Raw genomic sequence first — 115,343 nt, 5'->3', positions numbered from 1 at the left:
GAGTCTTAAGAAAGCCCCGCCTAGTAAAAAGCCAATAAGTGCAGGAACAAACGAGAATTTACCCATTCCGGAACTAATCTCAATTGCAGGTGCGAGTAATGACCAAAAACTAGCCGCGATCATAACACCGGCAGCAAAGCCGAACATGACGTTGGCCATCTTTTGATCTAAATCTTTGAAGAAAAAAACGAGTGATGCTCCGGCTGCAGTGCAGCCCCAGGTAAAAAGTCCGGCAAGCAAAGAAAGTAGTACCGGATTCAATGCAGACAACTCATGCAGCATTTGAAAACTCCTTTTTGTAAATTATAATCATGCGCGATTATTTGGAATCAGACCAATGCATCCTCAATGATGATCACCGGTTGAATAAATCATCCTCATAAACCCGCCATCACTGTCAACTCACTTCATCTTTTCCACTTTACTAATGTATTTCCCTGATTTGCTCGAGAGTATGCCTTGCAGAGCAATGTTTTTTGTATTATAAGAAAGAATATAATTTTAAGGCTTATAGTTTAAGCGCAACTAGATGTTTGCCATCGCCCGCGGCAAGCGAGTAACCGAAGCGATGATTCAACAGTACCGCAAAGGCACGAACCAATAACACACGGCTGGAGGTTTAGGACCGGGTGATTAGGTAAGCGCCTAATTCTGATAAATAAGCGGAAAAATTACCCTTAATTAGAAAATGAACGAAAAAATAGCTTGAATAGACGGAAAAATTCCGCTTATCGAATCGAAAAACGTGAAGATGGTAGGGTTTTACTTTGCATAAGCGGAAAAATTACCCTTATTTACCGGCGAAGTACGCGCCATGATGCAAATAACCGGAAAATTTCCGCTTATTTACTCGCCTGATTTTTCTAATAGTGAATGCTCATTTCTAAAGCTTATGACTGATCTATTGAGGTGTATGCCTCCGCGCACTCATTGCTGCCCACCCATATAATTCCATAACTGTTTCCGGATGCTAGTGATTCTAGAATATAGTTTGAATATGAAATTATTGACCCTTTTTGTCATCAGAATGTATCAGTGCTGTCAATAGGATGTTATTGGAATGCAACCTCTAAGACCTATGATTAGTTGTGTTGCAAGGTTACATAGAACAATGACTGAAAGAGAGAAATTTTGGGAGCATACCATAGGGGGAAACATGATGAAAAAAAGCATATTATCGTTAGCATTGATCGGTGGGTTGACCGTAACCGGACTTGGATCTCATCAAGCGGATGCTGCATCTGCAACATCTGTAGTGAATTTAGCACAGCAAGGTGTCGGCTCAGCTTACTCTTGGGGACAGAATGACTGCTCGGGATTTACAATGCGCGTCTTTTCACATTTTGGTATTCAATTGCCTCATAGCGCGGCAGCACAAGCGGGTTATGGTACTGCAGTCAGCCGATCGAATCTTCAACCTGGAGATCTCGTCTTCTTTAACACATCAGGTGGAGGTATTTCACATGTTGGAATTTATGTTGGCAATAATCGCATGATTAGTGCGGAAACAGAAAAAACCGGGGTACGTGAAACGCAGATATTTGGTGGAGGCGCGTCAAGTTATTGGGAGCCGCGTTACGTGACTGCCCGAAGGATCGCAACGAACGCTCAAACAGCAGCGCAGCAATCTGTAAAAACAGTTCAGCCGCAAAAAACGACACAAGAATCAGCGACTTCTCAATCTTCATCAACTCAGGGTTCAAACGATCAAACACAAAGCAGTGCGTCAACTGATCAATCATCATCAACTGCTCAGACGAATGGGACACAAAGTGACCAAGCATCAACTACTGATCAGACACAATCAACACAAAGCAGCCGGTCAGTAACAACAGATCAGACAAAATCGACCCAAAATGACCAAGCATCTGTAAATGAAAACCAGACTTCTGAGACGACCGCATCTACAGCAGATAACTCAAATTCCAGTTCAAATGAGACAAGCTCATCACAAACGATAAATAACGGGGTATACATTGTGCAGACAGGAGATACGTTGTGGGCAATATCGAATAAAAGCGGCATCTCCGTGCAAAAGATCCAGCAAATCAACAAGCTGGAGGATACGATGATTCGTCCGGGACAGAAAATTCAATTGCAGGATCCATCCGAAAAATACACGATAAAGTCAGGCGATTCGCTCTGGTCGATCGCTAAGGAACATGGAACAACGGTGGATCAATTAATGAAAGCAAACAATCTGTCCTCTGATCTAATCTATCCGGATGACAAGCTGACCGTATCTGATAACTAATTAAGTTAATGAATAACAAAGGCTGCCGCTCATTTGCGACAGTCTTTGTTATTTTTGTTCCTTGGTACAAGGCACCATTTCATCAATGGCTAATGCCTCGATATATTTGGGCACGACCATCGGTTCATCGCTTGGTGGCTTGCTTTACGCGCATGCCGGAGGATTTAAAACGCTTGATCTGTTTACGATTATTTGTTTTCTTCTTTCGCTCTTCTTATTTGTAAAGAGCGGATTGTTTACATCAATGAGACAAGCCCAAAAAGAATTAATCTAATGACGTGCAAGTTTATTGCACTATTTGGGTGCTGTGCACTTCGACATGAATTATACATTGAACATATGCTGGGGAAGAGTTAAAATGAAACAACTTGAGTGAAGAATGTATTACCTTGTTGACTATTCTTCACCACTGCTTTATGCACTCATTCATAGGAATAAAAAAAGAATTGAACTAAAGGAAGGAAATGTTCGTGTACGCTAAGCATGCACTGCCCGTTCGCACTCACAATCATAATGAGAATCTCTTGTATTTCATGATTTCGATTTTCTTTAACGCCTTTGGAAATGCGCTGACCGTTTCACTGAATCTGGGAAGCGCGCTCTGGACAGCATCAGCAGTTAATTTTACAGCACTGACAAGTATTTCATTAAGCATCATTTTGATTGCCTCAGGTGTTCTTGTCGTTATCATCAATGCCCTGATTATCGGTAAAATTGATTGGCACCGCATTATCGGCAACATGATCTTTATGGTCCCGTTCAGCTATTTAATTGGGATGATCAGCACTTATCTTGTTGCTATAGGGATTAATGAATTGCCGCTTATCGTGCGTGTCGTTCTAGATATTGTAGGCGTATGCTTTATTTCGCTTGCGATTTCGATCTACCAACGTGTGAATCTGATGCTTCATCCTTGCGATGATTTGATGCAGATTATTCGTTTTAAATTTTTTAAAGGTAATGCGACGGTCGCACAGCTTGTAACCTTTTCTCCGCCGATTGTGATCCTCCTCATTTGCTGGATCGATTCACATCAGCTCTACGCGATCAATGTCGGTACTATTTTCGCTTTACTGTTTCAAGGCACATTGGTTGGTGTGTTTGATAAGACGGTTTTCCCAACGCTCAAGCACCAGAATATTGATCATGGTCAAGCGAGCAGTCAAAGCCATAAGCATCATGGACTGAACGTGTAAAAGTAGTGTAGCAAACAGTGAATGAACCCGATTTGTTGTCGTATTGAACCCTCGGAGCTTGCTCATACTAGTTCCGGAGGAGGTGAGCGACTTTGGCTAAAGATGTACTCTGTGAAGTGAACAATTGTACGTTTTGGGATGAAGGAAACCATTGCTCTGCAAATGCCATTTACGTCATCAGTCATAAAGGCAAGCAGGCATCAAACGTCGAAGAAACAGACTGCAAGACCTTTAAACCGGAAAAATAACAGATGAAAAAACGAAACCATGAAAAAGCGAGCGGACACTGTGTCCACTCGCTTTTTTAGTATAAGATTTTCGGAACACAAGGCGGATGCACAAACAAGTAGTTAAATGACTTAATACACTATGGTATCAATGCGCGAGGCAGGTGGTATGTGTTGACCGATTTTTTTGACAGACCGGATGAATGCAGCTCACATAGAAAGAAAGAGACACCGGCCCGCAGACTACAGAAAACAAAGCTGAGATCGGAAAAAAGAAACATAAATACGAATACAAATTCAAATGGATTGAATCAAACCATTACGATTAATTGTAATGGGTCAGTATCTGTCCCGGGAAATTCTCTCAAAGCGGAAACAACCTACTATATCACTACTGGGGTGGAGGGGAAACGAACCTATACAAATGCTGACGGATTATCCCAATATGGAAGCCAGAGCATCCCTGATCCGGGCGATGTTACGTTTTTTAACTTATTTGTCAATGGAATGCTTCAGCCACCCGTCTTTTATACGGTATCCGCAGGATCTTTTTCCTTTACAGGTCCTAATGATGTACTTACAACTGGTGTACCCATTATCCTTCAAACCATTAAGATTCAATCGGGTTAAAAAAAGTACAGACCTTGTTAAGTCTGCACCTTTCTTTCTCTGTCACGTTCAGTTAACGACAAAAGCGACTGTAATCGGTGTTGCACCATCAAGGGTGTCGCCGTCAGGAATTGTAATGGCAGTTGTCGTAACCGTAGAGGTATCTGAGGTTTGAATCACACCATTAATATAGAGTTCATAATAGGCGAAAGAGCTTGGAAAGGCAGTTGCCGCGGCACCAGTATCATCAGTAAAGCTGGTTGCTGTCACAGCAAAGGTTGCGCCTGTACCTGTTCCTCCACCAAGTGTTGACGTGAATTTTCGACTGGCCATAAAAGGTTTAACGATGGGCATAAAACTGCATCCTTTCTGAATTTAGTTTACTGTGCATGGAAAGATGCTCCTTGTACAGCTAAACTAATTTATGCTTGGCAACGCTCTTGAGACACGTATAGATGATGCAAGAGAAATGCGGCTTTTATAGAAGATGGGTGGGAAACATCATTTCATGACAGCTTTTTATCCATATTGAACCACTGAATGCCTCCGTGCTGGGATGCGGCAATTCCTCGGTTTGTATAACCTTTCTTCTCATAGAAGGCGATGAGCGATTGACGACAAGTAAGCGTTACCGTTAATCGAGATTTTTCACGAGCCTGGTTTTCAAATGCATGGAGAAGGTTGCCGGCTACGCCTTTTCCTTGATAATCAGGAGCGACAACAATGCCCAGAATGCTTTGGTAACCGCCGCTTTTCGGATTTGGGATTGTTTGATCGAAAAGGTCGTCGGTGATAAAGGGAACAGATAAAACCGGACCGTTCACATAACCGATCATTTGATTTTTCTCCTCTGCAATCAAAAAGGTATCGGATATCGTCGCAATTCGATTGATAAATGCCTGCTTAGTCGCAGCCTCTTCAGGAGTAAAGCCTGTATTTTCAAGGGCTATGAGCTGCTCTAGGTCCTCTTTTCGAACATTCCGAATATGCATCATTTCTCATCCTCATTCTTAGCTTTAAACAATTCAATAAATTGACGTGCTTTTTTTGTGAGATAGCGATTCTTCATCCAAATAATACCAACATCGGATTGGACCGTGATATCAGGAAGCTCGAACAGATCAATGTCGGCTACCGAAAAGGCTGAAAGGACAGATTTAGGAAGAACAGTGACTCCGATTCCGGCAATCACTAGAGCAATGGTAATCGATACACTGGAGCATTCACAGACAATATTCGGCTCAAAGCCTAACCGGCGGCATTCGTTCACAACTTTTTCGTTAAGCTGTACGGTTTTGTCGCTTTTCAAGGCAATAAGCGGCATGGATGCAAGATCTTTTAAATGGACATCTGAATTTGATGGTCGCCATTTTTGATTTGTCGGCACAATCATCACGAATGGATCGGAAGGCAGGCGGAGGATTCCATAATTGCTGGAATCATAGTTCGATTCAAACGGAAGTCGTGTGACAACCAAGTCAATACTGCGATTGGCCAAATAGTCGCCTAAGACAACATGATCCCCTTCTAAAATCTTAAACGTGACCTGAGGATAATGCTCGCGAAAATAGGCAATCTTCTCCGGGAGCAGGGAAACACATGAGAATACCGAGCCGATTTTCAGTGTGCCATGAATGCCCAGATCAAGCTCCTTAATTTCAGTAACGGTTTCGTCCATTTGCTGGAGGATTGCTTCAGCTTTAACTTGCAAAACGGCACCGGCTTCGGTAAGTGTCATGCCTTTGCCTTGACGATCAAACAGGATGACGCCGAGTTCTTCTTCAATTTGCTTTAGCTGCCGGCTCAGAGGCGGCTGCTCGATATTCAGCTTTTTGGCAGCACGCGTAATTTGGCCCTCTTTGGCAATTGCGAGAAAGTAACGAAGCTGGCGGATATCCATTAGCAGTCCTTCTTTCTTCATATATTAAAAGTATGATAAATGAATAAAACAGATATTTTTCGTATGGTTAATTGGATGATATCATAAAAATTAACAAGCAAAAAGGGGGAAGCAACATGAAAACCCACCGCATCTCAGTGATTGTCAAAAATCAGCCGGGAATTCTGGCACAGGTTTCCCGATTATTTAGTCAACGCGGCTTGAATATTGATTCATTAACGGTTGGCACTTATAAAGAAATGCGTACATCACGAATGAAGATTTCATTGCGCTCTGAAAAGACAGTCCTTGATCAAGTGATTAAGCAACTCAATGGGTTAATGGACGTTATTCAAGTGAACGTTGCACACCCGATTATTTCGAATAAACCGATGGGCGGGAGATTAAGCGCCTTGTTTTCACAACGCGCGGTCGCCTTTTGGCTCGTTGCATATAGTCTATGTATTACATTGCTGGGGACGAATATCCCCTCCCCCCTGCTCGCACTATACCGCGTTCAGTGGCACTTGTCACCAAGCATGGTGACGCTGCTTTTTGCAATTTATGCCGTTGTCGTTATTCCAACGATTATTATCTCCGGTCAGCTGTCCGATCAATTAGGAAGGAAAAAGCTGCTGATTCCAGGCGTTTTTTTCATTATTATCGGCTCCATATTATTTGTTCTTTCCACCAATTTTACGATGCTGATCATTTCGCGGATCTTTCAAGGCATTTCAGTCGGAATGATGAATGGCGTTGCCGTTGCAGCATTAACGGAACTTGATGAAAAAGGGAATCGAATCAAAGCCGCATTTATCGGATCAATGGCCGTCACAGTAGGCAACGCACTCGGTCCTGTGCTCTCAGGTTTCCTGGGCGAGTACGCACCGTTTCCACTGAAATTGGCCTATTTTATTCATATGTTTCTTGCACTCCCAGGTTTTTTCGGGCTTTTATATATGAGTGAAAAGGTTAAACGAGTTCCGAAAATACGTATGCATCGGCCTGCTGTTCCGCAAAGTATTCGAAAACGGTTCTACCTGTCCGGCATGACCTCTTTTATTGCATGGTCAATTATGAGCTTAATGCTGTCGATCATCCCAAGTTATACCGATCAACTGGTGGGAAGCTCAAATTTAGCGGTTGCAGGTGCGATTGTGGCTTTAGTACTGAGCATTTCCACAATCAGCCAAATTGTGCTGAAACGCATGTCACTGCAGAATCTGTCCATTTTCGGCTTTTTCTTAATTCTTTTGGGGTTAGTAGCATTAGTGTTTACGCTCGAAACGAAATCAATCCTGTTTTTATTCCTGACAACCGTACTGATTGGATTCGGACATGGGCCAACGTTTGCGGGAAGTCTGGCGCTCACCAATTACATTTCACCGGACGAATCGCGCGGCGATATCATTGCATCATTCTATGTATTGACTTATCTCGGCGTAAGCCTGCCAATCTTGGGCCTGGGATTCGCTGCCCGTTGGGTGGGGCTGAACAACTCAATCATTTTATATACAGGTGTGATGGCGGTGATGATCCTTTTCGGTATGGCCTTTTGGATCATCGATCGACGGAAAGAATATCAGTTACAGACGAAATGAAATTAGCGACAGCAAAACGGCCGCTCTGCTCCTTCGATTGAAGTGAGTGGGCGGTCGTTTGGTTTATTCATTTACTTTTAAAAGATGCTGCTTGGCGCAATATAATGAGCTCGAGCCTTCGATAAACCTCTGGGCCATATACAGTCAATAAGAACATATAAACCGTCGGAGCTGCGCGCAGGTTCATATGCATGTTTAATCGCTATGTTCATTTTATTCACCATGCTGAGCGTCTGACTGTTCAAAAGGTTCATCTGAAACAAGGATGGATTCAGTCGGGCATCCTTCATAAGCATCGTCCAGGTCCATAAGTAATTCCTCTGGAATTGTTTTGATTCCTTTGTTGTCGTCGATAATCGAAAAGGCAAGACCTTGATCGTCATAATTGAAAATGTCCGGAGCAGCCATTTCACATGCACCACAAGAGATGCATGTATCCCGATCGACTCGTGTATACTTCGGCTTTTCTCCCATGGAAATCACTTCCCTATTCATGTATTAGGTGGATCAGCATCCACGTACGGGACCGGCAGCCGATTTAACGAGAATGACATCGCTATCTTCCTCGGCATGTACGGAATGAAGTTCCATTGCGTTCAGGTGCACAAGCCTACCGGGTACAAGATGTTCCGATTGACCGGATGCGGTGAATAGGATCGCACCGCGCACAGGAATAACGGTAACCTCCGCATCGCCTCCATGATGTTCCGGAATGCGCTGTCCTTTTTGCAGGGATAAATGCATGACGGTCTGGTATTCGTCATGATAAAGTCGTTCCTTTAAAGCTGTCTGATTTTGGCATGTAAGAAGTTGCATTGGTGTTCGCTCCTTTTCTATTTAAATACGTTTAAGTTTACTTTAATTGAGAACTGCTATCATCTATACTATATAGTGTTTCGAATCAATTTGAACATGATCGAGATCAAGTTTCGACTGACTGTATAGAAAAAGTCTATCTACGGATGGAATAGTGATGAAAAATGACGGAAAGGAAGAGGTTCGATGTCTGAACTAAAGGCAATCGGCTGGTTTCAAAATCTTAAGGATGATGAACTGAAGCAAGTGGAAGCAATGGGGATCATGAAACAATACCGTGCTAAAGAGGCAGTGTTTGTCCAAGGAGAAATATTGACTCATTATTTCTTTGTTGTGGACGGATTGATCCATGCCTATCATCAAAATAGGGATGGGAAGAAGTGGATCGCAAGTCTGTTCTCTTGTGGCGACCTGTTTCCGCATACCGGTTTGGTTGATGAAGAAAATCGGTATCCTGCGAATGGCGAGACGATTACACCGTGTACGCTTTTTATGATCAGACGGGAGAAGATGCATGAACTGATGAATTGCTTTCCTTCAATCGAACGTCAACTTACACAATTTTTCGCTAAGAAAAGTCAGGAGCTGATGAACCGATACTCTGATTCGGTTCTTGAGCCGGCCCTCGTTCAACTGGTTTCGCTATTGAAGCGGCTCGCTCAGCAGTCAGGTGTCCGGGCGACGGACGGCTGGGTCCTTATCTCGGCTATGATGACGGAACAGGATATGGCCGGGTACATTGGTGTCACTCCGGAAACCGTCAGCCGTTTACTAAACCGCCTGTATCGTGAGAAACGTGCTAAATCCGCCGGACGCGGGAAAATTTACATAAATGTGGAAAGATGCTGACATTAAGTGTTTACAGAATCTAGTTACTCTATGTTAAACTAATGAAAAAGATTAAGGAGTGCTGCTGATGAACCAGGCGTTACTTGTTATTGACTCGCAACAGGCATTAATCGATGGTGATGCTCAGGAACCCGGCGTTAACAATAGAGAAGAATTGCTTCGGAAGATCAATTATGTAATCGAAAAAGCAGTAGGATCAGATATCCCCGTTGTCTTTATCCGTGATACGAGTGTATCCGGCGGTGAAGGAGAAGGATTTCAAGTCCATTCCGCAATTCATATTCCGGAAGGTGCACCGACCTTTAATAAAAGTGCAACGAGCTCTTTCTATCACACACCTTTATTAAAATATCTTCAGGATCGCAACATCGAACATCTTGTTATTGCAGGATGCATGACTGAGTATTGCATTGACACCGCTGTTCGAATGGCTACGGTGAATGGATTTGATGCCACGCTTGTAGGTGACGCACACGGAACTGCAGATAATCCGGTTTTGTCTGCCGAACAGATCATCAAGCACCATAATCGTGTACTGAACGGCTATGATAATGACGACCATTTTTCGCTGGTACGGAATTCAGATGAGGACTTGTTTCAACCAACGCACGACCATTATCGTTGACGTGATTTCTTTGAATTTGATTTGTGTTAGTGCTTGATGCCATAAAGAAGTATTGCATACAAGAGGAAACGCACCTGAGCTTTGATAGACATTGACATTTTTTTATCTTAGTAAGGAGTGGTTGATATGCGTATGAATCGACAACTGATCAATTGGAAGGAAGGCGTCTGGAGCCGCGAACCTGAACATGTCTCTGTTGAGGAAGGAATATTGACGGCAAGAGGCAAACAAGGCAGTGATTACTGGGAAAATACGTACTATGGATTCCAACATCGCAGCGGACATTCTTTACTTAAAAAATGGGATTTATCCGATGCAATTGAAGTTTCCTTTACGCTTGATACGTTCAATGATCTATATGATCAGGCAGGGGTGATGATCTGGAGAAATGATCAAGAATGGATTAAATCAGGAGTTGAAATCAATGATGGCGTACCACATATAGGCGCTGTTGTCACAAACCAGAATTCCGATTGGTCGCTATCCCCGGTTCCAGAATGGAAAAAACAGGGCGAGGTTACCGTGCGGGCCTCATTCTTTGACCAGTCTCTGATTATCAGAGCGAAAACCAGTCAGGAATCCTGGAGAACCGTCCGTGTCTGTCCGTTTAATACAGACCGCCCATTCTATGCCGGACCGTTTTTTTGCAGTCCAAAAAGTGCTCACTTTGATGTTCATTTTACAAGCTGGATGAGGACATCACCTGATGAGGAATTGCATAAATTACCGTCTTAAAAAAATGAGCACTTCCATTTCTACGACACAATGATCAAAGGAATTGAAGAAGAAAGCAAACTTAGATTGAGACGAAACTCAGTAGTTATATTATTTACACGTTGGTAAAATCATAGTTTTCTTACACTATTTTCTGCTGGATCTTTATACCTAATGGTATAGTGGAAAAACGCTCACAAAATGAAGTGAGCGTTTTTCATGGTCTGAACCTTTATTTAATTTTAATCCGAATATCTCCGTAAACTCGATCGGGATAATCAATGATTTTTAACTTGATCGGTCCTTTATAATTACGATTCGGAATGCTAATCATCTCATAATGGACGGCTGAACCGAATAAGTCCGTACCCTCTGAGGTTGTTTCGTAGTGTTTGCCGCTTTGATCAGTAAAGGTCGAGTCGAAAATTCCATATCCTGAACGGTGGTCGATACTTGGCACGCGTACAGCAAATTTTAATGTCAGATCAGATTTATTTTCGCTGTAGCTGTTGCTGGTACGAATGGATTTCAGTGTTATACGATTAGCAGCGGTTTTACCGATCAGTTTCTTTTTTTTCAAATCGACAGTAATATAACGTTCGCTCTTATTAATGACGCGCGCGCGGGTCAGCTTCAGATACAATGAGCGCGGATGCGTATAATAGTTGCTCTGTAAATAGAACGTTTGATCATTTTCACTAGCCCAAGTGGACGTAAGACCGTCCGCCGGTGTCCAACCGCGTCCTTGTTTATCGACCAGCTGCAAATCATCCAAATGGGTAATTTGTTTGGTGTTTTTTGAATCGTATGTGATGTGGACGGCAATTCGTGTCGGGTAAATGGTGACCGATTGAACCGTTAGTTTCTGCCCATCCATCGAAATGGTACGGTGCAACGGATAACTTTGCTTCATTTTTTCATATTTTGTCACATTATAAGGAATTTTGAAGGTCCACGTTCCCATTTTAAACGTAAGAGACAGGTAGAGCGGATCAGTTAACTTCTTTTCATTCAGTGACATAGAGATACGGTCATGAATAGTTGATTGCTTGATCATTAATTGCTTCTTTGTTTTTCCAATGAGTGCATAGTTAAACTCAGTTGCTTCCATGATGGAGTGGCTGTTTTTGTTCTTAATGTCAAAATTTTTCAACTCGGGATGAATCTTCTTCCCTGGCTGCTTAATTGTGTAGAAGAAGATCACTTGATGCGAGTCGGCAATCATGCTGTTGATGGTAACTGTTGTTCCGTTCTTTGTTTGCGACAAATTGAGCTTTTGCAGATGATGATGCTTGATTGCATCATCGAGTCCATGATCATTGTTCAACAGCTTGACAATTGCGTTCATGCCGGGAACACGGGAGATGTAGTTGGCAAACGCAGGCGAGATTTTAATAGATGAAATAAAGAGAAGAAGAATCGCAGCGGCTGCGATCACGCTTTGCATGATTCTTCGCTTTCTCTTGATTTTGCGTTTGGCATTTTTAATACCGCAGAAAACGGCATCCATCGATTTGATTGAATCAGGTGTCTGGTTGAATTGTTCCGCCATTTTTTTCAATTCATTATCTAGTGCACGCATCATGGTTTCTCCTTTCCGGCTAGGTGTCGCCGTAATTGCTCTAAACCATGATTCAGCCTCGTTTTGACTGTACCGATGGGAAGGTCGAGACTTTTGGCGATTTCCGACAATGTGTATTGATGATAGTATTTTAGGATGATAATGAGCTGGTCATTGGGTCGGAGCTGATGGACAAGTGTTTCGATGTCGATCTTAGATGCCGAGTCGTGGATCACGTCACTTTGATCAGGAATAGAATCAACCGGAACGAATTTTTTGCGTCGGTGCAGTTCATCCAGACAGTAATTAATCATGATGCGAATCATCCATGTGCGCGCGTAGTGTAGTTTTTTAACTCTGTGAAATTGTGTGTACGCGCGACAGCTCACTTCTTGAAGTGCGTCCAACGCGTCGTGTTCATTCTTCAAATAGCGCCATGCTGTACGGTAGAGTTCGCTGCGGCAGGAAGTCAGCAACTCCGTCAATTGTGCTTCATGCTTTTTTTCATTGCTGAACGGGTTCCGAAACATTCAGTTCACCAAGTTTCTGTTTGCTCTATATCTATTAGACTGATAAAACGTATCAACGGTTTTTGTTTTTTTAATAAAAAATGGCTCATTCCTTAATGGGAAATGAGCCATTCTACTATTTATCGAATATACGTTTGCTTTATGCAGCATCTAAATCAGGAAGCTTATACCTCAATTTTTACACTAACTAATAGTATAAAACATCATCTAAATATAAGTCTATATTTTTTACGAGTTCTCTGACACAATTATTATAATGATTTAGAGGAATTTAGTGTAAGTGGTCCGGCAAAACGCCGCTTCCTGCGGCTCACCGGACACTAGGTCATCCGTGGCCATCGCGACAGCGGTTTTGGTTTTGCCAGAGGCTTGGCAAAGCCAATTTTTCTAATATTCTAGTTCTACCCAACCCGCACGACATGCATTTGCTTGGGCGCAGTGAGAAATGAGGATTCATGTGACGATACTGAAATGGGATCATAATTTGCAGCTTCGCTTACTTGGCGAAGGAATGTTTTATTTCTTTTATTGGATGTACTTTCCGTTTCTAACGGTTTATTTCAGCCGTGAACTGGGCAATTCGATTGCGGGAATGCTAATGATGGTTCCACCGATTGTCAGCACTTTGGCAAATTTGACCGGAGGCGGCCTCGCTGATCGAATGGGAAGACGGCCGATCATGCTGCTTGGCACTGCTATTCAAACCGCGATGTTTGCGGCACTTGCTCTTTCTCCCTCCGCTTGGTTGAGTTATTTTTATTTTATCGGGGTCAGTTTAGGTTCCGCACTCTATTCTCCGGCCAGCTCTGCGATGATTGCGGATTTAGTTGAAGAAAAGGAACGCCGCCAAGTGTTCGCGACGTTTACGACGGCGAATAATATTGGTGCTGTACTTGGTCCGGCGCTCGGAGCTGTTCTCTTTTTCAAATACCAAAGCGCGCTTTTATGGACATGCACGTCAATTCTTTTCATCTATCTGCTTGCCATGTTTTTCGCGATTCACGAAACGAAACCTGCAGTGCGCAATGAAAAAAGAAACGTTAAGCTGACTGATCTGGTGTTCCGGTCGCTTTGGGACAGCGTGAAACTGATTGCTCACGACAAGGTTTTCGGTCTCTATATTCTTGCAGGGGTATTTTCGATTATCACGATTATGCAGTTGGACTTGTACTTGGCGGTTTATGTCATCAATCATGTGCCTGCGCAGCCGCTCGTTAGCTGGGAAAACTGGCATGTCATGCTTTCGAGCTCAGAGGTGTTCGGTTGGCTGCTCGGATTGAACGGTTTGATGTTTGTCTTACTTATTCTTCCGATCAGCGGTTGGCTGAAGAACTGGTCCGAGCGAAACATCATGCTGCTTTCTTGCGTGCTTTCGGGTTTTGGTACATTTGCAATTGGGCTGAATACGAATATTTGGTACCTGTTCGCAATGACGGTTGTGTTTACTTTGGGTGAAATTGTACGTTCGCCGGTGACACAGAGCTTCGTCAGTCATTATGCGCCAACCCATGCTCGCGCACAATATATGGGTGCCTCCAATCTGCAATTCACCATGGGTCGATTTCTCGCACCGCTCGCCGTTCTTATCTCGTCATGGGTACCTCCAATGGGTGTATTCAGTTTGCTGCTTCTTTTCTCGATGATCAGTATGGTACTATACATCAATCTATTTAAGATCTATGAAAAGACGAAAAAGGGAACATAAGACTCATTTAAATGTTTGTTTAGAGGAAACGGAGTAGATTTGTCGATGAAATTTGTAGATTCTGAGCGTAAAAAAGAAATTGAGGAAAAACTTAAATCGGTGAAACAACAGACAGCGGCTTTGTGGGCGGCTGTTTGCTCCGATCACGTCATTCAGTATTTTGAAAAAGAACGTCCTCAAGATAATCGGCCACGGCAAGCGATAGCGGCGGCTCGGTCTTGGGCACGTGGCAGAGTCAGCGTTGACGAAGCACGAAAAGCAGCCGTTGCGGCAGATGCTGCGGCGCGTGAGGCAACGGGAACTGCAGCAGTCGCCGCTGCTCGATCGGCGGGCCAAGCTGCTGCGACTGCGTACATGTCTGATCGCGCAATGGCTGCGTCGACCTATGCGGCAAAAAGTGTTTTTTATGCTGCGGACGGTGAACGAGAAGCGGTCGAAAAAGAGCGCGCTTGGCAATATGAACGTCTGCGGGAGCTTGCAATGTTGATAAACAAGGATTGACAATCGTGAACAAAATGGATAATAAGGTGATTGTGCAGTATGATCAGAATAATAATGGTGAATTAATGACTGTTTTATGAGGTGAAAATATGCTGCTCAATGATTATCTTTCAGCAATTTATCCCGGTCTCGATCTTGCACCAGGTCTGTTTTATCGTTGGAACATCGGAATTCGTTTTGAACTGGGCATTAACTATGACAGCTCTAAGGCCTATAAAAATAGTCCGTATCTGCAAGACGTGTATCATCGCGCCATCACTCTGTTTCAAGCGGTAAATGCTTCAACTGACGAACTTATTCTTGTTGTAGATGTTAATGAGTTTAAAAAACATAAAGTAAATGTTTTTTCAAAATATGTTAAAGATCAATCGATGTTATATCATCTGCAACAAATGACGATTCCCGATGTTTGCAATGAGGATGATGACGAGCCGGATACGATTCAAAGATTCACGCTTCATTGCCGGATGTCCGATATAAAATACATGCCGATGCTGAAAGCAATTTGCAATCAGGATATGGCTGTTAAGCCCAGCATTTCACATTGTGTGTATAGTGTAAATATTAGTAAAAACACGATTTTTTATGTCTACGATGACAGAGGTTGCGATCTGATCGCTTCCGATCCTGAATCAATCAGACCAATGTATTGCGATTATAATGACTGGATTTTGGATTATGATCGTGAAGCGATCGACAAAGTGTTTAAGAAATAAAGCGATCCAAGAATCCATATGCCCGCAGTCATATGAAACTTGCGGCAATTGCTATAATAATATCAACGAGAAGATAGAGCCAAAATGCGAACCAGCTGTATCCGGGGTGGCTTCGGAGGTAATGAAGACGATCGCCGTGATCCGGAATTTCTGCTTTCAATTTTCTAATCGCTGTTAAGGCGTTTACAAAACAAAAAGAGTTGCCAAATAGAGCAAACAAAACGCCAAAAAAGAGGCCCAGCACCAGATTAACGAGGTCCGGAATATTACTAAAGATTAAGTGGAGAAGTGTATATAGTATTAAGTACCCGTAGGATAAATAATACATTTTTCGGTGTGCAGACCAAAGAGTCAAGACAAAAAGCGCCGACCAATTCCACGAGAAAAAACGACGCTTCTCACTCATTTTTGTCCATCGTTTCTCGTAGGTTTCGTCATTTTTGCCAAGATAGAGCAATAATTCTTGACGTGTTTCCTCACTTAAATCCAGATAATGGGTGCCCCATTCAGACATTAATAAGAACATCTCCTTAATAGATGGAAGATTGGATAGCCTGCGATCGTTTTTAATCAGCACTTAAATGAATAATCTCTCTCGACTTTGCTGATCCGGGTGATGAACGATTCGTACCAGTCGCTTTTGCCTTTTTTCTGAGCCATTTGATGTTCTGCATTCTTTTTCCATTGCTTGATGGCGTCAAGTGAGGACCAATATGAAACGGTTATGCCGATGCCTAGTCCGTCCCGCACGCTTTCGATGCCTAGAAATCCCGGCTGCTCGCGTGCAAGTTCAACCATATGATCAGCGACAACTCCATATTCTTTTTCCGCAAAATCAGTTCGTTTCGAGGTGAAAATAACTGCGTAATAAGGTGGGGCAGGTGTTTTTGCAAACGACATCTGTGCTCGCCTCTTCCTATTTAATACTTTACAAGCCCTTGATTTCTTAGTGTTTCCAACATTTTTTTCTTCGCTTCCGATTGTTTCCCCGAGACGGCTTTGGCGATCTGATTCGTAAACGTGTCGACGCGGCGATTCGCATCGCGAAGATCGTAATACTGATTCACATCATGGTCATAGTTCTTTAACTCTTCCAACGGTTGTTCCAACGATTGATACTCGTTTTCAAAATAGACAGCCTCCTTTGGCAGCCGCGGTTTAAGCTGCGGCGATTGATTCGGGTAGCCGACGGCGATACCGAAGGCAGGAAAGGTAAACTTCGGCAATTTTAGGAGATCAATGACTGCCTGAGGGTCATTCAGAATGCTGCCAAGGTATACGGCGCCGAGTCCGAGACTTTCTGCTGCCGCGACAATGTTTTGTGCCGCAATGACTGTGTCGCTAAATGCTCTGAAGAAGAAATCGGTGGAACTCAGAATGTCGGTCGGTTGTCCCTTTGCTTCAGCAATTCTTGCGTTGCGGTGCATGTCGATGACAAGTACAAAAAGACGATCTGCTTCCGCTATGTAATGCTGATTGCCAATTTCAGCCAATGCCTTTTTCTTTTTCGGATCGATCACGCCGATAATCGAGTATTGCTGAAAAAAGTTGCTTGTTGCTGCATGCTGTGCCGCGCTGATCAGTAAATCAACGTGTTCTTGCGGAATATGCTCATTGGTAAAGCTTCGAATACTGCGGTGGTTTAGTAAGGTCTTAATTGTTTCATTCATGGCTCACATCTGCTCCTCTGAAGGTGAATTTTTCGAACGTTCAACTATGTACCGATTATAGCACGGTGGGACTCTCTTGGGTTTGTTGCAAAATAACTAGATCGATTTTTAAATCACTTGATTTTCTGATCATTATTTTCTTCAGCGCGTCTGCTGTCTGTAATTATGAGTTGATTATTCATCTCTTAATTCGCTATCATATCAGTAGTTAATAGTCTTATGCCTTAATTTTTTCAAAATTATTGAAATGTTCGATGTCGCAACAAATAATTTGGTTAGACACTGCGGAAGGCAGGCAAAAAATTGTAATGATAAAGAGGAGTTCACAATGGTAACCATCAAAAAAATAGCTGAGATGGTTGGAGTCAGTCCCACAACTGTTTCAAATGTTATTCATGGACGAAAGAATAAGGTATCAGAAGCAAATTACAAGAAGGTAAAAAAGGCTCTTAATCAAATGAATTATGTATCAAACATGAGTGGCAGAATTTTATCTCATAATGGCTCGAAAATCATTGGCGTAATACTAAACTATTCGCGCCGCTCGGAAGTTAACGTTGTGTCCGATCCTTTTTACAACCAGATTGTTGGTTATTTAGAAGAACAAATACGTACAAACGGCTATTATATGATGCTGTACACATCGGGGAGTGTTCAGGAAAGTCTCAATCTAGCCTCGGCGTGGAAAATTGAAGGACTTGTTATTTTGGGGGCGTTACCTGAGGATGCGGAAAAATTTATTCAGGTTGCGCAGATGCCGATTGCTTTTATTGATACATATGTTAACGAATCTTTTATGAAAAAAGGATTTATCAATGTTGGTTTGCAAGACTTTAAGGGTTGTTATGATGTGACAAACTATTTAATTTCTTTAGGTCATCGGGAAATCGGTTTTTGTGCTGATGGAAATCAGTTAGCAGGTGTTGATGAGCAGAGATTTAGAGGTTTTAAGCAGGCAATGGCGGATGCTGATATTAAATTTGATCGAGAAAAAGATTTCTTTGGGCTCCCTTATCAGGTCAATGAGCGTCACAACTATTTGACTCAATTGGCGAAAACGCGTTTTAAATCGTATACTGCACTCGTTTTTACTTCCGATTACTTAGCTATTGATGCAGTGAATGTGTTGCAGGATAATCACGTACGAATTCCGCAAGACCTCTCCATAACTGGATTTGATCATAATATTTTTTCTGAGCAATCTCGTCCCAAGCTAACAACAGTTGAACAAAATGTTAAAGAAAAAGCAGAGTTGACTATTTGCCATTTAATGCAGGAAATTCGTCAACCCAAGGCGCAGATTATAAATGTCAGACTCAAGACAAAGCTGATTGTTCAAGCGAGTACGAGGAGTTTAAAAGACAAATAGGGTTATTGTTATGAGGATACATTCACAAACTTATGAAAACGCTTTAATTATATTGAAAACGCTTTATAAATGTGATATAGTTTTCGTGTACTTAAGGTGTTACGTAACACCTAACAGGAGGGGGTTAGTTAATGAATAAGTTTACGAAAAAACTCAGTTGTATGCTAGCAGGTCTTTTAGTCGTTGCAAGTCTGGCAGGATGTGGAAATGCATCAAGTTCGGGAAAAGAAAAAATCGAAGTGTTTTCAACGAAAAATTCTGAGAATACAGCTATTCTTAAATCAATGGCTGCACAGTTTGAAAAAAAGCACAAGAATATCGAAGTTGAGATTGTTTCTCCATCAGATGCTGGAACAGTTCTTAAAACACGATTAACAAAAGGCAACATTCCTGACGTCCTTGCAATGGGCGGTGACGCTACATTTATGGAACTTCAAAGAGCTGGTGCTTTGGAAGACTTATCAAAACAAACCTATGTTAATTCAGTTCAAGATGTTTATAAAAATATGGTAACCAGTATTTCGAAGGGCGACGGCTTGTATGGGGTTCCTTATGCAACGAATGCTTCAGGAGTCCTTTACAACAAAGCACTATTCAAAAAAGCTGGTGTTGAGGTGCCCAAAACATGGGATCAGTTTATTACTGCTATGCAGAAGTTTAAAAAAGCAGGGATTCAGCCTTTAGAGTTAACTTTTAAAGATAACTGGACTACATTACCAATTTGGAACGGATTAGCGGGTGTTCTTCAACCAAAAGAGTTTGCTTCCGCTCGTCTAAAGAACAAGACTAGCTTTGCGAAGACACATAAAGAAATAGCTGAAAAATATCTTGAAATACTAAGCTATGCTCAGCCGGATTTCATGGGGACAACGTACAATGACGGAAACAAGGCTTTTGCAAATGGAAAAGCAGCAATGATGCTCAATGGAAATTATGTAATTCCTGAGTTCAAAAAAACGAACAAGGATATTGACGTTGATATGTTCCCACTGCCTGCTTCTAACGATGCAGCTAAAAATTTTGTTACGTCCGGAGTAGATGTACTCTTCTCTGTTTCTAAAAACTCCGCACATCAAAAAGCTGCTGAACAGTTTGTTGCTTTCATGATGGAAAAAAGTAATGCTCAAAAATATGTTAAAGATCAATTTGCTTTTTCAGCATTAAACGGTATTGATCAAAATGATCCTTCTGTAGCTGGAATTAAAGATGATATTTCGGATGGCCATGTCGTCAATTTCCCAGATCATTATTATCCTGCTGGATTCGATCTTGCATCATTATTATCAAACCTATCCTTGAACGCAAATAAAGGAATGAATCGTGATAAAAATATTACCCAATTCCTGAATAAAGCGGACTCAACTTATAATACCGCAAATGTTCAGAACTGAATTTAGGGGTTGTTAAGCAATGAAAAAAAAGAAAATAAATGCAGTATTTTACATTATGACCGTACCGATGGCTATCCTATTTTTCATTTTTCACACGCTGCCATTTCTTAAGGGCGTATTCTACAGCTTCACTAATTGGCAGGGATATGGAGATTGGAACTTTGTAGGGCTGAAAAATTATCTCTATGTGTTTACTGACCCGGATGTCACAGGATCCTATTTATTCACTTTTAAATTTGCTCTAGTAGCGACTATTCTCGTGAATGTGCTGAGTCTATTACTTGCGCTTGGACTGAATTCCAAAATAAAGTTTCAAAATACGTTAAAAGCGGTTTATTTTCTTCCTTATATGCTGGGAACCTTAATTATTGGTTTTGTGTTTAATTTTATCTTTGCTAATCTAATTCCTGAATTTGGAAAATCATTAGGCATTAGCGCCTTAAGCGTGAATATTTTAGGAACGGATCACGCTTGGATTGGTATTTTAATTGTAACGATTTGGCAGTCGCTTGCGTTCAATACCTTGATTTATCTTGCTGGTCTACAAACGGTTGATCATGAAATCTATGAAGCAGCTGAGATGGATGGTGTTGGGATCGTTAAGAAGTTCTTTAAGATAACCTTTCCATTGATCGCACCATTTTTTACCATTAACATGGTCCTTTCTGTAAAAGGATTTCTAATGGCTTTTGATCAGATTATGGCAATGACGAGTGGCGGACCAGGCAATTTGACAACGACAATCTCAGTGCTGATTTATAAGAGAGGTTTTCAAGGTGGTCAATTTGCTATTCAATCTGCCAACGCAGTTGTACTTTTCCTTGTCGTTGTGATTATTTCTATATTCCAGTTGCGAGTACTTGAGAAGAGAGAGGAGAAGCTCAACTAATGGAGTTAACAAAAAATTTGACGCATATTAAGCTGAAAAAGAGAAAACATCATGTCAATTGGACTGTGACATCCATTCTGTTTGTGCTCGCTGTCTTCTTGATTTTGGGACCTATTTATATGACGATTGTAATCGCTTTAAAAAGTCCTAGCGACATGGTTAATGTTCTATCCTGGCCAACGCACATAAGATGGGAGAACTTTGCACAGGCATGGAACATGACGGATTTTCCTACTAAATTTCGTAATACACTTTTTATTACAGTAGCAAACGTGGTTTTTACGATCATAACCAACTCTTTGGCTGCTTATGCAATCACTCGAAACAGAAAAAGAAGTAAATTCTTTAACATGCTTTACTATTATTTCATTAGCGCGATGTTCATTCCGTTCAATGTGCTTATGCTTCCGCTAGTAAAGCAAGTCAGTGTTTTTCATATGGACAATGTGCTTGGTATCACACTATTGTATATTATTTTTGGTTTGCCGATGAATACATTCCTTTATTCCGGATTTATTAAAGGGATCCCAGCCGCATTAGAGGAAGCGGCGATTATGGATGGTGCTAATTCATGGCAGGTTTTCTTTAAAGTCATTTTCCCCATCATGAAACCGATGCATGCAACAGTAGCCATTTTATCTTTCATGTGGACTTGGAATGACTTCTTGATGCCGCTCGTCCTTTTGAGTGATCCGCATCAACAAACACTTCAATTAGCACAGTATGTTTTTCAGGGTCAGTTCTCTACCCAGTATAACTTAGCCTTTGCATCCTATCTGCTTGTCCTTTTGCCGGTACTGGTTATTTATGTGTTCTTTCAAAAATGGATTATATCTGGGGTAACAAGTGGTGCAGTTAAATAAAACAAGAAGGTTGTTGAGTCGTAATGAAAAGTGAAGCAGTAAAAAGACAAACGCATTGGTGGCAATCCGTTGTTGTCTACCAAATTTATCCACGCAGCTTCCAAGATAGTAATGGAGACGGCATTGGTGATTTGCGGGGGATTATTAGTCGTCTGGATTATCTTCACAATCTGGGAATAGGTGCAATCTGGCTTAGCCCGGTTTATCAATCACCTAATGATGATAATGGTTATGATATATCAGACTATGAAGAGATCATGACGGAATTTGGAACAATGAAAGATATGGATGAATTAATTACGGAAGCAAAGAAGAGAAAAATTCGGATCATTATGGATCTGGTCGTCAACCATACATCTGATGAGCATCAATGGTTTATTGAATCACGGAAAACAAAAGACAATACGTATCGCGATTATTATATATGGCGTGATCCTGTAGATGGAGAAGAACCGAATAACATGCGTTCTTTGTTTGGTGGGCCAGCGTGGCAATTTGACGCGAAAACCCGGCAGTACTATTTGCATCTATTCAGCAAGAAACAACCGGATCTCAACTGGGAAAATCCAAAGGTTCGCCAAGAAGTTTGGAACATGATGAATTTCTGGATTGATAAGGGTGTCGGCGGATTTCGAATGGACGTCATTGACCTGATTGGAAAGCAGCCGGATAAGGAAATCATGGGCAATGGTCCGAAACTTCATGATTATCTGCAGGAAATGAACAAAGCAACATTTGGCGACAAGGACTTGTTGACCGTTGGTGAAACATGGGGTGCAACACCGGAAATTGCGAAGCTGTATTCTGATCCGGCCCGCCATGAACTTTCAATGGTCTTCCAATTCGAACACAGCCTGCTTGATCAGCAACCGGGAAAAGATAAATGGGACCTACAGGTACTCAGTGTGCCGGCGTTGAAGAAGGCCTTATCAAAATGGCAGACAGCTTTGGGTGATCAAGGCTGGAATAGCCTTTTTTGGAATAATCATGACCTGCCCAGAATCGTTTCACGCTGGGGCAATGACTCGGCGGAATACCACGATGTCAGTGCCAAGTTGTTTGCAATCCTGTTACATCTGATGAAGGGAACACCCTATATTTATCAAGGCGAAGAGATTGGTATGACTAATTGCCCGATAAAGGGTATTGATGAGGTTGATGATATTGAAAGTATTAATATGTATCATGAACGTCTTGAACAAGGGTATTCTAAGGATCAGCTGATTCATTCGATTAATGCAAAGGGCAGAGATAATGCGCGAACACCGATGCAATGGAGCGATACTGTAAATGCCGGCTTTACGACTGGAACGCCATGGCTGCATGTCAATCCCAATTATAAAACGATTAACGTCGAAATGAATCTAAAAGAACCGGATTCAATTTTTGACACGTATCAAAAGCTTATTCGATTACGTTCGGAAAATCCTATTGTTGTTTGGGGGGATTATGCGCTCCTCGAAAAGACACCTGCGAATGTGTTTGCCTACACCCGAACCTATGCGAATGAAAAGTGGCTGATCGTAGCAAATCTCGATAGCCGAACAAATTCAGTATCTTTTCCGGAATATGGTATACAAAAAAATGTGCTTATTTCGAATTATGGTCAGTCGGCAATGAATCTTACAAACTGTGAACTGAAACCGTATGAGGCATTTGCAATTCAACTTGTAACGACAGAATAAATGATCAACGAAATTGAATTCAAGCATTTAATTATAAAGTTATTTAATTGTGAGGAAGTGGGATGGCATGGCCGACTTAAAATTAAATCATATCTATAAAATCTATGATAATAATGTAACTGCGGTAACAGATTTTAATTTAGAGATTGCTGATAAAGAGTTTATTGTTTTTGTAGGACCATCAGGGTGCGGGAAATCAACGACACTCAGAATGATTGCCGGACTAGAAGAGATTTCTAAAGGCGATTTGATTATAGATGATAAAAAAATGAATGAGGTTCCACCAAAGGATCGGGATATTGCTATGGTTTTTCAAAACTATGCGTTATATCCTCACATGACGGTCTTTGATAATATGGCCTTTGGTCTTAAGTTACGAAAGTTTCCGAAACAAGAAATTAAAGAGCGTGTCGAACGAGCAGCTGAAATTCTTGGAATTAAAGAGTATCTTGATCGAAAACCAAAAGCGTTATCAGGCGGTCAAAGACAACGTGTTGCATTAGGCAGAGCGATTGTTCGTGATGCGAAAGTATTCCTTATGGATGAACCATTGTCTAATCTAGATGCTAAGTTACGTGTACAAATGCGTTCTGAAATTGGTAAATTGCATCAACGGCTCCAAGCGACGATGATCTATGTTACCCACGATCAAACTGAAGCGATGACTATGGCTTCGCGGATTGTTATTATGAAAGATGGTGTCATTCAACAAGTAGGAACACCTAAAGAAGTCTACGAAAATCCGACCAATTTGTTTGTAGGGGGCTTCATCGGATCTCCGCCAATGAATTATTTCAATGGGTCAATTGAAGGTTCTCATTTTAAAGGTGACGGTATTGATCTTGAAATTCCAGAGGGAAAAATGAAAATCTTACGAACTAAAGGGTTTTCTAATCAGTCTGTGGTCATGGGAATCCGTCCGGAGGATATCCATAATGAACCAGTTGTACTTAACTCAAATCCAAATTGGGTTGTTTCGGCCAAAATTATTATTGCTGAATTAACTGGTGCGGAATTTATGCTCCATTCTGAAACCGGCAAACATCAGTTTATTGCCCGTGTCAATGCTCGTTTGCAATATCACCCTCAAGATCAAATAAAACTAGCATTTAATCTTAATAAAGTACATTTCTTTGATCCTAAAACCGAACAATCAATAACTGCAAGTCACTGATAAAAATGTAATCAACAGGTCATTTATGTTATTACCTGTCTCAATCCATTATTCTGCATGGACTTGATGAGGTCTAACGATCAAAAAGAAAAAGCTGATTCCTCGCGTATTATCGGGGATCAGCTTTTTTAGTACGATAACAGCAATTTTAAGAACCTTTGTTCATTTTAATTCAAGTCCCTTTTGAATTAAGAAAAGGGTTAAAGAACAGACAAAACTAATGAACAAAACTGCGCCAATCACTAAAAAAGGGGCGGTGTATGAGTGAGCTTGTCCCAGTAACGGACTGATCATGAGCGGACCAAGGGTTGCGCCAATGAAAAGAATGAACGACTGAAGTGTGATCGCCGTGTTTGCCTGCTTTCCGGCAACCAATCCAATCATGGAAACAACCATGGGCATCGTCAGAGCAATGCCAAAGGCAAAAATAATACTGAAAAGAGTAAGAAACACGAGCGAATGAGCGAAAGCCATGAGAATAATTCCGGAAGTTGCACACAGAAGTCCGAGCGACAGCAGTCGAGATAACGAGTGCATCTTTGTTTTTGTACTGAGAAAAATGGCACAAAGGATTCCAATTAATCCGAAGCTGCGGAAAGTCAGCAGGAAATGCCCGAATCCTGCATGTGTGGAAGAAAAATAATTCCCCATCACGGTATACATACTCACAAAAGCGAAAAGCAATGTGAATATGATGATGAAGCATAACCACAGTCTTTTGTTTGGAATGATTTGTGCCACATCAGAACAAAATGAAGGGCGCATTTCGGACGAAAGCGCTGTGCTGGGAATGGCATAAGAAAGCAGCAGAACGATGAGCACATAAGTGAGTGCTTGAACGACATAAATGAGACGCCATCCTCCGGATTGAAACAAGAACGAGGCAAAGAGCTGGCCTGCAACACCGGCAATGATGAATCCCGCAGTTACTGCACTGTTTGCAAACGGAATTCTGTCTTTGGGATAAGAGCGGATAATGATAGATAAAGCAATCGGTGCAAAGGCACTTGCGAAGATTCCTTGAAAGAAACGAACGGCAATTAATGCAGAGAAGGTATTGGTGAAACTGATGAGCAGCGTATCAAAAATGAGCAGGCTGAGTGCAGTGAGCAGCAGTGATTTATGTGGCACTTTGCTCATCAACCAGCCGACCACAAGGAAACCGAGTGCATAGCCAAGTGAAAAGATGCTGCCTGTCCATACCGCATAATCAGTGCCGAATGAATCAGCAATAAACGGGTAGAGCGGAATCATCTCATAAATGCAGATTCCGATGCTGAGACTCGCAGCAAAATTAATGAGTGTGCGCAAATAAAGCTTTTTAGTCATTTGAAATCCTCCTTTAACGGTGGATTGAGTATAAATCTTAGAGTATACTCTAATGCAAGAGGAAAGTTGGTGGAAAATGAACTATTCAATAGATGAAATCAGTAAAATGACCGGTCTATCCAAATACACACTGCGTTACTACGAAAAAGAAAAATTGCTTAAAGATGTCGCGCGTGATGAACATGGTTACCGGAAATACAGTGAGAGAAATTTAGAATGGATTACTTTTTTGCTGAAAGTTAAAAAGACAGGTATGCCGATTGGGAAATTAAAAAAGTTCGCAGAGCTTATGGAACAGGATGATCAAACGATTCTTGAGCGAAGGGCTATACTGAGCGAGCATCAAAAAAGAATGCTTCAGAAAAAAGCTGAATTGGACGAGACGCTGGAAGCGATCAAACGGAAATTTAAAATGTATGATGAACGTCTGAGCAAACGGTGCAAGGAGGAAGGTCGATGAAAGAAACTGAAGTGCAGGAACACATATGCAGTTTAGAATTGAATTTGTTAACAGATGAAGTTCGCAGTTCAGCAAAACGCCTTTCGGAATTACTTTCGGATGACTTTATGGAATATGGAAGCTCGGGAAGGATATGGAAAAGATCAGATTATTCAGGAAATAATGGGATTGGGAAAGTAATGGTGCGTATAAGTGATTTTAAAATACAGCGTTTGGCCGAAACGGTTGTCTTGGCAACCTATCAAGCGTTGAATGTTGAAAGTAAGGCCCGAACATTACGCAGCTCTGTATGGATTTACAAAGATAATAGATGGCGGATGACCTTCCATCAAGGGACAAAAATCAATCAATGAAGGTGGGAAACTTGAAAATGATTCGATCGGCAATAAGAGAAGATGCCGGAAAACTAGCCAATTTATGCGGTCAGCTCGGTTATGAGACAACGGAACAAGAGATATCGGTACGTCTGCAACATCTTATGGACAGTCAGAATGATGCAGTCTTCGTATACGAGAACTCAGAGGGCAATGTTTGCGGATGGGTACATATTTTCGGAAGATATACATTGGAAGGGGTCTGTGCTGAGATCGGCGGGTTAGTTGTTGACAGTAAGTTTAGGAAACAAGGAATTGGAAAAGCGCTGATGGAACACTGTGAGCAATGGGCGCGCAAACATGATTATCCAAGAATCAGGGTTCGCTCAGGAGAAAGCCGAACAGGCGCGCACAAGTTCTATAATGAAATCGGCTATCAAACGGTTAAATGGCAGAAAATATTTGATCGATCGTTGTGAGAGTCCGATTAAAAACGATGAACACTGCATCTGTAATTGCCAAAAGATTAAATTGGTTGATAAAAAGTTAAAATTGGTCGATAAAACTAGCAAAGTGATTGATAAATTTTTCAGAGCGGTTGATAAAATCCTTCAAATGACCGATAAAATCCAGAAACAGACCGATAAGCTCATAAATTCCGAACCTCTGCGGTAAAAAATCTCCTCTGCTTAAAAACCATGCCGCAAATACTTCGAAAATTTAGTACAATAGGACTATAAGTGAGCAGTGAACGGAGGTCTGAGCGAATGGATGAAGCAGCAAGGCGTTTAGCCACATTTTCAAGAAAAACTATTGATTTAGGCGAGCTTGAGAAATTGCTCAAGCCTTTTTTCAAAACCTATGACGCATTTGCAGATCGTGTCCTGCAGCTGGAGAAAGAGGATGTGCTTGTTATGGTGCGGTCCACCGGACGAACAATCCGTACGCCGTCGCTCGCACTCAAGTATCGGATAAATAAAAGCACGCTGAGCGGAGATTATCACCAAGAACTTCAACGTTATCGGACGAAGCTGCACAAGGCGATCAACCTGGACGGGTATTATCGCGCCGATCCATCCGTTTGGCAAACAGACCTCCCTTATCTTCTCCAAATTGATCGTTATCTCAAAACACATGGTTTTCCGACGGATCTCGTTCCTGCACCGGAGCGAAGCTATGAACTGGTTGCGGATGAGAAGTGGATTGACGAGAAGGGCGGGAAGGAGCTTTTAGAAACAATCGGTTTGTATACTCGCCTGAATATTATCCCCGTCTCAGATCCGTTAATGTTCGCCATCAATCCACTTAAAATGAATGATCATGATCAGTGTCATCTTATTGTTGAAAATAAAACGACATATCAAGGCTTGCTTCCCGTATTAAAAGAGACGAATTGTGCGACACTGATTTATGGGTGCGGCAAGGCAGTTGTTAAGAGTATCGAACAGTTTCCCATGCAATATCCGATCAGTGCGAAGCATCATTTCTTGTATTTTGGTGATTTGGATCGGGAAGGACTGTCAATCTGGTATTCTCTTAATCAGAAACAAACAGCCGTACCGGCATTGCCGTTTTATCTAGCATGTTTAAAGAAGAAACCGGCCGTTGGCAAAGCGTATCAGCGATCTCGAAGCGTTGCAGAGGATCAATTCCTTGCATGTTTCTCAGAGCAACAGGCCGACCGGTTGCGCACGACGCTTCATGATGGAAAATACTATCCGCAAGAGATTTTGAAGACGAAAGAATTGCAGAAAATATGGAGGGAATTTGAGTGGAAGAGCTGGATCTGCGCGAAATCGTAAGCGGCTATAAGGAACGAATGCGGCGGCTCGCTCTGTTCGATCCCCTTTATGATCTGGAGCGCAAACGTGAACAGGACCAAGAAAAGAATGATGTTGATATGAAGGGGCTAGGCCTGCTTTCGCTGCTCTTCTTTTTCGAACAGAAATTGATGCGGCGTAATAAGGTTGGCGCAAGTGATTTGGCTGTTTTCCTAGAAAAAACAGCACAAGCGCGCTATGCGATGGAACAGGCGGATTATGCGCGTATCGCTCGGACAATTATCCAAACCTTCCGTCCGACAACAGGGAAAAAACGACGCTACACATTCTTTAATTGGGAAACAAATCAAGAGGACGGCATTGACTATTCGATCTTGAAGGCGAACTCCTTTGACCTGAAAACGAACACGCAATATTACACTCTGGACGAGGAAGGGTTGGAGCTTGTTTTCGCCACCAAGGAATTTTACAGCGAGTTCCAGCTTTCGATTAATCAGCTGATGCTTCGTAAACAGCTGGACAAAGGTGAATTCAAGGGAGCGTTGCGGCAGATCAATGAAATGCGGATCGATGTCGAGAGCCTTGAAGAACGCATGGGCCGGCTGAAGCATGAGATTCAGCGCAGCATTGTTTCCGAAGAAACATTTGAACGCTATAAACAGCTGCTGGAGGACATTTATGGACGGCTCAAACGTGAGGATGAGGAATTCAAGGAGCTGCGCCAATTTGTCAAAGAAACACGGGAGCGGCTGTATGCCAAGGATGTGCATAAGCGGGAACTACGTACCTATGATTTGGTTCTTCAGATCGCCCGCGAGCTGGAGTCGGTGCACTATGATCATTCGCGGCTTTTGGAGCAGACTCTCGATCTAAAGAATACAACGTTGCTCACCGCTCAGGAATCGCTGTATTACACCGGCATTCAAGCATTCAACTTTGATCAGGATCTTAACGCTAAGATTCTTGCAACGCCATTGCCTGTCGAAGCGATGAGAGGCGCGTTGCAACCGTTTCTTAACGTTGAGGAGAATAAAACATGGTCACCACTCACGGTTCTTGCCGATCAAAAAATTAATGAAGAACGCGAGGAACGTGATGATCAGGGATTTGTTGAAGCGGACGAGCATGAAGAGGATCAATCCTACCGGCATGCGTTGGCTGAAAAATACAAACAGCTTATGGACCTTTTTCTGATTGCTTATGAGCAAAATTCGGGTCGTAAATTGTCCCAATTTATGAACTTTCTTGAAGCACATGAGCATGCGGAATTGTTGGAACGGCGTTATTTTTATCAATTCTGGCTGATTCTTCACCAACGCTCGCCGGTCAAATATGGCGAGTCAGATGATGAGGAGAGTAATGCCATCCTCGATGAAGCTCTCGCACTGCTCGGAAACCGAACACTGCATGTGCGCGAGGGCAAAGGGCTGATTCGAAAATCCAAGCGATATTCGATTCAGGAATTGCAAATCCATGTGGAGGGCGAAGAAAATGAACTATCCGGAACATAAAGTCGTCAAGGCATTTCATCTGTATACGGTACTCGCGCGGGATGGCGTTGCCGGAGCCGACGCGGTGCAAAGCTATCGAGCCGATGACGAACTTCGCAGTCTTCTCGATACGTTCAGTCATGAGGTGGATTGCGTGATCATCAGCACCAGCGAGCAGCTTTTCCTTGTACCTGAGACGAAGCTCTCTCCGTTTCATGTCAGCAACGAGTGGATCAAGCGCAACTATTTGCGCAGCGGGGCGACGAACGGAGATCTATATCTGCTCTATTTTGCGACGTTGATTTTGTTCGGCAGCTTTTACGACACGTACCAAAGTCAGGAACCCACACGACTTTTCCTTCGCATGGATGAGTGGGTTCGTTTCGTTCAGAAACGGATTGATCAGCTCAAAACGCATGACGAGGATGAACTCAAGCAACTGGAAAATGAATTTTTCTATAACTGGCGATTGATTATTCAGAAGTGGGACGACATGGATGATATTAAGGAACAGGCGAAAAAGCAGAGCGGCAATACGATCAGTCGAATGAGTTTTATTGATACGGTTAAACGGTTCTTGGTCGATCAAGACCTGGTTCAGGACATCGGCAATGAGGAAATCCGGCTGACGGAAAAGGCGAAGACGATCATTCAGCGTTATTTTATGGAAGTGGAATACAACAAAGGAATTTTCGAATTTATTTACGGCTTTGAAGGAGGCGCAGAGCATGCCGACGATCAGTAAAATTCGCTTGACGAACGTCATCTATGAAGAGGGAAACAAACGCTATAATGATGAATTATTCCTTTTTGACGGACACAACGGCGCCATCCTGATTGAAAACGGCGGCGGGAAAACGGTGTTCATTCAAACGGCGCTGCAGGCTATTCTGCCGCATACCGATCTGGCCGAGCGCAAGATTAAGAACACACTGATGCTGGAAAATGCCCCTGCACACATCGCAATCGAGTGGATCGTGAATGAGCGGCCGAGACGCTACGTGGTCACTGCAGTCTCACTTTACACCATAAAAAACGGCTTGGACTCGCTGCGCTATGCCTATGAATACAATGAAAATGATCCGAACGGTATTGAGGATATTCCTTTTGTTCATGAGACACGTGAAGGCAAGCGGGCGGCCGAACGCGGCGAAATGCAAGATTACTACGCCGGCATGCGCGAGAAGACGCTAAGTGCGCAGACCTTCAAAACGATTAAAGAATATAAGACCTTTCTTGAAGAACAGTACAACATTATCTCGAGTGAGTGGGAAAGTATCGTTAAAATCAACAGCTCGGAAGGCGGCGTTGAAGCCTTTTTTGATGAATGCAAGAATACCAATCAGCTGTTTGACCGCCTGCTGATTCCAACTGTGGAAGATTCAATTGTCGGTCATGACCAGCATCTCTTTGCCGATCTCTTTGAACAGCAGCTTGCGAGTTTGAAAAACTACAAGAAATTGAAAGAAACGATTGAAGAAAATAAACAGATTAGTGGCGAATTGGAAAAATACAGCGAGACCTATGAGACGCTGCATGAGTACCTATTAGACTATGAGAAATCGAAGCAGCGGGCGAAGGGTGTATGGAACGAGATTATTGTAGAGCAGCGCAAACAAATCGCAGCTCAGGAATCAAACATCAAGGATCTGCAAGAATGGAAGGCAGACAGCTTGGGCTATGCGATAAAGTCAGATTCGTATACCATTTTTCGTGAGCAATCAACGCTGAGCACACTTGAAAATAAGTATAAAAAGCTGCTGGCGGCACAAACGAGTGTTCAGGAATCATTGCGGCAAAGCAGGCATGAGCTCCATACGTTAAAATGGGCGAAAGCCAAGCAGGAATGTCACGAGCAGGAAGACGCATTGCGGTTGTATGAAGAACAGCTCGCGCAATTTGATCAAAAGGATGATGCCCAGGATCTGCGCAATCAGCTGGAGATGGCGCGGCGGGAGTTGCTCGGCTGCTATGAGCATGAGCTGGCTGAGCTTGCGAGAACCGAACAGGAACTTGATGGTCGCCTGCAGCCGATTCTCAAACAAATTGAGGTCAGCGACCGGTCCAAGAAGCATGTGACCGAAAGAGAAAAGGAGCTGTTTGCTGGGCTGTCGGAAACCAAAGGTGTCATGAAGACGCGGCTTGAGCAGCTTGAAAAATTGAAACGTGAACTGCTTTCGAACCCTGAACAAGAAACGGTAAAAGAACAGCTTGTAAAATGGCAGGAACGTGATCAACTGCTCGATGAAACGATTATCCAATTAAATCAGCAGGAGAAAGATGCCCGCAGTCACAAAAAAGAGGCCGAGGAGCGAAAAGCGGACGTACAAACGGAACAAATGGAGACCAACCGCGCAATGGACCGAATCCGCACGGAGCTTGCTGCGATGGAAAAAGCGCAACGGACAGTGATTGAGCAGCTGTCCGTGCTGCGCCGTCAATGGGCAGCACTTGAAACTGTCTATCTTGAGCCGGATTCCATTGAACAGCGGATGCTTGAGAAAATGAATCAAATCACGGCGGATCGCGAAGCCCTTTTTCACAAAGAGCGGATTGCACGGCGGTTTGTCGACGACCATGCCGATCAGAGCGTCTTTTTTGGCGATACATTTATGGAAAAACAGCTATCCTCGTGGAAAAACCAGTTTGATTATTTGGTCAGCGGTGTGGATTATCTTCAATCGATGAGTGAGGAGGAACGCGAACAGCGCCTGCGATATCCCCTTTGGCCGCTGACGCTGGTAACCACTAATGCGGATAAACCGAGAGTGATTGATAAGCTGAACCGCGTTGCCGATCGGCTGCAGTATCCGATCACGGTGCTCACAACTGAAGAAGCGCTTGATGTGCATGAGCAGAGTGTGGTACGTTGGGTCGCGCCAAGTCATTGGCAGGGAAATACGGACGCGGCGATCTTTGCTGACTGGAAAAAACAAATCGGCATTGAGGCAGAGAAAGCGACCGCCGACCGAGTGACAAAAGAGAAGGAGCTTGCCGAGTGGAAGGATGCGTTCCGGGCGTTCCATCAATTTTTAACGGACTATTCGTATGAATCAACTGAAGAGAAGAAAACGAAGCTCGGCGAACTGACCAACAAGGATGAGTCGCTTGCCTTAGCACTTCGTCATGAAGAAGAGAGGATCAATGATCTAGATGCACAGATCAGCAGCTGCCGTGAGAAAGCCGCTCAGTATCTTGAGGAACGGCATGGCTTAGCTCGTTATATTGAAAAAGGTCATGACTCTCTTCGTGTTGAGAAGATGATTGCAGAGGGACGCAGCCGTGAACAGCAGCTAAAAGAAAAACTGCACCTCGTTGAGCGGGAACTCGAGACGATGAACCAAAAGCTGAGCCGATTAAATGCAGAACGTGGAACTATTGAAAGCCGGACGGCTGATATTAAGCGGCAACAGCAATGGCTGCGACAGGATGAGGACTACCAATCGTTGAAGGAACTGACCCCTGCGGAGACCAATGAAAGCAAGAAAGTGATTAAGGATAAGATTGACATTTTACGGCTGAAGCTGCGCGAAATTGATACGGCGCGGGGCGAATGGATTGCCAAACGTGACGAGGCTGTTCGAAATATAAAGCGGCTCACGGATGAAATGGAAGCATTGCACCGCAGTGAGAGAACGATAGATGAATCGCGCTCGTTCCCTATTGACGGCAAGCAGCAGATCCAGTCGCTGCAAGAACAGATCGCTGTTCTGGTCCAGGAGGAGAAGGCATGCGGCGATGACGTTCGGCAGGCAGAAAATGAAAAAACGAAGCAAGAAGGAAAGCTGGAAACGATCTGCGGTCAGTTTGAAAAAAGTTATCCAGGTGAAGAACGGATTACTTTTGACGCGTATGACGGCAATGCCCAAGAGGATTTGGTTGCGGAGAAAAAACACCTGAGTGAACGTAAAATCTATATCGATCAGGAAGCTGCCCGGATTGAAAAGGAATCCAAAGCCATCGATACGGCAAAGTATGAACTTGAGATGTTTGAGGAAGCGCATCATTTTAAAGCACCGGATATTTCGTCGATTTCCTTGACCAATGAGGAGATCCTTGACTTTACGTACAATCGCAAGAAAGTAGTTGCGGCGACAAAACGCAGCCTGAAAGAAAATCAGGGCCGCGTTGCGGAAGGCGCGGGCGAAGTCTCAAGCGCGCAGCGCGCATTCCGCACGTTCTGTCGCACCAACATTTCCGATGTGAAGCTGCGGCAGATGGCAATCAGCGGCATTGAAACGAAACAGAGCTACGAAGCCATCATTGAATTCAAGAAGAATATGGCGACGCGCATTGAAAGCATTTCCCATTATGCGCATGAACATATCCGCCAAAGCGATAAGGATCTCCAACTTTTCATCGACCAGATTCACACGCATCTGCGTACGCTGGCTGAAGAACTGCGGCAAATTCCAAAGAAAACCAAGGTGAAGGTACAGGACGACTGGAAACCAATCTATGCCTTTAAAATTCCCGATTGGAATGAGGAAGAAGGTAAAGCGCGGATCAGAAATTACATCGAATGGATTCTGGGTCAGCTGGACGATGGGCGATTTCTGGATGAAGAAGGCCGCCAGGACAGCGGAAAGGTTCGGAAGGAACTGGATATGTGGCTCCAATCCAAACAACTGCTGCGGATTGTCATGGACAATGAGGTGCTGAAGGTCAGCTGCCGCAAAGTGGCCAATGACAACACGGTAACCACGCGCTCGTACTCATGGGAACAAAGCAACATCTGGTCCGGAGGAGAGAAGTGGAGCAAAAATATGACACTTTTCTTAGGCATTCTCAATTATGTCGCCGAGAAAAAGAAACATATCCAATCCAGCGCCAAGCTGCACCGCGCTGTGATTCTCGACAATCCGTTCGGACAGGCATCCAGCGATCACGTGCTGAGCCCGGTCTTCTTTGTCGCCCAACAGCTCGGCTTTCAGATTATCGCATTGACCGCTCTTGCCGAGGGGAAATTCCTGCAAGACTACTTTCCGGTGATTTACAGCTGCCGTTTAAGGGGCTCGTCCGGATCAGGCAAACAAGTGATGACCAAGGAAAAATGGATCCGCAAGGCATTCTTCGAAGATCATGATCCCCAGGTCCTCGAACGGCTCGGCGAAACCGAACAACTCGGATTGTTTGATTGAACAAGTGAAGATGATAAGAAGAGCCTGATGTAGAGGCTCTTTTTTGCCGGCTGGGAAATTAGATCATATCAACTTGTGGAAAACTCATCGTTAAACGATTGTAAAATTTTTTGAGGCGCAGGATATAGTTAACTTGCTGAAAAACCGGCTCACCTGCCAAATAAAACGTTAACCTGTTGAATAATCGTCTAACCTGTTGAAAAATTAGCTCACCTGATAAATAATTTTGAATGGATGATGCTTTTTAAAGCACATGCCGCGCGGATAGTTTTGATTTGTATGTTCTTCTGTTTCTCCGGGAACCAATGTACGCACCTAATTGATCAAATTATAGGTGAGCAAGCGGATCATCAGACGTCAAGAGTAGATAGATATAAAGGAGACCTTTTTAAATTGCTTTTCTAAACAAGGTTGACACTTTTTAAAAAATCTGATATAAATGTAATCACCAACTCAAAAGGAGTTCTTGGTCATGAGACGAACAGGTAAACTCCAATTGAATAACTTTTATTACTACTTTGGTTTCTTTCGTTAGTGTTTGCATTCGCTTCAACAGGGTGCAAACACTTCAGCAGAAGGTTGCATCCATGCGGAAGCCAAGGCGGTACGATTTGACTTGGAAAAATAACCACATGGATTAAGAATCAATAATCCGTGTGGTTTTCACTTATCGCGATGAAATCCGATCACCCACGGTTATTGAAGCCGTGGGTGATTTTTTTCGCAAAAAAATTTTATAAAAGGCAGGGAAATGAACGATGACACACTCTTTAATCAGCAAAATGAAAACGGAATTGAGCTTGCTTAAGCCCTCGGACATTCTGAAATTCGATCAGGACATTTCAGGAATCCCGGATATCATTAAATTGACACTTGGCGAACCGGATTTCAACACGCCTGAGCACATAAAAGAAGCGGGAAAGCGCAGCATTGACAACAACCGCAGTCACTACGCTCCATCTGCCGGTACACCTGGACTTAGAAAGGCAATCAGCAATTTTCTCAAGAAAAAATACAATTTATTTTACAATCCGGATCACGAAATTCTTGTGACCGCTGGTGCGACGGAAGCTATTTATACCGTTCTCACATCTATTTTGAACCCTGGAGACAAGGTGCTGATTCCAACGCCGATTTTCCCTCTATACATTCCGGATACGATTCTTGCTAAAGCAGAACCGGTATTCATGGATACGTCATCGAATGGTTTTGTCCTATCACCTGAATTACTTGAAGAAACACTTGAAAAACATGGTGACGCAGTAAAAGCAATTGTTTTCAACTTTCCGACCAACCCGACTGGCGTGACGTATCGCAGAGGAGATGTGAAGGCACTCGCAGCGATTCTGGAAAAACACGATCTTTTTGTCATTAGCGATGAGATCTACAGTGAACTCACCTATGGCGAAGGTCATGTTTCGATGGCTGAATATTTGCCGGAACAAACAATCTTGCTGAATGGCGTCTCAAAATCACATGCAATGACCGGCTGGAGAATTGGTTTCATTTGTGCACCGTCCGCGATTACGACGGAGCTGAGCAAGATTCATCAATTCACGATTACCTCAGCGACAACGATTGCACAGGACGCAGCTCAGGAAGCGTTTGAAAATGGAATGGATGACGGCGCGGAAATGCGTGTGGAATATGAAAAACGGCGCGATTTTGTTTATGAAGAAATGAGTAAAGCCGGCTTCGATTGCGTGAAACCGGAGGGCGCTTTCTACCTGTTTGCCAAAATTCCGGAAAACATGATTCAAAAAAGCCTTGATTTCTGTACGGATCTCGCACATAAGGCTAAGGTCGCTGTGATTCCGGGTGGTTCATTCGGCCCCGGTGGTGAAGGCTATATTCGCATAAGCTATGCGGCAAGTATGGAACAACTTAAGGAAGCGATGAACCGAATTGCGAACTATGCAGCAGAAATTAAAGAAGAACAGAGGAGTGTGCAGCGATGAAAATGATTATGTTCAGTGTCCGAGACGATGAGGAAGCGGCAATCAGGGACTGGGAAAAGAAGACCGGCATTCAAATTGACATTAATAATCTGGAACTTGACGGGGAAACCGTACAGATGGTCAAAGGCTATGATGGCATTGTCATTCAACAGCGCAATCGGATTAGTGATCCGGTGGTCTATGAGACGCTAGAAAAATTCGGTTTGAAACAGCTCACAACACGGACGGCTGGCTTTGATATGGTTGATCTCGAGCAGGCATCGAATCATGGATTGGCAGTGACCAATGTTCCGGCGTACTCGCCGAATTCTGTTGCCGAATTGGCCGTGACGCAGACGATGCGGCTGATTCGCAATCTGCCGCTTTTTGATGCACGAGGCGCTGAGCAGGATTTCCGCTGGGCAGGACTTCAGGCGCGCGAAATTCGCTCACTGACCGTCGGTGTTATCGGAGCAGGCAGAATCGGCGGGACGGTTGCTCGCCTGTTTAAAGGGCTCGGCGCGACGGTGATCGCGAACGATATCGTTGAGCGTGATGATTTACGAGACGTGCTCACCTATGTTTCAAAAGAAGAACTTTTGAAGACGGCAGATGTTGTGACGCTGCACGTCCCGCTGATGGAATCAACCACCAATCTGATTGATACCGCAGCGCTTGCGTTAATGAAGCCTGACGCATTTCTTGTGAATGCATCGCGCGGACCGGTCGTTGATACCGATGCATTGATTGCAGCACTAAAGAATAAAAAAGTTGCCGGAGCTGCGCTGGATACTTTGAACGGCGAAGAGCATTTCTTCAATCAGGATCTGCGCGGCCAGGACATTCCGAGTGAGCAACTCAAAATGCTTCGCGCGATGCCAAATGTGCTGATCACACCGCATATTGGTTTTTACACAAATCTAGCGGTGCAGAATATGGTTGAAATCAGTCTGAATGATGTGCTTGCCATTTTGAATAACGGTCAGAGCGAGCACCAAGTCAATAAAGTGGCTGTTGAAAACTAAAAAGAAGGCCGGCTCATGGAAATCAAACAGACAACGGATGCCGCACTGATTGCAAAATTAAACGAACCGGTTCAAACCTTGCATCGGGCACTGTATCCTGAATACTTTAAGCCTTATTGTTTTGATGAAATCCGCCAATGGTTTGAAAAGATCATCGCGAGCGATCCCGATTCAACGTTCTTAGTGATTGAGGATGAAGGACAAATTGCGGGTTATGCTTGGATTCAAGTCCTTACCCGAAAAGAAAATCCATTTAAAAAAGCGAAAACCTTTTTGGAAGTTGATCAATTCAGCGTGGTTCCGAGTGAACGAAGAAAAGGCTATGGGACTGCATTGATGAATTACATCTGTCAATTCGCTAAAAACAAAGGGATAAAAGAGATTAATCTTGATTACTGGGCGGACAATGAAGCAGTAGAGCTATTTTATAGCAAGCAAGATTTCAAGATATATAGAAAAGCCGCTCATCGGATCGTGTAGATTAAGTACTATTTAATGAAGGAAAAATGCGTCACGCAGATCATTAGTCTGCGTGATCTTTTATTTTCAAATTAGTGGATAGTGAATATATAACCTGCTGAAAAAATCGCTCACCTGTTGAATAAACAGCTGACCTGCTGAAAAAATCATTAACCTGTTGAATAAACAGCTCACCTGCTGAAAAAACCGTTAACCTGTTGAATAAACAGCTCACCTGCTGAAAAAACCGTTAACCTGTTGAAAAAATTGCTCACCTGTTGAAAAAAACGTTAACCTGCTAAATAAACTGCCGACCTGTTGAAAAAATCGCTGACCTGCTAAATAAACAGCTGACCTGCTAAAAAAATCGTTCACCTGCTAAATAAACAGCTCACCTGTTGAAAAAATCGTTCACCTGCTAAATAAACTGCTGACCTGTTGAAAAAATCGCTGACCTGCTAAATAAACAGCTGACCTGCTGAAAAAATCGCTCACCTGTTGAATAAATCATTAACCTGTTGAAAAAATTGCTCACCTGCTAAATAAACAGCTGACCTGTTGAAAAAATCGCTCACCTGCTAAATAAACAGCTGACCTGCTGAAAAAATCATTAACCTGCTAAATAAACAGCTGACCTGCTGAAAAAATCGTTAACCTGCTGAAAAAACCGTTAACCTGCTGAAAAAATTGCTGACCTGTTGAATAAGTTGCTCTACTTTAGTCTTTTCCGCTCTATGCACCGTCCGTGTAACGATCGCTAAGGTGAGATAACTTTTCTATGAGAAAGAACAGAGTAATTTTTTAACTTGTGCTGCAAAGATAAATCCAATGAAATTTTAGCATTGAACATTGGTATGAACATGAGTGAGCCTTTAAATTGGAAGGGAGCATAGTCAAAAATTGTTGAAGGCATGAAGCGGATCGGGAACGTTTTAAATGAAATGTTGATGTTTATGTAAACAAAAAAACAGCTCTCTCGCGGATTAGCACCGCTAGAGAGCTGCTCTATACCTTAATTATGCTATTGTTTGCTGTTTTCCGGATTTCAAAAGTCCGAATTTGGTCAGACGCTGGCGAACCTGAATGCCGACAACGCTGGCAATGACGGCTTTAACCACGCCGACAATGAGAAATGGATAAACACCGACAGCCAATGCCTTTGCCCAAGAGAGGTCGAGCACAAGTTTCAGTTGGAGTGTGCCGATGGCTAAGGTGACGAACATGCCGACAATGTTGGCTGCGATCGCCATCGGTGTGTTGAATTTCGTGTATTCAAGAATCAAGCCGGTCACCAGTGCTGTGAGGATAAATCCGGTGATGTAACCGCCGGATGGCCCCAGGATAACGCCAAATCCGCCGCTCATTCCTGCAAAAACAGGAAGGCCGATGGCGCCGAGTCCGGCGTAAACAATCATAGATATTGTGCCATATCTGCTCCCGAGTACGGTAGCCGTAAGACCAACAGCCAGTGTCTGACCGCTGATCGGAATAATCGGCAGTGGAATGGTGATCTGTGCGAGAATAGCGGTAATTGCCGCAAACAGTGCGCATAAGATCAAATTTTTCAATCGTGTATGATTCACTGTGATAAGTCCTCCTAAATATATGTTAACCTTAACAAATAATAAGTTAACATATATGGAGGTCAATTACTATATTTTTTTTATAAAATTGGATATGTTGATTTCATAATTAAAATAAATTATCCCCAAATAATATCCCGGCTCGCTTGAGATGGCGTTCGCTACATGGAATGATAAGTTATAACAAAATGCAAAATGGTCAGTGTTGAGGATGGATTAATGTATTTATGATCCAAATCGCCTTTAAACTTAATGGAATCATATTCATTTAAGTGATACGTTTTGCCGCCGACTTCTATGTCTAATGCTCCGGACATGACGGTAACGTATTCGTTTACGCCAAATTGATGTGCGGAAGACAGATATTCAGAATTAGGCTGAAGGTAACCGCGATATAATTCATAGAGTCCATGTGATTGGAAGAGGGGCTCAGCCACAAAAACCTTATCTGAGCTGGTTAGCTTCATGCTGTCTTCTTTGCGTGCAATGGATACATCAGATTCTATAGACAGAAGCGCGCTGACCGGGATATTCAATCCGTTTGCAATCTTCCAAATGACGGATAGAGTGGGGTTGCCGTCACCGCGCTCAACATTCATTAGTGTCAGCTTGCTGATACCGATCTTGGTTGCCAAATACTCAAGACTCATGCCCCGGCTTGTCCGAAACTGGCGTAAATTGGCTCCAATGCGTTTTCCAGCGTCTCCGTCTTCCCAAGGACTGTTTTGCAAGACGACCATCTCCTTAGTATGTTTTAATATACAAAAAGTATATTTATATATACCTAGTGCGGTATTTATATTATAATATACATTAAGTTAATTCAATTATACTATATACTGATCATTCACACGAAAAAAAGAGAAGCGGGGGAAGAAGAATGCTTGATCAAAAAAAAGCGGCGTTGAAAACGGCCGGAACAGAGGCTCTGCCGCTGGCCATTGCGATTGCTGCCTATGGTATGTCCTATGGTGTTCTGGCAACGCAAGTACACTTCAGTCTGTTAACAACCGTTGCCATGTCTGTCTTTGTGTTTTCCGGCTCCGCTCAGCTGGTCACAGTTGCCATGTTGGCCGGGGGTGCGGGGACAGCGAGTATTCTGCTTACTGTTATGTTGCTCAATTTGCGCAACCTTCTTTATGGTGCTGCCCTCTCAGAGGGACTTGCTCCGGCCAAGAAATGGACACGGCTGCTCGCTTTCGGTATATCGGACGAGCCGTTTGTTTTATCCACCGCACGCTTCAAGAAGGTCGGTCCTGATCCCTTCTATTTTGCTGTTGTCACCGGTATTTTTTATATTGCCTGGATATTTGCCGCGCTGCTTGGCGCACTCATCGGCGACCAGCTTGATCCGCAAAAATGGGGCCTTGACCTTGCCTTTCCGGCCACATTCGCGGCTCTGCTTGTTCCCGGATTGAAAGGAAAACCGGTCATTGGCACTGCGCTTGCCGCGGTAATCCTTACCCTTGTCATGGAGTTGATCAAGCCGGGTAATGAGCTCACCATTATCATGGTCGGCCTTTTCGCACCGCTTGTCGGACTCTATTTACATAGAAGGGGGCGCGCGCATGCTTAATCAATGGTTTCTGATCGGCGCGCTTGCGCTCGTCACCTACTTGTCTCGTGTGATCGGTCTCGAATTTATGGCGCGCTGGAAAATGAATCCGACACTGCGACTGTACTTCAATTATGTCCCAATCGCGATCATTGCGGCACTGCTCGTGAAACAAATCGTGCTGCCCTATCATGGTGGCTTAACGCTGTCGATTCCTGTGTTGCTCAGCTGCATCGGCACGGCTGTCCTGATCCTGCTGACGAAACGTTTTCTGCCTTCAGTCATTATCGGTGTACTGATCGGCGTGCTGTTCCGATATTTTTTCTCCTAACGGTGTATGGATTAAGGCTTAAATGATTGCATTTTGGCTGAACGTACGTTAATATAAATCGTAATAATTACGATTTATATTAAGGAGGAACCTGTCATGGCAAGCAAGACTGAACTTTCGAGTGCACGAAGGGAACTGAAAAGTCCCAACAAAAAAACGCATCGACGTGCGTTGAAAATTATTAAGCAAGCAAAGCGTTTGCAAAAAGGATTTTCCTTTTAATAATGAATGAAAAGAGGATAAAAAATGGCTGTACCAAAACGGAGAACATCGACGACACGAAGAAACAAGCGTAGAACGAACAAAGGCTTGAGTGTCCCGCCGCTTTCGCGTGATCCGCAAACAGGTGACTATCATCTTTCCCACCGCGTTGGTAAAGACGGTATGTATAAAGGCGAACAAGTGATTGAACAGAAAAAATAAGAGCACGCCAAGTAGAAAAGACGACCTGTATCTTCATTTTTGACGATACGGATCGTTTTTTCTTTTTACAAAAATTCGCATGAAAGCGTTTTTATTATATAATGAAGGAAAACATGTCAATCATGAAGAATTATTCAGAGAGGTGAACCCAATGGGACGGCGACGTGAAAGAATTTATAGTGAATTAGCCAAACGATGCGCTCAGTTTGATAAAAAGGCGCTTATGGAAACCTCAGGAATCACAGCTTCCGACCTTGCCGAGGTTCTTGACATCATGCGAAGCAATGTCAGTTCAGAACTGAATGAGCTGGTCAGAGAAAAGCGTGTCATCAAGTTTGTTACTCGCCCGGTACTGTACGTGCCGGCTGAACTCATACGATCACAATTTGGCGATGTGGTTAGAGAGTATGAGGTAAAGGCTGCTTCTCTCAAGGAATTATTGAATCAAGAGAACACTCATGATAAAAATGAGGATCCCTTTTCACATCTTATTGGTGCAGATAAAAGCTTAAAAAACAGCGTGAAGCAGGCAAAATCGGCGATTGTCTATCCGCCGAGAGGTTTGCATACGCTGATTCTTGGTCCCACAGGTTCCGGGAAGACGCTGTTTGCGCATATGATGTATAATTATGCGCAATCCATCGGCCGAATCAATGAGAAAGCACCGTTTGTCGATTTTAACTGTGCGGATTATTACAATAATCCGCAGCTGCTGATTGGGCAGCTGTTCGGTTATATAAAAGGTGCGTTTACAGGTGCGGCACGTGATCAGGATGGAATAGTTGCCAAGGCAGACGGAGGAATTTTATTTCTTGATGAAATTCACCGTCTGCCCCCGGAAGGACAGGAAATGCTGTTCTATTTTATGGATACCGGCCGCTACAGTAAATTAGGCGAGACGGGGAATAAGCGAGAGGCACATGTTCTGATTATCGGAGCGACGACTGCTGATCCGGAATCGGCACTGCTGCAAACCTTCTTGAGACGAGTACCGGTCATGATCAACATTCCGAACTTCCAAAGCAGAAGTATAAGCGAACAAATAGAGCTGACTAAATTCCTGCTTTCCAGAGAAGCACATCGCACAAGCCATAAGTTTCATGTAAGCTCCGATGTGATCAAGGCACTGATCGGCAGCGTCACCTTTGGAAATATCGGCCAGCTGAAATCGAATGTGCAACTGATCTGCGCGCAAGGATTTCTCGACAGTATGAATAACGACTTTGTCCAGCTTGATGCAAAAATGCTGCCGGCGGAAATGCAGGAAGGCTTGCATCGAATCTCGCATCAGCCTCAAATCAACCAGCAACTGAATAAACAGCTCCCGCTATTTCTCATTGTAACCGGAAGCAAGGATCCATTGCTTACTGTCATCGATCAGTATGAACCGCCTTTTGATTTATACAAAATGATTTCGGGAAAATACGATTCACTGACACAAGAAGGCTTGTCCACGCACGATGTGCGCAAGTTTATTGCCGAGGATATTAAAGATCAGGTGAAGAAATTTTATCAGAAGACAGCGAAAGATATGTTGACGGCGGTTGTGGATCAACGGATTCTGGGACTCTCGAAAGATCTGGAGGCAATCTGCACACAGGTACTTGGCGAACACTTAAGCAGTCAATTTGTTTCCCTATTATCTGTCCACCTTTCTTCATTTCTTGAGCATCCGTTGCGCAAAATTGACTGTTCTCCCGATGTGAAGCAGACGATGTTTACCTATGCGCAAAAGGATTATGAGGCGGCTGGGAATATAGCAAAACTAATTGATGAGCGGCTTCATGTGGAACTGCCTGAGGTAGAGATTATTTATATTGCTTTTCTGCTTGGTTCGTTCGTTGAACTGTCGCAGCAGCGCAATGTCGGTATCGTTGTTGCAGCGCATGGTCCGCATACGGCAAGCTCAATGGTAAGCGTTGTAAAAGAATTGATGGGGGATTATCCGATTGAAGCCGTGGACATGCCGCTCAGCTTGAATTTCGGCGATATCTTTGAAAACATCATTCAAGCTGTTCAATCCGTTGATCAAGGTGCGGGCGTCTTAATGATGGTCGATATGGGATCGCTTTACTATTTTGAAGAAAAAATTGCGCATGGTGCAAAGGTACGTGTCAAAGCGATCGATATGGTATCGACACCGATGATTCTGGACGCAGTTAAAAACGCTAACTACCTGCATATGGACTTAAAAGGAATTGTTGATTCACTCTTCAAACTGCGTCAAACGGTTGGCATGGAACGACAAACGACGAACAGTCTGCGTCAAAAAGCCATTTTGACCATCTGCACGACAGGAAGCGGTATCGCAAAGCGAATTAAAAATATTGTCAGCGTGTATATTCGCAATATTACGGATGAAGAAATCAGTGTGATTCCCATCTCTATTGAAGGACTATATGACGTAGCACAGAGAATGCAGACGAAATATGATATTGTTGCGAGTATCGGCGCGAAGAACCCCAAGCTTGAAGGTGTTCCTTATATTACCCTGTCTCAATTTGTCGGCGGCGAAGGACAAGAAATACTCCAATCTATTTTAGCGGGGAAATCTCTGCCAATTAAGGATAATCCATCGCATGTTATTGTTAAAGGCGTTTGTGAAGACAGTTTGCAGGATATGCTGATGTATCTTAACCCAAGACGAGCAGTCGCAGCCATTCTTGAATTTAATGATGCAGTAGAAAAAGCGCTACATCTTCATTTTAAAAATGCGACGCAGATCCGCATCATCATGCATTTGGCCTTTGCACTCGAACGTGAGGTTGCACACACACCGTTGAAATATGAAGGCGAGCTGAGCAGCGAAAAGAAACAGCTGTTTTATCAACTGGAGAAAACGCTAGAAGTGCTCAACTTCAAATTAAATATTCAACTGAGTGAAGGCGAATTTTATTATTTTATTGATATGTTGATTGATGAATTGGGGAAAAACATATTATTTGCTCGTACTTCACAAATCTAGTGTGTTATTTTGAGCACCGTTCAAAGCACAGTGTGTTGTTTTCGACCATTTCAATGATTAGTGAGTTATGAAACAGAACAGTGTATTATTTTTGAAATTTAGTGTGTTGGTTTTTGGAAGCATAATAGAAAAAACGTTTATCAGAGCCTATTTACGGCTCTTTTTTTTTAAAACACAAAATTGGCACGATACTTGCTTATATAAAAGTGTACAGAGAGAAAGGAGGAGAAAAAAGTGGTCGCAATCGTTATTGCTACACATGGAGATCTTTCAGATGCGTTAATGGGCACTGCTAAGATGATCTTCGGAAATATTGAAAATGTTGCTCAGGTCACATTTAAACCAGGGGAAGGTATTGAAAATCTGCTCGACAAATATCAGGCAGCCAGTGAAAGCTTGGAAGATGATCACATTCTGTTCCTTGTCGACCTGTTTGGTGGGAGCCCTTACAACGCGGCGAGCCGCTTTGTTGCAAGAAAGGAAAATATGGATATTGTAACCGGCGTTAACCTTCCGATGTTTGTGGAAGTTCTCGGTAAACGCTTGGCCGGCGGAACGCTTGAGGAACTCGTACAAACAGCCAAGACTGCCGGAGCGGACGGTATTAAATCATTCAAAGAAATTTTTTCACATCAAACATTAGCAAATAGTGCCAAAGAAGACGAGGGAGATGAGTTAGGATGAAAATTAAATGGTTACGTATTGACTCACGATTAATTCACGGACAGGTGGCAAACAACTGGGTAAACCATGTGGGTGCCGGAACGATCATTGCAGCAAATGACAGCGCTGCCAAAGATGATTTGAGAAAAACTTTGCTTCTGCAGGTAGCTCCGGGACGAACAAAGTCCTATGTCATGACGATTGATAAAACAGCGCGCTGCTATAAGAATCCATCCTATGAAAATTTGGATGTACTGCTGGTTGTTGAAACGCCTAAAGATGTACTTCGCCTGATGGATGCTGGTGTGGAAGTCACTCAGGTGAATGTCGGAGGAATTACCTTTAAAGAGGGCATGACGTTAATCTCTGAAGCAGTATCGGTCAGCCCGGAAGACGTTGAAGCGTTTAAAGAGTTAGACAAACGTGGTGTTAAGCTGATTCTTCAACAATTGCCGAACACAAACGCGTCTGACTTTATGAATCGGCTGAAAAGCAAAAATCTATTATAAAAACAAAATAGAGGGAGGGTTTTAGACTATGAATACCATGCAATTTATTTTAGTTATTCTTGTAGCACTTATCTGCGGGATGGCGAGTGTGCTCGATGAGCGCCAATTCCACCGCCCAATTGTCGCATGTACACTCATTGGACTCGTTTTAGGAGATTTGCATACCGGTATTATTCTAGGTGGTAGTCTTGAATTGATCGCACTCGGCTGGATGAACGTTGGTGCCGCAATGGCGCCGGACGCAGCACTAGCCTCAACAATTTCAGCAATCGTTGTTATTGTCGGTCACCAATCCATTGGTGAAGGAATTGCGATTGCTGTACCGCTTGCTGCAGCAGGCCAAGTATTAACCATTTTTGTTCGTACGATTACTGTGTTCTTCCAACATCAAGCCGATCACTTTGCGGCTGAGGCAAATTTTCGAGGGGTTGAATGGTGTCATATAGGAGGCTTGTTCCTGCAGGGCTTACGTGTTGCCATTCCAACTGGAGCAGTAGCTGCAATTGCCGGAACTAGTCTTGTCAGCCAGTGGCTGGATGCCATTCCTCCGGTCGTTACACACGGCCTGCAGGTTTCCGGCGGATTCATTGTTGTTGTCGGGTACGCGATGGTTATTAACATGATGAAGGCACGTTCGCTGATGCCATTCTTCTTCATTGGGTTTACCCTTGCTACATTTATGACAGGCATCAACCTTGTTGGTCTCGGTATTCTCGGTGCATGTGCCGCGGTTGTCTATGTTCAGTTGAACCCGGACTTCCATGACTCAATTAAAGCTCCAGATGCTGCCACAAATGTCGGATCCGATGACGACGATGTATTAGGATAAGGAGGGTGAAAAAAATGACAGAAGTGAAAAAAGTAGAATCGTTAACGAAAAAAGATATCATCAGTACTTATTTTCGAAGCACATTTATGCTAGGTTCCTTCAACTTCGAACGTATGCAAGCGATTGGTGTCGCGGTGACAATGATTCCGGCGATCAAACGCTTTTACCATAAAAAAGAAGATCAGGCCGCTGCGTTGAAGCGTCACCTTGAATTCTTCAACACGACGCCATGGCCGGCATCAGCAATCTTTGGTGTTACCGCTGCTATGGAACAAAAAAAGGCAGAAGGCGGCGACATTGATGAAGCCGCAATTACCAACGTAAAAATCGGTTTGATGGGACCGCTCGCCGGTATCGGTGATCCAATTTTTTGGGGAACTGCGCGCCCGATCCTTGCAGCTCTTGGCGCTTCGCTTGCTATGAGCGGAAGTATTCTCGGACCGCTGCTCTTTTTCTTCGGAATTAACATCATCCGTATGTTGACGAGATGGTACGGATTTAAGGTCGGTTATACTCAAGGTACGGACATTGTTCAAGACGTTGCCGGCAACCGTCTTAAGAAATTAACGCAAATGGCTTCTGTACTTGGTTTGTTCGTCATGGGATCACTGGTATCAAAATGGACCAGCATTAAAATGCCGCTTGTTCTTGTATCGTACAAACAAGCAGGGAAAGTCGTTGACACAACCATGCAGGGGATTTTAGATTCACTGCTTCCAGGTCTTGTTGCCTTACTGATGACTTTCGGCTGCATGTGGCTGCTCAAGCACAAAGTCAATGCGATCTGGATCATCTTCGGTATGTTTGCAATCGGTATTCTCGGATACTGGGCTGGTATCTTCGGACTGTAAGATGGCTGATACGGTTGCGCGTCACTTGTGCATGATTCATTCATAACTTTTTTGTAAATCGGCTAGGAGGGATTTCGATGTTTAACAGCTTGAAAGCATTTCTACATCCAAACAATAGACCTGAAGGCTATGTGTACAGTTCTTCAAAGTGGGTGACGATCCTAATGGTGATCGGTATCCTGCTCTACACAATCACTGACGGGTGGGGGACCTTGGTCGCCTTATCGCTTGCGGTCGCCTTACTGATCGGACGATACATGCTGGCCAAACAAGCTGCAGGAGATTTTCTTGATATGCACCAAGCCAAAAAAGGCTACGCGAAAACAAGAAATAAAGATTATCTGCGCTTTATTAAAGCCCGCGGCGAGCAGATGCTCAATGACAACAAGGTACTCACGAAAGCTGCCAAGGAAGAAATTCATCAACTTCTAGCCTATGCAGAAAAATATCTCTGATTCTTGCAGCCGGTGACGCTGCCAATATAAGAATAAAAAACGTGAAGGAGCTTAGGTTCCTTCGCGTTTTTGTTTAAACCATGTGAGGTTGGAGAATATGCATAAAAAACGAAAATAAGTTAAATTATTGATGTCACTGTGTATCAAGTCTATTAGAATAAAATTGTCTGGTGAGTAGAGCTGTAGTCAAATTATAAATATCCTGAGGGTCTTTAAAATTACAATTCAGTAATTCCTCTATTTTTTCGATCCGATAGGTCAATGTGTTTCGATGAATAAATAGCAGCTCAGACGCACTTTTATAATTGCAATTTGATTTTAAAAAGCATTCTATTGTTTCCAACAATGCTGTTTGATGTTTTTGATCATATAAAATAATAGGTTCTAAAATATTTGAGAAATACTCATTTAAAGAGTCCAATCTACATTGTGCGAAAAGTTTAATGATACCGCTATTACGATATGAACAAATCGTTTGATTGTTTAATTGTCCTGCCCATAGGGCACACTTTGCTTCCATAACAGACTGGTTTAGGGAGGATTTTAAGGATAATTTATTACTATAACCAATAAATATGGTTGAATTATTGTGAGTTTTAACACGAAAATAACGAATGATATTTAAGAAAAATGTATGATCAATATTTGTATCTAGTTCTGCCAGAAAATAAATTAAACAGCCACTAATTGCGAATAAACCGGTTCTTAAGAAATTTTCTGAAATGAACTTTGCATAACTATGTGTCTGTTCATTTTTTGAACGGCCATTAATAATAATCAAAACATAATGATCGAATTTAGGTAAATGGATTTCACTAATTATTTCCCCAATAGTTCTATCTTTCTTATTTAGCTCTTTAATCATTTTTTCAAATAAACCGCGATCAATTTTGTTATCTTTATTATTTGCGTAGAGATAATCGGAAATGCTTTTTGTGACGTGAATCATTGGGATATCCCACGGCATGGAGAACAGCGGAATAGCAAACTTATTGCAAGCTGCAATTACTGAATTTGGTATTACTGGAATGTAATCTGGACTTGGAAGAATAATTATTCCGGAAATGTTACTAATATAGCATTTATAGATAAATTGTTTTAGACTATTTTCATTCATCTTCATACCTACACCGGTCATAAATAGAATCTCAGATCCTTGAACCCATTTTTCTACATCAAGATTTTGACATATATAGGGCCATCGGACCTGTCGATTTAATCCACTTTTCCCCGCAAGAAAATCAATTTTATTAAATGCTTCAATGCGCATAATATCCTTCACAGTAACCATAATCATTATCATCTCCTTGTATCCTATCCTAATTTAAATGACTTAGCTCAAAAATTTATGTGATATTAGTTATCATAACACGTTCAATTTTAAGCATAGGGGATACTATGCATCATTCATAACGAAATGGGTTAAAAATTGTAACATGATACTAAAGAAAAATATTTTTATAAATATTAGACTATTTATAAAATAATAAACAATAATTTGATAGGAGTTGAAAAAATGATTATTAAAAACTGTCGTTTAAGGAAAAAGAACGGTTTATGGGACATTGAAATTGAAAATGGCATTTTTTCAAAAATTTATACAGCTGGCAGCAACAAAGTGATTAATAATCATAGTGAAATTGTTGATCTTGGCGGAAAACTTGTTACCGCCCCTTTTGTAGAACCGCATATTCATTTAGATTATGTTTTTACGGCAGGGTATCCTCGGAATAATGAAACAGGAAGTTTGTTTGAAGCAATTCAAATTTGGGCAGATCGTAAAAAGCTGAAACCATTTACGAAGAAAGAAATAAAGGAAAATGCATGGAAAGCATTACGGTTATTAATTAAAAATGGGATCCAATTTGTGCGCACACATGTTGATATTTGTGATAAAAGTTTATTGGCATTAGAAGCCATTAAAGAAGTTCAAATAGAAGCCAAAGATATAATTAAGATTGAAATTGTCGCATTTCCTCAACAAGGTATCTATGGATACCCGGATGGAGAAAAGCTTCTTGAAGAAGCAATTCTACACGGTGCAGATGTAATTGGGGGTATCCCACATTATGAAATCACTAGAGAATATGGACTAAAGTCTCTCCGAAAAATCTTTGATCTTGCCATAAAATATGATAAAAAAATTGATGTCCATTGTGATGAAATTGATGATGAACAATCTCGTTTTATAGAAACACTAGCTGCAAATGCCTATGTAAATGGTTTAGGATCAAGAGTGACAGCTAGTCATACAACGGCAATGCACTCCTATAATAATGCCTATTGCTATAAATTATTTTCACTTCTGAAGAAATCGAATATTAACTTTATTTCCTGCCCAACTGAAAGTATTCATCTTCAAGGAAGATTTGATAGTTATCCAAAACGTAGAGGAATTACTCGGGTTAAGGAGCTGCATGATTGTGGATTAAACGTCTGTTTTGCAGAGGATTCGATCATGGATCCTTGGTATCCTGCCGGTTCTGGAAATATTATGAGAATTCTTGATATGGGACTGCATGTTTGTCAAATGATGGGCCATGAAGAAATCGCTAAATCTTTGGATTTAATTACAGATAATGGTGCGAAGACGCTGGGTATTGAAAGCGAGTATGGATTGGATGAAGGAAAACCAGCAAGTTTCATTGTAATAGATGATGAAAACGAATTTGATGCAGTACGTATGCTTAGTCCTGTCATTTTGTCTGTGCATAAAGGGAAGATTATTTATCATAGGCAACAGCACAAAATGCTGAAGATCAATGGTATGGAGGAGGTCACAATATGAGCGATAAAAAGATTATTGAATATTCAGCACTTGACCCTGTTCCAAAGAATCGTCGTACAATGAATTTTTTTGACATGCTGGCTACTTGGACGGGTGCCAATGCTAACAATGGGACTTGGTATGTTGGAGGGGTAGTTGGCGCTGCAGGATTCGGCGGTGCACTTATTGTTACTCTTGTTTCCAATCCGATTGCATATTTATTAATGGCGATTATTGGGTTTATGGGTTATAAAATCGGAACTTCAACAATGTCATTGGTACGCCCATCTCTTGGGATAAGAGGAAGCTATATTTTATCTATTTTTAATGCCTTACAGTACATTGGTTGGACAGCAATAAATACATTTTTGGCTGCAATTTCCATTAGCTTTATTCTGAGTGAACTAATCCAGGCTCCACCATATGGAGCATCCGGTGGTAATAAAACAATGCTTATTGGAATAGTCATTATGACTATTTTACATTTCTTATCCATAATGATGGGTCACAAGTCTGTAAAATTTGTAGAAAGAATTGGTATGGTTCTTATCTTAATTCTTGGTGTATGGGAGATGGTTGCGGTACTCAGTCAAGTTTCACTAGAACAAATCATACATTGGCAGCCTAAAGAAACATCACATATGCCAATAGGAACGGCAATGGACACCATGGCTGCATTCAGTCTTGGCTGGATTCCAGTCATTGCTGACTTTACACGCTATACAAAAAGAAAGGTGGATGCCACAATTGCACCACTGGTTGGCGCAAATATAGGATTGTTCTGGTTTGTTTTTGTCGGACTGGTTTCAACCATCGGAACAGCTTTGTCCACAGGTGTGTATGATCCGAATAATTCAGATCCGAGTACCATTGCAAGTAAGTTAGGACTTGGTGTCATTGCATTTCTAATTATAATATTTACAAGTACAACAGCAAATGCCATTGATTTAATGGGTGCGGGTATATCCATAACTAACTTGAATAAAAAGTTTAAATCCATACCAGCATTGTTTATTTCTACAATCTTGGCTGGAATACTTACTGTTGTACCCCTATATTTTGGCAATTTCCTTGGCGCTTTTGAAACGCTGCTCAATTATATCAATATGGTTTTTGGCCCTATTTTCGGAATTATGATTGTTGATTTCTTTTTACTAAAGAAGATAGACTATTGTGTAGAGGAGCTTGATAAAAAAGGTGGAAAATACTGGTATTTTCATGGATTCAATCTCGCATCTGTATTTTCTTGGGGTATCTGTATTGGATTTTATTTGATAGGAAATCGAATCGGACTATTCTCATCAACAATTGGTGTGACCTTTCCAACCATTGCACTGTCAGCAATTTTATACTATGTTATATCTAAATGTGTAAATAAATTTTCAAGTAATACCAAACAAGAGGGTATGTCTTTGGAAAATAAATAATTCGACTGCACTATGGATCTTTCTGAAGTTTACTAAGGAAAACTTATTTATTGTTTGTCATAATTACGACACAAAATCAATTTGTTTATAAGTCGTACTGCTCATTCTTCATTTTCAATTTTTTATTGGAAAAATGAGCAAGTGTACGACTTGTTTTTATTAGGAGCAGTTGATTTTCGTTGCTCGAGTAGTTGTTAATCAATTTATTAGGTGCAATTATTGATTTGATTTCTTTGGAATATGAATGGAATTTAGAAAAAATAAATGAGAGCAGAGCACTAATCCAATATATTTAGTGAAGAGCCAAAGTTATGAATGGTATCTTCCGCTTATAGATATAATTAAAGCGAAGAGTACAGTTTAAACCAACGTTTACTTAAACTCTAGCCTTGTCTGTATGATTCATGCGCGGTATGATGAAAATAATTGAAATTTGGAGGTGAGAAAGGTTTATGAAGCTGACTTTATCCTGTGTGCGCACATTGATTGCTGCTAAAAACGGGAGATTTGCGCCCTTTTTTAAGCAGCGATTGCGGGATAAAGCATGATCAATGTTCACTTTTGAAGATCAGGGCCAAATCAGGCGGGTGGGTTCACCAACATGCCGCAATCGCAAAAACACGAGCGATGCGGAGGATGGATCATGAACGACCTGATAAAAAATAAAAATTTTGTTTCACTCTTTTTTGGACGATTAATCTCCAATATCGGTGATAGTCTCTATTATATCGCTGCGATGTGGCTTGCCTATAATTTGGGCGGCTCCGCTTTCTACTCGGGGCTTGCCGGCTTTTTGACGCTCCTCCCGGAATGTCTCTCCTTTTTAGTTGGTCCGATTGTGGATCGGATGAATCTGAAAAAAGTGCTCGTCATTCCTTCGCTTTTTCAAGGGATGCTTCTTTTGCTTGTCCCCATTCTATACATGACTCATTTACTTACGGTTACCGGTGTGCTGATCATCATGCCCTTGATCGCTTTAATTGATTTATTTCCTTATCCTGCCGAAGGTGCGCTGATTCCAAGATTGGTGAAGAAAGAGCAACTGGTTGCGGCAAATAGTGTGATGAGCTTTTCCTATCAGGGAACGGATCTGATCTTCAGTATGTGCGGCGGCTTTCTGATTTTGTTCACTGGCGCGGTGAATCTGTATCTTATTGACACGTTTACTTTCTTTATTGCGGCAGCATTTTTTGCGACCATACGTTTAAAGGTGTCGAATCAAATAGCACAGCCTTCATTTAATTTTTCGTCTTACCGGGCGGATTTGGCTGCTGGGTTTCGCTTTGTAATGCAACCTTTGAATCTCAGCCTGTTGCTGCCGCTTTTGGGTATAAACTTTTTCTTAAGTGCCGTACTCGCGGCCCTGCCGTCGTTCGCAAATCAGCTAGGCGGCCCGGGGAAATATGGAATTCTGCTCACCTGTTACACATTGGGATTTTTGCTTGGAACGCTGACCTCATCCTTTTTATCTCGAAAAATGACGATGGGCATAGCACTGATTTTCGGTTATGCCGGGTCCGGTATCATGTGGCTGCTGGCTGCGTGGGCAGCGGATCGTTTCTTTATGCTTTGCTGCGTTTTTATTGTTTTGGCTAATTTCCCGGTCGGGGCAACGAATATCCTGTTCAGTACCTTTTTTCAAGTGATGCCGCCTCAGGACATGATCGGACGTGTGTCTGCGGTTATCGAAACGCTGATTGCGGCCGCAATGCCGCTTGGAGCATTGTTCGGCGGCACAATCACGGCTTGGCTTGGCAGTACGCCTCTGTTTCTCTTTCAGGGAGGGGCTGTTCTGGTCACATCGCTGATTTGGATATTAAATAAGAAGTTGCGGCAGATTCCAAGATTGGAAGAACTTAACGGTGAATAAAAGTTTGATAGGCGAAAAGAGGTTAGAAATCGAATCGCAAGCTGCTCGGGCTCACCCGAATAAAACATGGACGAATCATGTGATTACGGAGGAAAAATGGGAACTGGTCTTTTGAAGAAAGAGACTAATCAAGGTTACGCCTCACTTTAATAAATGCGACGATTTCTTTTTGTTCCTCTTCTGTGAGTGCTTCCCCATCAATAATTAAGCGGCAGTTCGCTTCTTGGGGTTGATCGAGCTGAATGTTTGGTTTATAAGGCCGATCAACTAATGTATCTAGAGAAGTCTTAAAAAAATCAGCAATTTTGATCAACGCGTCAATCGGCGGCTGACGGTAGCCGGTTTCATAGCTGGCGTATGTACTTTTAGCGATCCCGAGAATATCGGCCATGTTCTGGATCGTTAATTTTTTTTTCTTTCTTAATGTAATTAATTGATCAAGCATCCAAACACTCCCTCAGTAGCCAGTTTACCTCTAGATACACGTATAGTAAACATTTTGTTGAAAAATATAGAAAAAAAGTTATAATGATCGTATAAAATACACAAGACGAGGAATTATTAATGAAAAAAATTTTGGTTCTTGCTACAGGGGGAACGATTGCCTCAACGCCTCATCAGGATGGTTTGGCACCGGGCATGACCATTGATCAATTGGCCGGCTATTTTGAGCACAATTCGGATGTATCCGTTGATTTTCGCGTGTTAATGAATAAGGACAGTACCAATATGCAGCCGGAGGACTGGCTCACTTTGGCTAAAACCATTGATGAACAACAGCACCGCTATGACAGTTTTATTATCACACATGGGACGGATACCATGGCCTATACGGCGGCAGCATTGTCGTATCTGCTCCATGGTCTGAAAAAAACAGTTGTCATTACCGGTTCGCAGGTTCCGGTCAGTTTTAAGCGTACCGATGCCAAGAAAAATATTAAGGACGCACTGACGTTTGCGCAAAAGGCAGATCTTTCCGGTGTATTCATTATTTTTGATGGAAAGGCGATTCTTGGGACGCGAGCAATTAAAATGAGAACAAAAAGCTACGACGCATTTGAAAGTATAAATTATCCTTATGTTGCTTCGATTGACGATGCAAAGATTCGTATTCAGTTCAAGCCAAAAAACGATACAGATTCATTTTCCCGAAAAATCGATATCTGTCCGGATGTCTTTTTGCTGAAAATTTTTCCGGGACTCTCTCCTGTCTTTTTCGACTTTCTTAAGAGTCATACAAAGGGCCTGATTATTGAAAGTTTTGGAAATGGCGGTCTGCCCTTCGAAAAAAGAGATCTGGTTGCCGGGGTCAGAAATTTGGTGCAGAAGGGAATCCCTGTGGTTATTACGACCCAATGTCTTGAAGAAGGTCAGAACATGGACCTTTATGAGGTTGGAAAACGGGTGGAAGAGGCTGGCGGGATCACAGCCGGTGATATGAATACAGAAGCGATCGTTGCGAAGCTGATGTGGATTCTCTCGCAAACCACTGATCTATCGGAAATCAAAAGAATGCTTCAGACACCGATCGCTCATGATTTGGATTATATTTAAAACTTAAGGGAAGGCGAGTACAATTAAATCTTCTTTTTTTACGATTACGATCATAATTATCGGCTCGATTCTGTACGGCATCGGCATTAATTGGTTTCTCATTCCGGCGAATGTTTATTCGAGCGGATTCGGCGGTTTGTCTCAGCTCATCGCAACCGTCGGGCACCACGCATTTCCGGCACTAACGGTTTCAAATATGGTCGGTGTGCTGTATCTTTTATTTAATATTCCTGTTCTCGTCTTAGGTTGGTTTGTACTTGGAAGAATATTTGTTAGTTACACGGTCTTAAGTGTTCTCTCATGCTCTGCGGCGTTGCATTTTATTCCGAATGTTGATTTTTCTTCAAATATACTTTTGAATGCAATCTTCGGTGGCATTTTTTGTGCGTCCGGTGTTGCGCTGACACTTCGTTCGGGTGCGTCAACAGGCGGGCTTGATGTGATCTCGCTGGTCCTGCTCCGCAAAACCAATTTTTCATTTGGACGGATCAGCCTGAGTTTTAACGTGATGATCACGGTCATTGCCGGGATTCTGTTCGGAGTGGAAAAGTCGCTGTATACATTGATCAGCTTATACACGAATGCCAAGGTTGTTGACACGATTTACACCAGTAAATTCAAAATTCAGCTGACTATAGTGATTGACGGTGAGAGGCTGGATACAGTCAGGAGTCTTGTTCTACAGCATACGAAACACGGTCTGACCTATACCGAAGCAAGAGGCGGCTACACCGATAATAAAAAACAGATCATCTATACCGTGATTACACGCGATGAGCTTCCGCAACTGGCGGCACTCATCCATCAAGCCGATTCTTCATCATTTATTACCATTCAGAATGTTGGCGAAGTGAAGGGAAAATTTTTAATGCAGTAGCCATTCGTCTCTTTCCTTAGAAAAGATGGCCATTTCTGCATGAAGGACTTCTCTTTTAGAAAATATACGATTTCTGCCTTGCTAGTATGAAGATATGGTCATAAGAGGCTAATTCCCAATCCGCTCTGATCGGTTGAGCGATTAGGTAGGCATCTAATCTGATAAATAGACGGAGAAATTCCGCTTATCAAATCGAAAACCGTGAAAATGGAGGGCTTTTCTTTGCATAAGCGGAAAAATTACTCTTATGTACCCACGAAACAAGCGCCATGCTGCATATAACCGGAAAAATTCCGCTTATTTTACTCGATACTTAATTAAGGATCAAGATGCTTTATAAAATAGAACTGTCAGTTCAAGTACAAAGCTGATGATTAAAAACCGCATTTGGAACAAGGGAGCTTTCGTATGTAAAAAAATTTTCGCAAACTACGTATACGTCCTGTATGCAACGCGAAAGCCACCGCATTCTGCGGAAGTAAGGACCGGGCGCTGTCTGCCCGGTTTTTTTGACAAGGAAAGAAAGTATATGATTTTTGCCAAAGCCAAAGGTTGTGAGCCAAACGCGCAGGTGCGAGACTCCTGCGGAGCGGTTCTGTTGATCGCAGGCCAGGGGAGACCCCGCAGGTATTAGTTTGCTTGAGGAGGCTCCCGGACTGCCCGCGGTCGCGCTCAGTTGATGCGAGCAACCGGAGCGTAATCAAAATCCGGCATGATTTAAGGACCGGGCGCTTTTTGTCCGGTTTTTCTTACAAGTAAAGAAAGTATAAGATTTTACCCCATATTTAAACGAATAAACCAGTGTCTTGACCGAGAATCAAAGCGGAGGTGCGAGACGCCTGCGGGATCAGCGTGCCAGCGAGACCCCGCAGATTTCTGCTTGTCTGAGGAGGCTCGCGGTGCGCCCGCGGTCGTGCTCTGTTGATGCGAGCAACCGAAGCGATGATTCAACACTGTAAAGACACAAACCAATCACACACGGCTGGAGATTAAAGACCGGGCGCTTTTTGCTCGGTTTTTCTTAGAAATTTTTTTCTAATATAGGCGTTGCAAAATAAATCAGTTTGCCGTATGATATCAATGCAAGCAATCACTTACATTGTGGGAATGATAAAAAATGGTCGATGCAAATCAAACAGCTGAAAAAATCATTGCGGCATTTCTTGAATTGGTCCAAGAAAAAGGATATAAAGGGACGACCACACGCGCCATTTCAGAAAAGGCTAATGTCAATGAAGTGACGATTTTTCGCCATTTTGGAAATAAAAAAGGCATCATAAAAGCAGCGGTTCAAACTTTTTCAAGCAGAATGCAATTATTACCGATCATTGAACATGATATGGCTTGGGATTTGGAAAGTGATTTACTCACCATTGCAAAACTGTATCACAGCTTCGTTACCAAATATGAAGCATTGATTTTGATTGGTATCAGAGAAACCGTAGATTTTCCTGAGATCAATGAAGAGGTTGCGCAAATTCCAATCAAATTAAAAACGATTATTATTAACTACTTATCCGAGATGAAAAAACGTGGAAAACTTGCAGAAAAGATTAACATCGAAATTCAGGCGATGAATTTCATTTGGCTTAATTTTGGCTATTTTCTTACCCAAACACGGTTTAAGGATACGGAATTAAAGATTCCAAAAGAAACTTTTTTTAAAGAGAGTATTATCTTTTTTGCTGAGGCTCTTAAAGCTCAGTAAAATTTTTTAAAATATATGTAAGCAAGTACTTGCTTTGGAGACGTTTAGATGAATGTAGTTAGAGATTTCTTCAAGATTAAAGAAACAAAAATAGGACTCGCTGCAGGACTGTTATTTTTAATTTGTTTTTTCGGTGTTTGGATGACGGTATATCAGAATATAGAGGATCGCTCCGATCAACTCCATGTCGCTTTAGTGAATCAGGATTTGAAAATGAGTCAAAAAGAGGTAGTCACATTAAAGAATAAAATACCTTTTAAGGTCCATGTGTATCAATCACTGAATCATGCAAAATCGGTAATGAATAAACATAAAGTCGACATGATCATGGTTGTTCCTAACAACTTTACGAAGCAGATATCAAGCAACAAACGAGCAGAACTGCACTATTATATCAATCAAGCGAATTCGAGCCTGGCAAAGCAGATCATGAATCAAGCGTCGAATAAGATCACTCAGTCAATGAACCAGAAAATGTATGCGTTAAAGCAGCAAGCGGTGAGTGAAAAAGCAACCGCTGCGATCAAACAGGGACTCCCACAGCCTCAAGCAGCACAGCAAGTAACAACCGTATTCGATAAAGCGATTCAGTCGCTGAATCTGAATACGGTCACGTCAAAAGTGACGAAATCAAACAATGTTAAAGGCTTTCCTGCCTCTGTTCTTCCGCTATGCATTGTGCTTGTATCCTATGTAGGTGCGATGGTGATGCAGATGAACATTTATGCAGCTGTCACTAAACTACGCAAAAAATATAATAAGTGGCGCGTCTATTTGGCTCATGTGGGCATTAATTTAGCAGCTTCAGTTGTCTTGGCGGCGCTCGTAATGCTTGCTTTGCAGATTTTCGATTTTCACCTGCATGTGAATGGATTTGGTGTGTTTCTGTTCCAAATATTAAGCTATTTCTCATTCATGAATCTGTCGCAAATGTTCCTGTATGTGCTCGGGTTTGCGGGAAACGCGATCAATGTTCTGGGGACTCCGATGCAGCTGATGACTTCCGGAGCAATTATTCCAAAGGCAGTACTCGCACCGTTTTATTATAAAATCAGCTTCTTATATCCGGCAGCCTATGTGGCGAACGCCTATTACCTTTTCGTGTATGGAGGAACGGGTCTTCAGCATGATGTGCAAGCTCTGTTTGTGAACGTGGTGGTAACGCTGGTCGTATCTGTACTAGCCGTGACGGTTCAACGTAATCGCGTGGAAAATATCGATCGTAAAAAAAGAATTCTAGAGTTAGCGGAATAATCACGCGTGACGGATCAAATGATCATATAAAAGGGGGAGGTTTATTGGAGAAGAACAAAGAAAGTATGCGAAGCAAGCTGGTTAAAGCATTGCTCAGAATCGTGCAAATAAAAAAGGATTGGCAATTAACGAACGATGACTTAAAGAAAACCATTCGAAAAAAACGGTTAGCTGAGAATTCTAACCCTCCCAAAAAGGTATATAAAGCATGTACCATTGAACGAAAAGATAGTGACGGCTATTGTTATTATGTCATGAAACCAAAAAAAGGGTCGGGACAAAAACATATTTTCTATTTGCATGGGGGCGGCTATGTATACGAAATTAAGTCGATGCACTGGGTGTTTTTAAGCAAGCTGGTCGAAGCCTTGCAGTGCACGATCACGGTTCCGATTTATCCTTTGGCACCGGAGCACCATTATCAAGACGTTTTTGATCTCATTGCTCCGCTTTATGTTCAAATTGATTCGGAGACTGAGTCTCAGGATCTCGTGATTATGGGTGACTCCGCAGGTGGCGGTATGAGCTTGGTACTTGCTCAGCAGTTAAAGGATATTGGGTTGCCGCAGCCGGGAAATATCGTTGTCCTCTCTCCTACATTGGATATGTCAATGAGCAATCCGGAGATCGGTGCCGCGGAGCAGCTTGATCCGGTGCTGGCGGCTCCTTCGCTTAGGCAAATAGGGAAGTGGTATGCGGCAGATAAAGATCCGAAAGATGAACTGATCAGTCCCATATATGGCAGTTTTGAAGGACTTGGCAAAATCAGCCTGTTTACCGGGACCCATGATCTGCTCAATCCTGATGCCCGCAGACTCAAGCGGATGCTCGACACGCAGGACATACGTATTAACTATTATGAATATCCGTCCATGATCCATATATGGCCGCTCTTCCCATTGCCTGAAGCAAAACAGGCAATCGAACAGATTGTTGCTCTTTTAAAATAATGGTGGATCATAACGAATTAGCGAAAATCAGTCCCGCAGAATAATGCGAGACTGATTTTTGTTGTACGAATATTAGAGATCTATGTACGAAAGCGGATCAGTGCCAAGTAAATGCACTTTTTAACTTAATCAAGCTTCTTTTAAAATGAAAATTTTTATAGATATATTATGGTATAATATATCTATAATTATGCTACGGAGGCAGATCCAATGAACATAAAGCCATCGGCTGCAATACGAAATAATTACAATGAAATTGCTGAATTGTGCCGGGAAAGCGGCGAGCCAGTTTATTTAACGAAAAATGGTGAGGGCGATCTTGTGGTCATGGACATTGACGCATTTTCAAGACGTGAACAGATGCTGCGTTTGAGAGAACATCTCATTGCTGCGGAAGAGGAACGGTTAAACGGTAAATCGGGGTATTCCATAGACCAGACGGTTTCACTGATGCGCCAGGCAGCTGATGAGGTTCGCAATGGGAAACAGCAGTAGGCGGTATTCGATTGTTATTTCCGAGCAGGCACTGGAAATGCTTGTTTCACATACGCGATTCCTCGCCAATGTAAACAATGAAGCGGCAGAAAAATTAATTAAAGCATTTGAACGTGCCGCAGAATCTCTGCAAATCAGGCCAGAGCGGAATCCATGGCTTGATGACAAAAATTTGCCAATTAATAAATACAGAAAGATCGTATTTAGCGGCAATGAGCCGAGAACCAGGTATAGTGCGGCTTTTTGTTCTTAACATTTTCAAGGATATACTGTATAATGAAGTCAGTTAAAGCGAGATTAATTGCAATACATAAGGTTAATTACATTGCCTTGTGTATATAATAAAAACGGCAGTTACCTGTGTTGTCGCACAGGTAACTGCCTAGGCTTTAGAAGCTGCTTTAAGAGCAGCACATCACAAGTGTAAAGCTATCACAAGGATAACCGCTACAATGAGTGTCGGCTCAGAGCGGTTATTTTTTATCCCTTGTGATATGGTCAAGTAAATTCAGCACAAAGTTCATACTCATAAAGAGCAGCCCAATGATGCCAATCACAGCCATAACAGCAGACAAGGATAAAAGCGCCTCCTTCCGTTCTCTGTCGTCTACGGGAGACACTACGAGTAACAGGGTGTGACACGCCGCCCTTCAAGCCGATCTATTGCCTTGTCCTCATTATACAATATATTTTCCCATTCGAAGTATTGCGTTAGAAAAATTCCCTGGCATGGTGTTGTCCGAGAATATTATATTCTTTCGTCATTATAAATCCGTGAACCAAGCTCCTCATCTAGAACTGCTATTGAACCACGATTAGAGTCATTAAAATAACTTTGGAAATTTCCGGATCGTTGCCCAGCGAAGATATCATTTCTCATATACTTTTCCCAGCCTCTATTTTTTTATTATTCTGTATAATACAATAGATTGTGGGAAGATCTTTTGGAAAAAAATGATAGTTATCAACACTTATTAAAAAGGCTTTGTAAAGCTCGAAATATTTCTCCGCGAAAGCCAAGATTTGAAAATATTGAAGACGTAGTCGTTATTCATGTTAAAAATCATTTGAAAGAAGGCGTAGATTTAGAATGTGTAAAAATTTTAAATCTCATCCATCAGACAATTCCTTTAGGAATAAAATACAGTGAACTATTATATTTGTATCCGGGCGGGAATCGTTTAGACAGAGTAACAATATCTTTTGACAAGGATGATTATATGCTATTAAACAAAAAACTAGAGAAAGGAGATCTTTGAATAAGTCATGCACGCTCTCAAGTAAATTGCTTGCATCGTAATTTTAACCTCTATATAACTTTAACTTATGTAGCACAAAACAAAGATGAGGCCATCCCTTTTGGACGGCCTCATCTTATTTATTAACTTTATACCGATTTGAGTTTCTTACGTCCTTGCCACCATCCGGCACCGAGCACGAGGATAAGTGCGCCGATTCCGATATACCCGAGAATTGAAGCCATTGTCCATAGATCTGCTTTTGCGCCGAAGTAGAGCACATCTTTGATCGTCTCCATATCAAAGCGTACCGGCACCCAGCTGTGAATCCAGTAGCGGAAGAAATGGTTCAGCATTTCTGGTGGGTAAGGGAGCAGCGGTGATCCGAAGAACCAGATCAGAATAACAATTGGCCACCCTTTAAATCCGAGCCAGTTAAGGACTGCCGTCTGGATCAAGTAATAAACGAATGCACTGAATGTGAGTGCCCAAATCAGGTTCGATGTGTCAGGCACATGAAGATTCATCATGCCGCTGACCACAGTGAGCAATGTGAGCGCTTGAGCGAAGGCGAGGACAAGACCTGCCAGCGTCTGACTAATGGTGAGGCGCAGTGACAGCGAGTCATTGCCCATTTTCTTGAATGTGCGCCACATAAGCAGCGAGCTGGTGAGCCCGCCGAGCCAAACGAGCATTGTCAGAAGTACCGGAGCATTACCGCCTGCGCTATGCGTGCCAACCTTATTTATCAAATGCGTCTCAGTGGTCATTGGCTGAGCCAGCACGTTCGCTTGGGCAGGACTCAGCTTCAAAAGATGTGCTTCTGCGGCCTGAAGTGTTTGATCACTAAAGGCTGCCGATATTCGATTGGATACTTTGGCGAAAATCGTTTGAATAGCAGTCGCGGCTTGGGCATTCATGCCTTGGTTCACCCATAATTCAAGCTTTGCCGTTTCTGGTTTTGCGGTCTGAAGAGTCAACAACTGTTCCGTGAAATTTTTGGGAATAATGACTGCCGCATAATAATCTTTGTTCTCCATTCCTTTTTTTGCTGAATGGAGACTGCTGCGAGAAACCCACTTTATCGGTGCGTCCGATTTGTCGAATGCGTCTTGCAGTTTTTCCTTAATGACTTTTCCGTTTGGTCCCTGATCTTCATTTACTAGGGCGACTTTTAATCCTTTAATTTTTGATGTGCTCGATGGACCAAATTGAGCGAAGGAAAAGATTGAGAGAACCAAAACGACGATGACAAGATACAGCCAAAATGATTTCTGAATAAAAATACGTAGCATATGAAGCCTCCTATATATTCACTGACCAATCAGTGAATAAAAATGCAATTTAATACTGGAGATTGTTTTATTCATTTCCAGCATTCAAGCAGAAAGTCGATGTTCGCCAGAAAGTAGCGCTTGGAATCCTCACTTAATTCATGCTCACCCAAAATAAACACACGCTCAAAAAGGTAGCTCTGAAAGAGAGCACACAGTTGGCGGGCCATCAGCCGGCAGTTGAGCGGACGAAGCTCTCCGCGCTGCACACGTTCTTCAAGCAGTTCAGCAATTTGCTCAATGACTGAATGAAAGGTATCAATGATCCATGAGGTCTGTTCTTTTTTCAGCAGCGGTTGCTCGTGAAACATGATTAATAGTGCTTTTCGGTTGCTGTCGGTAGTGATTAGAGTCCACATAGAGCGTAATATTCCAACAAGCATGTCACGAACCGAATCGTCACGATTCACGTTCTGTAAGACCTGACTAATAAATTCCGCTTTGCTTTCAGTTGTTTCCTGAATGACTGCGTCAAGAATCTGCTGTTTCCCCTCTGGAAAATAATAGTACATGAGTCCGTCTGCCATGCCGATCGCCCGGTTAATTTCTTTTGTCGAGGTATTGTGGAAGCCTTTTTCAGCAAATAAATTCCGCGCAGAGTCAAGCAGCTGCTTTTTGCGTTCAATAGCTTGCAAATCCCGACTGGTTAATTTCTTTTTTCTTGTAGATCCGTTCATTGATTCATTCACCTCATGGTCAATGTTAGCCAAGTTGAGTAGGTGACGTCAAGGTAAAGGTGGCATCAAATTATATTTTCATTAACTGATCGGTCAATGAAAATATAAACGACTTTTCACTTATTGTCAACATTTAGTTGCGATCATGTTAAGAAAATAGCGGATCAATTAATGTCTTTTTGATGTTTTCGATCATATCTGCTTCGCTGTATCCATTCTTTTGGCGCAGAAAAAGATAGATTTTTGGATTAACCGCTGCGATAAAAGTGTGAGCAGTAAAATCTGTATTGATCGGTTTCGCTGCGTTCGCCTTGATTGCTTCATCGAGCAGCTCACCAATTGTTTTGTGCATAAACAGATACGGCTTCGACTCAAAGAATGTTTTCTTTTTCCCCATACAGGACGTGAAGTTGTGAATGGTTTCAATTAGTGCAACATGAGTCTCCAGAAAATGGATATGTTCTTTCAACAAAGTCTGTAATCGTTCTTTTGCAGGCTTTGACTTTGATTTCTCTAAGTAAGAGGCGGTTTTTGCCTGCATCAGGTTGAACTGCTCATGCAGGAGCTCCATGCAAAGGTCACCTTTATTGGCGTAGCGTCGATACATCGTGCCTTGGCCCACATTTGCGGCTTTGGCAATCTGATGCATGCTGACATTCTCAACACCGTGCTGTGAGAACAAGGATTCAGTTGTTTGCAAAATTGATGCGCTTATCTCGTTGGCATCTCTGCGCTGTGTTCGATCAGGCATACAAAACTGGTCTCCTTTTTGTTAGGTTTAATCATTGTCCAAGGCCACTCTTTTTGCTAGGAGGCTGTTTCAATAATAGTCATATCACGAACGTATGTGCTATAATTAAGCTATGAAAAGAGGTGAAAGCATGCCCTTAAAAGGACTTAAAGTACGTATCTACCCCAATAAAAAGCAGAAGCTACTCATCCAAAGTAATTTTGGCTACAACCGTTTTGTTTGGAATCAAATGCTCCATATGCTGATTGAACGGTATAAAAATAATCCAAAAACTCCTTTTTTGAATGCCTATACCTTAAATAATTTGCTTCCGGCGTTGAAAAAAGAGTATCCTTGGCTAAAAGATGCAGAAAGTACCAGCCTTCAAGCCACCAATCATGATTTAGTCGAAGCCTATAAAAAGTTCTTTAAACAAAAACATGGATTTCCCAAGTTTAAGTCAAAGAAGTCTTTCAAAAAATCCTATCAATGCAAATGCGTCAATCAGAATATGAAACAGGTCGCAACACACTCGATCCAATTGCCGAAGTTAGGCAGGCTTCGCTTTAAAGCTGGGAAACCCATTCCAAAGGTCATTAAATCGGTAACTATTCGACAATCGTTTACTGGAAAATACTACGCCATTCTTCTTGTTGAAGACGAAAACCAAGCCTTCACGAAGACGAACGCACGTATTGGTCTTGATTTGGGAATCTCTGATTTACTTATTGGTTCGGATGAACAAAAGATTCCCAGTATTCGCTTTGACAAAAAACAGGCAAAAAAGCTGCACGAGTGGGAGAAACGACTGGCTCGGCGTCGTCTGCACGCACAAAAAGCTATGGCTTGGGACAAACACAATCAGGTTCTTCAGCCAAGACAGCTCGCCGACTTCAAAAACGTGCAAAAAGCCAGATTAATGGTGGCGAAACTCCATGAAAAAATGGCCAACCAGCGTCAGAATTATTTGCATCAGATCACCACAAAACTAGTGAAAAACTATGATCTGATCGCCATTGAAGATCTGAAAACCAAAAACCTTCTTCGCAATCATAAATTGGCACGGGTGATTGCGAACCAAGCTTGGGGAGAAATTCGCCGAATGCTTGAGTATAAATGTTCTTGGTACGATAAGCAGCTTATTGTCGTCAGTCCATATAAGACCTCACAGATTTGTTCCCATTGCGGGCATGATGATGGGAAACACGAACTTGGTGTCCGTGAATGGACGTGTCCACATTGCGGGGTGCACCATGACCGCGATGTTAACGCTGCAAAAAACATCTTAACTTTGGGCTTGGGACAAGCCTTGGTCAAAGAGTTGTAACCTCTGCTTTTGCGTCCTCGGACAAAAAAGTAAGTCTGCAATGTTCCCAGAAGCTCGGTACTTTAAGTACCGATGTAGTTCACTGTAAACATTAAATGAAAACAGGTCAATAATGAGGTCACGGGATAAATGGTAAGTAAAATGGAGGATGAAAGATGGCTTTAAAGAAAACATCAGACATTCGTTCTGATCAGGCAACGTCGATAAAAGCGATTATTGCGCCGCTTCTCGCAATCATTGTCGGTATGTTTATGGTTATTTTGGATGGAACGGCAATGAATGTTGCCCTTCCCGGACTTGTAAAAGATTTTGACAGCAAGATTTCTGTTGTTCAGTGGGCGGTAACAGGGTATGCGCTAGCCCAAGCAGCGGTTATTCCGCTTGCCGGATGGCTTTCCGACCGCTTCGGGGCAAAGCGGATTTTTCTCTTTTCGGTAATTATGTTTACGGTTGGATCCGGGTTATGCGCGCTCTCTACAGGCGTTGAGCAGCTGATCATCTTCCGAGTGCTTCAGGGTCTTGGCGGCGGTATGGTCGCGCCGATTGCGATGGCCTTTGTTTACCGGCTCAGTCCAAGGGATAAGGTTGGGGCTGTGATGGGCATGATCGGTATTCCGATGCTGCTTGCTCCGGCACTCGGCCCGGTTTTATCAGGATGGCTCGTTGATTATGCGAGCTGGCATTGGATCTTCCTCATTAACCTTCCTGTGGGTGTGCTCGCCGTTATTGCGGGCATTCGTACGATGCCGAATCTGGAGCGTCAATCTGTGCCTGCACTGGATTTTCTGGGCATGATTCTCGCACCGATTGCTTTTGCTTCAATTGCCTATGGTGTGAGTGAAGGCGGGACAAGCTGGACCTCTGCTAAGACAATTACAGGATTGGTCGTTGGAGGCATCGCGCTGATTCTGTTTATTATTGTGGAACTGCGGCGCAAGCAGCCGCTATTAGAGCTTCGCGTCTTTCGTTCCGCTGACTTTACAAAAGGGATCATTGTTCAATGGATCACACAGATTGCGTTGTTCGGAACGATGTTTCTCATTCCTTTGTTTCTTCAGCAGGGTAAGGGATTCAGCGCGTTTGAATCCGGCCTTGCCGTTCTTCCGCAAGCGATCGCAGCCGGTATTTTCATGCCGATTGGCGGACGGTTGTTTGATCGTCTAGGCGCGCGGCCCGTCGTTATTACTGGTTTAGTATTTATTACATCAGCTGCCTATCTGTTGTCGGGAATTTCAGCGGAAGATGGATCAAGGGCATTGATTCTTCCACTGGCACTGCTTGGCGGAGGAATGGGCTTATCGATGATGCCGTTAAATACACATATTATCCAGGCTGCCCCGCAAAATATTGTCAGCCGTGTCACGTCGCTGACAAACGCTGCTCAGCAGGTCATGATGTCTTTCGCGGTTGCAGGATTATCGACCATTCTTTCACAACGAATGGAGCAGCACTTGAAAGATGGCAGTCAGCCGCTTCAGGCACTGTCCACATCCTTCGGTGACACATTCTTTGTGTTAATGGGGATCGCAATCGTCGGGATGATCCTGAGTCTCATGCTGAAGCGTCCGAAAAAAGATACCGACGGAACAGAATCTTCAAAAGCGCCGGTCGTGGCAGAGCAACATTGATTATAGATAGTAAAAAATGAAAACAGGCAGAGAAAATCGAAAGATGATTTTCCTGCCTGTTTTTTGTAACAAGGAAAGAGAGCTATCGTTTTGCCTTGCTGGCAAGACGATATGGTCATAAAATACTGATTCCCAATCCGCACTTATCGGTTGGGCGATCAGATAGCGCCAAACCTGAAATAGACGGAAATACTCCGCTTAATTAGAAAATGAACGAAAAAATAGCTTAAATAGACGGAAAAATTCCGCTTATCGAATCGAAAAACGTGAAAATGGAGGGTTTTGCTTTGCAATAAGCGGAAAAATTACCCTTATTTACTGGCGAAACAAGCTCCATGATGAATATAACCGGAAAATCTCCGCTTATTTTACTCGTTAGTTAATGAAGGAGGGAATGCTTAATGAAAACAGAAGTGTTTGGAAAAATATTTTCCAGCAAAACGCAAAAATTTTGAAAAACCCGAACCCTCCATTTTTTGTTCCTATAGGAATTAGTTTTGATCGAGATAGGCAATTTTATCATTAATAACCGCTGCTTTAAAACAAGTAAGATCATATCAAATTGAAATAGTGGCCTGATAGGACATTAAATGCACGTTCTTCAGATCATAAGGTGCTATTGTTGAATGTCCGTTTTACTTCCTGAATCTGCAGGTTCGCGCTTAATGAATGTATAGGACAACGCGATAAAGATCAGCAGTATACCCACGATCTGCAGAAAAGTGGGAACAAATCCGGTGATCACGACATCAAGCAGGATCGCGACGAGCGGATCCAGATAGGTAAGTGCTGAGAGAATAGGAGTCGGAAGCGACCGAATGCTCTCATAAAAAAGCAGATACACCACGCCGGTGTGGACGACGCCGGTGAAAATGCTATAGAACCAGTTGGCAGCGGTTAGCTGAGCGTATAAGGAATAATGGACAAAAGGCAGCAGCATGATCACACCGATAAACGTCTGAATGATCGTTACTAAGTAGGGACTGGCATGCTTGATGTACTTTCCGGTGATGATCACCAGCGCGTAAAGACATGCGGCAATCAAGGCATAAACCGGTCCGGCAACCGATGTTCTGTTCATGAGGTCGCTTGGACGGACCCCTGAAATCAGTACGGTGCCAATGAAAGCAAGCGTCACTGCGCCAACTCCGATCCATTTGATCCGATCTTTGAAAAAGATCCACCCGATTACTAGAACAAGGATTGGAGCTAAGTTATAAATTGAGATGGCGACGGTGATTGCCGTTTTTTCAAAAGAAGCAAAGAAAAAAATCCAGTTCAAGACAAGAAAGATGCCGCCGATTATGATGGTGGTCATCTCTTTTTTCTGCCACTTTTCTTGCTTGTAGTGCCCGCTGATCAGCCAGAAGGCGGTGAGAAAAACAGTCGCGCTGATACAGCGAACAAAAACCAATTCCATAGACGGAAGACCAGTCAAACGCGAGAAAAAACCAATCGAACCAAAAATGGTCATGGCGATGCTCAATTTTATAAAGGCTGATTTGTTCACAGAATCATTTTCTCCTTCAAGCGGCCTTACCTTCGAACGCATGGCAACGCTTATCTCTGATGTCGTTTTTTTTATTATAAAGGATCGTTTCGTAGTGGTACAACTCATCGATCCGTTATCTCGAAACACCCGGTAATCGGAGCTATGGACGCTCATACATATCTCTCAACCGCTTGGTAAAAATAAGCTGCATGACAACTTTTTTATCTAGGGGGCAGAGCTATGCAGGTCGGTGAATTTTTGTTTGAATGCTTGAAAAACGAAAACATTACAGACGTTTTCGGGGTACCAGGTGATTATAATTTCTCGCTGCTCGATCAACTCGAAAAGGATGGAGAACTTAATTTTGTCCATTGCCGGAATGAATTGAATGCAGGCTACGCTGCCGACGGCTATGCGCGAGTGAAAGGAATCGGCGCGCTGATCACGACATTCGGCGTTGGTGAAATGAGCGCATGCAACGCGATTGCTGGTGCGTATAGTGAATCGGTTCCGATCATTCATATTGTCGGAGGTCCGAAAGCGATGATGCAGACGCAGCACAAGCTGATGCACCATACCTTGCTTGACGGAAATTTTGACACGTTTAAAAAAGTGTATGATCAGATTACAGCCTATGCGGCCGCCATCACTCCGGAAAATGCCGGTGTTGAGATCCCCAATGCCATTGCTAAGGCGCGAGAAACAAAGAAACCCGTTTATTTGACGATACCTACGGACGTTGTGACCGCACCTATGACATCAAGAGCGGGAAATCCGAAGCGAAAGAAAACGGATAAAGCTTCATTAAAAGAAGCGGTCCGAATGATTACTGCTCGCTTGCAAACCGCCGAACGGCCCATTATCCTTCCCGATGTTTACGCGATGCATTATGGACTTGGGGAGCAGGTAGAAGAACTTGCTCAGAAAATGAATGTTCCGTTTGTCACAATGATGATGGGGAAAGGGGCTTGTGACGAGAGTCTGCCAAATTATGCCGGCTTTTACTGCGGCAAACTCAGCAGTAATGAAGCGACTCGGAAGCTTGTTGAATCCTCTGATTGCGTGCTCGCGTTCGGAGCGGTATGGAACGATTACAATACCGGACTGTTTACCGACACTATTGATCCGCTCGCGATCATTAATGTGATGCCTAATTATGTTCAAATCGGAAAAACAATTTATCCGAACATCATCATTGATGACATGATCGACGCGTTTCCGGCTGGGGACCATTCATGGACATTGCCGCAGCAGTCGGTGTTTCCTTTTGATCAACAAAAGACGGATGATGGCGCACTATCTGCGGACGACTATTATTCGCAATTCCAGACGATGTTCCGCGAGCGGGACATTATTGTCACTGAATCCGGAACATTTGCATGGGGCTTGGCAGAGACTCGACTGAAAAAAGGCGTCACCTATATCACTCAGGGAGGTTGGGGCGCGATCGGCTATGCGCTGCCAGCCGCTTTCGGCGCATGTGTCGCTGCCCCGAATCGACGTGTTCTGCTCTTTACGGGTGAAGGCTCGATGCAGATGAACGTTCAGGAACTAAGCTCAATGCTGGAAAACGGCTGCAAGCCAATCATCTTTGTACTAAATAATAAAGGCTACACAATCGAAAAATATATTAACACAGTAAAAAGCACCGTTTATAACAATTTTCCTGATTGGGATTATGACAAATTGCCTGAGGTATTTAAACATGAAGCATTTACCGTTCAAACGCACACGACAAATGAACTTCGTCAGGCCGTTGCTGAAGCTGAAAAAAAGTGTGCCAAACAACTTTGTATCATTGAAATGATGGCCGATCCAATGGATGCGCCTCAGATAATCCATCGAATGCATGAGACAGTACTGGAAATGGAGAACAAGAGCAAGGGTCTGCTTTCTGTTTTCAAATAAATTGAATGTGAAAAAAAGAGCCGGTCATAGATCTCGAATTTTTCGAGTCGATGACCGGTTTTTTCGTTGTCTAGAAAATTATAAAAAATCGACTTGGCTAACTCTCCTTTAAACGATTCATAGCCTAAACTCATTTAGGCATGTTTCCTGAATCTAATCGAGAAGATAGGTGGTTCGTACTCATCAGTAAATAATTCATTATACAATTAAGAAAAATCTTATGAGCAAAATAGTTTTCTGTATACCCGTATGGGTATATACTATAGATGTAATAGAAATTTTATATTTGGTCTTGAGGCTATGAGGCTAGCATCAGCTTGCCAGTGATGAACAGTTAAATTTCTGATCTTTTAAGAGCTTAAAAAAATTTTAAAGGAGTTATGAACGATGAATGAAATTACTGTGTATACAACCAATACTTGTCCTTATTGCCATATGGTGAAAAATTTTCTGAAACAACAGGGACTACCATTTAAAGAAATCAATGTGCAACAAGATCAGATTGCGGGCCAACGTCTTGTGGAAACAACCGGACAAATGGGTGTACCACAAACAAGTGTTAATGGTCAATGGGTACTTGGATTTGATCCTAATCGAATCATGAGTTTTGTTCATGCATAATCTTGCTTGACCGGCAATAGGTTGAAGAAATCAATCATTGACCAAAAAGAGAAAAGGAAACCCTCTTCTCAATTTTTGATTGTTGAGAAAACCTTGCACCATTATACCCTATGGGGTATAATGGTGCTGAACATTGGCGGATTCATCGCCATGAATACATGCACCCAGGAGGTCTCATTGTGAAACAGCGAATCATTATTGTCGGCGGCGTTGCCGGCGGTGCAAGTGTAGCGACACGGCTCAGGCGATTAAATGAAGAAAATGAAATTGTCATGTATGAAAAAGGCGCTTACATTTCTTTTGCTAATTGCGGGCTTCCATATTATGTCGGCGGTACGATCCGTGAAAAAGATGCGCTGCTTGTCGAATCGGTTGAGAACATGGTCAATGAATTCAATATTGAGGTGCACAACAACACAGAAGTGATTGATGTAGATCCGGATAAACACACCATTTCTGTGAAGGACGTGTTGAATGGAGAGGAGTCAACGGATCATTACGATCGTTTAATTCTTTCAACAGGTGCCCGGCCGATTGTGCCTAAGATTCCAGGACTTGATCAAGCGGATAATGTTTTTTCTGTACGAAATATACCCGATGTTGAACGTATTAAAAATTATATCGATACTCATAAAGTGAGCAAGACTACTGTGATTGGCGGCGGCTTCATCGGATTGGAAATGGCTGAAAATCTCGTTGATCTTGGACTTGAGGTCACAATTATTGAGGCCAGTCCGCAAGTTATGGCACCGCTTGATTTTGAAATGGCGCAATTTGTCCATGAACAGATCGAACTTAATGGTGTCAAGCTCATCGTAAACGATGGGGTTGCTCGCTTTTCTGATAATGGCCATAAGGTTGTGCTAAGCAGTGACAAAGAAATAGACACAGACCTGACGGTGATGTCCATCGGTGTTTTGCCTGACAGCAGGTTGGGACAAAAGGCCGGTGTGAAGACGGGCATTAAAGGCGCGATTGTCGTTAACGAGCATTTTGAAACAAGTGTTCCAGATATATTTGCAATTGGCGATGTGATTGAGGTTAAAGATTTCATTACAGGAAATCCAACGTTAATTCCGCTCGCTGGCCCAGCCAATCGTCAAGGAAGATTTCTCGCTGACTATCTGAATGGATTGGATGCTAAGAATCCTCCTGTACAAGGAACAGCTGTGGCCAAGGTTTTTGTACTCACAGTAGCGACGACTGGAAAAAATGAGCGCCTTTTGAAGAAGGACGGCATCGCTTATCAGGTGATTCATTTACACCCGAATTCACACGCCGGCTACTATCCGGGTGCAGCGCCAATAGAATTAAAAGTTATTTATAATGAACAAGGAAGAATTCTCGGAGCGCAGGCGATCGGTACGGAGGGTGCGGACAAACGAATTGATATGATTTCTGCGGTAATGCGCATGAATGGATCGATTGAAGATCTTCAAATGATCGAAGTGGCCTATGCGCCGCCTTATGCATCAGCGAAAGATCCTGTCAATTATGCAGGTTATATCGGCGCGGATATACGAAAAGGTTTAGTGAAAACCGTTGAGTGGCATGAGGTCGATGCGCTTCTAGATAAAAAGGCGTATTTCTTAGACGTGCGCGAAGATTTTGAACTTGCTGCAGGAAAACTGCCGGGTAGTCATCATATTCCTCGGGGCGAATTAAGAAGACGGCTTAATGAACTTCCTAAGGATCAGCCGATTTATGTTTACTGCTCTGTTGGGCTTCGCGGCTATAATGCGGCCCGTATTTTAGATCTGAATGGTTTTGATGTGTACAATCTTGACGGTGGATTGAAGACTTATGAACAGGCTAAATATCAAACAGGTGCATCGCAGTCTCGTGTGTCACATGCCGTGAAAACAGAAGCAGCTTCAGCGGCAGCTGAGCAAGCACCACAGTGTACAAAAATTGAAGTCGATGCGTGCGGGCTGCAGTGTCCGGGTCCGATTCTCAAAGTAAAACAATCCATCGATAAAATGAATAATGGCGATTTGCTACAAGTTCAAGCGTCGGATTTTGGTTTTCATAAGGACATTGTCTCCTGGGCAAATGCAACAGGCAATCAATTGCTGACCAACGACATTGTCGGAAGTAAAGTTGTTGCGACGTTGAGGAAGGGGCCGAAAAGCAATAGCGAACCAGCACCAACCATGATACAAGATGCATCCAGTGCTGGCGGCGCCACGACGATGGTGGTTTTTGATGGCGATTTGGATAAAGCGATCGCAACATTTATTATTGCGACCGGAGCGGCTGCAATGGGCAAACCGGTTACACTCTTCTTCACTTTCTGGGGGCTAAATATTATTAAGCGGCATGCCAATACGAAGATCAGCAAGTCGGGAACCGATAAACTGTTCAGTATGATGCTGCCGAAAAATGCGAATCATCTGCCACTGTCGCGAATGAATATGGCCGGCATGGGACCGAAAATGATTAAAAAGGTCATGGCTGGCAAGAATGTTGACAGTCTTGATGTGATGATCGAGCGTGCGAAACAGCTTGGGGTAAAAATGGTTGCCTGCACGATGAGTATGGATCTCATGGGCGTTGCACGTGAAGAAATCATCGATGGTGTTGAATTTGGCGGTGTTGCCAGCTATTTAGGCGAAGCAGCAAAATCAAATGTGAACCTATTTATTTAATCAAATCAAATCATTGAATAAGCCCCCTTATTGATAAGGGTAGGTCATAGATTAAACGCGTAGGTGCGAGATTCCTGCGGGATTGCTCCGATTTGCTTGGCTTTAAAAAATAAGTTGAATAATATACCTGTATCGGTATAAAAGGAGGCAGCTCATGGAGTATACAGCACAAATGACCAATCGATTGAAACGGATTGATGGGCAAATCCGTGGAATTATTCACATGATGGAACAGGGTGAAGACTGCCGCAGTGTGGTCACCCAGATGACGGCTGCACGGTCAGCAATGGATCGTGCACTGGGTCTAGTCATTGGCAAGAATCTTGAAGCTTGCTTGCGGGAACAGATTGAAAACGGTGAAGAGTCAGCAGAATCAATCATAAACGAAGCGGTTCAAATGCTGGTGAAAAGCCGTTAAGGGATCATGATGAAGTGAATCCAACGGCATAAGGAGGAAATCAGTCATGAGATGCATGTTCTTTTGTAAACCCAAAATTAAGAAGATAAGTACTTCAGAGCTAAAGGAAGTCTATCTGCCGAGTAAAAAGGGTAACTATTTTCTTGACGTACGCACAAAAGCAGAATTCAGTGGTCAGTCAATTCCGGGTTTTGTCAATATTCCATTGCAAACCCTGCACAATCATCTCAATAAGATTCCGAAAGAAAAAGAAGTGGTTGTCATTTGTCAAAGCGGTATGAGAAGTTCGATGGCCTGTAAGCTTTTGAAAAAAGCAGGCTATGAAAAAGTGACTAATGTGCGTGGCGGAATGAATCGCTGGTTTTAATTTTTTATTGGGAAAGATATACCCACATAGGTATTCAAATGCGCGGTTTTTGATAAAAAATAAAAAATTGTTTCAAGGAGGAAACCTGCATGTATGAAGAGTGGACACCCGAAGAAGTAGAGCAACGGATACGCAGTCATGCGCCTGTAAGTATTATTGACGTTCGCGAACCATTCGAATTTGTTGAGGGGCACATTCCTGGTGCCAAGAATATTTCGGTTAATAGAATCCAGAATCGACTCAATGAAATCAATAAAAATCAAGAACATATCATTGTTTGTCATTCCGGAAGCAGAAGCGGTGTGGCTTCTGCCATTTTGTCCGCAAGTGGATTTAAGGTCAAAAATATGACAGGCGGGATGATGAGCTGGCACGGACCGATCGAATTTTAAGGAGGGAAACTCAATGAAATACGTCATTATTGGAGGAGTTGCCGGCGGTATGTCGGCAGCCACACGTCTGCGCCGATTGAATGAAGATGCGGAGATTATTGTTTTGGAACGCGGACCTTATGTTTCTTTTGCCAATTGTGGGCTTCCCTATTATATTGGGGGAGTGATTAAAGAACGGTCGAAACTGCTTGTGCAAACGGCAGAAAAGCTGTATCAACGTTTTCGTCTGGACGTGCGGACGGAAAGCGAAGTGACGCGTATTGATCGAGAACAAAAGAAGGTGGTCATTGGTCATCATGGAAAGACTTATGAAGAGACCTATGATGTGCTGATTCTCTCAACAGGCGCGCACCCGATGCGTCCGCCAATTGAAGGAATCGACCAAGCGGACAATTTGTTCACGCTGCGCGACGTTCCGGACGCTGAACGTATTGTTCAGTATCTGCAGCAGCATCAAGCGGGTCGTGCGGTGATCGTTGGTGCCGGCTTTATCGGCATTGAAATGGCCGAGAATTTGGCAGAACGCGGAATTAAAGTGACGATTGTTGAACGAGAGCATCAAGTCCTTCCTCCGCTTGATCCGGAAATGGCGATTATGATCGAAGCTGAACTGAAAAAGCACGACATTGAGGTGCTCAAAGGAAAAACAGTAATGGGCTTTGAGAAAAAAGGTGCGGTTCTTGTTCTCGATGACGGCACGCGCAAGCAGACGGATCTGACGCTATTATCGGTCGGTGTTGTTCCAGAGTCATCCTTAGCTGATCACGTGGGCTTGGCGCTTGGCATTCGTCGAAGCATATCGGTGAATGATCAATTACAGACTAGTGATCCAAACATCTATGCCATTGGAGATGCAATAGAGGTTGCTCAAACTGTCGGCGGTCGGGCAGCAGTTATACCGCTTGCTTCTCCGGCTAATCGGCAGGGGCGCATGGTTGCTGATATTTTAAGTGGGATGAAACGTAGTTACAAGGGAACTCTGGGTACATCCATAGTGAAAGTCTTTGATTTGTCTGCAGCTGTAACCGGATTGAGTGAGAAACTATTGCAGCGATTCAATATCCCCTACGAAGCGCTGCACACGAGCCCGCCGGATCATGCAACCTATTATCCGGGCAGTTTGCAGATGACGCTAAAGCTGCTCTTTGATCCTGAATCTGGAAAGATGCTGGGTGCACAGGCGGTTGGCGAGAAGGGAATCGATAAGACTATTGATGTACTTGCCACAGCAATTCATGGACAGATGACTGTCAATGATCTGACCGAATTGGAACTAGCTTACGCTCCGCCATTTAGTTCGGCAAAAGCACCGATTAATTTGATCGGCTATGCTGCAGAAAATTTGTTGGACGGCAATGTGCAGAATATTCAATGGAACGAAGTAGATCAGCTTGTGAAACAAGGAACGATACTTATTGATGTTCGGACAGAGCAGGAATATGGGAACGGAACCATCCAGGGGGCTATGAACATTCCTTTAGACGATATTCGTGAACGGTTAAGTGAGATACCGAAAAATTGCGACCTGATTGTGACGTGTCAGGTAGGCCTTCGCGGCTATCTAGCGGCGCGTATTCTTGCTCAGAAAGGCTATTCGGTAAAGAATCTGGATGGAGGCTACAAACTGTACCATAACGTTTTCCCGGAAAAAGTAAAGTGACAAGATTCTGATAAAAATCAATCATATCTGCCGATTAAGTGGATCTGGTCTATTAAAAGAATGGGAGGACACCTGTAGTAAATCATAGGTATCCTCCTTTCACGGCTTAATGTATGCGTAACCACTGCTTTGTTTTTCCACTAATTCAACAACTCCTGCGGGAATAACAGATACAAATGCAAATAGTTCTTCCTTAAGTATGTGATGCGCATTCAAGGCATTCCGGCAGGCAACAAACTGAACGCCCTGATCCTTCAAACTGTTCATCTGATTGATAAATTCTTCAGACTTATAGCCAATGACAGCCACACCATTAGCCAGCACTTCGACCTCAGCGGTCATATCCGCCAGAAGGTTTTTAACATTTCCAAGCAGCAGAGGCGACTTTTCTTTTTCATCGATATGGAAAATGACATGATCCATAGTTCCCGTCTCCCTCCACTTCGTCTTTCTGTTTAATATAATACAACAGTCTTTGATAATACGAGAAATACGTCAAATTTTTTTAAAACCGTACATAGGCTTAATAAAAACCAGTTTTTAATTCATAGGTGTGTTCCATTGAGCGATTATCGCCTTTTTCATAGAAAGAGATGATCTTGATACAGTGGTTACTCTAATCGTTTTTTCTATTCTGATCATTAGTTTTATATTGGTAGAATGGCGCAGTCTTAATAGACTAGAAGATTAATATGATACAATTTATTCGATAAGTAGGCGAAAAATCTAAAGTCAACAAAAAATCGTTGAAGTGGAGGAATAAATCTTTGACTGTTCAACCGTTAAACCCGGTCGCTATTCATCTTGGTCCGATTCAAATTTATTGGTATGGTATTATTATTGCCTGCGGTGCGCTGCTTGGTTTGATGATTGCTTTGCGTGAAGGCGACAGAAGGGGTATTCCCAAGGATACATATGTCGACCTTATTATGTTTGCCGTACCGATTGCCGTCATTTGTGCACGTATTTATTATGTTGCTTTTGAATGGTCTTTCTATTCGCAACATCCGTCACAAATCGTTGCTATATGGAACGGTGGCATTGCTATTTATGGCGCTTTGATTGGAGGGGCAGCCACGACGATTGTATTTTGTCGTATGCGTCATCTGTCGTTCTGGAAGATTGCCGATGTTATTGCACCGAGTGTGATTCTCGGACAGGCACTTGGACGTTGGGGCAATTTTATGGATCAGCAGGCTCACGGTGGTCCGACGACCCGAGCTGCGCTTGAGAATATGCATCTTCCGGATTTTATTGTCAATCAGATGCTGATTAACGGCACCTATTATATTCCGACGTTTCTATATGAGTCGGTCTGGGATATTGCAGGATTTATCCTCCTCCTTATACTAAGGCGGGTGAATTTGCACCGTGGTGAGCTTTTTATGTCCTATATCATTTGGTACTCGCTCGGTCGCTCGTACATTGAAGGTCTAAGGACAGACAGTCTGATGCTAGGGCCACTGCGTGTCTCTCAATGGCTGGCAATGGTACTAATCATTATCGGTGTCGGGCTGATCCTGTTCTGGAGAGTGAGAAAAGAGAAACGTCCTTATTATCTTGATACTTGATCATTTCATGAGCTAATAGCACAATCAGTTATGTTCTTATAAATGTGAGATTAATTCTTTGATTCATAGTTATTAGACTATGAAATATAAACCGGCTCTTGCAGTTAAATAGACTAAAAAATAGCCATAAAACCTGAACTGCCCCCCTTAAGTTGGACAAATGAAAGTTCAACTTAAGGGGGGCAGTTTATTTAAGGGTGGTTTTGATTACTCGATCTATTGTATTTTGTGGTGTGGTTTACGTTAATATAATCGCAATCAATTTTATTTGAGAGAGGTAATCTATGCCCAACAAAATATCTGTTTCACAGGCACGTTGTGAACTGAAAAGTCCAAATAGGAGGACGTACTGGCCGCGGACGCTCAAGGTCATAAAGATGAAACAATTGAAAAAGGGATTATCTCTTTAACAAATACTTAGGGGCTTCACATGCTGTTTCAACACGAAGAACATCTGGCAACACGCAAAAAGAAGGGAAGGACTCGACGGCGCTGATCAGAGTTAAAAAACAGTGCCGGCAGAATGTGAAACCGACGATTGCTTATCTGCCGTGTGATAGATAGCGGCGATGAGCGCTAAACTTTCTTTTAAGCAAGGTACCATCACCTGATCTTTTTGTGGATTAAATGCTGATAAATTTTTTCTGTCACAAGGCAGGTGAAGAATTATAATGAAGTAATGAAATTGAACTAATGCTACAAGTAATTGAAGGGAAGTGATGAAATGAAACCATTGAACGAAAGAAAAATTCGAGGAAATTCTGATGCGACTCGACTGTTATTCATTATGGAAGGACTGCTTGTCGGTTTGCTGGCAGGCGGAGCGGTCAGTTTATTCCGCTTGTTCATTGAATTATCCTTACATTTTTGGCAATATCTCTATCGGATGGTGCCGACACATCTTTGGTTAATTGCTGTCTTTATTCTCATTAATGGTATCCTCGCGTTAATTATTGGCATGTTCGTTCGTTCTGAACCCAATATTATGGGTTCAGGGATTCCTCAGGTAGAAGGGCAGCTTGCCGGTGATATAAAAATGAATTGGTGGCAGATTTTATGGAGAAAATGGATTACCGGGATACTTGGCATTGGTTCAGGGTTATTTCTGGGTCGGGAAGGTCCTTCTATTCAATTAGGTGCCGCGATTGGTCAGGGCGTGGCGGAACGAATAAACTCAATTGAATCGTCGCGGCGGGTTTTTATTGCGTGCGGTTCTGCGGCTGGTTTATCCGCAGCTTTTAATGCGCCGATGGCCGGAACGTTGTTTGTATTGGAAGAGGTCTATCACAATTTTTCTCCCCTTGTGTGGATGACGTCTTTGGCGGGGGCCATTGGCGCGGATTTTATCTCGTCAAACTTTTTTGGACTTGTTCCGGTGCTTCAACTCCACTATCAGGCAAGTTTCCCACTTTATTTGTATGGGCACCTTATTTTACTGGGCGTTGTGCTGGGCGTGCTTGGTTTTGTTTATCAAAAGGTATTGCTTTTTATGCCTCGTGCCTATGCGGCAGTTGCACCAAAACTGCCCCGTCATTTTCACGGAATCATTCCCATGCTGCTTGTGATACCAATTGGAATTTTTTTGCCGCAAACCCTTGGCGGGGGAAATCAGTTGATTTTAGATGTTCGTAACCTTCCATCGGTTGTTTGGATTCTTTTCTCATTGTTTGCACTTCGTTTTATCTTTTCGATGGTTTCCTACGGATCGGGCCTTCCCGGTGGTATTTTCTTGCCTATTTTGACTCTTGGTGCGCTGATTGGGGTTGTCTATGGTACATTAATGGCGCAGCTCGGATTGATGCCGAAGATTTATATTATGAACTGTGTCATTTTTGCCATGGCCGGTTATTTTGCGGGGATTGGCAAAGCACCCTTTACGGCAATTATTTTAATAACTGAAATGGTGGGAAATCTTGAACACTTGATGCCGCTTGCAGTAACCTCATTTGTTGCCTATGTTATTGTCGATGTACTTGGCGGCGCGCCAATCTATGAATCACTTCTAGAGCGGTTGAATCTGGGGAAAAAGTTAAATCAGCTGAGCGGTAAAAATGACCGATTGGAGTTTCCGGTGTTTGCCGGCAGCCAATTGGAAAAAAAGCTCATTCGTGATATCCATTGGCCAAATGACGTCTTGCTCATTGGTATTCGTCGTGGTGAGCGCGAAGTGATTCCTCATGGAGATACGTTGATTCATTCAGGGGATACGCTGATTCTGTTGACAGATCGCAATGAGCGCAGCAAGGTTAAGCGGATGTTGCACGAAATGAACACAATGGGTACATGATTCAGTTCATAATTTGTGCTACAATTAAGGCAATAATTTAATCGGTGATGATGTTCGCCATTAACCGCTGTACATTTGCAGCTGATAACGTCTGTCTCATTCCCCGTAAGATGGGGAGTCATTGAGGCAGGCGTTTTTTAATTGTTACCATTTAAACAAGTTAAAAATAGAGGCGATAAAAGATGGAACAGTTGCTGAGAATAGTTGTTAGTGAAGAGATGGGAGTGAAACAATGGCTGCTTCGTTTCCTATGGGAAAAGGGGTTCCCCGGGCTGACCATTCGACAAAGTGAGATGAGCCTTGATGAAAGGGGTCTACGGCACGTCAGTGTTCTGGAGGACCAATTATATAATGATTTGGCACTTATTATTGAGACAGTAGCGGATGAAACGTTGATTACATCGATATTGCCGCAATTAAAAGAACGGCTGAAGCATGGGCAAATTTGCGTCACAAACGGATTGGAGGGTGATAAGATGAATGAACATCGCTATTATACAGTGAAGGTGTATACGAAAGAAGATAATACATGGTTCAAAAAGGAAGAATACGAAAAAGTGTTGCTTTTCTTTCAAGAAAAGAACGCGATATGGACATCCATGACCAAAGGAATTGCCGGCTATGGCAGGAATCGAGTGATTCATACTCAGAAAATGTTTTCGTTGAGCGGCAAAATACCGGTTGTGATTGAATGCGTTGTTAAGGGTGACTACTTGAATCAATTGCTTGCCGAGTTAAAAACAATTGTTGAAGAAGGAACCATTTTTACAACGCCGGTTCACTTAATTGAAAATAAATAGAAATGATTAAAATGGGGAGGATTTTTAGGTGTATTATGTATTTCTTGTGATCTTCGGCATACTTGGGGCGATTTCTCGCTATTCAATTAGTCTTGTGATTCACGACACGGCGTTTCCATTGGCAACGCTCTTGATCAATGTCCTTGGCTGTTTTTTACTTGCATTCATCACTCAGTTTTTGTCACGCATCCCGAAACTGTCAAGCCGATTGGTAACAGCGATTGGAACTGGATTCGTCGGTTCCTTCACCACCTTTTCAACGTTTTCACTTGAGTCGATGCACTTAATTCAAACCGGACAACTATTCGCTGCCTTCCTATATCTTTTGATGAGCGGATTGGGCGGATTTATGGCATGCGGGCTCGGTTACCGATTTAGTAAGTGGCTTCTGATTCGTGGAAGAAAGGGCGTGCTCCAACATGCTGATTAATTATTTAATGGTTGCGCTAGGCGCTTCATTTGGCGTTCTTGCTCGAGTGATGCTTTCCAATGAAATAAAGCGTAGATGGACGCGTGTGTTTCCATTGGCAACATTCATTGTTAACTTGAGCGGTGCGTTTGCGTTGGGTTTGCTCAACGGAGTTGGTGTAAGTCCGACGCTTTCGCTGCTTCTCGGTACGGGATTTATGGGTGCCTATACAACATTTTCTACCTTTAATGTGGAAAATGTTGAGTTGAGCAGACGGAAACATTATTGGTCGCTCTTTTGTTATGCAGGTTGCTCCTACGTGTTTGGCCTATGTGCGGTTTATGCGGGTATTCTGATTGGGAATGTTGTGCAAGGAGGATAATTGAAAGATAGTGCCGGAGAAGTTAAGAAAGCTTCTTCGGCACTTGAACGTTCAGCGTTCGTGACAGTCTCCGGGCAATTAGCAGGTCCGCCTTCTTTAGACGAATAGATCGTTGCCACAGGTGCTGTTGATGATCATTGACTGCTTTCCCTTGTAAATCGGCCATTCCGAGAAGGTTAGGAAAAAATCATAATAAAAGCGATTTCAAATTTGCTAATCAGTGTGATTGCTTCTTAATAACGAACGGTCTTCATTCATTTGCAGCTTGAGATTCGGCAGAATTTTCGTGACACGTATTCATACAATTCATTTCCAAGACATGAGAAAAAGTCCGTATTAATTATTTATGTAAGCGCTATTATAATTAAACCGTAAAGAGATAAGCATGAATCAAGATCATGTTAGTCAATTTGTTAAAAATGACTGATATGAAGATTCAAAAAAGTTTTAAAATAGAGGAGAGATTGAAAATGGTTAATTCTTCATGGCTTGGATTAAAAAACAAGGTAATCATTGTGACAGGCGGCGCATCCGGAATTGGCAAACATATTGCGCGTACACTTAAGGATACAGGCGTCCAGGTTGTTGTAGGTGATCTGAATGCGGAGACTGGTTCGCAGGATGAAGAAGGAATTTACTATGTTCAGCTCGATGTTACAAAAAAGGCAAGTGTTGAGCACTTGGTTGATCATGTAGTCGCTAAATTTGGAACTGTTGACGGACTTGTCAATAATGCGGGGATCAATCTTCCAAGATTGCTGGTCGATTTTAAAGGTGAAAAGCCGGAATATGAGCTGGATGAAAAAGCATTTGACCTCATGATCGGCGTGAATCAAAAAGGTGTATTCTTCATGACTCAGGCCGTTGTTCGAGAATTTCTAAAGAAAGGCTCCGGTGTCGTGGTGAATACGTCTTCTGAAGCCGGCATGGAAGGATCAAATGGTCAAAGCTGTTATTCTGCAACAAAAGCGGCAGTTAATGGATTTACGCGTTCATGGGCAAAAGAGCTTGGCAGCCATCATATCCGTGTCGTAGCAGTGGCACCCGGAATTAATGAAAAAACAGGACTAACAACAGACGCTTACAATGAAGCGCTTGCCTATACAAGAAACATTACGGTTGATCAGTTGGGAACGGATTATGCGAAAGCCATTCCTCTAGGCAGACCGGGTCGACTGGACGATATCGGTAATTTGGTCACTTATCTGCTGTCTGACCGCGCCGATTATATTACTGGAACGACGATTAATATTACAGGCGGAAAATCGAGAGGCTGATCATCGCCCGCCTCTCCGAGTTCGGCAATAAGAGGGGAATAAAATGAGCAGATATACGCAAACTGATCGTCTCTCAATTATTGTGGGTGAACTCCGAAAAAAAGAATTTGTGTCGATAGAAGATTTGACTAAAGAACTGTTTGTGACGGAACGAACAATACGAAATGATGTAACAGCGCTCAATCACGAATTCGGCAAGACAGCCGAAATCCAATTAAATAAAGGACAGTATGCGATACATGTCTACCGCGATCAGGCTTACCGGAGCATTGCAGAAGCATTAACTAAAGATCAAAAAACATCGGACTCGCCTGAAAATAGAGCGAAACGTTTAATCGCACAGCTGCTGGCAGCTAGTGTTCCGATAACGATGGATGATCTATCGGAACAATTAAGCGTCAGCCGTTCAACATTGGTCAATGATTTGACACGATTGCGTGTGACTCTTGATTCCTATGAATTAGTAATTAAGGGAAAACCTAATCAAGGCATCCAATTGCAGGGATCAGAGTGGCATAAGCGGCTCTATATTTTGCAAAACAATGATCATGTACTCGATCAGCCATTGGACAATAAAATGCATGATTTGGTTCGCCAATTCGCCGTCACGTTTTCGCTTGCGGAAACAACGGAACGTGAATTTGCCCGGTATGTCAGTATTGTCCTCCGGCGCTCGGCTCAGAATCCGTTGATACAGAACAGTGATGATTTTGATCAATCCTACATTGTGAAAACAAAAGAATATGAAAGAGTAAATACGCTGGCAGATCAGCTGGAGAAACGCTCCGGCAGTCTTTCCGCCGCGGAACGGGCTTTTCTAACGATTCCGGTATTGGGCAGGCGTTCGCCGGTACATCTTCCGACGGCCACGGCGGCTCCATTGCCTGAATCAATTTTGCAGCTTATCAAAGATATTGAGCAGCGCGTAAAAGAACAACTGAATATGGAAGTCAGCTTTAATAAGATCACCAAAGAGCTAGGCTATCATCTTATGTTCATGCTGAATCGATTAGTTTTCGGTGTGAGCATCCGGAACTCTCTGATGAATGAGGTTCATGAGAAATATCCGCTTGCTTGTGAGATTGCCGCCATTGCCCATGAAGTAATTGATGAACGTTATCAGATTCAAGTGACGGATGAGGAACTCAGTTATCTTGCCTATTATTTCGGCATTGTAATCACAGAGAATCAGGAGCATCTACGCAGGCTTAAGCGTGTTGCGATTGTCTGCGATACGGGAAGAGGATCAGCACGCATCATAGCGATGCAGTTGAACAAAATCTTGCCTGACCATGTGGAAAAAGAACTCTTTTCGTCTATAGCAGTCACCAAGGACTTGCTCGAACACTTTGATATGATCTTTTCCACAGTCCCTTTGCCAAGTACGGTGCAGACACCGGTTATTGAAGTAAACGATATCTTTGATGAGCGGGAACTTGCGCAAGAAATTAAGAAACGCTGTGCGCTGGACAAATTGCAGATCAAGGGTAATCAAACCACAACATCGATCATCAATCGTTTACTGAATGACGATCAATTCTATGTTCTGTCCGATCAGAAATCCTATAGCGAGAATCTGGTATTTATGATTAACCACCTAATGAAAAAGCAACTCGTTGATTCTGGATTCAAGGCGCGGCTCTTGAAAAGAGAGAAAATGAGAGCATCCATTTTTGACCAAGGCATTGCCTTCCCTCATACGATTAATCTGGGAAGTGCGGAGATCGTGCTTTCCGTAGGCATCTATCCGACCAAACAAAAAATCGGAGAAAATGAGATTCGTATGATTTTTCTTTTAGGTATACCGGAAAGCCGGCACAATGAAACCTTACTCGTTCAGTTGTACGAAGAAATGATAGCGCTTGCGAAAAATCAAAACTTGCTCGATAAAGCTTCTGAAGAGACAACATGCTCAGAGATCAGAAGACTGATTAAAAAAAGTCTACAGCAGCAACATCAACCATATTGAGGGAGTGAAGCCCTATGTTTTACTTTACTTTGATGATTTTTATCGGTGGGGCCTTCCTATTGCAAATTTTCCTCGGTTACTTTCAAATCAAGCATTTTTCTAATGTATTTGTGGAGATGCGCCGAAAAGGGAAGGTAGCAATTGGACGAAAAAAGGGACATTTCAAGTCCGGAACGATTGTCTTTTTCACCGTTGATCCTGACGGCAACATAGTAGATGCGCGGAAGATGCAGGGAGTTACTATACTAGCCCGCTTTCATGAAATGAATGAGTTTCTTCATGAGAATATTCAGCGATTGCCTGATATGAAAATAAAGCGGTGCAACAAATTGCTCCAGAAAGCTATTGCTGATAGTGTGCATAATTACACGGTTGTCGCAAATGGCGGGGTAATCAAAGAGTCTCCGAGAACTCCAGTGGCAGGCGCATCATTAATGATTAAGAGCTTATTTCAGAAAGTACGAAAATCAAATAATCAGGGGTGAGTAAAATGGATCTGTTAGTAGGTGCTGCAAAGGGATTTATCTATCTTTTTCAAATGGGCGGCAAGACGTTTATTTCGTGGATGACGAGCATCGTACCGCTTGTACTCATGCTATTGGTTGCGATGAACGCTTTAATCGGTTTAATTGGTGCTGATCGAATTAACAAGCTGGCGGCCAAATCCGCAAGCAATCCGCTCCTTCGGTACATGGTTCTGCCTTTTCTCGGCGCATTTATGCTGGCCAATCCAATGGTGCATTCGCTCGGACGGTTTATGCCTGAATACTACAAGCCAAGTTACTTTGCATCCGCAGCTTATTTCTGCCATACAAGCAACGGTGTATTTCCGCATATTAATGCGGCCGAACTCTTTATCTGGCTTGGTATCGCCCAAGGAGTTCAGCAACTGGGATTGGACACTACTCCTCTTGCAATCCGATACTTGCTTGTCGGACTCGTCGCCAATTTCTTCTGCGGATGGATTACCGATTTCATGACAGGCTGGGTATCGAAACAGCAAAATGTGACATTAAGTAAAACAGCAGATCTAAAAAATAGTTGAGAGGGTGAACAGCATGTTCAAATCAGCTCGAGTTGTCAAAGGTAGCGGCGGATATGGCGGACCGCTAACGATTACACCGACCGAAGGAAAAGATAAAATTGTCTATATTGTCGGGGGCGGCAATAAACCCGCGATTGTTGATAAGCTTGCTGAAATTACCGGTGGGGTTCCTGTTAATGGGTTTAAAACCAGTGTACCTGACGAAGAGGCTGCCGTCGTCATTGTTGATTGCGGCGGAACGCTTCGATGCGGGATTTATCCGAAAAAAGGAATCCCGACGATAAATGTCATGCCAACCGGTAAAAGCGGTCCGTTAGCTCAATATATTAATGAGCATATCTATGTGTCCAATGTTGGTGTTGATCAAATTTCTGCATGGGAAGGTGCAGTCGATTCTTCAGAAGCAAGTGAAGCGTCACCATCAGATACGCAGAAAACCTATAAATACAGTTCAGATAAGAAAATTTCCGAGACTTTAGCAGCGAGCGAACACCAAGATTTGTTTACGAAAATCGGACTTGGTGCAGGAAGAGTAGTCAGCACGCTCTACCAGGCAGGTCGTGACGCCGTTCAGACCATGATTAACACAATCCTCCCTTTTATGGCGTTTGTAGCGATGATCATTGGAATCATTCAGGGTTCCGGGATCGGAAATTGGTTTGGCAAAGTGATGTCTCCGCTTGCAGGCAACATATGGGGCTTGATGCTGATTGGATTCATTTGCTCGCTCCCATTCCTTTCACCGTTGCTTGGCCCCGGCGGAGTCATCGGGCAAGTTATCGGAACATTAATCGGTGTGGAAATTGGCAAAGGAAATATTCCACCGCAATTAGCATTGCCGGCACTTTTTGCGATTAATACACAAAATGCTTGTGACTTTGTTCCGGTCGGATTAGGTCTTGCTGAAGCGAAACCGGAAACAGTAGAGGTTGGCGTTCCGGCAGTACTCTATTCACGCTTCCTAACCGGTGTGCCGCGCGTTGTTCTTGCTTGGTTGTGCAGTTTCGGACTTTATGTCTAAAAAAAAGGTATTCGTGCATTGTGTTTAAGTATTAAAGGAGGGTGAAAAATGTTCGGTATGAAAAGAAAATCAGAGGATCGCACAGAGATCTATAAAACAGAGATTAAAAGTATCGGCAAACTGGCAAAAGAGTTTCTTCAAGAAAGAATGCTTATTTTGTTTGGCAACGAGGCACCTGAAGGATTAAAGGACTATTGCTTCGGCATCGATGTAGAGTCGGTACATGACAAAATTCAAACAGGTCAATATTTATCTATAGATGACAGCAAATTCAAAATTACGGCAGTCGGCCGCCTCGTTCAGAAAAATCTTGCGGATCTCGGTCATATCACAATGAGATTTGACGGCAGCACGAAGGCGGATCTGGCGGGCACACTATACCTTGAAAGCAAACCGATCCCAGACATTGGCATTGGAACGCAAATTGCCATTGTTGGGTAACTGATGAAAAGAGAGGGTCGCCCGAGCCGAGTTCATGCACGAAAACTGAACTTCAATGCACGAAAAGTAGGGATCAATGCATGAAAATCAAGTGTCAATGCACGAATCCGCCAGCCCAATGCATAAATAAGAGCTCGAGCCGAGTTCATGCACGAAAACTGAACTTCAATGCATGAAAAGTAGGGTTCAATGCACGAAAATCAAGCGCCAATGCATAAATAAGGGCTCGAGCCGAGTTCATGCATGAAAACTGAACTTCAATGCATGAAAAGTAGGGTCCAATGCACGAAAATCAAGCGCCAATGCACAAATCCGCCAGCTCAATGCATAAATAAGGGTTCGAGCCGAGTTCATGCACGAAAACTGAACTTCAATGCACGAAAAGTAGGGTTCAATGCATGAAAATTCAGCGCCAATGCAGCTGAACCCGCCAGCTCAATGCATAAATAAGCAGCCCGGGCCGAGTTCATGCATGAAACCTGAACTTCAATGCACGAAAAGTAGGGTCCAATGCATGAAAATCAAGAGTCAATGCACAAATCCACCAACTCAATGCATAAATAAGAGCTCGAGCCGAGTTCATGCATGAAAACTGAACTTCAATGCATGAAAATCAAGTGTCAATGCACGAACCTGTCAGCTCAATGCATAAATAAAAGGTTGATAAAAATTAAAGAGGATGTCTCATAGTCAAAAAATCGACTTTTGAGACATCCTCTTTTCATTTAAGCCATCTTTTGGGACAGCCTCTTTATTTGCTTTTTTAGGTAAGCTTAACGTGCTGAAAAATGCATTTCGGCAGCAGCAAGCAGCATAGGCTTCTCATGAACCCGATTGACGACTTCAAGCGCTGAACGGCAGATGCTGTGAACACGCCGATTAAGCAGGTACTGATCACGAAACCTTAACTGCAGATTGCACAAAAAAAGTGATCAGAAAGTAGGCGAAAACATCAGTTTTTAGAAGCATTCCTTCGGCACCCAGCCGACCGATCCGTCTTTTTTGACGAGCGTATAGCCCGCACATGTATCGTTGATGACGGCAACCCGATCATGTTCCGCAACCGTCAATCCGCTCGCACTGACATCGTCGTCCGCGAAAAGCGCTGCTCCCTTTTTCACCAAGAACTCATTTTTGAGCCATTGCTTGAGTCCCAGATTCACATTTTCACAGAGACTGAAATATTTTCCCTGTTTAAGCAGTCTTATCTCATAGTTCGGATAGTTCAGCGTGCCAATGAAATCCGTCGGAGCAGTATAAGCTTTTCGAACGGTTGCAGTCTGATGAAAATGATCCGCATAGGTGTAGGTGATCCGATCACCTTGCGGATGGCGTTCAATGATCAGGGCATTCAGCTGTCCGTCGAAACGCACCTGATTACCGCCGTCGATGCAAATCATCCGCTTATCGGGATCAATGATCGGATTGTGGCAAGTGACGGATTCGGCGCGATAATTGACGACCGGCCAGTGTCCGACGACCACAGTCTTCGCGCATTGATGCTTGCGTGTATAGAAATGAGGGAGCGCAGTGGCTGATCGGTGGCTCGTCTCTCGCCAATCCTTAATGTCGTCGATCCCCGCGTGAATAAACAAATAATGATCGGCTTCCAGAGCGGTCGGCAAGGAAAACAGCCAGTCTATTTCCTCACCACAGTTGCAATGGTAAAAATTCGCCAACTCTGTGACCGAATTAAAATCGGCATAGGTCCGTCCGTGTTCCTGCAGCCATTCATTCATGATCGAATGCGGATTTCGTTCCAGATGACCAAAGAATGTCGGATCATGATCGAAGGCATGATGAATCAGCCGGTCGCAGTTTCCTTCGGTTATATAGGCATTGGTATTTTCCTCGGTCAGTCTTCTGGCAAAGCGGATTACGCCCAAGCTGTTAGGACCTCGTTCGCACAAATCGCCATTGATGATCAGCGTATCTTCCGTACTATAATGAACTTTTTCAAGCAGTTCCTGAAAAAGACTCAAATCGCCGTGAATGTCGGAAATGACGATGACCCGTCCGGTTTCCGGGAACGTGATATTTTGAATGTGAAGCATAGGAAATCTCCTTCTGCAAAATGGCCGAGCAGCTCTATGGATAAAAGTTCTTCTTAATAGCTTATATTATAGCTTAATTGATGAGTTGAGGTATGGATAAACGTTCTGTAAAGAACCCCTGCCGTTTTCCATGTTCGTGGGAAGAAGGCAGGGGTTTACGGACTTGCAATGGTTAAGCTAAATTGGTTGTCATGAACCCAAAACGGATTGCATGTTTGATCTCATCTGAAAATGCACGTAATAAAATGTTTCGAACCGTCGGGTCTGACTGTGTTAAATAGAGATTCCGATATGTCTCGTAATCTTCCAGCTCATCACGATAAGCAATGCGCAAGCCTTCCGAAAAGGATTGAAACTGGACCGGCGTGATTTGATAGACCGGCTGATTGCCAGTCAACTGAACGTAAAGCCAACTGAATAATTGAAAATGATCGTGTTCATCTTGACGAATCCTAAGGATATCTGCCTTCATTTGCTCGTTTGGTGCTGCTTCAGCCAAACGTCCATAGAAATCGACAGCCGTTGCCTCACCTTTCACGGCATCGAGAACGGCAGAAGTAAATGTAGAAGAGGTGCTGCCTTGGCCGATCTGTCGGTACTGCTGATCATCGTAAAACACGAATAGTCACCACCTATTTTTTTCTCGTTATAGGCTATGGTTATTTTAGATTTATGTGAGTACCCAAGGTGAGTTGTATCTCATTCTTTTTGAATACCTTTAAAAAAGGTAATGCATAAATCGGAAATTATATGCTTTTTTTCTTAAACAACATCATGGCGAGAATTAGCGTACTCAGGATCAGGGCGCAGGTGCTCCAAGCGGTATTGAGTAACTGATCAAACGCTGCTTTGCCTGTCAATAAGGCAACGTTTTCTGAAACGAGCTTCAAAGGATTAAACGGATCCATTCTGAAAATAGCTTGGCAGATGAGTAGAATCCCCAGCCCGGCAGCGGTTACAAGAAGTCCACCGAATGCTCCTCGCGTGACGACACTTGCCAGTAGGAGAAATGCGAGAAGAAAGGCACCGAATAACCAGAGGCAGAAAAGCGAGAAAAACAAATGGCTGACAGAAATGGTTTGAAAAAAATACAGCGTGTAGCCGTAATTGATCAGAGTGGCAAGTGCGTAGCTTAATGTCCACAAAGTCAAAGCGGAAGCATATTTGGCAAGGATGACCGCATGGCGGGACAGTCCTTTTGACAGCGGGATGATTAATGTCCCTTTGGCAAGATCTTGAGACAGCAAACCACCAAAGACAAGAAGCAATACGACTGTGCCCATCTGCGAGAAATTTTTGAAAAACTGAGTAAAAGCATCGATGAATGTGGGTTCCGGAATCTTGAGAACCATTCCCTCAACGCCAACATTTGCAAGAATGTCGGGCATCATTTTGGCAGTCAGAGGACTCATCATACCGAAAATAGCGGTCACTGAAAACAAAATAAGGACTCTGTAATTTCGAATCGCTTCAAGCAGTTCTTTTTTGAAAAATGCAGTGAATCCATTCATTTGATCACATCCAAGAAGACATTTTCGAGCGTCGGTTCAAGAAGTTGATAATTCGTAATCGGTATTTGCTCATCAGAGAGCAGGTCAATAATTTTGAGCCCGTTCTTTTGTGGATCATGCAACTGCACCGTTACCGCACATTGACTGGTTTCAACAGATTGAATAAAGGAGAGCGTGCGCAGGTGTTCAAACAGACGCCTGGCCTGTACTTCATCGATGGTTTCAATGCGTACGGCTTCTTTCCGGTACGTATTTTTAACCTCGGACAGCTTCCCATGCAGAGCGAGCGTACCTTCATGCAACAGCCCGATCGAGTCGCAAATACGTTCCACGTCAGATAGGATATGTGTTGAAAAGATGACTGTTGTCTGATCGGCGGCAACAGACAAAAGGTCAAGAATTTCTTTCCTTCCTTGTGGATCGAGCGCCGATGTTGCTTCGTCGCAAATTAACAATTTCGGTGTGTTCAATAATGCTTGTGCAATCCCAAGCCGCTGCTTCATGCCCCTTGAAAAGCTGTGGATTTCCCGCTTGATTCCGTCAAGACCGACCAACGGCAGCAGCTCCTGTACACGCTCATGGATCTGAAGCTTTTTAAGACCGGTGATCCGGCCACACATAACTAAGTATTCTTTAGCAGTCATATATCCATAAAACTCAGGTACATCAGGCAGGTATCCGATAAAACGGTTGGTTGCCGTATTTCCGTAGGCAACGTTCTCTCCGCAAACAAGAATCTTTCCGCTGGTTGGTTTAAGGAAGCCCATGATCATCTTCATTGCCGTCGTTTTTCCCGCACCGTTTTTTCCGATCAGACCGAAAATAGAGTGCTCAGGAACAGTGAAGTTGAGATCGTTCAGGACGAGATGCTTGCCAAAATTTTTACTGATGTGGCGCATTTCTAAGATGTTCATGAATCTTCGCCTCTGCCGATTGCAAAATAGATGATTGGACCGATGATTTGAACAAAAAGGACAATAGCGATCCAAATGAATCGATTTGCGAATCTGAATGATCGGTGCCGGAAAATATGAATCAGTGCAGTGAGGGCAAGAATGAGTTCGAGAGCAATAATCGGAATCAGGAACGGCAGGTAGTCTTGAATCATTACATTCACTCCAATCGTAACGCTAATTTTTGAACGTCCTGTTTATCGAGAGAGCAGGATGGTGATGAGGATGATCCCAACTAGGACAATCCACGCAATCGGACGAGCCATATTGACCGTGAATCCAATTCCGACTCGTTTTTCCACAAAAATCGAGGGATCGGAGCGATTAAAATAGAAGATGCCCCAAATCCACTTGCCGTCGTCATCAAGGATCGGCCCCGATACATGTTTGCTGCGAACAAAGCGTATATAGAGCCAAATCATCGTAATCAAAAATCCCAAATTAACAAGTGATAGAATTGCAAACCACAGCGGACTGATCGGCGTGATAAAGCTGAGAACAACCAGAAAGAACAGAATCTCTGATAACAGACAAAAAATGATCAGCAAAAGAGTCATCATTTTTCGATACTGCGCATAACCCGGAGCAGCATTTGGATTTCCTTTAACTGACGCGGGTGCGCGCCGAGTAAAGAGAACAAGAGCGCCGAGCATCAGCTCCAATGCCACCGGTGACAGTACGGTATGCCATGATTTTGGTGCCCATCGGTCGGGTCCGCTGATTCCGAAATGCGTCGGAATTGAGTCAGCCATGTACGGATAACCGAACCACACGACAGCGAGGGTGGCAACGAAGACCGGAACCAAGAGAAGAACCCATTTGAGAGACAATACGGTTTCTCGGTCGCTTTTGCCCAGGTCAACAACAATCTTTTTTGTAGTTAGTTGGGCATCCGGAGCCATACTCTGCTTCAATTTTCGAGTCTGCCGGTTGGCAAGAACAAAGAGAAACGAATCGATTACAATGAGAGCGAGCATAACCATGCTAAATCCAAAGAGCCACTTTTCATCGGTTAGGATAAATGAGAGAAAAAGAAGAATAACGAACAGCGCAAGGTCAGTACCGGCAGATCTAACTAGGTAGCGGCGACGAATCGATGCTGCCTGAGCATCTCTCCAGATTGAAGGATTGGCAAAAACGACACCAAACAGAACATTCTTTCTTGAAAACCAAGGCTGCATAATCATGAGACACGCGACAAGGACATAGGTGCATATAAGAATGAGGATGTTTTCGTTCACGATTCATTACCCTCCAGTTCGTCATACATGTGATCAATCATTTGATGCAGCACGGCTCGATCAACGCGGCGTGTAACCGCCTCAGAGACAAGTGTTTTCAACGGATCACCGCAGTTTTCCAGAAACTCAGCCGCATTTTGTGCTGCATCTCCGGCTTTGATAAAGGTTCCGCGCCGCCGCTGAATTTCAATAAACCCTTCGCTTTGAAGTAATTGGTAGGCTTTATTGACGGTATGAAGATTGACACCGATTTCTGCTCCTAGAGTACGGACAGAAGGCAGTGGATCACCGTCGTTCAAATTACCGGAAGCGATTCCGTTGACAATTCCATTGCGTATTTGCATATAAATCGGCTGGTCAGAACCGAAATCGATCGAAAGGAGCATCAGTAATCGCCTCTTGTTCTATCTGTTATATATTAAGTATAACAATAAAGATGTCATTCGTCTATGAAATCATTTATTTTCAGAAAGTATGCTCCCAAAGAAAGATGATCCCTTGATTCAAGTAAATAAATCAGCATCCGGATTTTGAAATGCCTCTCTAATCGAGCATAAGGTGATTTAAACGAATAGGAAAAACGTGACACACGTAAAGTACAGCAAGTTTTGCTCATCTTTTAAACAAAATTTTAGACAAAATTTTAGACAAAATTTTAGACAAAAATAAATAAGGCTATGCCCGTGCTCAGTCAAGAGCATCGCATGCCTTATTTTTCTAGGAGGTCCTGATGAGTCTGTTCATAATGATCGCCCCAGCGTTTCATTTCTTGAATAATCGGTTTCAAGGTTTCCCCAAACGTGGTGAGTGAGTACTCTGTTTTTGGCGGGACAACTGGAAATACTTCTCGATGAATGACACCGTCTTTTTCTAATTCGCGAAGCTGAAGTGTTAACATACGCTGACTCACACCCGGCATGAGACGGCGCATCTCGTTAAATCGTCTTGTTTTCGTCATTATATGATAAAGGATGACGCCTTTCCATTTCCCGCCGATGATATCAAGGGTTGTTTCAACAGGGCAATGTTTGCAGGCGTATCCTGCTTTTCGATTCCTCATTAATAAGCCTCCTAGGTTACATTCTTGTTTCTACGTCACGACATTGTGCGTTCTACCCGATCCGCTTTAGTGCCATTATACTATATGTGTAATCGAAATGAGGATGGGGGAGATTTGATGAAAGCATTCGGCACATTTGAAGCAACAGATATTTCAAATCCAAACAGTATTGTTCCTATAGAGCTTCCGGATCAGCAGCCGACAGGGCATGATCTTCTTGTTCAGGTAAAGGCTGTATCCGTTAATCCGGTCGACACGAAAGTGCGAAATGCGCAGAACGGACGAACGAATGGTGCAAGGATCGTCGGCTATGATGCAAGTGGCATCGTAGTGGCAGCGGGGGAAAAGGTAACCCTTTTCAAACCGGGTGATGAAGTCTATTACGCAGGGGATGTTACGCGAAAAGGAACGAATACCGACCAGCATTTAGTTGACGAACGAATTGTTGCACATAAGCCGGAAACGTTGGATTTTCTGACCGCAGCAGGGATACCTTTGACAAGTATTACTGCTTATGAAGCTTTATTTGCTCGATTGCCGTTTAGTGCAGAACACCATGAGGAAAATGTCGGGAAACGGCTGCTCATCATAAATGGCGCTGGAGGTGTCGGATCGATTGCCATTCAGCTTGCCAAATGGGCAGGTCTTCATGTCATTGCCACAGCGTCACGGCCGGAAACGATTAAGTGGGTAAAAGATCTTGGCGCAGATGAGGTCATTAATCACAGACAATCCTTTAAAGATGAATTTGAGAAGCTTCCGTTTGATACGGTTGATGCCATTCTCTGCTTGAACGACACGAAGGGACATTGGCAGAACATGTATGACGTGATCAAACCGCAAGGCCATATCTGCTCCATTGTGGAAATTGGAGACGGCATTAATCTGGACTTGATTAAGCCTAAGAGTATCACGTTTAGCTGGGAATTCATGTTCACGCGTCCGATGTTTGAAACCGAGGACATGATTGAGCAGCATAATCTGCTTACAAAAGTTGCGAAATTGCTGGACAATGGTGTCCTTAAGCAGACCGTAACAAAGAAGCTGACACCGTTGAACGCAGAAAATCTGCGCGAAGCACATCAATTGGTTGAAAGTGGCAAGATGATCGGAAAAATTGTTGTTGGCGAAAATTAAAGAGATGAATGAACTGCCTTCGGGAACGACTCTTTAAAGAGAAGAACAAATCAGAGCAAAGCAAAGAAACGAATTAATTAAGATGAGAATAAGAATGTCGCGGGAAATCAGCCGCGGCATTTTTTTTGTACCATACGGAGCGTAGTTGACTGTATAGCTGCTATACACTGTAAAATGAGCACGGACTAATTTTGTGTGATTCATGAATTACAAAAAAGGAGTGAGTTCGTGTGGTTGAGAAAGAAGCAAAAATTACGGATATGCGGTCGGCTTTGGAGCTGTTAAAGTCGGTGTCCGGTCAGCTCATTGAAACGGATGAACCAGTTGATCCGCAGGCGGAAATTTCCGGTGTCTACCGTCATGTAGGTGCGGGCGGAACCGTGATGCGTCCAACGAGAAAAGGACCTGCGATGATTTTTAATAATGTGAAAGGGCATCCGGATGCACGTGTCTTAATTGGCTTGCTAGCCAGCCGTGAACGTGTGGCGATGATGCTTGGAACGGAGCCGGAGCGCCTCGGTTTTCTACTCAATGAAGCAGTCAAGAATCCGATTCAGCCGGTTGTCATCAATGAAAAGCCGAAATGCCAAGAAGTCGTACATTATGCGGATGAGCCGGGATTCGATATTCGCAAGCTGATTCCGGCACCTACGAATACGGAAGAGGATGCCGGGCCGTACGTCACAATGGGGATGTGCTATGCGTCGGATTCGCAGACCGGAGATTCGGATGTCACGATTCATCGACTGTGTCTCCAAAGCAAGAATGAAATTTCAATGTACTTTGTTCCGGGTGCGCGCCACCTCGGTGTCTTTCGTGAAAAGGCGGAAAAAGAAGGGCGTCCGCTCCCAATTTCCATCAGCATCGGTGTCGATCCTGCAGTTGAAATCGGCGCTTGTTTCGAACCGCCGACCACTCCGCTTGGCTACAACGAGCTCAGTGTCGCTGGAACGATCCGCAATCAGGCGGTGGAGCTTACTCCATGTCTCACGATTGATGAAAAAGCGATTGCCAATGCGGAATATGTGATTGAAGGCGAGCTGATTCCTGGAGCCTATGTGCGGGAGGATCAAAATACAAATACCGGTAAAGCGATGCCTGAATTTCCGGGCTATACGGGTCCGGCAGTCGCTCAAGTGCCGCTTATCAAAGTGAAGGCGGTCACGCATCGTAAGAATCCGATTATGCAAACCGTGATTGGGCCAAGCGAAGAGCATGTGAACATGGCCGGAATTCCGACCGAGGCGAGCATTCTCCAAATGGTAGAACGCGCAATGCCGGGCAAGGTGTTGAATGTGTACTGCCATCCATCAGGAGGCGGCAAATACATGGCGATTCTGCAATTTAAAAAAATACAGCCCAGCGATGAAGGACGTCAGCGTCAAGCGGCACTTCTGACCTTTGCCGCGTTTTCTGAAATGAAGCATGTCATGCTCGTGGACGAGGATGTCGACATATTTGATACGAGCGATGTACTTTGGGCGATGAACACGCGTTATCAGGGAGATGTCGATACCATTTTTATTCCAGGTGTCCGCTGTCATCCGCTCGATCCGACTCAGAATCCGGAATACAATCCGTACATTCGTGATAAAGGCATCTCCTGCAAGACCATTTTTGATTGCACCGTTCCTTATCATTTGAAGAATAAATTTCAACGCGCTAAATTCATGGATGTTGACCCAAGTCGATTCGCACCGGAGCTGTTCAAATGATCCGGTTGACGAAAAAGTCGGGACGCATCACGATTGATTTAACTGCAATAAGAATGGGCCAGGATCTATGCGTGATGCTGACGGGTGGCGACCGGCCACATTTAGGCGTTGTGACGATCGCTGCCAAAGGTATGGATGCGCAAACACTCGCTTTCGGTACGCACAAGGAGCGTTTTGTGACCGAACCGATTGCCCAAGTGTTGAGCCAAAGGTTTAGCGGACATTTTGTGATCTGCTGCGGTATTCATGTGGATCAGATTACCAAACCGGAAATTGATCAGGTAAAAGTACTATCTATGGCGCTTGCCAATGACTTGTGCGTACAATTGAACGAACGGGGAGATGACCAATGAACATTATTGTTGGCGTGACCGGAGCGTCTGGCACCATTTTTGCGGTGAAGCTGCTTGAAGCCCTGCATCAGGCAGAAGATGTGACAACACATCTGATTATGAGTGACTGGGCAAAAAATAACTTGGAGATCGAGACCGACTACGCATTTAATGAAGTAAAAAAGTTGGCGGATGAGCTCTATGACAATCGGAATCTTGGCGCACGAACCTCAAGCGGCTCGTTTCTAACCGACGGCATGGTCATTGTTCCATGCAGTATGAAAACTCTGAGCGCAGTTGCCAATGGTTATGAAGACAGTTTGATCACGCGCACAGCCGAAGTTATGATTAAGGAAAATCGCAAGCTGATTCTCTGTCCTCGCGAATCACCGCTCAGCGCAATTCATTTGGAAAACATGCTGAAACTTGCGCGGCTCGGTGTGCGCATCGTGCCGCCAATGCCCGCCTTCTATAATCATCCGAAAACATTGGACGATATGGTCAATCACCACGTGATGAAAATTCTCGATCAGTTGGGCATTCCAAATGCGCGATCCCAACGCTGGAACGGATAAAAACAATAGAGAACAGGAGCTTCTTATTGAGAGAAGCTCCTGTTTTTCGCATACGAACTATGAAAAGAAAAAATGAGAGCGAACGGCGGGGAAGTTCAACCTAAGATCGGAAAAGTAAAACCGAACGAGTCGAAAGTTTAACCTAAGATTAGAAAAGTAAAACCGAACATGAGAAGTTGAACCTAATAAGTGAAAAGTTGAACCGAACGAGTCGAAAGTTCAACCTAAGATTGGAAAAGTAGAACCGAACATGAGAAGTTCAACCTAAGATCGGAAAAGTAAAACCGAACGAGTCGAAAGTTCAACCTAAGATCGGAAAAGTAGAACCGAACATGAGAAGTTGAACCTAATAAGTGAAAAGTTGAACCGAACGAGTCGAAAGTTGAACCTAAGACCGGAGATGCGAGCTTAATCACCAGGGTTCGATTCACATTTCCTTAGTGAATGTGAATCTGCAGTTGGCACAGGTCGGCATTGTGTTCACTTGCGTAGAAGGTGGCATCAAGCAAACAGACATCAATAATTGGACCGGTCACTTCAAATTTATGCTCTGCGATCCATTCGAGAAGATGTCGGGCATAGCTTAAATCGTATGGCATTCCATACTTATACATGCAAGCGTAGGATCCGCTCGGGAGTGTTATAGTTTCTGAGACCTTAGCCGTTTGATCGGGAATTTCAATGAAAACGCCGGCTTGGCTGAACGGCGTATCACCGGTCATCATTTCGTGCTTAATCAGTGTGCCAAAACGTCCCGAGGGCGTAATGCCGTGTTCATGCAACAAGCGCCAGGCACGCATCATCGTCAAATGCAATGTTGGTCTGTCGACTTCACTGTCGAAGGGCACAAAGACAACTTTGCGTTCAGGCAATTGCTCAATCACCGGGCGATAGAGTTCTTCCTTGCTCTGATCAACATTTTGATAAACCAACAATCGGTTTTTGATGGAACGACGTATGCTGAGTAACTCGTCAATTTTTTCATTGATCTTTTTTTCGTGGAACGTAAGAAGGGTCAGCGCGCTGGTTACATCGCGTCCTTTAATGTTTTGCTTGATCTCATCCAGCGGCACACCAATTGACTTTAGAAAGCAGATTTCTCTTAGAAAGGGGATTTGTCGCACGCTGTAGTAGCGGTAGCCGTTGGTGTCCTTGCTGTCTGGCTGAAACAAGCCTATTTTATCGTAATAGATGAGCGTTTGTCTCGAAATGTTATGAATTTCCGCCATCTGGCTGATCGACAATTTGCTGCTCACGATTTTTGCCCCTTTCGTTCACCTAAGTGTATCGTGAAAAACAGCTCTCAGGCAAGTGAACGATGAAGGAGTCAGCGTAATTTTTGCGGAACAGATCGTTTGTGTCCGTTCTCAATCTCAGTAAATAAATTGCTGTCCGGCTGCTTTTTTGATTGTGCGGACGGCAGCCGAACCTTGAGCGCCCGAGCGATGACATTCAGGTCGTCTCGAAGTTCAGCAATATCTGCTTTTGTTGCCGGTCTCTGACCGGAAACGAGCAAGTAGCCGATTTGTCCACTTTGTTCAACGGTTGCCATCTCGACATCTTCAATCCGTTCAATGCCCATCTGCCGAAGTTGCATCTCAATATGATCCACTGTCATCTTCATTTTTTTCAGACGAATCGGACGCAGTCTTCCATTTTTTATAATGATTTTAGCGTGTCCGGAAAAGAGGGATTCTGCCCAGTCCCATTTCAATTGAATAAGATCTATTAAAAAAAGAGTGAATACAAATATAGCACCGATGACAAAGGAAAGGGTAACACTTTTTCCGCTGATTGGTTGGACGAGCAATGTCCCAATAGAGATCATAATGACTGTTTGCGGAATGGTCATTTGTGAGATCGATTTTCTTCCTGAAATTCGAATCAGCAAAATACCAAACAGAATAATGACAACGGCTTTCCATAGCCAGCTTGGGTGAAAATCAATAAAACGCATCATAAAATTCACGAGACTCAAACCCTTCGCACCATTTTTATAGATAGTTTGGCTATTGGCGCCATTTTCTATGTATGGCTGATCAGTTGTGAGCTATTGATTGAAACGTTTATACTAGATGTAAAGTGATTTTACAGAAAAATTCACAACGATCCGGAGGAAGAGGAATGGAGATCAAGACGGTAGCGATTGTTGGGCTCGGTGCGCTGGGAATTATGTATGGAAAACAAATGGTCGATCATTTAGGTAAGGATGCGGTACGGATTGTTGCCGATCATGACCGGATCGCGCGATACAAAAGAGAAGGCATTTACTGCAACGGGGAGCTATGTGATTTTCATTATGTGGATGCAGACGTACAAGGCGATCCTGCTGATCTATTGATTTTCGCAGTGAAATACACCGGGCTTAAAGATGCAATTGAAAGTGCCAGAAACCAACACGGCAAGCAGACGGTTCTGCTTTCCGTGTTGAACGGTATCTCTAGTGAACAGATGATTGGTGAGGCATTTGGCTTTGATCAACTGCTTTATTGTATTGTCGCCGGTATGGATGCTTCGAAAATCGGCAATGAATTGACCTACAAGAATATAGGATTCGTCAGTTTTGGAGAAGCCGACGACACGCGCAGTGAAAAGGTGGACGACCTGGCCCGTCTGTTTGAAAAAACGGGAATTCCTTATGAAATTCCTGACCGCATGCTTCATAAAATGTGGAGCAAACTGATGGTCAATACAGGTGTGAATCAGTCGACTGCTGTTTTCGAAACCAATTACGGTGGGATACAGGTACCGGGCAAGCCTCGTGAAACGGTCATTGCCGCGATGAAGGAAGTGGTTAAAGTCGCCAATGCTGAAGGGGTGCCGCTTCAAGAAAGTGAGATCGCTGGTTGGTTGAACATCAATGATGCTCTGAATCCTGAAGGAATGCCTTCGATGCGGCAGGATACCTTGCAGCATCGCCCGACCGAGGTCGATCTGTTTGCGGGTACCATTCGCAAACTGGGACAGAAGCACGGGATTCCGACACCGGTTAATGATTTTCTCTATGATCGAATTCGCACCATCGAAGAGAGCTATGCAAAATAAATAGTTAAAAGCTGAATGACCATTTTGGCATTCAGCTTTTTTCAAGTCTTTATGTTTGGTGGGTAATCAATGATTTTGTTAGGATTTGAATGGAGGCGGTTTGTCCGTGTATGAAAATCTTGGCGAAGCAATAAATCAGCTAACGGAACGAGAGAGCAAGCGGATGCTGTTACATCTGTTTCAGGAAGCAGCAATAGCCGAGCAGTTTACGGATGAACAACGGCTTTCCAAGCGGATTCGTCACATGTATGAAGACTTGATTCGTTTGCAGCCGGAGCAGCCGCTGACTAAAGAAGCCTTGAATCACTGGCATATTGTGTTTGGCAATTCAACTGCCGGGAGTTTGAAGGTAGGACTTGGCAGTATCCATGCCCGGCGCGAACGGATACTTGTCATCACTTCGGATCTCTCATACGGACCATTAGCGCATTTAGATGAAGTGGATGGAGTGCACCATCGAAACGCCTGGATCAAAGATAAATTGGAAGATTATTTTTATGATGTGGATGGCAACGAAGCGTTGGTTGATCAGCTGCGCGCGATCAAGGCTATTCCTGAGCATATGCCAATCACCATTTGGGCATCGGACAATGCTTGGGATCAGTGCGGGCTGGCTCTAGTAGTCTATCTTTTGCGCGGCCGGATGAATCCAATTCAAGTCATCAATCCTTCTGCACATGAGAAACAGCTGTCTGAGGAGCTTGGGGAAGAGATACAAGCGGCATACAGCTTCGAATTGCCTTCGGAAACGCTGGCGATGTTATTTAAAAAACAAGCGCGGAATCCGTCACTGACCGAAAACGAGCGCACCCGATTGGAACGCGAATGGCTGCGCGTCTCCGCCGATCCATCAGTACTGAGAATCTGGGTGGACGACCACGTGCAGCCCGTAGCGCCGGATTACTTTGATGCCGAGATTTTACGGCACGCGCGCCGGCTAGCGCGTCAAAAGGAAAACCATAAAGGCTTTCTCTGCATGCGCTTAATTGGCGATGCAATCGGTGAACTGCATGAAAAACAGTGGGTCGGTGATACATTTATTTATTGGCGTATTAAAGCACTGATTGATGCAGGGAAAATGACGGTGATCAAGAATCCCAATCAGATTTTGCATGCCCAATTAATTCTTAATTCGAAGGAGCGACTTAAATGATTGATTTGTTTACACCATGGACGTTTAAAGGCTTGGAACTAAAGAATCGTGTTGTCATGCCGCCGATGTGTCAGTATTCCGTTGAAAAAAAGGATGGGATTGCAACGGATTGGCACTACGTGCACTATGTCAGTCGGGCGATTGGCGGCGCAGGGCTCATCATTATCGAAATGACCGATATCGAGCCGGATGGACGGATCACTGATAACGATCTTGGGCTCTGGTCCGACGAACAAATTCCGGCACTTGCACGGATTGTCGACGCTTGCCACAAGTACGGTGCGAAGGTCGCGATTCAAATCGCGCACGCTGGGCGCAAAGCGCAGGATGCTCCGGTACCGGTTGCCCCGTCTGCCATTGCATTCAATGATGAGTATAAAACGCCACGTGCACTTACAACGGATGAGGTCAAGGCGATGCCCGGCCGATACGCACAAGCTGTGAAGCGGGCGGTTAAGGCCGGATTTGATGCAATCGAATTGCATGGCGCGCATGGCTACCTGATTCATCAGTTCCAATCTGCTTTTACCAACAAAAGGACGGATGAATATGGCGAGGATCTGTCGAGGTTTGGCTCAGAGGTTGTTCAAGCGGTTAAGAAGGAAATGCCTACAGAGATGCCGCTGATCATGCGCATATCTGCGATTGAATATGTGAACGGCGGATACGGACTGGAGCACAGCATTCCGATCGCCAAGGCATATAAGGAAGCGGGTGTCGACCTGTTTCATGTCAGTGCCGGCGGCGAAGGTCCAATCGCTGCAGCAGGAAAACCGGGGACACACGCCGCCTATCAAGTACCGTTTGCTCGGGAAATTCGGAAAGCTGTCGGCACGCCGGTCATCGCGGTCGGACGGCTGGATGATCCGCAGCTGGCGAATGCAGTAATTGGCAATGAAGAAGCCGATCTCGTTGCTGTTGGCCGAGGCATGCTGAGAAATCCATACTGGACTTTGGAAGCCGCTGCCAAGCTTCATAAAGAAACAGCCGTTCCGGAGCAGTACCTTGCCGGATTCGCACACTAAATAAAATGAAGTGCCTTCTCCTAATTCAGGGAGGAGGCTTTTTTTGTCTAGAAAAAAATTATAAATTATCGACTTGTGGATAAGCGATTGTGAAAGTTGAAGCATGGCAAAGCGAAGCAAGCGATCCCCATCAGAGCCGAATCAATGCACGAAAAAACCCATTCAATGCACGAAAATCAGAGCTCAATGCACGAACCAACGATCCCCATCAGAGCCGAGTCAATGCACGAAAAAAACCATTCAATGCACGAAAATCAGAGCTCAATGCACGAAAGAACGGTTCCCATGCACGAACGCGGGCTCAGAGCCGAGTCAATGCACGAAAGAACGATCCCCATGCACGAACGCGGGCTCAGAGCCGAGTCAATGCACGAAAAAACCCATTCAATGCACGAAACTCAGAGCTCAATGCACGAAAGAACGGTTCCCATGCACGAACGCGGGCTCAGAGCCGTGCCAATACGAAAAGTCATAGGCAATTTGACTCGATCACTTTTTTTTCTTGTTCATAGGTTCCTGTTTCATTCATATATATAGGAGTTCAATACATAAGCAGGACACAATCATGCAAAAAATGGGTGCGACAGAGCGGCTTAATAAAAAAAGATACATTTGATTCTGTCGTACCTTCCTCTAATTTGACACCAAAGGCAAGGGGCTCTGATCGAAATAATTTTCCTTAACTAATGAAAAAAATTGCATCATTCATATTAAGTTCATAATCGGGGGGTACCATCGACTGTGGACAATTCGGCTGTTTGGTTGATGTGCGAGAAATTGTGTAAAAATAATTGAGACGAATTGCAATGAAAATTCATCTGAATTAAGTAAAGGAGTTAGATGCATGACCCAAAAAAATACGACCGTTGATATTAACGGAAAACCGTATAATCGGACCTTTTTAATTATTATTTTGCTGATCGGTGCGTTCTGTACGATTTTGAACCAGACGTTGCTTGCGACAGCGCTCCCTGATATCATGAAAGATTTCGATATCACGGCAGCGACTGGACAGTGGCTGACCTCAGGATTTTTGCTGATGAACGGTGTCATGATCCCGGTTACCGCGCTGCTTATTAATAAAATCAATTCCAGGGTTCTGTATATCAGTGCCTTGACCATTTTCCTGCTTGGAACGGTTGCGGCGGCTGTCGCACCGAATTTTTCACTACTCTTAACCGGCCGAATTATTCAGGCTGCGGGTGCCGGAATTATGATGCCGCTGATGCAGACCATTTCTCTATTAATTGTGCCTAGAGAAAAACGCGGTATTGTCATGGGGCTTGGCGGACTTGTTGTCGCCTTTGCACCGGCGATCGGCCCGACGCTTTCCGGATGGATTGTTGACAGCTACAACTGGCGCGTACTTTTCTATATGATGATCCCGATCGTGGCATTAGTCATTGTACTTGCCTTCACGGCTATGAAAAAAGTTGTGCCGCTTACGAATCCGCGGATTGATTACTTGTCCATTGTCTTATCGACGATTGGTTTCGGCGGTATGCTCTACGGCTTCAGCAGTGTCGGCAACTATGGCTGGTCGGATGGCCGAGTGATATGGCCACTTATTGTCGGCTGCATCTTTATCGTTCTATTCATTTGGCGGCAGCTGGTTATGAAGGAACCGATGCTGGAGCTGAAAGTATTCAAATCGCCGATCTTCACGCTGTCGGTTGTCATCAGCAGCATTGTTATGATGGCAATGATCGGTGCGGAACTGGTACTCCCACTTTATATTCAGAACCTCAGGGGCGAGAGCGCTCTGCATTCAGGGCTGATCCTGCTTCCTGGCGCTATCATCATGGGATTGATGAGTCCGGTTACCGGCTTGATTTTCGACCGAATTGGTTCACGCAAATTGGCGATCACCGGAATTTTTCTGCTCACAGCCGGAACCTTGCCGTTCATGTTCTTGACGCAGCATACGAGCTATGCTTCCATTATTGTTCTGTATGCCGTACGTTTTTTAGGAATTTCCATGGTCATGATGCCGGTAACAACGGCTGGGATGAACGCGTTGCCTGACTCGCTGATGAGCCATGGCACCGCGGTCAATAATACAATTCGTACGGTGGCCGGCTCTATTGGAACGGCTGTACTGATCAGTATCCTAACCAATGTGACCAAGCACAACGCGCCAAGCAGCAGTTTGAAGCACACCGATCCGGCACAATTCATGCATAAATCGATTGATGCCGCACTAAATGGCATGAACACCGCATTCATGGTTGCCATTATCTTCTGCCTGCTGACGCTTGTTCTGACCTTTTTCATTAAAGGCAAGGAGAAGAATCCGGCGGCTCAAGGCGCAGATTAATTGAATAGATCTGATTTTATGAAATAGGAAGTGATGATGTGATTTTATATACGTTAATTATAAGTGTTATACTCTTCGTCATATTCATCTTCACGAGCGGTTCAAAGCTGTTCTCAAAGCATAGATGGCTTCAGTATCTTTTAGTTGCTCTGTCTTTGATCGTGTTTCTCGGCAGTGAGACTTTGTTGGTTATGAACGAGCATAGCCATTTCGGAATGAAGACGAAGGTATTTACAAAAAAAGTTTCGATCTACTCTGCAACCGGTGCGGCAGCGAATCCGCAGGTTCCGTTTATGCTGCTTCATCAAGATGCGGGTAAAGATCGGATTTACATCTATAATACGGAGAAGCAGGGCAAGCCGAAAATGAAGCATACGCAAATCACCGACAAAAATGCGGTGAAGAATACGGATCAGTCGGCTTATCTTGCGATTGAGAAGAAACGGCGCGTGTTTAAAAACGATTTTTATAAGAAATTGTTTGCGTTCAGCGGAAATAAAAATGTTCTCGTTTCAACGCAAAATGTCTTCTATGTTCCTGAAAATCATCAGGTGATGAGTGTCAAAGAACTGAAGAAAATGCAAAAAGAAATGCAAAAGAAGCAAGCGAAAAAATAAAAGCCGACTCCAATCTTGAATGGGACGGCACCAACAGGAAACGCTCACCGTTAAAGGTGGGTGTTTTTTGTTTCATGGGATTCGCTTGGTATTCGTTGCTGCAATGAGTGAACAGGTGCCGAATGAGCCATACTACAAAAATAAGAATGAAGAATAGGTGCGGATTTTTTGAAGGAGAATGATGTAATGACTGAACCTATGCGCAGTATCGATTGCGACGGAAAACCGTACAATCGATTTTTTTTGATCGTTATTCTGCTTGTCGGTACTTTTTGTGTTGTTGCCAACCATACGGCCATCACAACGGCGCTTCCGGGTATTATGCGCGATTTTCATATTGATGCGGACACCGGGCAGTGGCTCACCTCTGGATTCTTGTTGATGAATGGAATTATGATTCCGATTACGGGGTTGCTGATGCATCGCGTCAGTTCAAAAAAGCTATATATGGCCGCGATGCTGATCTTTCTGGCTGGAACCTTTCTGGCTATATCCGCACCTAATTTCCCGACGCTTTTAATTGGGCGTCTGGTTCAGGCGGTTGCGACAGGCATCATGATCCCCTTAATGCAGACAATCCTTCTGCTCATTTTTCCAAAGAGTAAGAGAGGAGTGGCGATGGGGCTGGACGGTCTTGTGCTTGCTTTTGCACGTGTGATCGGACCAACGGGTGCCGGACTGATCATCGACCATTTCAACTGGCGTGTTCTTTTTTGTGCGTTTATTCCTATTGCACTGTTGGCGGCACTCCTTGCGCCGGCAGCCATGCGAAAAATTGTTCCTCTTGAACAGAAGAGCATTGACTTTGTCTCAATCATGCTGTCAACTTTAGGCTTTGGGGGTTTGCTTTATGGATTCAGCAGTGTTGGTCATCACGGCTGGTCTTCGCCGATTGTAATCGCAGCGCTCGCATTTGGAGCAATCGGTCTTATTGGTTTTATCTATCGAGAACTGACCATAGACAATCCCATGCTGAATCTACGTGTTTTTCGATCACCACTGTTCAGCCTTTCTGTTGTTGTCGGTGGAATCTTGATGGTCGTCATGTTCGGTGCAGAGCTTGTGCTGCCGCTTTATATTCAAAATGTGCGGGGAGAAAGTGCCTTTTTTTCCGGCCTTGTGATGCTGCCCGGCGCTCTTGTCATGGGCCTCATGTCTCCGGTGTCCGGCGTTATTTTCGATAAAATCGGCATTCGTCAGCTTGCTATTACAGGTATGGGGCTGTTAACGCTGGGGACGATTCCCTTCGTTTTTCTGACGATGAGCACACAATTAGGTGCGATCATCATTCTCTATGCGGTACGTTTTCTTGGCATTTCCATGGTCATGATGCCCATGACTACTGCAGGCATGAATACATTACCTAATGTGCTTATGAGCGATGGGGCAGCAGTTACCAATACCATTCGTACCATTATCGGTTCAATCGGTACCGCCATTCTGATCAGTGTGATGTCCGATGTAACTAAAAGCGAATTGCCGGAAAAGAGCATCTATGGATCTGATCCGGCTTTATTCCATTTACTCAAAACGGATGCAGCATTGAATGGTGTGAATGCCGCGTTTCTTGTCGCAATCGGATTTTGCGTTCTGACGTGGGCGCTGACTTTTTTTATAAAGGACACCCGACAAATCACTCACCCCATTCGGTAAAAGTATGAAATTTTTCTATGATTAAGGTCGGCGAAGAGATGCCAATTTTTCTAGAAAGCCGGCGATTAAATTAAGGTCATCCGCTGTGTACTCGTTCATTAATGCCATACCTTGCCGATCCATTTCCATGTGCATCGCCTGATGACAATCAGCCACCAGCTCGCCATCCTGAGTTGTCGAGAAATAAATCTCTTTCTTATTATCGGGACGCTTCTCTTTTCGAATGAACCCGGTCGGAAAAAAACATGCGGATGCTCACAGCGGATTTGCCACGTGGCTTCTGGACAGATTATGTAAGAGGAAAGGGCTTTGACTTGGAGTGACTCTTTGAAAAAATGGGATCTTGACAGTCGAAGGGAGACGACTATAATTGAAAATACCGCCCGCTTTATCACTTTAAAGCGGGATTGTAAACCATAGAGAGAAAGGATAAGAAAAAATGGCTGCAACAGAAGGAAAGAAGGAATCACTCCGGCGCGGATTATTGCCGCGCCACATTATGCTTATGGCTATGGCCGGAATGATCGGCACAGGTATTTTTAAAGGAAGCGGCGATACCCTGAATATCGCCGGCCCGAGTGTTACGATCGCTTATTTGGTATGCGGTCTGATTTTGTTTATTGTTATGGTGGCACTTGCGGAGATGGCGATCGCTTATCCGGGGCTGAACATGCAGCATTTGATGCATAAAGCATTCGGTTTCCGCACGTCGATCATGATCGGCTGGCTGTACTGGATCAACTGGATGATTGTGACCGTTGTTGAAGTGCTTGCAGCGGGCAGCTTTCTTCAGTACTGGTTCCCAAGTGTCCCGCTTTGGATACTCGCGGGCTTGTGCGGCTTGTTCATTGTCGGAATTAATTTGTTTCAAGTCAGTTTATATGGGGAATTCGAATTCTGGTTCGCCGGAATCAAAATCGGTGCGATTATCGTGTTTATTATTCTCGGCTTGTTGATTCTGTTTGGCATCATTCCGAGTCCGGCCAATCCGATGAAGAACCTGTTCGGTTACGGCGGCTTTTTCCCGCACGGGTTCGGCGGAATGATTTCTGCACTTCTCGTTGTTATTTTTTCATATGGCGGCTCCGAATTGATTGGTTTGACGGTAACGGAAGCCAAAGACGTGGAACATGTTCTGCCGAAGGTCATAAAGAGCGTTGTATCTCGGGTGATCATGTTCTATATTTTGCCGATCATCATTATTTGCGGCATGATGCCGTGGAGCAGTGTCTCTGCCACGGAAAGCAGTCCGTTCGTTCAAGTGTTTGAAGCAGTCGGTCTGCCCGGCGTACCGCATTTGATGAACTTTGTGTTGCTGACAGCCGTGCTTTCGGCAGCAAATTCAGGAATTTATGCGACAACGCGGACGCTGTATGCCATGGCTGAACGCGGCGAAGCGCCAGGCTTTGTGCGCAAGCTGTCAAAAAGTGGTGTGCCGCTTGGCGGGATTGCGTTGACGACAAGTTTCCTGGCTATTGGTGTTGTGCTGGCGTACTTATCGCCAAGTCAGATTATCAATCAATTGATGAGCATTCCCGGATTCACCATTTGTCTTGTCTGGATCGCCATCTGCGCGGCTGAATTGAAGCTGCGCCCTAGCTATAAACAGCTTCCGTTTTTCAAAATGGCCGGATTCCCGTATATGACCATTGTCGGCTTGGTTTCACTGTCATTAATCTTTGTGACATTCGTCCTCAATGCAGCCAATCGGGTAGGAACGCTGACCTGTCTGGCCATTATGGTGATCTTGATTGTCGTTTCATTTCTAGTGAAAAATGAAGCAAAATCGCACGAAAGTGAAAATTTGTCTTAAATGTGGACTGAATAAAGAGGCTGTCCTTTGCGGATGGCCTCTTTTACGTTAATGACTGAATAAAATCGCAAATCTATAGGAAAAGTGATAAACAAGTGAAAGTTCAACCGAAGAGAGAAAAAGTTGAGCCGAACACTCGAAAAGTTAGGCCGAATGCATAAAAAGTTAAACCAAAGAGTGAGAAAGTTAGACCGAAAAGAAGCAGTTCAACCGAAAACTCGGAAAGTTGACGCCACGCCATCAAAAGTTCAACCGAAGAGAGGAAACTTAGCAGGAATTAACAGAGAAATTATTGCTTTCCGCTTTCGCATTTCTGATTTCACGATAAAATGAAGAGAAAAGAAAGTTAGGGGAGACGATGGGCTATGGAAATTTTTAAAGGAACGATGAATCAATTGGACGCACTCGTCGATCTGGAGCTCGAATTGTGGCCGCATGACACGCGCGATCAATTGCTTGAGAAAACGCAGGAGCAGCTTCATTCCGCTGATCATGTGTTTTACATGATCAAACAAGAACGATCATTTATTGCGTTTATCCATATGTCGATCCGAAAGGGTTATGTTGAGAGAGCAGTTGCGAGTCTAACCGGATATATAGAAGGAATTTATGTGAAGTCAGACTTCAGACGAAAGGGTGTTGCACAAAATTTGGTGGAAGCAGCAGAGCTGTGGGCGAAGGCCAAGGGCTGCAAGCAAATCGGTTCGGACACGGAGCTGTCGAATCAGCCCGGCTATTCGTTTCATATTGAAGCCGGCTTTCACGAAGCGAATCGAACGATTTCTTTTATTAAAGATTTGTAAACGGTGCGGATCATCTTAGAACGGGAACATTTTGATAAAGATCCTCGCATGGTGCAGTAAGGACTGAGTGGGCTGATTTTTATGGAGAAATGATAGTTGATGAACAGGCTGTAAATACTATGACGTATAATTATACGTCAACCAATAGTTAATGTTGATTGAAATGGTATATCTGGGTTGGGGTGTCGTAGATCTTATTTGAATTGATGCTGTTTATAAATCAAGACTGTTGGTGAAATGTTCAATCAAAAAGATGGAGAATAAACAATGAACAAATCTGTCATCATAAACGCCTTGTATGATCGCTATATTACGCCAACTACTGACAAGAGAGAAAGATCTATTGGCATTGAAATTGAAATGCCTATTATTCATATAGATGCGCAGCCCGTCAATTTTTCAGTGGTACACCAACTGACCTCAGCCTTTGCCGATCGTTTTCACATGGAAGCATTGGGAAGAGATGATGAAGGACATGTTTATTTGCTTGAGAATCCCGAATTTGGTGATTCACTATCGTATGATTGCTCTTACAACACATTGGAGATTTCACTTGGAAAGGGAAGAGACCTTTTCGCTTTAAATGAGCGGTTCAGCACGTACTATCGCTTTATCAACCGCTTTCTTCGACCTTTTCGTCATTCGCTGACAGGAATGGGTGTAAATCCTTATCGTAATAGTAACCACAGCACCCCAATTCCTAATGAACGTTATCGGATGCTGTATCATTTTTTAGGACTCTATAAGCACTATACGCATCCCGATTTCTTTCATACCTATCCTAATTTTGGAATGTTTTCCAATGCATCGCAAGTGCAAATTGATATTCACGAATCAGAATTGTTAGATACCATTCAAACGTTCGAAAAGCTGGAACCGATTAAGGCACTGCTCTTTTCGAATTCGGTCATGCCTGAGGAAGAAGGCAATGCGATTTGCGTTCGTGATATGTTGTGGGAAAACAGTATGCATGGGCTGAATCCGAAGAACGTTGGTTTTTATAAGCAGAATTTGACTTCCGTAGAGGATTTGCTTGATTATATGCAGCAGGAGAGCATTTATTGTGTGATGCGGAATGAAATCTATATTAATTTTACGCCGACTCCTGTCTCTGACTATTTCAGCGGCGGTGATCGGGTTGGTGAATTTTGGAACGGTTCAGACTATCAAAAAATCGCTTTTACACCGGAAATTGAAGATTTGCAGTATCTAAGAACATTCAAGCTGGAAGATTTAACGTATCGCGGTACCATTGAGTTTCGCAGCAGCTGCTGCCAGCCTATCAAGGATAACATGACCGTAGCAGCGTTTCATGTTGGTCTTATTGAAATGCTTCCGCAACTAAAAGAACTGCTTGCGCAAGATCATGTCTTATACGGTCATGGGCAGGATGCTGAGGCGCTGCGTAAGGCCTTCTGCAAGGGGATGATGTTGGAATTCATTGACAGAGATCAATTGCAACATTTGATCCTGTCCATTCTTGATCTTGCTCGAATCGGTCTTGAAAGACGTGGAAAAAAAGAATCGGTTTTTTTAGAACCGCTTTATGATCGAGCTGATCGGATGACCAATCCCGCGACCGAGTATTTGCGTGCTTTGTCAGACGGAATACCGATGGATGTGCTTGTTCGGCAGTATGCAGAAATTGACTAAGGTCGAATCATTTTTGATGTGTTCATATTGCAAATAATTCGTCTCATCTGTTTTTGGAGATGCTGATCAAAATGCTCGCCATCTGCTGGAATTAATAAAAAACCGGGCGTTTTTTTTGCCCGGTTTTTCTTATTAATGAAATTCCTCACCCGCATTAATCTTATGAGAACATATTCGGATTCGCTGCAGCGGGACCGGCAAAATAACTCTGGTGCTGCTGGGTGCTCGGCTGCACGGGATTGGCATTCGGTACATTTGCGCTTGCACAGTCTGTTGGGGGACCGAGAATGGTTGACTTGCGAATCGGCGCAACGGTTTGCGCGTAGGCAGTTGGGTCAATGCAATAAGCCCGGTTCATCACCTCTGCCGGTGTGAATCGCAGAAAATCAGAACCTAAAACAACATCAGGAGTGGGTACGTCAAAAATAGTGAGCAGATGGACATCATCAGTCAAAGCGATAATCCAGTGAAACCAGCCCCTCGGAAGCATCGAAACCTCGCCGGGACCGATTTGATAACTCATCAACTTTTGCGTGAAGGGGTTGAACACCGACGTAATCACGGAACCGCTGATCATGTAGACCATTTCTGAAGCATTGGGATGCCAGTGAGGCTGAATAATGATGCCACGGGTCATATGGGCATTAAAAAAACCGTTTTTTATTTCCGGAAATTGTGGACCGAACAATTGGCTGATGTAATTTTTTGCATCACGCCGTTCTGTGATCGTTTTTGTCGAGTCTGCGGATAAGCGGAAAGCGGGATCAGATGGATTTACTTGCATGCGCGTCATCCTCCATTTTTAATGGGCTAAACGCTATACCGTATGACAAGGCATGATGGAGGGTTCCTCTATTCCAAATTAATTCTGTTCGTTCGGCTCAACGTGAACATGTACATCGAAAACATCGTACTTGTCCATCAGCACTTTCTCGACTTGCGATGAGATTTGGTGTGCTTCCCTAAGCCCCATGTCCGGATGGACAACGATGACTAAATCGATGACCGTATTGTTACCATAGGTCCTGCCACGGATATCGCGAACACCTTCAACGCCCGAGACAGAATGAACAATCTGATCAAACGAGCTTAAGAGTTCATCGTCAAAGCCGTCGGATAGGTTGTAGGATGACTCTCTGAAAATATCCCACGCCGTTTTGCAGATCAGGACGCCGATCAAAAGAGCGACAACCGAATCAAGCCATGGAAGATGGAGCT

At 43.4% G+C, this 115,343-nt stretch carries 121 protein-coding genes and 1 riboswitch (2 of these 122 only partly in view); of the genes, 85 read left to right on the top strand and 36 right to left on the bottom strand.

Translation table 11 applies throughout. The features are described from left to right. Positions 1 to 282, bottom strand: the 5' portion of a protein-coding gene (locus AC1MBV_RS07800) for a ZIP family metal transporter (protein WP_093673200.1). Its footprint begins 528 nt before the window's first position; only the first 282 of its 810 coding nucleotides appear in the window; it begins with the start codon at positions 280 to 282; its stop codon lies off the left edge, out of view. Between the two features lie 877 nt (positions 283 to 1,159). On the opposite strand from AC1MBV_RS07800, the gene AC1MBV_RS07795 reads away from it, so the two are divergent. From AC1MBV_RS07795 to AC1MBV_RS07775, 5 genes are all read left to right on the top strand, one after another. Beyond that, on the top strand, positions 1,160 to 2,254 hold the full coding sequence (locus AC1MBV_RS07795) for a C40 family peptidase (RefSeq protein ID WP_480948052.1): 1,095 nt from the start codon (positions 1,160 to 1,162) through the stop codon (positions 2,252 to 2,254). Between the two features lie 106 nt (positions 2,255 to 2,360). After that, positions 2,361 to 2,528 carry a hypothetical protein gene (locus tag AC1MBV_RS07790; RefSeq protein WP_480948051.1) on the top strand — a complete coding sequence of 56 codons (168 nt, stop codon included), beginning with the start codon at positions 2,361 to 2,363 and terminating at the stop codon, positions 2,526 to 2,528. Between the two features lie 190 nt (positions 2,529 to 2,718). Further along, entirely contained in the window at positions 2,719 to 3,450 is a 732-nt protein-coding gene (locus AC1MBV_RS07785; protein WP_093673206.1) for a YczE/YyaS/YitT family protein, read from the top strand. Between the two features lie 92 nt (positions 3,451 to 3,542). Then, on the top strand, positions 3,543 to 3,698 hold the full coding sequence (locus AC1MBV_RS07780; protein ID WP_093673208.1) for a DUF1540 domain-containing protein: 156 nt from the start codon (positions 3,543 to 3,545) through the stop codon (positions 3,696 to 3,698). Positions 3,699 to 3,851: 153 nt separating this feature from the next. Further along, positions 3,852 to 4,307 carry a DUF4183 domain-containing protein gene (locus tag AC1MBV_RS07775; protein WP_480948050.1) on the top strand — a complete coding sequence of 152 codons (456 nt, stop codon included), beginning with the start codon at positions 3,852 to 3,854 and terminating at the stop codon, positions 4,305 to 4,307. Positions 4,308 to 4,355: 48 nt separating this feature from the next. On the opposite strand, the gene AC1MBV_RS07770 is transcribed toward AC1MBV_RS07775, so the two are convergent. The 3 genes from AC1MBV_RS07770 to AC1MBV_RS07760 form a co-directional block, all read right to left on the bottom strand. Further along, a complete protein-coding gene (locus AC1MBV_RS07770; RefSeq protein WP_093673212.1) occupies positions 4,356 to 4,640 on the bottom strand; it encodes a DUF4183 domain-containing protein in 285 nt (94 codons plus the stop codon). 152 nt (positions 4,641 to 4,792) lie between these two features. After that, positions 4,793 to 5,278, bottom strand: coding sequence for a GNAT family N-acetyltransferase (locus tag AC1MBV_RS07765; protein ID WP_480948275.1), 486 nt, complete (start codon positions 5,276 to 5,278; stop codon positions 4,793 to 4,795). Further along, positions 5,278 to 6,186 carry a LysR family transcriptional regulator gene (locus AC1MBV_RS07760; RefSeq protein WP_093673214.1) on the bottom strand — a complete coding sequence of 303 codons (909 nt, stop codon included), beginning with the start codon at positions 6,184 to 6,186 and terminating at the stop codon, positions 5,278 to 5,280. Before AC1MBV_RS07760 ends, AC1MBV_RS07765 begins: the two co-directional genes overlap by 1 nt. A 116-nt stretch (positions 6,187 to 6,302) precedes the next feature. On the opposite strand from AC1MBV_RS07760, the gene ilvN reads away from it, so the two are divergent. Next, positions 6,303 to 7,766: an acetolactate synthase small subunit gene (gene ilvN / locus AC1MBV_RS07755; RefSeq protein WP_480948049.1), complete on the top strand. Its 1,464-nt coding sequence runs from the start codon at positions 6,303 to 6,305 to the stop codon at positions 7,764 to 7,766. Between the two features lie 77 nt (positions 7,767 to 7,843). Here ilvN and AC1MBV_RS07750 read toward each other — a convergent pair whose 3' ends face one another. The 3 genes from AC1MBV_RS07750 to AC1MBV_RS07740 are packed head-to-tail and all read right to left on the bottom strand — an operon-like array spanning position 7,844 to position 8,582. Continuing rightward, on the bottom strand, positions 7,844 to 7,978 hold the full coding sequence (locus AC1MBV_RS07750; protein WP_480948048.1) for a DUF488 family protein, N3 subclade: 135 nt from the start codon (positions 7,976 to 7,978) through the stop codon (positions 7,844 to 7,846). 1 nt (position 7,979) lies between these two features. After that, positions 7,980 to 8,240: a ferredoxin gene (locus tag AC1MBV_RS07745; protein ID WP_093673218.1), complete on the bottom strand. Its 261-nt coding sequence runs from the start codon at positions 8,238 to 8,240 to the stop codon at positions 7,980 to 7,982. 33 nt (positions 8,241 to 8,273) lie between these two features. Next, positions 8,274 to 8,582, bottom strand: a complete 309-nt coding sequence (locus tag AC1MBV_RS07740; protein WP_093673220.1) for a cupin domain-containing protein — start codon at positions 8,580 to 8,582, stop codon at positions 8,274 to 8,276. A gap of 186 nt (positions 8,583 to 8,768) precedes the next feature. Here AC1MBV_RS07740 and AC1MBV_RS07735 point away from each other — a divergent pair, with 186 nt between their 5' ends. The 3 genes from AC1MBV_RS07735 (at position 8,769) to AC1MBV_RS07725 (ending at position 10,791) form a co-directional block, all read left to right on the top strand. Continuing rightward, the gene (locus tag AC1MBV_RS07735) at positions 8,769 to 9,431 is read left to right on the top strand and encodes a Crp/Fnr family transcriptional regulator (protein ID WP_480948047.1); all 663 of its coding nucleotides are present in this window, start codon (positions 8,769 to 8,771) and stop codon (positions 9,429 to 9,431) included. 67 nt (positions 9,432 to 9,498) lie between these two features. Continuing rightward, positions 9,499 to 10,056 (top strand): cysteine hydrolase family protein, encoded by a 558-nt coding sequence (locus AC1MBV_RS07730; protein ID WP_480948046.1) that lies wholly within the window; start codon positions 9,499 to 9,501, stop codon positions 10,054 to 10,056. Between the two features lie 126 nt (positions 10,057 to 10,182). After that, positions 10,183 to 10,791: a DUF1349 domain-containing protein gene (locus tag AC1MBV_RS07725; protein ID WP_480948045.1), complete on the top strand. Its 609-nt coding sequence runs from the start codon at positions 10,183 to 10,185 to the stop codon at positions 10,789 to 10,791. A 211-nt stretch (positions 10,792 to 11,002) separates the two neighbouring features. Here AC1MBV_RS07725 and AC1MBV_RS07720 read toward each other — a convergent pair whose 3' ends face one another. Both AC1MBV_RS07720 and AC1MBV_RS07715 read right to left on the bottom strand, forming a co-directional pair. Then, positions 11,003 to 12,352 carry a DUF4179 domain-containing protein gene (locus AC1MBV_RS07720; protein WP_480948044.1) on the bottom strand — a complete coding sequence of 450 codons (1,350 nt, stop codon included), beginning with the start codon at positions 12,350 to 12,352 and terminating at the stop codon, positions 11,003 to 11,005. Then, positions 12,352 to 12,861 (bottom strand): sigma-70 family RNA polymerase sigma factor, encoded by a 510-nt coding sequence (locus AC1MBV_RS07715; RefSeq protein WP_480948043.1) that lies wholly within the window; start codon positions 12,859 to 12,861, stop codon positions 12,352 to 12,354. The genes AC1MBV_RS07720 and AC1MBV_RS07715 overlap by 1 nt, the downstream gene beginning before the upstream one ends. A 457-nt stretch (positions 12,862 to 13,318) precedes the next feature. On the opposite strand from AC1MBV_RS07715, the gene AC1MBV_RS07710 reads away from it, so the two are divergent. From AC1MBV_RS07710 to AC1MBV_RS07700, 3 genes are all read left to right on the top strand, one after another. Then, positions 13,319 to 14,566, top strand: a complete 1,248-nt coding sequence (locus AC1MBV_RS07710; RefSeq protein ID WP_480948042.1) for an MDR family MFS transporter — start codon at positions 13,319 to 13,321, stop codon at positions 14,564 to 14,566. Between the two features lie 45 nt (positions 14,567 to 14,611). Next, the gene (locus AC1MBV_RS07705) at positions 14,612 to 15,067 is read left to right on the top strand and encodes a putative immunity protein (RefSeq protein ID WP_480948041.1); all 456 of its coding nucleotides are present in this window, start codon (positions 14,612 to 14,614) and stop codon (positions 15,065 to 15,067) included. An 89-nt stretch (positions 15,068 to 15,156) separates the two neighbouring features. After that, positions 15,157 to 15,783 carry a DUF3885 domain-containing protein gene (locus AC1MBV_RS07700; protein WP_480948040.1) on the top strand — a complete coding sequence of 209 codons (627 nt, stop codon included), beginning with the start codon at positions 15,157 to 15,159 and terminating at the stop codon, positions 15,781 to 15,783. A 28-nt stretch (positions 15,784 to 15,811) separates the two neighbouring features. Here the strand turns inward: AC1MBV_RS07700 and AC1MBV_RS07695 are convergent, their stop codons facing one another. From AC1MBV_RS07695 to AC1MBV_RS07685, 3 genes are read right to left on the bottom strand one after another with little or no spacing between them, the layout of a single operon-like run. Next, complete coding sequence (locus AC1MBV_RS07695) at positions 15,812 to 16,297, bottom strand: DUF2628 domain-containing protein (protein WP_480948039.1); 486 nt, start codon at positions 16,295 to 16,297, stop codon at positions 15,812 to 15,814. Positions 16,298 to 16,353: 56 nt separating this feature from the next. Continuing rightward, positions 16,354 to 16,683 carry an antibiotic biosynthesis monooxygenase family protein gene (locus AC1MBV_RS07690; RefSeq protein ID WP_480948038.1) on the bottom strand — a complete coding sequence of 110 codons (330 nt, stop codon included), beginning with the start codon at positions 16,681 to 16,683 and terminating at the stop codon, positions 16,354 to 16,356. Between the two features lie 20 nt (positions 16,684 to 16,703). Continuing rightward, the gene (locus tag AC1MBV_RS07685) at positions 16,704 to 17,453 is read right to left on the bottom strand and encodes an NADPH-dependent oxidoreductase (RefSeq protein WP_480948037.1); all 750 of its coding nucleotides are present in this window, start codon (positions 17,451 to 17,453) and stop codon (positions 16,704 to 16,706) included. 328 nt (positions 17,454 to 17,781) lie between these two features. Between AC1MBV_RS07685 and AC1MBV_RS07680 the strand changes: the two genes are divergently transcribed. The 6 genes from AC1MBV_RS07680 to AC1MBV_RS07655 all read left to right on the top strand — a co-directional run bounded on the left by AC1MBV_RS07680 (position 17,782) and on the right by AC1MBV_RS07655 (position 24,824). After that, a complete protein-coding gene (locus tag AC1MBV_RS07680; protein ID WP_480948036.1) occupies positions 17,782 to 18,822 on the top strand; it encodes a LacI family DNA-binding transcriptional regulator in 1,041 nt (346 codons plus the stop codon). A 131-nt stretch (positions 18,823 to 18,953) separates the two neighbouring features. Next, positions 18,954 to 20,213 (top strand): ABC transporter substrate-binding protein, encoded by a 1,260-nt coding sequence (locus AC1MBV_RS07675; protein WP_480948035.1) that lies wholly within the window; start codon positions 18,954 to 18,956, stop codon positions 20,211 to 20,213. Positions 20,214 to 20,232: 19 nt separating this feature from the next. Beyond that, complete coding sequence (locus AC1MBV_RS07670; RefSeq protein ID WP_480948034.1) at positions 20,233 to 21,102, top strand: carbohydrate ABC transporter permease; 870 nt, start codon at positions 20,233 to 20,235, stop codon at positions 21,100 to 21,102. Next, positions 21,102 to 21,965, top strand: a complete 864-nt coding sequence (locus tag AC1MBV_RS07665; protein ID WP_480948033.1) for a carbohydrate ABC transporter permease — start codon at positions 21,102 to 21,104, stop codon at positions 21,963 to 21,965. Before AC1MBV_RS07670 ends, AC1MBV_RS07665 begins: the two co-directional genes overlap by 1 nt. Before the next feature lie 23 nt (positions 21,966 to 21,988). Beyond that, on the top strand, positions 21,989 to 23,650 hold the full coding sequence (locus AC1MBV_RS07660) for a glycoside hydrolase family 13 protein (RefSeq protein ID WP_480948032.1): 1,662 nt from the start codon (positions 21,989 to 21,991) through the stop codon (positions 23,648 to 23,650). Positions 23,651 to 23,717: 67 nt separating this feature from the next. After that, positions 23,718 to 24,824, top strand: coding sequence for an ABC transporter ATP-binding protein (locus tag AC1MBV_RS07655; RefSeq protein ID WP_480948031.1), 1,107 nt, complete (start codon positions 23,718 to 23,720; stop codon positions 24,822 to 24,824). A gap of 162 nt (positions 24,825 to 24,986) precedes the next feature. On the opposite strand, the gene AC1MBV_RS07650 is transcribed toward AC1MBV_RS07655, so the two are convergent. Then, positions 24,987 to 26,153, bottom strand: coding sequence for an MFS transporter (locus AC1MBV_RS07650; RefSeq protein ID WP_480948030.1), 1,167 nt, complete (start codon positions 26,151 to 26,153; stop codon positions 24,987 to 24,989). Between the two features lie 76 nt (positions 26,154 to 26,229). Between AC1MBV_RS07650 and AC1MBV_RS07645 the strand changes: the two genes are divergently transcribed. The 10 genes from AC1MBV_RS07645 (at position 26,230) to AC1MBV_RS07600 (ending at position 38,781) form a co-directional block, all read left to right on the top strand. Then, positions 26,230 to 26,613 carry a MerR family transcriptional regulator gene (locus tag AC1MBV_RS07645; RefSeq protein WP_480948029.1) on the top strand — a complete coding sequence of 128 codons (384 nt, stop codon included), beginning with the start codon at positions 26,230 to 26,232 and terminating at the stop codon, positions 26,611 to 26,613. Beyond that, positions 26,610 to 26,966 (top strand): nuclear transport factor 2 family protein, encoded by a 357-nt coding sequence (locus AC1MBV_RS07640; RefSeq protein ID WP_480948028.1) that lies wholly within the window; start codon positions 26,610 to 26,612, stop codon positions 26,964 to 26,966. Before AC1MBV_RS07645 ends, AC1MBV_RS07640 begins: the two co-directional genes overlap by 4 nt. After that, complete coding sequence (locus AC1MBV_RS07635; protein ID WP_480948027.1) at positions 26,963 to 27,406, top strand: GNAT family N-acetyltransferase; 444 nt, start codon at positions 26,963 to 26,965, stop codon at positions 27,404 to 27,406. The genes AC1MBV_RS07640 and AC1MBV_RS07635 overlap by 4 nt, the downstream gene beginning before the upstream one ends. A 288-nt stretch (positions 27,407 to 27,694) precedes the next feature. Continuing rightward, on the top strand, positions 27,695 to 28,729 hold the full coding sequence (locus tag AC1MBV_RS07630) for a Wadjet anti-phage system protein JetD domain-containing protein (RefSeq protein WP_480948026.1): 1,035 nt from the start codon (positions 27,695 to 27,697) through the stop codon (positions 28,727 to 28,729). After that, on the top strand, positions 28,699 to 30,219 hold the full coding sequence (locus AC1MBV_RS07625) for a replicative DNA helicase (RefSeq protein ID WP_480948025.1): 1,521 nt from the start codon (positions 28,699 to 28,701) through the stop codon (positions 30,217 to 30,219). Before AC1MBV_RS07630 ends, AC1MBV_RS07625 begins: the two co-directional genes overlap by 31 nt. Then, positions 30,200 to 30,943: a DUF6063 family protein gene (locus tag AC1MBV_RS07620; protein ID WP_480948024.1), complete on the top strand. Its 744-nt coding sequence runs from the start codon at positions 30,200 to 30,202 to the stop codon at positions 30,941 to 30,943. Before AC1MBV_RS07625 ends, AC1MBV_RS07620 begins: the two co-directional genes overlap by 20 nt. Further along, positions 30,927 to 35,339: a coiled-coil domain-containing protein gene (locus AC1MBV_RS07615; RefSeq protein WP_480948023.1), complete on the top strand. Its 4,413-nt coding sequence runs from the start codon at positions 30,927 to 30,929 to the stop codon at positions 35,337 to 35,339. Before AC1MBV_RS07620 ends, AC1MBV_RS07615 begins: the two co-directional genes overlap by 17 nt. A 782-nt stretch (positions 35,340 to 36,121) precedes the next feature. Then, positions 36,122 to 37,297 (top strand): pyridoxal phosphate-dependent aminotransferase, encoded by a 1,176-nt coding sequence (locus AC1MBV_RS07610; protein WP_480948022.1) that lies wholly within the window; start codon positions 36,122 to 36,124, stop codon positions 37,295 to 37,297. Continuing rightward, the gene (locus tag AC1MBV_RS07605; protein ID WP_480948021.1) at positions 37,294 to 38,301 is read left to right on the top strand and encodes a D-2-hydroxyacid dehydrogenase; all 1,008 of its coding nucleotides are present in this window, start codon (positions 37,294 to 37,296) and stop codon (positions 38,299 to 38,301) included. The genes AC1MBV_RS07610 and AC1MBV_RS07605 overlap by 4 nt, the downstream gene beginning before the upstream one ends. Before the next feature lie 15 nt (positions 38,302 to 38,316). Continuing rightward, positions 38,317 to 38,781 (top strand): N-acetyltransferase family protein, encoded by a 465-nt coding sequence (locus tag AC1MBV_RS07600; RefSeq protein ID WP_480948020.1) that lies wholly within the window; start codon positions 38,317 to 38,319, stop codon positions 38,779 to 38,781. A 995-nt stretch (positions 38,782 to 39,776) separates the two neighbouring features. Here AC1MBV_RS07600 and AC1MBV_RS07595 read toward each other — a convergent pair. Together AC1MBV_RS07595 and AC1MBV_RS07590 are read right to left on the bottom strand one after the other, a co-directional pair. Continuing rightward, positions 39,777 to 40,343, bottom strand: a complete 567-nt coding sequence (locus AC1MBV_RS07595; RefSeq protein WP_480948019.1) for a biotin transporter BioY — start codon at positions 40,341 to 40,343, stop codon at positions 39,777 to 39,779. Positions 40,344 to 40,504: 161 nt separating this feature from the next. After that, positions 40,505 to 41,074 (bottom strand): helix-turn-helix domain-containing protein, encoded by a 570-nt coding sequence (locus AC1MBV_RS07590; protein WP_480948018.1) that lies wholly within the window; start codon positions 41,072 to 41,074, stop codon positions 40,505 to 40,507. 149 nt (positions 41,075 to 41,223) lie between these two features. Here AC1MBV_RS07590 and AC1MBV_RS07585 point away from each other — a divergent pair, with 149 nt between their 5' ends. The 10 genes from AC1MBV_RS07585 (at position 41,224) to AC1MBV_RS07540 (ending at position 48,924) form a co-directional block, all read left to right on the top strand. Then, complete coding sequence (locus AC1MBV_RS07585; protein ID WP_480948017.1) at positions 41,224 to 41,919, top strand: AzlC family ABC transporter permease; 696 nt, start codon at positions 41,224 to 41,226, stop codon at positions 41,917 to 41,919. Then, on the top strand, positions 41,912 to 42,229 hold the full coding sequence (locus AC1MBV_RS07580; RefSeq protein WP_480948016.1) for an AzlD domain-containing protein: 318 nt from the start codon (positions 41,912 to 41,914) through the stop codon (positions 42,227 to 42,229). Before AC1MBV_RS07585 ends, AC1MBV_RS07580 begins: the two co-directional genes overlap by 8 nt. Positions 42,230 to 42,325: 96 nt before the next feature. Then, positions 42,326 to 42,451: a putative metal homeostasis protein gene (locus AC1MBV_RS07575; protein ID WP_480948015.1), complete on the top strand. Its 126-nt coding sequence runs from the start codon at positions 42,326 to 42,328 to the stop codon at positions 42,449 to 42,451. Positions 42,452 to 42,475: 24 nt separating this feature from the next. Then, entirely contained in the window at positions 42,476 to 42,652 is a 177-nt protein-coding gene (gene rpmF / locus AC1MBV_RS07570) for a 50S ribosomal protein L32 (RefSeq protein WP_093672133.1), read from the top strand. Between the two features lie 151 nt (positions 42,653 to 42,803). Then, positions 42,804 to 45,617: a sigma-54-dependent transcriptional regulator gene (locus AC1MBV_RS07565; protein WP_480948014.1), complete on the top strand. Its 2,814-nt coding sequence runs from the start codon at positions 42,804 to 42,806 to the stop codon at positions 45,615 to 45,617. 234 nt (positions 45,618 to 45,851) lie between these two features. Next, positions 45,852 to 46,301, top strand: a complete 450-nt coding sequence (locus AC1MBV_RS07560) for a PTS sugar transporter subunit IIA (protein WP_093672137.1) — start codon at positions 45,852 to 45,854, stop codon at positions 46,299 to 46,301. Next, the gene (locus AC1MBV_RS07555) at positions 46,298 to 46,789 is read left to right on the top strand and encodes a PTS sugar transporter subunit IIB (protein ID WP_093672139.1); all 492 of its coding nucleotides are present in this window, start codon (positions 46,298 to 46,300) and stop codon (positions 46,787 to 46,789) included. Before AC1MBV_RS07560 ends, AC1MBV_RS07555 begins: the two co-directional genes overlap by 4 nt. Positions 46,790 to 46,817: 28 nt before the next feature. Continuing rightward, the gene (locus AC1MBV_RS07550) at positions 46,818 to 47,618 is read left to right on the top strand and encodes a PTS mannose/fructose/sorbose transporter subunit IIC (protein ID WP_480948013.1); all 801 of its coding nucleotides are present in this window, start codon (positions 46,818 to 46,820) and stop codon (positions 47,616 to 47,618) included. A gap of 14 nt (positions 47,619 to 47,632) precedes the next feature. Next, a complete protein-coding gene (locus AC1MBV_RS07545) occupies positions 47,633 to 48,469 on the top strand; it encodes a PTS system mannose/fructose/sorbose family transporter subunit IID (RefSeq protein ID WP_093672143.1) in 837 nt (278 codons plus the stop codon). 77 nt (positions 48,470 to 48,546) lie between these two features. Next, positions 48,547 to 48,924 carry a hypothetical protein gene (locus AC1MBV_RS07540; RefSeq protein ID WP_093672145.1) on the top strand — a complete coding sequence of 126 codons (378 nt, stop codon included), beginning with the start codon at positions 48,547 to 48,549 and terminating at the stop codon, positions 48,922 to 48,924. Between the two features lie 133 nt (positions 48,925 to 49,057). Here AC1MBV_RS07540 and AC1MBV_RS07535 read toward each other — a convergent pair whose 3' ends face one another. Continuing rightward, positions 49,058 to 50,215 (bottom strand): PucR family transcriptional regulator, encoded by a 1,158-nt coding sequence (locus AC1MBV_RS07535; RefSeq protein WP_177184721.1) that lies wholly within the window; start codon positions 50,213 to 50,215, stop codon positions 49,058 to 49,060. 225 nt (positions 50,216 to 50,440) lie between these two features. On the opposite strand from AC1MBV_RS07535, the gene codA reads away from it, so the two are divergent. From codA to AC1MBV_RS07520, 3 genes are all read left to right on the top strand, one after another. Then, complete coding sequence (codA, locus tag AC1MBV_RS07530; protein WP_093672149.1) at positions 50,441 to 51,712, top strand: cytosine deaminase; 1,272 nt, start codon at positions 50,441 to 50,443, stop codon at positions 51,710 to 51,712. After that, entirely contained in the window at positions 51,709 to 53,118 is a 1,410-nt protein-coding gene (locus tag AC1MBV_RS07525; protein ID WP_093672151.1) for a cytosine permease, read from the top strand. Before codA ends, AC1MBV_RS07525 begins: the two co-directional genes overlap by 4 nt. A gap of 643 nt (positions 53,119 to 53,761) precedes the next feature. After that, the gene (locus tag AC1MBV_RS07520; RefSeq protein WP_480948012.1) at positions 53,762 to 54,988 is read left to right on the top strand and encodes an MFS transporter; all 1,227 of its coding nucleotides are present in this window, start codon (positions 53,762 to 53,764) and stop codon (positions 54,986 to 54,988) included. Between the two features lie 124 nt (positions 54,989 to 55,112). On the opposite strand, the gene AC1MBV_RS07515 is transcribed toward AC1MBV_RS07520, so the two are convergent. Beyond that, a complete protein-coding gene (locus AC1MBV_RS07515) occupies positions 55,113 to 55,433 on the bottom strand; it encodes a helix-turn-helix domain-containing protein (protein WP_480948011.1) in 321 nt (106 codons plus the stop codon). Between the two features lie 119 nt (positions 55,434 to 55,552). On the opposite strand from AC1MBV_RS07515, the gene AC1MBV_RS07510 reads away from it, so the two are divergent. From AC1MBV_RS07510 to AC1MBV_RS07475, 8 genes are all read left to right on the top strand, one after another. Further along, complete coding sequence (locus tag AC1MBV_RS07510; RefSeq protein WP_480948010.1) at positions 55,553 to 56,542, top strand: asparaginase; 990 nt, start codon at positions 55,553 to 55,555, stop codon at positions 56,540 to 56,542. Between the two features lie 22 nt (positions 56,543 to 56,564). Continuing rightward, positions 56,565 to 57,419 (top strand): YitT family protein, encoded by an 855-nt coding sequence (locus tag AC1MBV_RS07505; RefSeq protein ID WP_480948274.1) that lies wholly within the window; start codon positions 56,565 to 56,567, stop codon positions 57,417 to 57,419. A 1,117-nt stretch (positions 57,420 to 58,536) separates the two neighbouring features. After that, positions 58,537 to 59,127, top strand: coding sequence for a TetR/AcrR family transcriptional regulator (locus AC1MBV_RS07500; protein ID WP_255748271.1), 591 nt, complete (start codon positions 58,537 to 58,539; stop codon positions 59,125 to 59,127). 48 nt (positions 59,128 to 59,175) lie between these two features. Further along, the gene (locus AC1MBV_RS07495; RefSeq protein WP_480948009.1) at positions 59,176 to 60,381 is read left to right on the top strand and encodes a YhgE/Pip domain-containing protein; all 1,206 of its coding nucleotides are present in this window, start codon (positions 59,176 to 59,178) and stop codon (positions 60,379 to 60,381) included. Between the two features lie 44 nt (positions 60,382 to 60,425). Then, entirely contained in the window at positions 60,426 to 61,331 is a 906-nt protein-coding gene (locus AC1MBV_RS07490; protein ID WP_255748273.1) for an alpha/beta hydrolase fold domain-containing protein, read from the top strand. 210 nt (positions 61,332 to 61,541) lie between these two features. Further along, on the top strand, positions 61,542 to 61,826 hold the full coding sequence (locus tag AC1MBV_RS07485) for a type II toxin-antitoxin system Phd/YefM family antitoxin (protein WP_255748274.1): 285 nt from the start codon (positions 61,542 to 61,544) through the stop codon (positions 61,824 to 61,826). After that, entirely contained in the window at positions 61,810 to 62,079 is a 270-nt protein-coding gene (locus tag AC1MBV_RS07480; protein WP_255748275.1) for a type II toxin-antitoxin system RelE/ParE family toxin, read from the top strand. The genes AC1MBV_RS07485 and AC1MBV_RS07480 overlap by 17 nt, the downstream gene beginning before the upstream one ends. Positions 62,080 to 62,770: 691 nt before the next feature. After that, positions 62,771 to 63,085, top strand: coding sequence for a hypothetical protein (locus AC1MBV_RS07475; protein ID WP_255748276.1), 315 nt, complete (start codon positions 62,771 to 62,773; stop codon positions 63,083 to 63,085). Positions 63,086 to 63,213: 128 nt separating this feature from the next. Here the strand turns inward: AC1MBV_RS07475 and AC1MBV_RS07470 are convergent, their stop codons facing one another. The 3 genes from AC1MBV_RS07470 to AC1MBV_RS07460 form a co-directional block, all read right to left on the bottom strand. Continuing rightward, positions 63,214 to 64,359, bottom strand: coding sequence for a YhgE/Pip domain-containing protein (locus AC1MBV_RS07470; RefSeq protein WP_480948008.1), 1,146 nt, complete (start codon positions 64,357 to 64,359; stop codon positions 63,214 to 63,216). A gap of 71 nt (positions 64,360 to 64,430) precedes the next feature. After that, a complete protein-coding gene (locus AC1MBV_RS07465; protein ID WP_480948007.1) occupies positions 64,431 to 65,075 on the bottom strand; it encodes a TetR/AcrR family transcriptional regulator in 645 nt (214 codons plus the stop codon). A 148-nt stretch (positions 65,076 to 65,223) separates the two neighbouring features. Then, positions 65,224 to 65,826, bottom strand: coding sequence for a TetR/AcrR family transcriptional regulator (locus AC1MBV_RS07460; RefSeq protein ID WP_255748279.1), 603 nt, complete (start codon positions 65,824 to 65,826; stop codon positions 65,224 to 65,226). A 130-nt stretch (positions 65,827 to 65,956) separates the two neighbouring features. On the opposite strand from AC1MBV_RS07460, the gene AC1MBV_RS07455 reads away from it, so the two are divergent. Further along, on the top strand, positions 65,957 to 67,132 hold the full coding sequence (locus AC1MBV_RS07455) for a transposase (protein WP_255748280.1): 1,176 nt from the start codon (positions 65,957 to 65,959) through the stop codon (positions 67,130 to 67,132). Positions 67,133 to 67,287: 155 nt separating this feature from the next. Next, on the top strand, positions 67,288 to 68,760 hold the full coding sequence (locus AC1MBV_RS07450) for an MDR family MFS transporter (protein WP_255748281.1): 1,473 nt from the start codon (positions 67,288 to 67,290) through the stop codon (positions 68,758 to 68,760). Between the two features lie 616 nt (positions 68,761 to 69,376). Here AC1MBV_RS07450 and AC1MBV_RS07445 read toward each other — a convergent pair. Then, a complete protein-coding gene (locus AC1MBV_RS07445) occupies positions 69,377 to 70,312 on the bottom strand; it encodes a DMT family transporter (protein WP_480948006.1) in 936 nt (311 codons plus the stop codon). A gap of 180 nt (positions 70,313 to 70,492) precedes the next feature. On the opposite strand from AC1MBV_RS07445, the gene AC1MBV_RS07440 reads away from it, so the two are divergent. From AC1MBV_RS07440 to AC1MBV_RS07410, 7 genes are all read left to right on the top strand, one after another. Then, a complete protein-coding gene (locus AC1MBV_RS07440; RefSeq protein ID WP_255748282.1) occupies positions 70,493 to 72,160 on the top strand; it encodes an alpha-keto acid decarboxylase family protein in 1,668 nt (555 codons plus the stop codon). Positions 72,161 to 72,547: 387 nt separating this feature from the next. Continuing rightward, a complete protein-coding gene (locus tag AC1MBV_RS07435) occupies positions 72,548 to 72,781 on the top strand; it encodes a glutaredoxin family protein (protein WP_255748283.1) in 234 nt (77 codons plus the stop codon). Positions 72,782 to 72,960: 179 nt separating this feature from the next. After that, the gene (locus tag AC1MBV_RS07430) at positions 72,961 to 75,429 is read left to right on the top strand and encodes an FAD-dependent oxidoreductase (RefSeq protein WP_255748284.1); all 2,469 of its coding nucleotides are present in this window, start codon (positions 72,961 to 72,963) and stop codon (positions 75,427 to 75,429) included. Between the two features lie 154 nt (positions 75,430 to 75,583). After that, positions 75,584 to 75,847 carry a metal-sensitive transcriptional regulator gene (locus tag AC1MBV_RS07425; protein WP_255748285.1) on the top strand — a complete coding sequence of 88 codons (264 nt, stop codon included), beginning with the start codon at positions 75,584 to 75,586 and terminating at the stop codon, positions 75,845 to 75,847. A 46-nt stretch (positions 75,848 to 75,893) separates the two neighbouring features. Next, the gene (locus AC1MBV_RS07420; protein ID WP_255748286.1) at positions 75,894 to 76,214 is read left to right on the top strand and encodes a rhodanese-like domain-containing protein; all 321 of its coding nucleotides are present in this window, start codon (positions 75,894 to 75,896) and stop codon (positions 76,212 to 76,214) included. An 89-nt stretch (positions 76,215 to 76,303) separates the two neighbouring features. Further along, the gene (locus tag AC1MBV_RS07415; RefSeq protein ID WP_255748287.1) at positions 76,304 to 76,606 is read left to right on the top strand and encodes a rhodanese-like domain-containing protein; all 303 of its coding nucleotides are present in this window, start codon (positions 76,304 to 76,306) and stop codon (positions 76,604 to 76,606) included. Between the two features lie 13 nt (positions 76,607 to 76,619). Next, positions 76,620 to 78,266: an FAD-dependent oxidoreductase gene (locus AC1MBV_RS07410; RefSeq protein WP_255748289.1), complete on the top strand. Its 1,647-nt coding sequence runs from the start codon at positions 76,620 to 76,622 to the stop codon at positions 78,264 to 78,266. 99 nt (positions 78,267 to 78,365) lie between these two features. Here the strand turns inward: AC1MBV_RS07410 and AC1MBV_RS07405 are convergent, their stop codons facing one another. Beyond that, positions 78,366 to 78,689, bottom strand: coding sequence for a DsrE family protein (locus AC1MBV_RS07405; RefSeq protein ID WP_255748290.1), 324 nt, complete (start codon positions 78,687 to 78,689; stop codon positions 78,366 to 78,368). A 344-nt stretch (positions 78,690 to 79,033) separates the two neighbouring features. On the opposite strand from AC1MBV_RS07405, the gene lgt reads away from it, so the two are divergent. The 11 genes from lgt to AC1MBV_RS07350 all read left to right on the top strand — a co-directional run bounded on the left by lgt (position 79,034) and on the right by AC1MBV_RS07350 (position 89,468). After that, positions 79,034 to 79,837 (top strand): prolipoprotein diacylglyceryl transferase, encoded by an 804-nt coding sequence (lgt, locus tag AC1MBV_RS07400; RefSeq protein ID WP_255748291.1) that lies wholly within the window; start codon positions 79,034 to 79,036, stop codon positions 79,835 to 79,837. 733 nt (positions 79,838 to 80,570) lie between these two features. Beyond that, entirely contained in the window at positions 80,571 to 82,124 is a 1,554-nt protein-coding gene (locus AC1MBV_RS07395; protein WP_480948005.1) for a ClC family H(+)/Cl(-) exchange transporter, read from the top strand. Between the two features lie 34 nt (positions 82,125 to 82,158). Further along, a riboswitch (Fluoride riboswitch) is annotated at positions 82,159 to 82,225 on the top strand. An 81-nt stretch (positions 82,226 to 82,306) separates the two neighbouring features. Then, entirely contained in the window at positions 82,307 to 82,924 is a 618-nt protein-coding gene (locus tag AC1MBV_RS07390) for a DUF190 domain-containing protein (protein WP_255748293.1), read from the top strand. A 28-nt stretch (positions 82,925 to 82,952) separates the two neighbouring features. After that, positions 82,953 to 83,354 (top strand): fluoride efflux transporter CrcB, encoded by a 402-nt coding sequence (gene crcB / locus AC1MBV_RS07385; RefSeq protein WP_255748295.1) that lies wholly within the window; start codon positions 82,953 to 82,955, stop codon positions 83,352 to 83,354. Next, positions 83,344 to 83,715 (top strand): fluoride efflux transporter FluC, encoded by a 372-nt coding sequence (locus AC1MBV_RS07380; RefSeq protein WP_255748296.1) that lies wholly within the window; start codon positions 83,344 to 83,346, stop codon positions 83,713 to 83,715. Before crcB ends, AC1MBV_RS07380 begins: the two co-directional genes overlap by 11 nt. A gap of 470 nt (positions 83,716 to 84,185) precedes the next feature. Next, complete coding sequence (locus AC1MBV_RS07375) at positions 84,186 to 84,992, top strand: SDR family oxidoreductase (protein WP_480948004.1); 807 nt, start codon at positions 84,186 to 84,188, stop codon at positions 84,990 to 84,992. Between the two features lie 43 nt (positions 84,993 to 85,035). Next, complete coding sequence (locus tag AC1MBV_RS07370) at positions 85,036 to 86,961, top strand: BglG family transcription antiterminator (RefSeq protein ID WP_255748298.1); 1,926 nt, start codon at positions 85,036 to 85,038, stop codon at positions 86,959 to 86,961. A gap of 14 nt (positions 86,962 to 86,975) precedes the next feature. Beyond that, a complete protein-coding gene (locus AC1MBV_RS07365; protein WP_255748299.1) occupies positions 86,976 to 87,446 on the top strand; it encodes a transcriptional regulator GutM in 471 nt (156 codons plus the stop codon). A gap of 5 nt (positions 87,447 to 87,451) precedes the next feature. Further along, positions 87,452 to 88,006, top strand: a complete 555-nt coding sequence (srlA, locus tag AC1MBV_RS07360) for a PTS glucitol/sorbitol transporter subunit IIC (RefSeq protein WP_255748300.1) — start codon at positions 87,452 to 87,454, stop codon at positions 88,004 to 88,006. A gap of 13 nt (positions 88,007 to 88,019) precedes the next feature. Further along, positions 88,020 to 89,027 carry a PTS glucitol/sorbitol transporter subunit IIB gene (srlE, locus tag AC1MBV_RS07355; RefSeq protein WP_255748301.1) on the top strand — a complete coding sequence of 336 codons (1,008 nt, stop codon included), beginning with the start codon at positions 88,020 to 88,022 and terminating at the stop codon, positions 89,025 to 89,027. A 48-nt stretch (positions 89,028 to 89,075) separates the two neighbouring features. After that, positions 89,076 to 89,468: a PTS glucitol/sorbitol transporter subunit IIA gene (locus AC1MBV_RS07350; protein WP_255748302.1), complete on the top strand. Its 393-nt coding sequence runs from the start codon at positions 89,076 to 89,078 to the stop codon at positions 89,466 to 89,468. 773 nt (positions 89,469 to 90,241) lie between these two features. Here AC1MBV_RS07350 and AC1MBV_RS07345 read toward each other — a convergent pair. The 9 genes from AC1MBV_RS07345 to AC1MBV_RS07305 all read right to left on the bottom strand — a co-directional run bounded on the left by AC1MBV_RS07345 (position 90,242) and on the right by AC1MBV_RS07305 (position 96,287). After that, the gene (locus AC1MBV_RS07345; RefSeq protein WP_480948003.1) at positions 90,242 to 90,391 is read right to left on the bottom strand and encodes a hypothetical protein; all 150 of its coding nucleotides are present in this window, start codon (positions 90,389 to 90,391) and stop codon (positions 90,242 to 90,244) included. A 36-nt stretch (positions 90,392 to 90,427) separates the two neighbouring features. Then, positions 90,428 to 91,522: a metallophosphoesterase gene (locus tag AC1MBV_RS07340; protein WP_255748303.1), complete on the bottom strand. Its 1,095-nt coding sequence runs from the start codon at positions 91,520 to 91,522 to the stop codon at positions 90,428 to 90,430. A 172-nt stretch (positions 91,523 to 91,694) separates the two neighbouring features. After that, positions 91,695 to 92,141, bottom strand: coding sequence for a ferritin-like domain-containing protein (locus tag AC1MBV_RS07335; RefSeq protein WP_255748304.1), 447 nt, complete (start codon positions 92,139 to 92,141; stop codon positions 91,695 to 91,697). 127 nt (positions 92,142 to 92,268) lie between these two features. Next, complete coding sequence (locus AC1MBV_RS07330; RefSeq protein WP_255748305.1) at positions 92,269 to 93,033, bottom strand: ABC transporter permease subunit; 765 nt, start codon at positions 93,031 to 93,033, stop codon at positions 92,269 to 92,271. Then, a complete protein-coding gene (locus AC1MBV_RS07325) occupies positions 93,030 to 93,947 on the bottom strand; it encodes an ABC transporter ATP-binding protein (RefSeq protein WP_255748306.1) in 918 nt (305 codons plus the stop codon). Before AC1MBV_RS07325 ends, AC1MBV_RS07330 begins: the two co-directional genes overlap by 4 nt. Beyond that, a complete protein-coding gene (locus AC1MBV_RS07320; RefSeq protein WP_255748307.1) occupies positions 93,944 to 94,141 on the bottom strand; it encodes a PLDc N-terminal domain-containing protein in 198 nt (65 codons plus the stop codon). The genes AC1MBV_RS07325 and AC1MBV_RS07320 overlap by 4 nt, the downstream gene beginning before the upstream one ends. Before the next feature lie 42 nt (positions 94,142 to 94,183). After that, positions 94,184 to 95,227 carry a DUF1648 domain-containing protein gene (locus tag AC1MBV_RS07315; RefSeq protein ID WP_255748308.1) on the bottom strand — a complete coding sequence of 348 codons (1,044 nt, stop codon included), beginning with the start codon at positions 95,225 to 95,227 and terminating at the stop codon, positions 94,184 to 94,186. Continuing rightward, entirely contained in the window at positions 95,224 to 95,613 is a 390-nt protein-coding gene (locus AC1MBV_RS07310) for a GntR family transcriptional regulator (protein ID WP_255748309.1), read from the bottom strand. Before AC1MBV_RS07310 ends, AC1MBV_RS07315 begins: the two co-directional genes overlap by 4 nt. A 323-nt stretch (positions 95,614 to 95,936) precedes the next feature. Then, positions 95,937 to 96,287 carry a winged helix-turn-helix transcriptional regulator gene (locus AC1MBV_RS07305; protein ID WP_480948002.1) on the bottom strand — a complete coding sequence of 117 codons (351 nt, stop codon included), beginning with the start codon at positions 96,285 to 96,287 and terminating at the stop codon, positions 95,937 to 95,939. Between the two features lie 117 nt (positions 96,288 to 96,404). Between AC1MBV_RS07305 and AC1MBV_RS07300 the strand changes: the two genes are divergently transcribed. The 4 genes from AC1MBV_RS07300 to AC1MBV_RS07285 all read left to right on the top strand — a co-directional run bounded on the left by AC1MBV_RS07300 (position 96,405) and on the right by AC1MBV_RS07285 (position 100,046). Continuing rightward, the gene (locus AC1MBV_RS07300) at positions 96,405 to 97,424 is read left to right on the top strand and encodes a zinc-binding alcohol dehydrogenase family protein (RefSeq protein WP_480948001.1); all 1,020 of its coding nucleotides are present in this window, start codon (positions 96,405 to 96,407) and stop codon (positions 97,422 to 97,424) included. 230 nt (positions 97,425 to 97,654) lie between these two features. Further along, positions 97,655 to 99,139, top strand: a complete 1,485-nt coding sequence (locus AC1MBV_RS07295) for a UbiD family decarboxylase (protein WP_480948000.1) — start codon at positions 97,655 to 97,657, stop codon at positions 99,137 to 99,139. Continuing rightward, on the top strand, positions 99,136 to 99,492 hold the full coding sequence (gene lpdD / locus AC1MBV_RS07290; protein ID WP_480947999.1) for a prenylated flavin chaperone LpdD: 357 nt from the start codon (positions 99,136 to 99,138) through the stop codon (positions 99,490 to 99,492). Before AC1MBV_RS07295 ends, lpdD begins: the two co-directional genes overlap by 4 nt. Next, entirely contained in the window at positions 99,489 to 100,046 is a 558-nt protein-coding gene (locus tag AC1MBV_RS07285) for a UbiX family flavin prenyltransferase (protein WP_255748314.1), read from the top strand. Before lpdD ends, AC1MBV_RS07285 begins: the two co-directional genes overlap by 4 nt. Before the next feature lie 437 nt (positions 100,047 to 100,483). On the opposite strand, the gene AC1MBV_RS07280 is transcribed toward AC1MBV_RS07285, so the two are convergent. Together AC1MBV_RS07280 and AC1MBV_RS07275 are read right to left on the bottom strand one after the other, a co-directional pair. Continuing rightward, entirely contained in the window at positions 100,484 to 101,302 is an 819-nt protein-coding gene (locus AC1MBV_RS07280; RefSeq protein WP_255748315.1) for a MerR family transcriptional regulator, read from the bottom strand. A gap of 71 nt (positions 101,303 to 101,373) precedes the next feature. Continuing rightward, complete coding sequence (locus AC1MBV_RS07275; protein ID WP_480947998.1) at positions 101,374 to 102,003, bottom strand: DUF421 domain-containing protein; 630 nt, start codon at positions 102,001 to 102,003, stop codon at positions 101,374 to 101,376. A gap of 167 nt (positions 102,004 to 102,170) precedes the next feature. On the opposite strand from AC1MBV_RS07275, the gene AC1MBV_RS07270 reads away from it, so the two are divergent. The 8 genes from AC1MBV_RS07270 (at position 102,171) to AC1MBV_RS07235 (ending at position 109,856) form a co-directional block, all read left to right on the top strand. Continuing rightward, entirely contained in the window at positions 102,171 to 103,091 is a 921-nt protein-coding gene (locus tag AC1MBV_RS07270) for a ketopantoate reductase family protein (RefSeq protein WP_480947997.1), read from the top strand. A 106-nt stretch (positions 103,092 to 103,197) separates the two neighbouring features. After that, entirely contained in the window at positions 103,198 to 104,244 is a 1,047-nt protein-coding gene (locus AC1MBV_RS07265; RefSeq protein ID WP_255748317.1) for a DUF1835 domain-containing protein, read from the top strand. Next, positions 104,241 to 105,269, top strand: coding sequence for an NADH:flavin oxidoreductase/NADH oxidase (locus AC1MBV_RS07260; protein WP_480947996.1), 1,029 nt, complete (start codon positions 104,241 to 104,243; stop codon positions 105,267 to 105,269). The genes AC1MBV_RS07265 and AC1MBV_RS07260 overlap by 4 nt, the downstream gene beginning before the upstream one ends. A gap of 89 nt (positions 105,270 to 105,358) precedes the next feature. Next, on the top strand, positions 105,359 to 105,781 hold the full coding sequence (locus AC1MBV_RS07255) for a hypothetical protein (RefSeq protein WP_480947995.1): 423 nt from the start codon (positions 105,359 to 105,361) through the stop codon (positions 105,779 to 105,781). Between the two features lie 332 nt (positions 105,782 to 106,113). Further along, entirely contained in the window at positions 106,114 to 107,586 is a 1,473-nt protein-coding gene (locus AC1MBV_RS07250) for an MDR family MFS transporter (protein ID WP_255748319.1), read from the top strand. Positions 107,587 to 107,624: 38 nt separating this feature from the next. After that, on the top strand, positions 107,625 to 108,203 hold the full coding sequence (locus tag AC1MBV_RS07245; protein ID WP_255748320.1) for a DUF4811 domain-containing protein: 579 nt from the start codon (positions 107,625 to 107,627) through the stop codon (positions 108,201 to 108,203). Positions 108,204 to 108,222: 19 nt separating this feature from the next. Beyond that, positions 108,223 to 108,360 (top strand): hypothetical protein, encoded by a 138-nt coding sequence (locus AC1MBV_RS07240; RefSeq protein ID WP_480947994.1) that lies wholly within the window; start codon positions 108,223 to 108,225, stop codon positions 108,358 to 108,360. Between the two features lie 29 nt (positions 108,361 to 108,389). Next, entirely contained in the window at positions 108,390 to 109,856 is a 1,467-nt protein-coding gene (locus AC1MBV_RS07235; RefSeq protein WP_480947993.1) for an MDR family MFS transporter, read from the top strand. A gap of 21 nt (positions 109,857 to 109,877) precedes the next feature. Here the strand turns inward: AC1MBV_RS07235 and AC1MBV_RS07230 are convergent, their stop codons facing one another. Further along, positions 109,878 to 110,012 (bottom strand): hypothetical protein, encoded by a 135-nt coding sequence (locus tag AC1MBV_RS07230; RefSeq protein ID WP_255748322.1) that lies wholly within the window; start codon positions 110,010 to 110,012, stop codon positions 109,878 to 109,880. A gap of 283 nt (positions 110,013 to 110,295) precedes the next feature. Between AC1MBV_RS07230 and AC1MBV_RS07225 the strand changes: the two genes are divergently transcribed. The 4 genes from AC1MBV_RS07225 to AC1MBV_RS07210 all read left to right on the top strand — a co-directional run bounded on the left by AC1MBV_RS07225 (position 110,296) and on the right by AC1MBV_RS07210 (position 114,125). Next, positions 110,296 to 111,669, top strand: a complete 1,374-nt coding sequence (locus tag AC1MBV_RS07225; RefSeq protein ID WP_480947992.1) for an amino acid permease — start codon at positions 110,296 to 110,298, stop codon at positions 111,667 to 111,669. A 153-nt stretch (positions 111,670 to 111,822) separates the two neighbouring features. Further along, on the top strand, positions 111,823 to 112,002 hold the full coding sequence (locus AC1MBV_RS07220) for a hypothetical protein (RefSeq protein WP_480947991.1): 180 nt from the start codon (positions 111,823 to 111,825) through the stop codon (positions 112,000 to 112,002). 32 nt (positions 112,003 to 112,034) lie between these two features. Beyond that, on the top strand, positions 112,035 to 112,472 hold the full coding sequence (gene aac(6'), locus AC1MBV_RS07215; protein WP_480947990.1) for an aminoglycoside 6'-N-acetyltransferase: 438 nt from the start codon (positions 112,035 to 112,037) through the stop codon (positions 112,470 to 112,472). 267 nt (positions 112,473 to 112,739) lie between these two features. Next, positions 112,740 to 114,125, top strand: coding sequence for a hypothetical protein (locus AC1MBV_RS07210; protein WP_480947989.1), 1,386 nt, complete (start codon positions 112,740 to 112,742; stop codon positions 114,123 to 114,125). A 160-nt stretch (positions 114,126 to 114,285) separates the two neighbouring features. Here AC1MBV_RS07210 and AC1MBV_RS07205 read toward each other — a convergent pair whose 3' ends face one another. Then, positions 114,286 to 114,909 carry a cupin domain-containing protein gene (locus AC1MBV_RS07205; protein ID WP_480947988.1) on the bottom strand — a complete coding sequence of 208 codons (624 nt, stop codon included), beginning with the start codon at positions 114,907 to 114,909 and terminating at the stop codon, positions 114,286 to 114,288. Positions 114,910 to 114,987: 78 nt separating this feature from the next. Beyond that, positions 114,988 to 115,343 carry the 3' portion of a cation diffusion facilitator family transporter gene (locus tag AC1MBV_RS07200; RefSeq protein WP_480947987.1) on the bottom strand. 523 nt of this gene lie beyond the right edge of the window, so the window shows 356 of its 879 coding nt (coding positions 524-879); its start codon lies off the right edge, out of view; it ends in the stop codon at positions 114,988 to 114,990.

It is taken from the genome of Sporolactobacillus sp. PKPK-6, from assembly GCF_056678885.1.
Note: the sequence above shows the minus strand (reverse complement) of the source record. Positions and strands in the feature narration are given on the sequence as shown.

Coding starts and splice junctions, on each gene's coding strand:
- AC1MBV_RS07795 (WP_480948052.1), top strand. CDS start 1,160: ATGAAAAAAAGCATATTATCGTTAGCATTGATCGGTGGGTTGACCGTA.
- AC1MBV_RS07785 (WP_093673206.1), top strand. CDS start 2,719: ATGTTCGTGTACGCTAAGCATGCACTGCCCGTTCGCACTCACAATCAT.
- AC1MBV_RS07770 (WP_093673212.1), bottom strand. CDS start 4,640: ATGCCCATCGTTAAACCTTTTATGGCCAGTCGAAAATTCACGTCAACA.
- AC1MBV_RS07765 (WP_480948275.1), bottom strand. CDS start 5,278: ATGCATATTCGGAATGTTCGAAAAGAGGACCTAGAGCAGCTCATAGCC.
- AC1MBV_RS07760 (WP_093673214.1), bottom strand. CDS start 6,186: ATGGATATCCGCCAGCTTCGTTACTTTCTCGCAATTGCCAAAGAGGGC.
- ilvN (WP_480948049.1), top strand. CDS start 6,303: ATGAAAACCCACCGCATCTCAGTGATTGTCAAAAATCAGCCGGGAATT.
- AC1MBV_RS07750 (WP_480948048.1), bottom strand. CDS start 7,978: ATGAACATAGCGATTAAACATGCATATGAACCTGCGCGCAGCTCCGAC.
- AC1MBV_RS07745 (WP_093673218.1), bottom strand. CDS start 8,240: ATGGGAGAAAAGCCGAAGTATACACGAGTCGATCGGGATACATGCATC.
- AC1MBV_RS07740 (WP_093673220.1), bottom strand. CDS start 8,582: ATGCAACTTCTTACATGCCAAAATCAGACAGCTTTAAAGGAACGACTT.
- AC1MBV_RS07735 (WP_480948047.1), top strand. CDS start 8,769: ATGTCTGAACTAAAGGCAATCGGCTGGTTTCAAAATCTTAAGGATGAT.
- AC1MBV_RS07730 (WP_480948046.1), top strand. CDS start 9,499: ATGAACCAGGCGTTACTTGTTATTGACTCGCAACAGGCATTAATCGAT.
- AC1MBV_RS07725 (WP_480948045.1), top strand. CDS start 10,183: ATGCGTATGAATCGACAACTGATCAATTGGAAGGAAGGCGTCTGGAGC.
- AC1MBV_RS07720 (WP_480948044.1), bottom strand. CDS start 12,352: ATGCGTGCACTAGATAATGAATTGAAAAAAATGGCGGAACAATTCAAC.
- AC1MBV_RS07715 (WP_480948043.1), bottom strand. CDS start 12,861: ATGTTTCGGAACCCGTTCAGCAATGAAAAAAAGCATGAAGCACAATTG.
- AC1MBV_RS07705 (WP_480948041.1), top strand. CDS start 14,612: ATGAAATTTGTAGATTCTGAGCGTAAAAAAGAAATTGAGGAAAAACTT.
- AC1MBV_RS07700 (WP_480948040.1), top strand. CDS start 15,157: ATGCTGCTCAATGATTATCTTTCAGCAATTTATCCCGGTCTCGATCTT.
- AC1MBV_RS07695 (WP_480948039.1), bottom strand. CDS start 16,297: ATGTCTGAATGGGGCACCCATTATCTGGATTTAAGTGAGGAAACACGT.
- AC1MBV_RS07690 (WP_480948038.1), bottom strand. CDS start 16,683: ATGTCGTTTGCAAAAACACCTGCCCCACCTTATTACGCAGTTATTTTC.
- AC1MBV_RS07685 (WP_480948037.1), bottom strand. CDS start 17,453: ATGAATGAAACAATTAAGACCTTACTAAACCACCGCAGTATTCGAAGC.
- AC1MBV_RS07680 (WP_480948036.1), top strand. CDS start 17,782: ATGGTAACCATCAAAAAAATAGCTGAGATGGTTGGAGTCAGTCCCACA.
- AC1MBV_RS07675 (WP_480948035.1), top strand. CDS start 18,954: ATGAATAAGTTTACGAAAAAACTCAGTTGTATGCTAGCAGGTCTTTTA.
- AC1MBV_RS07670 (WP_480948034.1), top strand. CDS start 20,233: ATGAAAAAAAAGAAAATAAATGCAGTATTTTACATTATGACCGTACCG.
- AC1MBV_RS07665 (WP_480948033.1), top strand. CDS start 21,102: ATGGAGTTAACAAAAAATTTGACGCATATTAAGCTGAAAAAGAGAAAA.
- AC1MBV_RS07660 (WP_480948032.1), top strand. CDS start 21,989: ATGAAAAGTGAAGCAGTAAAAAGACAAACGCATTGGTGGCAATCCGTT.
- AC1MBV_RS07655 (WP_480948031.1), top strand. CDS start 23,718: ATGGCCGACTTAAAATTAAATCATATCTATAAAATCTATGATAATAAT.
- AC1MBV_RS07650 (WP_480948030.1), bottom strand. CDS start 26,153: ATGACTAAAAAGCTTTATTTGCGCACACTCATTAATTTTGCTGCGAGT.
- AC1MBV_RS07645 (WP_480948029.1), top strand. CDS start 26,230: ATGAACTATTCAATAGATGAAATCAGTAAAATGACCGGTCTATCCAAA.
- AC1MBV_RS07640 (WP_480948028.1), top strand. CDS start 26,610: ATGAAAGAAACTGAAGTGCAGGAACACATATGCAGTTTAGAATTGAAT.
- AC1MBV_RS07635 (WP_480948027.1), top strand. CDS start 26,963: ATGAAGGTGGGAAACTTGAAAATGATTCGATCGGCAATAAGAGAAGAT.
- AC1MBV_RS07630 (WP_480948026.1), top strand. CDS start 27,695: ATGGATGAAGCAGCAAGGCGTTTAGCCACATTTTCAAGAAAAACTATT.
- AC1MBV_RS07620 (WP_480948024.1), top strand. CDS start 30,200: ATGAACTATCCGGAACATAAAGTCGTCAAGGCATTTCATCTGTATACG.
- AC1MBV_RS07615 (WP_480948023.1), top strand. CDS start 30,927: ATGCCGACGATCAGTAAAATTCGCTTGACGAACGTCATCTATGAAGAG.
- AC1MBV_RS07610 (WP_480948022.1), top strand. CDS start 36,122: ATGAAAACGGAATTGAGCTTGCTTAAGCCCTCGGACATTCTGAAATTC.
- AC1MBV_RS07605 (WP_480948021.1), top strand. CDS start 37,294: ATGAAAATGATTATGTTCAGTGTCCGAGACGATGAGGAAGCGGCAATC.
- AC1MBV_RS07600 (WP_480948020.1), top strand. CDS start 38,317: ATGGAAATCAAACAGACAACGGATGCCGCACTGATTGCAAAATTAAAC.
- AC1MBV_RS07585 (WP_480948017.1), top strand. CDS start 41,224: ATGCTTGATCAAAAAAAAGCGGCGTTGAAAACGGCCGGAACAGAGGCT.
- AC1MBV_RS07580 (WP_480948016.1), top strand. CDS start 41,912: ATGCTTAATCAATGGTTTCTGATCGGCGCGCTTGCGCTCGTCACCTAC.
- AC1MBV_RS07575 (WP_480948015.1), top strand. CDS start 42,326: ATGGCAAGCAAGACTGAACTTTCGAGTGCACGAAGGGAACTGAAAAGT.
- rpmF (WP_093672133.1), top strand. CDS start 42,476: ATGGCTGTACCAAAACGGAGAACATCGACGACACGAAGAAACAAGCGT.
- AC1MBV_RS07565 (WP_480948014.1), top strand. CDS start 42,804: ATGGGACGGCGACGTGAAAGAATTTATAGTGAATTAGCCAAACGATGC.
- AC1MBV_RS07555 (WP_093672139.1), top strand. CDS start 46,298: ATGAAAATTAAATGGTTACGTATTGACTCACGATTAATTCACGGACAG.
- AC1MBV_RS07550 (WP_480948013.1), top strand. CDS start 46,818: ATGAATACCATGCAATTTATTTTAGTTATTCTTGTAGCACTTATCTGC.
- AC1MBV_RS07545 (WP_093672143.1), top strand. CDS start 47,633: ATGACAGAAGTGAAAAAAGTAGAATCGTTAACGAAAAAAGATATCATC.
- AC1MBV_RS07540 (WP_093672145.1), top strand. CDS start 48,547: ATGTTTAACAGCTTGAAAGCATTTCTACATCCAAACAATAGACCTGAA.
- AC1MBV_RS07535 (WP_177184721.1), bottom strand. CDS start 50,215: ATGGTTACTGTGAAGGATATTATGCGCATTGAAGCATTTAATAAAATT.
- codA (WP_093672149.1), top strand. CDS start 50,441: ATGATTATTAAAAACTGTCGTTTAAGGAAAAAGAACGGTTTATGGGAC.
- AC1MBV_RS07525 (WP_093672151.1), top strand. CDS start 51,709: ATGAGCGATAAAAAGATTATTGAATATTCAGCACTTGACCCTGTTCCA.
- AC1MBV_RS07520 (WP_480948012.1), top strand. CDS start 53,762: ATGAACGACCTGATAAAAAATAAAAATTTTGTTTCACTCTTTTTTGGA.
- AC1MBV_RS07515 (WP_480948011.1), bottom strand. CDS start 55,433: ATGCTTGATCAATTAATTACATTAAGAAAGAAAAAAAAATTAACGATC.
- AC1MBV_RS07510 (WP_480948010.1), top strand. CDS start 55,553: ATGAAAAAAATTTTGGTTCTTGCTACAGGGGGAACGATTGCCTCAACG.
- AC1MBV_RS07500 (WP_255748271.1), top strand. CDS start 58,537: ATGGTCGATGCAAATCAAACAGCTGAAAAAATCATTGCGGCATTTCTT.
- AC1MBV_RS07495 (WP_480948009.1), top strand. CDS start 59,176: ATGAATGTAGTTAGAGATTTCTTCAAGATTAAAGAAACAAAAATAGGA.
- AC1MBV_RS07485 (WP_255748274.1), top strand. CDS start 61,542: ATGAACATAAAGCCATCGGCTGCAATACGAAATAATTACAATGAAATT.
- AC1MBV_RS07480 (WP_255748275.1), top strand. CDS start 61,810: ATGGGAAACAGCAGTAGGCGGTATTCGATTGTTATTTCCGAGCAGGCA.
- AC1MBV_RS07470 (WP_480948008.1), bottom strand. CDS start 64,359: ATGCTACGTATTTTTATTCAGAAATCATTTTGGCTGTATCTTGTCATC.
- AC1MBV_RS07465 (WP_480948007.1), bottom strand. CDS start 65,075: ATGAACGGATCTACAAGAAAAAAGAAATTAACCAGTCGGGATTTGCAA.
- AC1MBV_RS07460 (WP_255748279.1), bottom strand. CDS start 65,826: ATGCCTGATCGAACACAGCGCAGAGATGCCAACGAGATAAGCGCATCA.
- AC1MBV_RS07455 (WP_255748280.1), top strand. CDS start 65,957: ATGCCCTTAAAAGGACTTAAAGTACGTATCTACCCCAATAAAAAGCAG.
- AC1MBV_RS07450 (WP_255748281.1), top strand. CDS start 67,288: ATGGCTTTAAAGAAAACATCAGACATTCGTTCTGATCAGGCAACGTCG.
- AC1MBV_RS07445 (WP_480948006.1), bottom strand. CDS start 70,312: ATGCGTTCGAAGGTAAGGCCGCTTGAAGGAGAAAATGATTCTGTGAAC.
- AC1MBV_RS07440 (WP_255748282.1), top strand. CDS start 70,493: ATGCAGGTCGGTGAATTTTTGTTTGAATGCTTGAAAAACGAAAACATT.
- AC1MBV_RS07435 (WP_255748283.1), top strand. CDS start 72,548: ATGAATGAAATTACTGTGTATACAACCAATACTTGTCCTTATTGCCAT.
- AC1MBV_RS07425 (WP_255748285.1), top strand. CDS start 75,584: ATGGAGTATACAGCACAAATGACCAATCGATTGAAACGGATTGATGGG.
- AC1MBV_RS07420 (WP_255748286.1), top strand. CDS start 75,894: ATGAGATGCATGTTCTTTTGTAAACCCAAAATTAAGAAGATAAGTACT.
- AC1MBV_RS07415 (WP_255748287.1), top strand. CDS start 76,304: ATGTATGAAGAGTGGACACCCGAAGAAGTAGAGCAACGGATACGCAGT.
- AC1MBV_RS07410 (WP_255748289.1), top strand. CDS start 76,620: ATGAAATACGTCATTATTGGAGGAGTTGCCGGCGGTATGTCGGCAGCC.
- AC1MBV_RS07405 (WP_255748290.1), bottom strand. CDS start 78,689: ATGGATCATGTCATTTTCCATATCGATGAAAAAGAAAAGTCGCCTCTG.
- AC1MBV_RS07390 (WP_255748293.1), top strand. CDS start 82,307: ATGGAACAGTTGCTGAGAATAGTTGTTAGTGAAGAGATGGGAGTGAAA.
- AC1MBV_RS07380 (WP_255748296.1), top strand. CDS start 83,344: ATGCTGATTAATTATTTAATGGTTGCGCTAGGCGCTTCATTTGGCGTT.
- AC1MBV_RS07375 (WP_480948004.1), top strand. CDS start 84,186: ATGGTTAATTCTTCATGGCTTGGATTAAAAAACAAGGTAATCATTGTG.
- AC1MBV_RS07370 (WP_255748298.1), top strand. CDS start 85,036: ATGAGCAGATATACGCAAACTGATCGTCTCTCAATTATTGTGGGTGAA.
- AC1MBV_RS07365 (WP_255748299.1), top strand. CDS start 86,976: ATGTTTTACTTTACTTTGATGATTTTTATCGGTGGGGCCTTCCTATTG.
- srlA (WP_255748300.1), top strand. CDS start 87,452: ATGGATCTGTTAGTAGGTGCTGCAAAGGGATTTATCTATCTTTTTCAA.
- srlE (WP_255748301.1), top strand. CDS start 88,020: ATGTTCAAATCAGCTCGAGTTGTCAAAGGTAGCGGCGGATATGGCGGA.
- AC1MBV_RS07350 (WP_255748302.1), top strand. CDS start 89,076: ATGTTCGGTATGAAAAGAAAATCAGAGGATCGCACAGAGATCTATAAA.
- AC1MBV_RS07340 (WP_255748303.1), bottom strand. CDS start 91,522: ATGCTTCACATTCAAAATATCACGTTCCCGGAAACCGGACGGGTCATC.
- AC1MBV_RS07330 (WP_255748305.1), bottom strand. CDS start 93,033: ATGAATGGATTCACTGCATTTTTCAAAAAAGAACTGCTTGAAGCGATT.
- AC1MBV_RS07325 (WP_255748306.1), bottom strand. CDS start 93,947: ATGAACATCTTAGAAATGCGCCACATCAGTAAAAATTTTGGCAAGCAT.
- AC1MBV_RS07320 (WP_255748307.1), bottom strand. CDS start 94,141: ATGATTCAAGACTACCTGCCGTTCCTGATTCCGATTATTGCTCTCGAA.
- AC1MBV_RS07310 (WP_255748309.1), bottom strand. CDS start 95,613: ATGCTCCTTTCGATCGATTTCGGTTCTGACCAGCCGATTTATATGCAA.
- AC1MBV_RS07305 (WP_480948002.1), bottom strand. CDS start 96,287: ATGAGGAATCGAAAAGCAGGATACGCCTGCAAACATTGCCCTGTTGAA.
- AC1MBV_RS07300 (WP_480948001.1), top strand. CDS start 96,405: ATGAAAGCATTCGGCACATTTGAAGCAACAGATATTTCAAATCCAAAC.
- lpdD (WP_480947999.1), top strand. CDS start 99,136: ATGATCCGGTTGACGAAAAAGTCGGGACGCATCACGATTGATTTAACT.
- AC1MBV_RS07285 (WP_255748314.1), top strand. CDS start 99,489: ATGAACATTATTGTTGGCGTGACCGGAGCGTCTGGCACCATTTTTGCG.
- AC1MBV_RS07275 (WP_480947998.1), bottom strand. CDS start 102,003: ATGCGTTTTATTGATTTTCACCCAAGCTGGCTATGGAAAGCCGTTGTC.
- AC1MBV_RS07270 (WP_480947997.1), top strand. CDS start 102,171: ATGGAGATCAAGACGGTAGCGATTGTTGGGCTCGGTGCGCTGGGAATT.
- AC1MBV_RS07260 (WP_480947996.1), top strand. CDS start 104,241: ATGATTGATTTGTTTACACCATGGACGTTTAAAGGCTTGGAACTAAAG.
- AC1MBV_RS07250 (WP_255748319.1), top strand. CDS start 106,114: ATGACCCAAAAAAATACGACCGTTGATATTAACGGAAAACCGTATAAT.
- AC1MBV_RS07240 (WP_480947994.1), top strand. CDS start 108,223: ATGGGACGGCACCAACAGGAAACGCTCACCGTTAAAGGTGGGTGTTTT.
- AC1MBV_RS07235 (WP_480947993.1), top strand. CDS start 108,390: ATGACTGAACCTATGCGCAGTATCGATTGCGACGGAAAACCGTACAAT.
- AC1MBV_RS07225 (WP_480947992.1), top strand. CDS start 110,296: ATGGCTGCAACAGAAGGAAAGAAGGAATCACTCCGGCGCGGATTATTG.
- AC1MBV_RS07220 (WP_480947991.1), top strand. CDS start 111,823: ATGCATAAAAAGTTAAACCAAAGAGTGAGAAAGTTAGACCGAAAAGAA.
- AC1MBV_RS07210 (WP_480947989.1), top strand. CDS start 112,740: ATGAACAAATCTGTCATCATAAACGCCTTGTATGATCGCTATATTACG.
- AC1MBV_RS07205 (WP_480947988.1), bottom strand. CDS start 114,909: ATGCAAGTAAATCCATCTGATCCCGCTTTCCGCTTATCCGCAGACTCG.